Below are 115343 nucleotides of genomic sequence, written 5' to 3' on the forward strand. Positions count from 1 at the left end.
ACTCTTCTCGCGTTCTTGATCGTGCCCGTCGCACTGAGCGCGACGATGCGCGAGCATTACTTGGCCCCCGACACTGAAGTGCAACCCATCGACGGACTGGCACGTGCAGCGGAATATGCACCGTCGCCGTATGAAAATCTCGACTCGAGGTGGGTCATCGATGCCGGCTTCGCCGATACGGATGGCAACATGATCGACGCCGATTACACAATGTGCTGGGGCTCAGACAATTCCGATCGCAAGCAGCAAGACCTCGAGGTCGACAACTGCCTTCGAGAACAGGGAATCGATCACTATGCCGTGATCTATCACCCACAGAGCCGGTACTGGCAATTTCAGTTCATCGAGACTGCCGTGATGCTGTTGTGCTCCGGGTTGATGGTGGCGCTCGCACTCGTCGGCGCACGTGGACTTCGTCGGCGACCCGCCTATAACCGACTGTCCGAAATGTCGAAATCGATTTGATAGCAGCAATTTTCGATCCACATTCTCTTGTGTTCGAAACTCTGTTCGATTATGCTTTCGGCATGGACAGTCGGGATGCGTGGCAGCTGGATGGCGAGGGCCTCAAGGGGGAGGTTCTGGATCTGGTGCGTGTCCGGCACGAGTTGCAGTCGCGGTTGGTGTTGCTGATCGTGGAGATGTTTTCCCGTGAGGTTCTCGGCGGGAAGGGTTTTCGGGCGATCGCGCAGTGGTTGCATGGTTCGACGAATTTGGAGATCGGTGAGTGCAGTCTGCTGGTCGGGTTGGCGCGGTTGTTGATGCTCGAACCTGTTGTCGCGGATGCGTTTCATCGCGGTGACGTGGATGCGTTGAAGGCGCGGCAGGTGGCGTCGTTTTGTCAGCATCCGCCGAAGAACATGACCCTGGCGGATGTGGACAGGGCTCGCGGGATTTTGTTGTCGTTGGCGTCGAAGAACATTGCGGATTGCGATGCGGTGCGGGCGGCGATTCGGCGGATCGAGAAGCAGTACGGCAAGCGCGAGGACGGCGTCCCGGTCGGCGAGGATTCCGAACGTAACGAGTTCTACGCCTCGAAAGGCTTGTACGGGCGGGTCACTGTGAAGGGTGATCTGGATGCGATCAACGGGGCCCGGTTGATCACGTTGTTGTCGAGCCTGTCTGCGCCGACACCGGAGAAGGACGGCGTGAAGGACACGCGTACTCCGGCATTACGGCGTGCGGACGGGTTTTGCGAGTTGTTGCGCCGGTACGAGCGGGCGGGGTAGGGCCCGATCGAAGGCGGGGTGAAACCGCACATCACGGTCACCGCGTCCGCGAAAGACATGACCGACCTTAAAGTTCTGAAAGACCTGTTGCCGTCCACTGAGGAGTTGGGATTTGCGTGGACGGATTGGGTGGGCCCGATCAGTATCGACACCGCACGGATGCTGGCGTGCGACTGCACGATCACGCGGATCTTGTTGGACGAGAATGGTGTTCCGCTCGACTGCGGCAAGGAAGCGAGAACGGCGACGGTTCCGCAGCGGCGGGCGTTGGCGGTTCGTGATGGTGGGTGTGCGTTTCCGGGGTGCGGGACACCGTCGGGGTGGTGCGATGCTCATCATATTGTTCACTGGAACGATGGTGGCCCAACAGATCTCGACAATCTGATTCTGTTGTGTGGCCATCATCATCGGACGCTGCATCACACCGAGTGGCGTGTCGAGATCGGCCCGGATCGGAAATCGGTGTTCTATCCACCGATGTCGATCGATCCGTATCAACAGCCGATCGGCGGGAACAGCCCACCTACAGCAGCCTGAACCGCGACAATCGAATACATCAGCACCGGGGACGAACCATGCCCCGGTGCTGGTGCACGTTTCTGGTCAGATCCCAACCCCTCAGATCCCAACCCCTCAAATCCCAGCCCCTCAGATCCCGGCCCTTCGCACGAGAGCGTCAGTGGCAGAAGGGGATACAACGTCAATCGCTCGTAACAGCCCCGCGTACCGCGGATACAGCTCGACGGGACGCGTATTGATCGCCCTCAAGATCCACGATGCAGCTTGATCGGCCGTCAGCGCCGGCTGGCTCACGTAATCCGCCGTCGGCGCGATCATCGGTGTTCGTATGAGTGGGAATTGCACTGTGGTGACATCGACACCGGTGCCGTGACATTCCGCGCCGAGGCTTCGGCCGAATGCACTGAGAGCAGACTTCGACGCGTGATAGGCGCTGAACCTGGGCATCACCCCGGCAGTAACTCCCCAGGTTCCGACGTTGATGATGTGTCCGGACTTCGCCTCGAGCATTGCGGGCAGTAGCCGCAACGTCAGTCTTGTCGGCCCGAAGTAGTTCAGCGCCATGGTGCGCTCGTAGTCGTGGAATCGGTCGACCGAATCCAACGCGGTGCGCCGGATCGAGCGACCCGCATTGTTGACGAGGATGTCGACCGACCCGAATCGATCCGCGATCGTCTCCGCGAGTTCGTCAACGGCTTCACCGCGGGAGAGGTCCGCAGGCACGATGTGTGCCCATCCTCCCCTGCGGTGAATCTCGTCCCGTACGTGTTCGAGGTTTTCCTCACCGCGCGCGACCAGGATCATCTCGGCTCCCCGACGAGCCAATAGATGAGCTGTCGCCTCACCGATCCCCGACGAGGCTCCCGTCAGGACGATGGTCTTGTCGGAAAGCGTGACGCCGCGAGACGGAACAAGGGAGCGCAGACGCGTCGGCGGTCTCAATGCAAGATTGCTGAGAATCGATCTGATCACGTCGGCCTCGGTTCGATCTTCGCGTGCGATTCGGTGCGAACCCGTCCCTGAACAGCCCACTTCGGACGCACCGCGGAAATTACTCAAAAGTAAGTTATGGCGCCGTTTCGGCCGTGTCAAGAATTCGTCGGGATTCAGGAGTATCTGCCACTAGCTTTTCCTGATACCTCGGGTTACATTAAATCCAGACCGAGTGCCAGCGATCACACAACCGGCCCTCGATTCCACCGAACACCGCGAGAAATACCAGCGGTGACCGAAACGAAGAGGAGACGCCATGACGCTCACATCGCCGCTCGACAAGCGCGGAGAAGCATCCGACGACTCGTACAACGAGACGCTTCGACTCCTGTCCGAGGGCTCGGTGCACAAGCACTTCGACCCGTACCTCGACATCGACTGGGACTCCCCCGAGTTTGCCGTCGTCCCGAACGATCGCCGCTGGATCCTCCCGGCCGAGACTGACCCGCTGGGTGCACACCCGTGGTACCAGTCGCAGTCCGAGGCCAGGCAGATCGAAATCGGCATGTGGCGCCAGGCCAATGTCGCGAAGGTCGGTCTCCAGTTCGAGAACATTCTGATCCGCGGCATGATGCAGTACGTCTTCTCACTGCCCAACGATTCGGCCGAGGCGCGCTACTGCACGCACGAGTCGGTCGAAGAGTGCAACCACACGATGATGTTCCAGGAGATGGTCAACCGCATCGGTGCCGACGCTCCCGGGATGAGCCGTCCGATGAAGATGCTTGCACCCTTCATTCCCCTCGCTGCGGGTCCGTTCCCCGAACTGTTCTTCGTCGGTGTCCTCGCCGGTGAAGAGCCGATCGACCACATTCAGAAGAGCATCCTGCGCGCCGGCGGCCAGATCCACCCGATCATGCAGTCGGTCATGGCCATCCACGTAGCCGAGGAAGCGCGTCACATCTCGTTCGCGCACAAGCTTCTGAGCCGTCGCATCCCGCTGATGTCACGCCCGAACCGGTTCGTCCTCTCGCTGCTGTTCCCGATCGTCATGCGCATTCTCTGTGACGCCATCGTCATCCCGCCGAAGTCCTTCTGGAAGCAGTTCGACATCCCGAAGTCCGTGAAGAAGGACCTGTTCTGGGATCTGCCCGAGTCGCGCCAGACCCTGCGCAACTACTTCGGTGACGTCCGCATGCTGGCCACCGACACCGGCCTGATGAACCGTGCCTCGCGCCTGGTGTGGAAGGCCTGCAAGATGGACGGCCGCGCATCACGCTTCCGTAGCGAACCTCACCGCAGCTCGCACAACGCCGCCGCGTAGCTCCCGGACAGTCGAGATCGGACTCATAGCGCCATGCCACACGTAGTCACGCAGTCCTGTTGCAGCGACGCCTCGTGCGTCTACGCCTGCCCGGTCAACTGCATCCATCCGACGCCGGACGAGCCGGACTTCCTCACCGCCGAGATGCTGCACATCGATCCGCAGGCCTGCGTCGACTGTGGCGCATGCGTCTCGGCCTGCCCGGTCGACGCCATCGTCCCCGAGTCGAAGCTGACCGACCCGCAGCGAGTCTTCCTGTCCATCAATGCGGACTTCTACAAGGAAGAGCGACCCAGGCCGCTTCTCGCCAAGGTCATCCCGGCAGCCCACGTCGACAAGGGCCGACCGCCGTTGCGCGTTGCGATCGTCGGTTCCGGACCGTCGGCGATGTACGCCGCGGACGAGTTGCTGACTCAGCCTGACGTGCAGGTCAACGTCTTCGATCGCCTTCCTGTGCCTTACGGCTTGGTTCGCGCCGGCGTTGCTCCGGACCATCAGAAGACCAAGCAGGTCACTCGCTTGTTCGACAAGATCGCCGCACAAAAGGGTTTCGAGTTCTACCTCAACGTCGAGATCGGCAAGCACATCTCGCACAGCGAACTGCTCGAAAATCACCATGCGGTGCTCTACGCAGTCGGCGCTTCGTCCGACCGTGGTCTCGGCATTCCGGGCGCTGATCTGCCTGGCACGGCCTCGGCCACCGACTTCGTAGCCTGGTACAACGGCCACCCCGATCACGCCGACGACGTCTTCGACCTTTCACATCGCCGCGCGGTCATCATCGGAAACGGAAATGTCGCGCTCGACGTCGCTCGCATTCTGACGGCCGATCCCGAGAAGTTGGCCGGTACCGACATCTCCGCTCACGCACTCGCCGCTCTGCGGAAGAGTCGCGTCGAAGAAGTTGTCATCGTGGGTCGACGCGGAATCGCGCAGTCCGCGTTCACGGTCCCCGAGTTCACCGGCCTGATGGCACTGCCGGACATCGAACTCTCTGTCGGACCCGACGACATGGTTCTCGACTCGGCCACCGAAGAACTGGCAAAACGCGGCGAACTCCCGCATGCCGTCGAGCAGAAGTTGCGTCTCCTCGAAGCCCTGAAGAACCGCGATCACGTCGACGTCGGCAACAAGCGCATCACGTTGCGCTACCTGCTCACGCCGACCTCGATCACCGGCGACGATCAGGTCAGCGGAATCGCGTTCGCTCGCAACGCTCTTGTCGACGCAAACGGAACCGTGCAGATCGAAGCAACCGGCGATACCGAGACCATCGATACCGGCTTGGTCCTCACCTCGATCGGCTACCGCGGAGTGCCCATCCCCGGCGTCCCGTTCGACGAGCGTGCGTCGGTCATTCCGAACGAGAACGGCCGAGTCCTCGAAGCTCCGAACGGTGATCCCGCCACCGGGGTCTACGCGACCGGTTGGATCAAGCGCGGACCGAGTGGGTTCATCGGCACCAACAAGTCCTGCGCGCAGGAAACGATCAGGATGCTCGTCGACGACTTCAACGACGGACGCCTGACCAACCCGGTCGCCGACGACTCCGCAGTCGATCGTCTGGTCCGGGCGCGACAGTCCGACGTCGTCGACCGCGAGGGCTGGCATGCCATCGACAAGGCGGAACTGGAACGCGGCGCTGCGCACGATCGTGCCCGCGAAAAGGTTCTGGATCAGGTCGAGATCACCTCCATCCTCGACGCTGCGGCCCGGGTGAAACCGACGCGTCGATTCGGTCGACCTGTACGCGTTCGCTGATCCGCTACAGGTAAACAGCTACTTTCACGCACACGGCCCCGCCTGCAGACTCGTCTGCCCGGCGGGGCCGTCTGCGTTCCGGCAACGTCCCACTCAGCGAAAATTTTTGCCCGTCAGCGGCCGAAATCGTGTAATACTGCAACCTGTTCCAGTAAGCGGCACAGCGGGCCCACGATCCCCCGGATCAGGCTCGCCAACCAGATGAGGATTGCATGAGCGAGACTGCAACGCCGGCGCCGAACGGGAGTGTGACGCCTGCAGTAGAGGGTTGGTTCACCACCGGCGACGAACCTGCTCTGATCGGCACGAAGTGCCAATCCTGCGGCACCATTTCCTTCCCTCGTGAGGCGACGTTCTGCAAGAACCCGAGCTGCTTCAGCGAGGAGTTCGACGACGTGGAACTCTCCCGCCGCGGCACTGTCTGGTCGTACACAGACGCGCAGTACCAGCCCCCGCCGCCGTACATCCCGCGCTCGGATCCGTACGAGCCTTTTGCTCTCGCAGCAGTCGAGCTGCCCGAGGGGATCGTCATCCTCGGCCAGGTGGCCGACGGATTCGGCGTCGACGATCTCAAGGTCGGCAATACCGTCGAATTGGTTGTCGAGCCGCTGTACACCGACGAAACCGGAGTACGTACGACGTGGCGCTGGAAGCCTGTCGCCGCAGCTGATCAGGAGTCGCAGTCATGAGCAAGGACGTCGCAGTACTCGGTGTCGGAATGCACCCCTGGGGCAAGTGGGGGCAGTCGTTCGTGAAATACGGCGTTGCCGCCGCTCGCGCCGCGCTCGCCGATTCGGGCGTGAATTGGCAGGACGTCGACTTCATCGTCGGCGGCGAGACCGTCCGCAACGGGTACGGCGGATACGTCGCCGGAGCCACCTTCGCCCAGGCACTCGGCTGGAACGGCGCTCGCGTCGCCACGTCGTACGCCGCGTGTGCGACGGGAGCCCAGGCACTCGACACCGCTCGCGCACGAATCCTGGCCGGCCTCAGCGAAGTTGCCCTGGTCGTCGGCGCCGACACCACGCCGAAGGGCTTCCTCGCTCCCGTCGCCGGTGAGCGTTGGGACGACCCGGACTGGCTGCGCTTCCGCCTCATGGGTATGACCAACCCGGCGTACTTCGCGCTCAACGCGCGTCGTCGCATCGACCTCTACGGCGCCACCGCGGAGGACTTCGCCAACGTGAAGGTCAAGAACGCCAAGCACGGACTCAATAATCCGAATGCGCGCTACCGCAAGGAAGTCACCGTCGAGAACGTGCTGGCATCCCCCGTGGTGTCCAATCCCCTGCATTTGCTCGACATCTGCGCGACGTCCGACGGCGGCGCCGCAATCTTGCTGACGTCGATGGAATACGCCCGCAAGATGGGCATCGCGGAACCTGTTCGCATCAAGGCTATTTCGACGGTCACGCCAACGTTCCCGCAGACGATCATGGATATGCCGAACTTCTCCACCGATTCCAGCTCCGCCGTCCCGGCTCCGGAGCGCACGTTCAAGGAATCCATCGGCTACGCCGCATACGAAGAAGCCGGGATCTCTCCCGAGGACGTCGACGTCGCCGAAGTCTACGACCTCGCTACCTCCGTGGAACTGGACTGGATCGAAGACCTTGCCCTCTGCAAGCGGGGCGAGGCCGAGCACCTCCTGCGTGCGGGTGACACCAGTATCGGAGGCCGCATCCCGGTCAATCCGTCCGGCGGTCTCGCGTGCTTCGGCGAAGCCGTTCCCGCACAGGCACTTGCGCAGGTGTGCGAGCTCACTTGGCAGCTTCGTGGACAGGCCGAAGGCCGTCAGGTCGAAGGCGCCCGCATCGGTATCACCGCCAACCAAGGTCTGTTCGGACACGGCTCCTCGGTAATCGTTTCCGCCTGACCCTGTTCAACTTTCGTGGCGGTCGCACACTCACCCGTGAGCGGCCGCCACGATCACGTCTGCCACTGCCCCTGGCTGGGAAACCAGCGATGCGTGCGAGGTCGGGAGTTCGCTGGTGTTCGCGCCCATCCGGTTTGCCATGAACCGCTGCGCCGATGCTGGGATCACGCGATCCTCACCGGCAACCAGATACCAGCTCGGTGTGTTCGCCCACGACGGTGGCCCGCCGAGCTCGAGGTTCGCCCACAAAGCCGCAGACTTCTGATGCGCCAACATCGTTGCCGCTGTCTCGCCGGAAACATCCTGAGCGAAGACGGAATGGAAATACTCGTCCGTGACGTAGCCGTCGACGTTCTTCCCGCCGATCGCGTGAGGATCGTCGATGATCTTCAATCCCAGAGCCGGAGGAAGCAATTGGCTGCCAGGAAACCTGATGGGATCGATCGTGATCTGCACCGGCTCACCCTGAACCGGAGCAAACGCCGCGATGTACACCAACGACTGCACCTTCGGGTCGTGAACATTGGTGATCACCGCGCCGCCGTACGAGTGTCCGACGAGCACGACAGGTCCGTCGATGTCCGCAACCGTCTTCTCGATCAAGGACGCGTCGTAAGCGGGCCCGCGTAGAGGATTGTCCGGCGTCACGACGCGATAGCCACGCGAGCGTAGATCGGCGGCAACGCCGTCCCAACTGGTCGCGTCGGCAAAAGCGCCGTGGACGAGAACGACGGTTGGCTTGGGGCTCGCCACCGCAGCGCCGGAGCCGAAGATCACTCCAGCCGCGACTGTCATGAGTAACGCCAGAACTGCGGTGAATACACGTGAGATCTTCATGCGTTTCCTTCACTCTCGTCGAAAAGCGAGAAACTGCGGTAAGCCGGGACACGCCCGTTTCGATCCTAGAAATACCTGCTGCGACGGACGTGACTGTCCGTGCAGACTTTTGAGCTCACACTGCACAACTTCTGGTTGAGCGTCCGCATCGCGGGGTATCAGGGCTGCATGGCTTTGCTCCTGGATACTTCCGTGCTGGAGCCTGACCAACGCGCGGACGCCTTTGTCGACGCGATGGGTCGTGCCTCGGTCCCGTGTGCAATCCACTTGGAGAACCCGGAACGGGTGAGTGCGAGAATGAACGTGTGGAACCTCGGTGCAGCATCACTGTTCCGCTCCGAGTCGACCGGTATGCGGTTGACCCGAACACCACGTCACGTCCGGTCCGCGTCGATGCCCGTCCTTGCGATTGCCCTGCAGGAGAGCGGGATCGGCCATCTAGATCAGCACGACGAACAACGTAGAGTGCCCGCCGGTGAACTGTTGATGACGGACCTGACGTCTACCTACGATTTCTCCTGGCCGGGAACGGGCGCTTCCCAGTGCCTCTACGTTCCGATGGATCGGCTGGGACTGCCGATCGACACCGTGCGGGACGCAGCTACCCGGCCTCATCACAGCAATCTGTACCCCGTGATGATCGCGCACGTTCGTGAATTGTTCCGCAGCGCCGCTCTGTTGGAGACCGATCCTGCCGCCGAACAATTGGGCGAGGCCTCAATCGAACTCGCGCGTGCTTTGGTCGCTTCGATCGCACATGCGAATCCTGACGCATCCGCTCCGAGATCGGCCCTTGCCATGACTTCGATCCGTCGATACATCCGTGAACACCTTCACGATCCGACACTGAATCCCGCACGAATTGCTCACGCCCACAACATCTCACTGCGACAGCTGTACAAGATCTGCTCGGACAACGAATTCCGGCTCGAACAGTGGATCATCACCCAGCGCCTGCAGAAGGCTCGGGACGAACTGGCTCGACCCGCTACCGTCGACCTGCCGATCGCGACCGTTGCGCACCGGGCGGGGTTTGTCGACGCCGGACACTTCAGCCGACGCTTTCGACAGGCCTACGGGCTGAGCCCGACTCGTTGGCGTCAGCTCCGCAATTGAAGCAGCGCCACAACGTCCGACTGACCACGACTTTCGGCATTGTCCAACGCGGTCTTCCCCGATGCATCGCGGATCGAGGGATCTGCCCCCGCGTCGAGAAGCTGAGTGATCACGTCGATATAGCGCGCCGAACCATCGCCGTACACAACGGCTTCGAGTAGCGCCGTCCACCCGGGATCGTTGACGTGATTGACCGGAACCCCGGCAGCGATCAGCATCCGGACGGTCTCGACTTGCGCGTGTTCACTCGCGGGAATCAGCGCCGTACCGCCGTAACGGTTCACGCTGTCGACGTCCGCGCCGTGGGCGAGCGTGAGCGCCAGAATCTCGTTCAACCCCTCGGCTCCGGAATACAGGAAGGCCGAATCCTGCATGGAATCCTTCGCGTTCACGTCTGCTCCGGCAAGAATCAACGTAGAAGCCGCAGCGACGGCGTTGTTCTTGGTGGCCTCGACGAGTGGAGTCCGTTCGCCCTCGCCGCGCGCTTCGATGTTCGCGCCGGCAGTCAGGGCAGCGGTAACAGCTGCGGGATCATTGCGGTCCACAGCATCGAAGAGCGCGCGTTCGGATTCCGGCGTCGATGGTGGATTTACACCCGTAGGCGGTACAGCTGCCGTTGTTGGTGCTGACGCCGCGGTTGTCGGCGTCAGCGGGGTGTCGGACGAACTGCAGCCAGCCAACGCTCCGGTCACCGATGCCGCGAAGATTGCGCAGGCGAGGACAGACCTGCGCGGCCGCGCCATCACAACGAATCACTTTCTTGGACAAGTGTTTCGAGCGTCATCCTGACGGCGTCCAGATGTTCGGCCATCGCCCTGGAGGCGTGGTCGTAACTGCCGGATGCGATTCCTTCGACTATTCGTTCGTGTTCCTCGTTCGACCTTTCCTGGCGACCGGCAACAAGATTGAGTGTCTCGGACTGCCTTGTCAACGCTTCACGAATATCGACGATTACCGACTCGAAGACCCGATTCCTACTGGCTTTCGCGATCAGTCCGTGGAACTGCGCATCGAGTGCGACCCATACGAGCGGATCATCCTCGTCACGCATCTGCTGGACCAGTCCGCGGAGGGCCGTCAACTCCTCCACTGTGTGCCGTTGGGCAGCCCACCCTGCGGCCGGAATTTCGACATGCGGCCGCGCTTCGACCAACTCGTTGGCCGCGTAGCTGCCGAAGTCGAGGTCTCGCGCTATCGAATCGCTGACGACGAAGGTGCCGAGCCCGGATTTCGTCTCGGTGAGCCCGAGGGCATGGCACGAGCGCAGGGCTTCACGGATGACCGATCGACTGACCCCGTGTCTTTCGGCCAGGGACGCCTCGGACGGGAGACGCTCTCCGACTGCCAGTTCGCCGGAGGTTATTGCGGCACGGAGGTCGGCGAGAACCGCCTCGGCAGCACTCACCCGCGAGGCGACGGGTCGCCTGGTGGCCCAGCTGTCTGACAGGTTCATGCCGTCATTGTTGCGACTGCCGAAGTCCCGCGTCAAACATCGCACTTGATGAAGGGTTGACGTGCCGGAGTGAGCGAGGTAACAATTACACCTGTCAGACAGCCTGATAGCCCGATAGCAGGGCGGGACTACTACTCGACCGTCAGCGCTGCGATCCCGAAATACACCCACCGCGCAGAGTGATGCTTGCGCGAAGAGACACGAGGAATTGATCAAGTGCTCGAAACGCGAACAGAACACGATCTGCTCGGCGATCGCGAGGTTCCAGCCGATTCGTACTGGGGTATCCACACCTTGCGCGCAATGGAGAACTTCCCGATCACTGGTCGAACAATCTCCACGAACCCGCATCTGATCCGCGGCATCGCTTACGTCAAGTGGGCCGCAGCCAGCGCAAACGAAAAGCTGGGCATCCTCGACCGCCCGCGCGCGGAGGCCATCTCACAGGCATGCAAGGAGATCGTGGACGGGCGGTGGCACGAACAGTTCGTGGTGGACGTCATCCAGGGTGGCGCCGGCACGTCGACGAACATGAATGCGAACGAGGTCATCGCCAATCGCGCGTTGGAAATCCTCGGCCACCAGCGCGGCGACTACGAACGGCTTCACCCCAATGAACACGTGAACCTGAGCCAATCGACCAACGACGTCTACCCCACGGCCGTGAATATCTCGACGATCTTCGCGATCGATGACCTGCTGGATGCACTTCTTACACTCCAGAACGCATTCACGACCAAATCTCTTCAGTTCGCCGACACAGTGAAGATGGGACGCACCCAACTGCAGGACGCCGTGCCGATGACTCTGGGTCAGGAGTTCGGCACCTACGCGGTCATGATCGAGGAGGATCGGGCGCGTCTGGCTGAGGCCGCTCTTCTCGTTCACGAGATCAACCTCGGCGCGACTGCTATCGGCACTGGCCTCAACGCACCCGCCGGCTACGCCGAGGTGGCCTGTTCCGACCTGCGCGCACTGACCGGACTGCCGCTGGTGTTGGCAACGGATCTGGTCGAAGCGACCCAAGACGTGGGCCAGTTCGTCCACCTCTCCGGCGTCCTCAAGCGGGTCGCTGTGAAGTTGTCCAAGGTGTGCAACGATCTCCGGCTGCTCTCTTCGGGCCCGCGAGCCGGATTGAACGAGATCAATCTTCCACCGGTGCAGGCAGGTTCGTCGATCATGCCGGGCAAGGTCAATCCTGTCATTCCCGAAGTCCTCAATCAGGTCGCGTACGAAGTCATCGGCAACGACGTGACGATCACGATGGCTGCGGAATCCGGTCAGCTCCAACTCAACGCTTTCGAGCCGATCATCGTGCACTCACTGTCCGAAGGAATGCGACACCTCGGTGCGGCTTGCCGCATTTTGGCGGACCGGTGCGTACTCGGCATCACGGCTAACACTGAACTGCTGCGCGCCCGAGTCGAAGACTCCATCGGCCTCGTCACCGCGCTCAACCCCTACATCGGATATACCGCGTCCACTCGGATCGCCCAGGAGGCGTTGATTTCCGGGCGTCGCGTCGCCGATCTCGTAATCGAAGCCGGCCTGCTCGACCGCGAGGAACTCGATCGGTTGCTCAGCCCCGAACATCTCGCCAATCTCCGCGTTTCGGGGGAGAAGCCTCATGCCACCGCTGTTGCGGAGGAGGTTTGATGACCGTCGAACGGGAAGGGACAGGCCGCGCCGAAGTTGCCACTGAGGAGGATCTCGGATATCAGAAGGCGCTCGGCCCTAGACAAATTCAGATGATCGCGATCGGTGGCGCGATCGGAACCGGCCTTTTCATGGGGGCGGGAGGGCGACTACAACAGGCGGGCCCGGCCTTGGTTCTCGTGTACGCGCTGTGCGGATTCTTCGCGTTCCTGATCCTGAGGGCGCTCGGCGAACTGGTGATGCACCGACCGACTTCCGGATCCTTCGTTTCCTACGCACGCGAATTCTTCGGCGAAAAGATGGCTTTCGCTGCGGGATGGTTGTACTGGATGAACTGGGCAATGACTGCCGTGGTCGACGTCACGGCTGTGGCGTTGTACATGAACTTCTTCAAAAAGTACTGGGCGCCACTGGGACACATCGATCAGTGGATGTTCGCTCTGATCGCGGTGTTGCTGGTTCTCGGACTGAATCTCGTGTCCGTGAAAGTCTTCGGAGAGTTGGAGTTCTGGTTCGCGTTGATCAAGGTCGTGGCCTTGACCGCATTCCTCGGGTTCGGTGTCTATTTCGTACTCTTCGGCACACCCATCGAAGGGCATTCCTCCGGATTCAGCCTGATCGCCGACAACGGTGGGCTGTTCCCCAACGGAATACTGCCGGCAGTCGTGGTGATTCAGGGCGTCGTGTTCGCCTACGCTTCAATTGAACTCGTGGGGACCACGGCTGGAGAGACCGAAAATCCCCGGAAGGTGATACCCAAGGCGATCAACACAGTGATCATTCGGATCCTCGTCTTCTACGTGGGGTCGGTCCTGCTGCTCTCACTGTTGCTCCCGTACACCGAATACCACGCCGGTGAAAGTCCATTCGTCACATTCTTCGGTTCGATCAACATCCAAGGCGCAGATGCGATCATGAATCTGGTCGTTCTCACGGCGGCGTTGTCTTCCCTCAATGCCGGATTGTATTCGACCGGACGAATACTCCATTCGATGGCGACGGCCGGTTCGGCGCCTGCCTTCGCTGCCAGAATGAACAAAGCCGGAGTGCCGTACGGGGGAATCGCACTCACCGGCGTGGTCATCCTGTTCGGCGTCGGGCTCAATGCTGTTGTCCCAGCGCAGGCCTTCGAAATAGTCCTCAATCTTGCGGCACTGGGCATCATCAGTGCATGGGCGGTAATTGTGCTGTGCCAGTTGAGGCTCTGGCAACTTGCGAAACAAGGCAAAGTCACTCGCCCTTCCTTCCGCATATTCGGCGCACCGTACACCGGGATCGCGACACTGGTCTTTCTTGCGGTCGTTATCGTGTTGATGGCATTCGACAACCCTGTTGGAACGTGGACCGTCGGATCCATCGCGATCATCGCACCGCTCTTGATGATTGGTTGGTACGCCGCCAGGAATCGTATTCGCGAGTTGGCCATCCACCACCCCGCAGCTTGACGTGAAAGGACCACAGTGTCGAAAGTCGCAGTTGTCACTACCGGTGGCACCATCGCCAGCACCCGGGATGCGCATGGAATCAGCCGGCCCGCAATCACCGGTGCAGATCTGGTCGGCAACGAGCAGACCGACATCGAGCTTCGAGTCGTCGACGTGATGTCGAAGGACAGCTCGAGCATGACCTTCGCGGACATGGATCGTGTTCGCGACGCCGTAGCCGATCAATTGAAAGATCCCGGACTCGACTCGGTGGTCGTGCTTCACGGCACCGACACGATGGAGGAAACTGCGTTCTTGTTGGACCTGCACCACGACGACCAACGCCCGGTGGTCTTCACCGGCGCGCAGCGCACTTTCGACCATCCCGAATCCGACGCTCGTTCGAATCTCGCCGCGGCGATCTCAGCCGGACTGGACATCTCGTCACACGGGCGTGGTGTCCTCATCGCCTTCGGCGGTTCGGTCCATCCAGCCGCAGGTACGCGAAAGTCCGATACAACGGCACTCGATGCCTTCCGCCGCGTGCACATCGATCCGCTCCTGCTGCGCACGCCAGAACCATTGCCGTGGCATCCGATTTCGGATACCCGCGTCGACATCATCGCCGTGTATCCCGGGGCAGACCGCGTACAGATCGACGCCTGCGTGCACGCCGGGGCGCAGGGACTTGTTCTCGACGGACTCGGTTCGGGAAATGCCAATCCGACGATAGTCGAGGCCGTACGAGACTGCGTAGGCGCTCACATTCCGGTAGCCGTGACAACTCGGGTGCCCTCGGGGCCAATCTCCCCGGTTTACGGTGGCGGTGGTGGCGGGCACGACTTGATCGCCGCAGGCGCTGTATTTTCCACCGATCTTCGAGCCGGGCAGGCACGTGTACTTCTGGCAGCCTTGTTGTCAGATCCGGATCTCGTGGGCCTGGAAAAGGTATTCGACCGCTATTCGAGGTTTGCTCGCACCCCGCCGTTCGGGCGGTAGAACTGGCGACACCATTCATTGTTCGAAATTCACTCCACTAAATCAGGGACTTTGGTCCGAATTTTCGACTTGGACGCTTATTTGGTGTCCGAATTGGGTAGTTTCACATCATCTAACTCGTTCAAAATTTCGATCCAGCGGTCACGTCCAGTGCAGCCAGTCGAACAGGAGTCGGATGAGCAGCCCATTTCGTGATGCCGCTGCAGTAACGCTCGACGCGGCTCACCGCGTCGGGCAAGCGCACGTGCCAGGCGCCGCACTCAACGGTCGTTTTCACCCGCCAACTGCCGTGAAAGGACTGGTCGCGCGTCCGCGCCTGCACCGCAAACTCACCGCATCCACTGCCACCAAAGGCTCAGGCCCCGGGCCTGTCGGGTTGCTCTCGGCTCCGGCCGGTGCGGGGAAGACCCTACTTCTGGCCGATTGGGCTCGCGAATATTCTCGAGCCTCCCCTGATGTTGCGCTGGCCTGGCTGACGTTGGCCGAGCGCGACAACAACGTGTCGATACTGTGTGAATCCCTCGCCGAGGCGATCGCGACCTCCGTCGATGCGGCCGGCCAGAGGCTCCCCGTGCAGACCGGATCCAGGCCGCCCGTCGAGCAGTGGCTCGCGCACTTTGCGGAAACCCTCGAAACGCACGAGCGCCGAACAACGTTGATCCTCGACGACGTTCACACCCTCCACGATCCGATGTCGATCGGTCTCCTCGATCGGATACTCACACAGACCCCGGGCAACCTGTCGATTATCGTTGCCGCCCGCTACGAACCACCGCTCACGTGGCATCGTCTGGCTCTCGACGGCCGACTCACCCGCTTTGCATCCACCGATCTCGCTTTCGATCGCTCCGAGATCACCGCGATATTCGGCGAGTACGACATCACGCTGCGCGACGACGAACTCGCAATCGTCGAGAACTTCACCAAGGGGTGGGGCGCCGTTGTTCGCCTGACCGCCGCGTTTCTGGCCGGCCGCAGTGACATCGGCGATGCACTGGACGAGTTCACGCACACACCCCGCCCGATCGCCGACTTTCTCGTCGACGAGGTACTGACGTCCTTGCCCGAACATGTCACCTCGTTCATGTTGCGAACATCGGTAGTCGATTCTTTCTCCGCCCAACTGGCGGAAACTCTGACGGACTCGAACGCTCTATCCGAGATCGACTCGCTGATTCAGTTCAACTTCCCCGTGACCCGTACCGATTCCGCCGACCACACAACGTGGTTCAGCTATCACCCTCTCTTGCGCGAGCACCTTCGGGCAGAGTTCCGTCGCGTCGATCACGTCGAGAGAAACCGCGTACACCTGCGAGCAGCAAGCTGGTTCGAAAGCAATCACTTCGAACTCGAGGCGCTCGAACTCGAGGTGTCGATCGGAGACCCACACCGCATTCTCGCGTTTCTCGAACGCTGCGGGCTGGGCCTCGTACTCGACGGGCACTGCGGGGACGTCGTGCGAGTCCTGGAATCGGTGTCGACGCAGGTTTCGGAATCCCCGATCACCCGACTGGTGCTGGCGGCGGCCGCCCTCCACTCCGGTGACGTGACCTCGGCGACCACGTGCCTCGATCTTCTCGAGGCAACTCATCCACCGATTGCAGAAGATCCATTGTTCCTGGCGATGAGCCTGGAAATCTCCTGCGTTACGGCGACTTCCGACAACGAGCCGCTGGCGGCACGTCTGGAGCGGCGCCAGAAAAGCACCCACTCCGACATCGAAGCCTACGCACACATGGAATTGGCGACGGCACACTTACTGCGACGTGAGTTCGACAGGGCGACTGTCGAATACACTCAAGCCGTCGCACTCGGGACAATACGGGGCAGGGCGCGATTCGTCTTGAAGTCGCTGACCGGACTGGGCTACGTAGCTTCTCTCAGCGGAGACATCGGGGCGATGAGGGCTCACTCCGTCTACGCTCTCGACTACGCGGTCGAACATCGCATCACGACGACTGCGGAGTACGAGTTGTCCGCGTCGGTGGCCGCCTTTGCCACATATCTCTGCGCTTCGAGCGAACTCCCGTACCGCATCCCGACAATCGGAAACTACCGGAGCACAGACGTTCTCGGCGCCAGCGCGCCGGTGTTCGGGTGGCACTCCGTCGTAACCTTCGGCCTTCACAGTCTCGACGGCTCGACCGACCGACGCTCGACCGCCGCCGATGTCCGCGACGCGATGCTCAGCGCGATCGAATTACGTACCTTCGCGTTCGCGACCTTGGCTCTTCTACCACCCGTCGTCCACGCATGCCTTTCCGTCGGCGAGGTGGAATGGGCAGCGAGACTCGTGCGTGACGCAGCCGATCAATTCGGAGAAACGTCGGAGATACATCTCGCACGGGGTGCCGTCGCCTTCTCGTCCAACAAGTTCGCGGAAGCACTCGTCGAAGTTTCCGAAGCTCTCGGGTCCTCCGAAATCCCGTTGCTCGCACATCACGTCTACGCCTGGACACTCGAAGCCGGGATCCACGCTGCAACAGGTCACGAGCGCAAGTCGTTTCGCTCCCTCCACAAAGCGCTGCGCGCCGCGGAAGCCGGTAGCCTGCTACGCCCCTTCCTCGACTACGGCGCATCCCTGCGGCCGGTGTTCGACGAGTTCAGTGGACATTTCGGAGATCAAGAAGCATTTGCCGAACAGGTACGTAGCCGCATTCGCCCACAAGAATTGGTGAGTGCACCGATCCTCACGCCAGGCGAATACACCGTACTCCGTGAACTGGCTTCCGGAGACACCACCGAGTCCATTGCCGACACGCTGTTCCTTTCCGTCAACACCATCAAGACGCATCTTCGCGGGATCTATCGCAAGTTGGAAGTGAGCAACCGACGCGACGCGCTCAAGGCTGCGCGACGCGGCGGACTCATCTGAGCAAGACTGCTTCCATGCCCCCGAAGCTGTATTCCGATACGCGCGATCGATTGACCGTGTGGGCGAGACGTACACCCAGTCGACGGTTGGCGACTGATGCAACCATCGGGGTCTTCGAAGTCGGGCTCGTGGACAGCGCCATGACTTTGGCGGCCCAGGCCTTTACGTCATTGCTCCCGGTCATGATTGCAGCGTCGACCTTGGAGAAGCTGAAGCCGTTGGCTGATGCCGCCAAAGACGACCTCGGCGTCCAACTCCCCGACACCGTATTGACCAGTACCTCTACCGCGGCAGCGTTCGGGATTGTCGGCTTGCTCATGCTGCTGATCAGTTCCACGTCCTACGCTCGCGCTCTCGGCCGGATGTACGGACGGATCTGGAGCGTGCCGACGGCGACACTCCGTCAGGCGTGGCGGTGGTTCGCGGTAGTGTGCGTCGTGGCCGCGTCGGTGGTCGGTGCGGCCCTGTGCCGTGAACTGAATGGTGTTCCGGGAGTGGGCAGAGTCCTGGAATTCACAGCGGTCTACGTCGTGTGGGCACTCGTGTGGACAGCCGTGCCCATGCTGCTGACGGCCAATCGCATGACCACTCGAATGTGCGTCGGGTCAGGATTGCTCACCGCGACGGGCCTGACCGGACTGCACGTGGCCGGCACTCTTTTCCTCCCCCGAATGACAAAGACGTCGCAGGACGAGTTCGGTCTTCTGGGCGTGATGTTCACCGTCATCGGCTGGCTGTTCATCTTCTCGGCCATCGTGGTTGTCGCGTCGTCGATCGTCGGATCAGTGGCCAAAGATTCCGGTCCCCTGGGAATCTGGCTACGGACATCACGCTGAGGTGTTGTCTCGACCTGCAAGCGCTTTCGAGACGGTCGGATAGACGTCGACCTTCAGCGCGCCCTGGTCGGCACCGGACAGAACGTCGCGGAACTGCCCGATGTCGCGTGCCACTCGGAAGCTCACATTTCTGCGTGCCAACGAATCTCGAAGCTGAGCCAACATCTGCGCAGCGCTGACGTCGATGAACGGTGACGTCTCGGCGTCGAGAACGACCATGGTGGTGCCGGCGGTCACCAGACCGGTGATCTGATCACGCACGTGATCGGCATTGGCGAAGAACATCCCCGCTTCGACCCTGACCACTACGACGCCGTCGAGTGTCTTCAGATCAGGATGCCCACTGATGTCGACCCAGCGCGTGCCGTCCTTGGCCAGAGCGGCCACGTGCGGTTTGGAGACCCGATACAGGAGCAGCAACATCGAGACGGCGATTCCGATGATCAGACCGGGCAACGTGTCGAAGAGGAGAACCCCGAACATCGCCGCGATCGCCGCCGCGAAATCGGCCCGGGCAGCGTGCCCGTAGATACTGCCCAACCTCTTCGTCCACACCCGGTACAGCGCTGCGAGGGAGGAGAAATCGACCAGTTCGATCACTGCTGCGATGACCACAGCCGAGAGCGTCGCCTCTGGCAACTTCTCGAACAGGCCGGTGAGAAACAGCAGTGTCACCAGCGTCAGCGCCGCGACCACCAGTCCGCTGACCTGAGATTTGGCGCCCGCTCCTCCGTTGACGGCGGTCTTCGACAGGCTGCCGTTGACCACCATTCCCGAGCAGAGACCCGATCCGAGATTGGCCGCACCCAGTCCTGCCAGTTCACGATTGGCGTCGATGGTGTAGCCGGCTTTGGCCGCGTATGTCTTTGCAGCGCCAAGACCTTCGGCGAAACCGATGAGCAGAACGCCGACCGCAGGTCCGACCAGGTCGAGGTAGTCCTCGGCTCCCACACCACTCGGCAGACCCATCGACGGCAGGCCCGAGTCGATGTGTCCGACAATGTCGATGCCACGATCGTCGAGGCCGAACAACGCTACTGCGGTAATGCCCAGCAGCACGACGAGGAGCGAACCCGGTACGAGCGGAAGCCATCGCTTGACGCCCAGGACCATTGCCAGGCTGAGCAATCCGATGATCACGGTCGGTAGGTCGACCTCACCCAGTTCCTTCACCACTGTCCACGTCTGGACGAAGAAGTTTCCCTCCCCCTTGTCCACGCCCAGGAGTTTGGGTACTTGACCGATGATGATCGTGAGCGCCAGACCGACGATGAATCCCTTGAGAACCGGCTCGGAGATGAAGGACGCGATGAATCCGAGGCGCATGAATCCTGCGAGCAGTCCGACGAGCCCGGTCACGATCGCCAATGCCGCCGACAGCGCGATGAATCGGCCGTCGTTTCCTGAAGCCAATGGCGCAATCATCGCCGCGGACAACGCTGCGGTCGCCGACATCGGCCCGACGATCAGATGGCGCGAACTGCCGGCTGCTGCATACAGAATCAATGACGGAACCGCAGCATAAAGCCCGACCACCGGCGGAACTCCGGCGATGGTGGCGTACGCGAGCGCTTCCGGAACAAGGACAGCCCACACCGTAAGGCCCGCAATGATGTCGGGGCGAAGCCAAGCGCGTTGATAGTCGGACAACGATCCGAAGACCCACCAGGTCCGCGTGTGCGGAGCACTCATAGTCCTTGCACCCCTTTACTGATCTGCATCGCCGCGATCAGGACGAGGAGCCCGACGTTCAGCAAGTGCGTGTTGGTGGCTATCCAGGTGCGGATCTTCAGCAGCGGTTCGGTTGCCTCGTCCTTCTTGATCAGCAGGAGGGCAACAGGTACCGCGACCGAGGTCACGGACACCAACGAGAAGATCACGGCCGAGACGATCTGCGACGTCGGTGCCACGGTGCTGAGACGAAGGTTCATCGCTGCTGCGATGGCACACGACATGTCGATGGGGTTGAGAACGAACAGCGCGAAACCGAGCACACCGGATCGCATTGGTTGGAAGTGCTCAACCGATTGCAGCATCTTCGGCAGCTGAGGGGCCGCAGCCACAACGTCGCCAGGGGCAACTGCAGCCGCCATCGCCTGAACCCCGCGACGACTGCGTGAGTAGACGAACCAGGCACCCGCCAGCAGAGTTGCCCCGAGAACGAGATGGATGATGGGCACCCACAGCGGAGGGTGTGTGCGCTGATGAACCTGGAGTGCGGTCAAGATGACGTACGAACCGGCCAGCGCGACAACTATTCCGAGATACCACCCGATCAGGTACGCAATGCTGTTGATACGCGCTCGTTCGGAAAACAGTACGGCCACAACGGCGACAACCGCCAGCGGGCTCATGATGATCCCGAGCGCCAGCGGGATCTGTTGCAGTAGCAGCGATCCCATAACTACCTCCAGTTGTCAGAGACCGCCGATGCCCTTGCCGATGAGAACAACACCGATAACCAGGATCAACACACTCATCACCGTGGCGTTGTTTTCCTGCAACCACACCTTCAGCTTGGCCAGCGGACCACGCAGTCGCTCCGCGGCAACGAGGTAGCCGATCACGGGCACGCACACTGTGCAGGCCGCGATGATCGTGAAAACCAGAATGGCGACAACAACTTCTCCGGAACCCAATGACGCGGATCCGATCGAGATTCCGGCCGCGATACACATCATCAGATTCTTCGGATTGATCGCAGCCAGAGCGAAGCCCAAGCCGAGGCCTTTGACAGCGGTCATGTCATCGATGGCGTGCATCCACTTCGGGGTTTCGTGCTCGCCTCCGCGTCCGCGCCATTGCTTGACTCCGAACGCAAGAAGCAATACACCCAACGCCAGCTTGATCCACGACACTGTCGCTGACGGATCACCTTCGGAGTCACCGAGCTTGCTGGACAGAAGCACGAAGATCACGGTGGCGACGACGATTCCCAGTATCCAGCCCAGCGCGAACCCGACGCTCGTGCTGCCGGCACGCTTGGACAACAACATCAAGATTGCCGCGATGATCGGGATCGGCGATACCGCAACGCCGACCGCGAGGGGTAACAGATCCCCGATGACAGATCCCATGCCGACCTCTTCTCTCTCCCGGTCGACACTAGGGGTGGCGACTCTACGGAGCCTCACACAAAAGGGATGAACGGACCCGCGACGACATTCACCCGTAGGGGATGACGCCCCGAGCGCGTACGGGAGTAAGACTGGATCCCACGGATGCGGAGTCCTGGATCGGGCAGCGACGCCGATTGCACTTGACGACATGCGATTTCGAGGCTCGGAGCGCTGCCTTCTCGAACCTCATGGCCCTACGAAATGGAGCGGATACTGATGAATGCTCCCACTCGGTATCAATTCCTCATCGACGGCGAAGTGTCGGACCGCGTCAAGGCCGCATTTCCTGAACTCAGTGTCGCCAGTGCCGCCGGCGGGTTCACCAGTTTGTACGGACCCGTCGCGGACCACACGGCTATGCGGAGCATCATGGCCCGTCTCGATTCCCTCGGCCTGACCGTCGCCGAAATGCGTCGACTCCCAGACTGATCCGAGCCACACCCTGTCGAAATGTCCCACGCACGAGCGATGGTCCCGACCGAGTCGACTCGGTCGGGACCAACTGCTCTCGGGTTGTTCGGTGCCTAGACTCTGTCCCTGTCCCAGGTCGCGACCGCCCAGATCACAACGACATCGAGCGCGATGACCAGGATCGACCACAGTGGGTAATACGGCATCCACAAGAAGTTGGCGATGATCGAGAGCGACGCAATGACGATTGCCGCCGCCCTGGCCCACACTGCACCGGTGAAGAGGCCGAGGGCCACCACGATCCCGATGATGCCCAAGATGATGTGGATCCAACCCCACGTCGTGATGTCGAACTTGTACGTGTAGTTGATACCCACGACAAACAGATTGTTGTCGGCAACGGCCGCGATGCCCTGAAGCAGAGCGACAATGCCTGCGGTGAGCAGCAGGATTGCTGCTGCAAACGTCGTACCTACCGCGAAACCCTGCCGGACAGGGTGATTCGCGGGTTCCCGCGGTGGAGCAGTCATCAGCGTTCCTTTCGACAGAATGCACTTCCCTTACTCAGTCTCGAGGGGCTGGAAGGCGAAAACATCACCCGTCGCGGATGAACCGCAGGTCACCGACCCGTACCCGCTTGCCGGGATCGCAAACCAATGTTGGCAGACTGGCACTGTGCAACACACCGTAGTCGTGATCACCGATATCTATGCTCCACCGGCGGTGGTCTTCGATCTCGAACTCGACATGGACGAACACTCGGCCTCGCTCCGCGCAACAGATGAGGTGGCAGTCACGAGTACGGGTAGATCGACGCTGGGAGAGGGCGACGAGGTGTCGTTCACTGCTCGGCATCTCGGGTGGAGATTCTCGATGACAAGCCGGATCACGCAGTACAACCGTCCGTACTCGTTCACAGACGAGCAGGTCCGCGGCCCGTTTGCCGCAATGCGGCACGAGCACGTCTTCGACGTTCAGCCGGGTGGGTGGACGCGGATGCATGACCGCTTCACGGTTACGGCCCCCTTCGGGGCGCCCGGACACCTGGCGCTGAGGTTGGCTGTCGGCCCGTATCTGCGGCGCCTTCTCGAGCAACGCGCCGCGCACATCAAGGGCCGCGCAGAAGTCGGCACGCCTTTCATCGAGTGAACACCCGCTCTGACGCACCGCAGCGAGTGCTCACTCGACAAAACCTGTGTTCACTCAGCAGCAGTCGCACTCGTCACCGCTCTCGGGCACAGCCACAACCGGGCAGCACGGATCACCCTTCCACGCGTTGATGCCTTCTTTCACCGCGATGACGGCGATGACCAGTGCAGCAATCGGATCCGCCCACGACCAGCCGAGCAGCGAGTTGAGCAGCAAACCGACCAACAAGACAGCAGAGAGGTAAGTGCAGAGCAGCGTCTGCTTCGAATCCGCGACCGCCGACAGCGAACCCAACTCCCGACCGGCTCGGCGTTGCGCATAGGACAGGGCCGGCATGATCGCCAAACTCACCGCAGCCAAGAGTATTCCGACGCTCGTGTGCCAAGCTTCCCCCAGACCGAACAGCGACCGAATCGCGTCGAACGAGACGTACGCAGCGAGCCCGAAGAACGAGAATGCGATCACTCGCAGTGCCGTCTTCTCACGGCTCGTCGGATCCGGCGCCGAGAACTGCCAGGCAACAGCTGCCGCCGAGGACACTTCGATCACCGAATCGAGGCCGAAACCGAACAGTGCTGCGGACGACACTCGTGTGCCCTCCGCCATCGCGATGATCGCTTCGACGACGTTGTAGCTGATCGTGATCGCCACGAAGATGCGAATTCTTCTCGACAAGAGCGCACGCCGGTCAGTCGAGAGCCCGACACCGTCAACGGGCGCAACCATCAGCAGCACCCCTCTGATTCGCTGTCCGGGCAGTACGACGGATCCACCGCGAGTACGACCCCGAGCAGGTCGTCGAGGGCCCGACCGATATGTACATCGGCGAGTTCGTATCTGGTCCGGCGCCCTTCCGGGACGGCCACCACCAAGCCGCAACCGCGCAGGCAAGCCAGATGGTTGGACAGCTTCTGCCTGGTCACAGCCAGTGTTTCAGCGAGGTCGGACGGATACCGCGGGGCGGTCTTCAGTTCGAGCAGTATCCGTGTCCGAGTCTCGTCGGACAGTGCATGCCCGAACCTCGCAAGCACCGCCACGTTGGTCACCACATCTACGCCCTCGATATCCATACGTGCGACAGTACATCGAAAACTGGATTCAGAAAACGATGAACTCCGATGGTTCAAGATCCCACCATCGGGTAACGCAAGCGTGAAGCCACCCAACCAAGCGAACACCGGGAGCCCACATCCGATGAACCGTACAAAAGTCGACGACCACGTAGCGCTGGCCGAACTACCGACAACCGGAAGCATCTTCCAGGCCTCGTGGCCGGTGCGTACGGGTGACATCCACACCGACAAACAACTGCGCCTCGACGCGATCGCGCGCTACCTCCAAGACGCGGGCTTCGATAATCTCGTCGACCGCGGCGCCATGGATACACACCCGCTGTGGATGGTACGAAGAACGGTGATCGATGTACTCGAACCGGTCGTCTGGCCGGATCGAGTTCACCTGCAGCGCTGGTGTTCAGGCCTGTCGAACAAGTGGTGTTCGATGCGAGTTCGCATCAGATCCGATGGCGGCGGGTTGATCGAAACCGAGGCGTTCTGGATCAACATCGACCCGAAGACGGGAATGCCGGCATCCATCAGTGAGAAGTTCACCGCCGCCCTGGCATCGACGGCCGTGGACCAGCATCTTCACTGGCGTCGGTGGATCGACCCGACCCCGGACACGACGCCGTCAGCGGATACGCCGTTCCCGTTGCGCTCGAGCGATTTCGACCCCTTCGATCACGTGAACAACGCAATCTACTGGCAGCCCGTGGAAGATGCGCTGCCCGACAGATTACGAAGCGGGCCCTTTCGCGCGATCCTCGAGTACACCCAGCCCATCAAGAGAGGTGAGCAGGTGAGCGTGCGAACCGGCACGAACACGCTGCACATCGACGCAGGCGACGAGGCACGTGCGTCGGCGCGGTGGTTCGCCTTGTCTCCGAAGAGCAACGATCAGGGGTGAAGTTTTCCGAATCCCACGACGGCAGAGTCGGATTGCCAGTCCAGATCATGAACCCGCACCTTGCCGAACTCGTTGCCGCCAACCGTGACCGCAGAGTTGCCGTCCACTGCCACAACGATGTTGGTGTGCTGACCGACCCATCTCGAACTGTCGTAGATCACCACATCACCCACATTCGGGGTGTACCCGCTGCCGTTCTCGGCGTACGCGCCGATCCCTTGGTAATACTCCTGCAAGGTGTACACCCCCGGGATGCGCCAACTTCCGGAGTTCGGGTTGGACAACGGTCGACCCGCTTCCCTCATGATCCAGCTGACAAAGTCGGCGCACCACTCTTCGTCGATGCCGTCGGAATAGAAGGTGCCCGGACGGTCCTGCTCATGCTCGGATTGCAGTAGCTCGAGCACCCGACCTTGATCCGACGTGAGCGCACTCGCGTCCACCGCCGGGAACTCAGCCGTGTCCCAGGGCAGGTACCGCGATGGTGCGACCGCGACGACCACCACTCCAACCACGATCACGACGCCGAGCACCCCGGCGATCCAGAGCACGATGCGGCGTCGGCGGTTCGATTCGGCAGGACTCACCCTTACGAGTGTGCCAGCCTGCCGCGGACCGAATCGTCAACCACCCCGATGACCTGGCAATTCTCACCAAATTCACACGAATGTGCCACCAAACTATTGCGGTGGCACCAAAGTGGTGCCATAGTGATGCCATGGACTTGACACCGTACGTAGACAACCTTCGCCACGAACTCGCGGTGGCGGCCGAAGCAGGCGGAGAAGACGCAAAGGCACTCGCCGATCGTTTGACCGCACCGCTGGAATCAGCAGTGCGACTCACCCTTCTCGACGCATTGTCTGCGGCAGCCGCCGAGATCACGCGTGACCTCGCCCCGGGTTCGGTGGACCTGCGTCTGCGGGGACGCGAACCCGAATTCGTGGTGGCACCAGCCATCAGTGAACCGGTTCCAGCCCCCGTCGAAGAGGACCCGACTCCGGCACCGCGCCCCGTCACGGAGTCCGACGACGCCTCGATGACTCGAATCAACTTGCGGCTGGGGCAAGACCTCAAAGACCGGATCGAGGCGGCGGCCCGGGAAGCCGGTATCTCCGTCAACGCGTGGCTGGTTCGCTCGGCTGCAACGGCTCTGGAAGGCGGCGCGAACAGAAGCACTCCGAGACAGCGCACGTCCCAAGGTTCCGAAAGCTTCAGCGGCTGGGTGCACTGACACCGGCTTCATCTTTCGCACCACCCTCTTTCATCAACCGAGACAACCTCATCGGGAGTATCACCATGCCTACATTCAGCACACCTGACCCCATCACCTTGAACTTCGACGTGGCAGTCGGACACATCCGGATCACGGCGAGCAGCCGCAACGACACTGTCGTGGAAGTGTTGCCCAGCAACTCGTCTCGCGAGGTCGACGTTCGAGTCGCCGAACAAACACGCGTCGAATTCGCAGGTGGCCGGCTGCAGATCAAGACTCCGAAACAGCGCGGCCTCGGCATCTTCGGGAAGACAGGATCTGTGGACATCTCCGTTCAGCTTCCCTCAGGCTCGGAACTCGAAGGCACTGCCGCAGTTGCCAACCTCCGTAGCGAAGGCACTCTCGGACGATCACGGGTGAAGGTTTCCGCGGGCGATTGCACACTGGAAACCACCGGGCCGCTCAACGTCAGCACCGGGGCCGGCGCGATCATCGTCGAGCACGTGGCCGGTGACATCGACACGAGCACCGGGTCCGGAAGCATCCGCATCGGCCGCGTCGACGGCAACGCGGAGGTCAAGAACTCCAACGGCGACATCAACATCGGCACGATCACCGGCGCACTGAAGGCGAAGACCGCCAACGGCAGTGTCGCCGTCGAGCACGCCGAATCCGACGCGAGCGCCGCAACCGCCAACGGCGACATCCGTTTCGAGACCATCGAGAGTGGAGTCGTATCCGCCAAGACGGCCGCCGGGCGAATCCATATCGGCGTTCGATCCGGAACCGCCGCACGATTCGACGCTCATACGTCCTTCGGCCGCGTCGACAACCAGATGAATGCCACGCACGGTCCGGCTTCCACTGAACGCCGGGTAGACGTCCGGGCACACACCAGTTACGGCGACATCGTCATTCGACGTTCGGAGCCCCGAGAAGAATCCAACAAGAAGATCTAGCGAAAGGAACGCTGATGTCCCGTAAACCAGCCATCACCGCGACGGGCCTGAAGAAGGCCTACGACGACAAGACGGTACTGGACGGAATCGACATCTCCGTCGACCGCGGAACCGTCTTTGCACTCCTCGGCCCCAACGGCGCCGGCAAGACCACCATCGTGGAAATCCTCTCGACCCTCGTTCCCGCAGACGGCGGCGACATCCGCATCGCCGGGTACAACCCTTCCGACGATCCCGACGCGGTGCGTTCGCGCATCGGCGTCACCGGGCAGTTCTCAGCAGTCGACGACTATCTGTCCGGTGAGGAAAACCTTCTCCTCATGGCCGACCTGCACCATCTCGGCAAGGACGAACGTCGAACGCGCACTGAAGAACTCCTGAAGAAGTTCGATCTGATCGACTCCGCGGACAAGCTGGCGTCGACCTACTCGGGCGGCATGCGTCGACGGCTCGACCTGGCAATGACGTTGATCGGACGACCGGAGATCATCTTCCTGGACGAGCCCACCACCGGCCTCGACCCCCGGAGCCGACGCACCATGTGGCAGATCATCCGGGAGTTGGTCGAGGGCGGTGTCACCATCTTCCTCACGACCCAGTACCTCGAGGAAGCTGATCAACTGGCCGACCACATCGCCGTCCTCGATCAGGGACGGATCGTCGCCCAAGGTACGGCAGCGGAACTCAAACGGCACATCCCCGGCGGCCACATTCGTCTTCACTTCTTCGACCGAGATCAGCTCGATTCTGCTGCAGCTGTTTTCGACGAATCTTCACGTGACGATGCCGCCTATGTCCTCCAGGTCCCCAGCGACGGGGGTGTCCGCTCGCTGCGCTCTCTTCTCGACCAACTCGACGCTCACTCGATCGACGTCAAGGAACTCTCCGTGCACACACCCGACCTGGACGACGTGTTCCTGACTCTGACCGCCACCGAAAGGACCGACGCGCGATGACCACCATGACGCTTGCCTATCAGGACTCGAAAACCATGCTGCGTCGCAGTATTCGACACATCCTTCGATATCCGTCGATGACGGTGATGCTCGTCGGAATGCCAGTCGTTTTCCTACTGCTGTTCGTCTACGTGCTCGGCGGAACGCTCGGGAACGGCCTCGGCCCCGGCGGTGGCGGTCGAGCCGAGTACGTCAATTACGTTGCACCGGCGATCATTCTGATGACCGTGGCATCAGCGGCACAAGGTACTGCCATCTCCGTCGCAACCGATATGACCGCCGGGATCATTGCACGATTCCGAACGATGGCGATCACGCGCACGTCCGTCCTGACCGGTCACGTTCTCGGCAGCCTCCTTCAGACGATCGTGAGCCTCGTTGTCGTCATCGCCGTAGCGATAGCCGTCGGCTTCCGGCCCACTGCAGGCTTCGTGGAGTGGGCCGCGACGTTTGCACTCCTCGTCCTGGTCTCCATCGCCATGATCTGGTTGTCGGTCGCCTTCGGCCTCGTCAGCAAGAGTGTCGAGACGGCCAGCAACCTTCCAATGGTGTTGATCCTCTTGCCGTTCCTGGGAAGCGGCTTTGTCCCCACCGACTCGATGCCGACCGTGTTGCGATGGTTTGCCGAGTATCAGCCGTTCACTCCGATCATCGAGACTCTTCGAGGACTTCTTCTCGGCGAAGCTATCGGGAACAACGCGATACTCGCGATCGGATGGTGCGTCGCAATCACCTTCCTCTCCTACCTCTGGGCGCGGAGTTTGTTCAACCGACGCCCGGTGCGCTGACCTCGAAACACACGATCTTCGAGAACAGGTACGGTGTCGCTGTCGTCGAGTTCCGAGGCGATGGCGACGTCGTGTGGAAACCCCATGACGATCAACTCGCGCCCTGAGGCGCAGTCCCGTAACCGTTCCTCGTACGAATCCGACACCGCCGCCCACGCATCCGCCGCCATCCGAGCCTCGGGCGATACGTGGCCGTCCCAACCAGCAGCGGTCAGCGCCGTGACAACCGCACCGGCACCCCACAGATCCTCCACCGCCGGGCGCAACTCTCCACCGGGCCACTTCTCCCCGGATGCGACTATCGCAACCCGCGATCCCGGACCATGTTCGTGCACAATCCAATCCGCGACGGCATAAGCGTTCCTCAAGGAAGCGCCGACACACACCGCAACCTCGGACGCCAACGCAAACGCGATAGTCGACCCGTTCGGAGACGGCAGCACCAGCCGACTTGGCGCCTCGGTCTCGCGAATCGTCTTGGGAGACAGACTGATCTGACCCTCTCTGGCCACACTTCGCCGTACAGCCAGAACCGCATCGGCATCACGCGCGTAGTCGACCGCACTCTCGTCATTCCAGGAAAAGGGAAGTACGTCGATTCCCGCGTCGGCGGCAACGCTCAGCGTCGTCGTGAACGAGAGAACGTCTACCACCACTGCCACATCGACGCCGGCAGCAATCGCTTCGGCGCCGCGCAACCCCCAGTCGAATCGAAGTCCGTAATCGAGTTGGCGATGCTCCGGATTCATCGCACCAGCATCTCAGAAACGAATCAGCTTGTCCGGCACGCGCAAGTCATCGTGCTCGTACAGTGCTCGCACGGCAACGGGATCGTCGGCGGCGCACACCGCGGCGACATCGTCCAACAGTAGGTCGTAGTCGGCGCCTGTCTTTCCGTCGTAGGCGTCCGTCATACGACCCCACTCGTCCCACGGCAGAGTTTCGACCTTGTTCATCGCGGCGAGATCCTTCACAGCGTTGCCTCGGATCTCGGCCGGCCCCCAGTTCTCGGTGCCGTACACCCCGAACTGGGACGCGTCGATCTCGCCGCGTCGATATGCCAGCCACGCCTCACCACCACTGAGGAATTCTCCCGACTGCAGATCATGGGCGTGAGGAAGGACGTTCTGTCCGAGGATCTCGGAATCGATGCGGATCCACCGCTTGCCCGCGTCGTCCCAGTACTCGGTGATCCAGTGGTCCACGCCCTGTCCCGGTTGAAAGTAGGTGGCGAAACCACAACGGACCCGGGCGGCAAAACCGCGGTAGCGCAGAAACGCACAACTCAAAACTGCAAAGTGCCGACAGGTTCCGACGAGCCGCTTGTCGGGTTCACGGGCGGAGGTCACCGGTGCCGGATCGAGCGCAAGCAGGCGTTGGAGCAGAACGCTTGCCGGCCGGATCTGGTTTTCGTCGAATCGGTCGGCAGGCAGATTCAGCGACTGAGCATCGGTGGGTTGGACCACCAGGTACGGCACTACCCGGCATATTTTCACGGGGTCGGTGGAGAGCGACTCGAGGGCGAGCATGTCCACCCCGTCGATGCGGGTGAACGGTCCTGCTGATGTGTAGTCGAGAACCGCCGTCATGGGCGGAGGTTAACAAACACTGCCGACACAGCAACTCCACTATGGTTAGGGTCCCATAACCATGAAACCCGAGGTTGCCGTGAACCCTATGTTGAGCCGCCGTGCCATGCTGTCCGTCACCTTCGCAACAGCAGCCGGTTTCGCCCTTGCTGCCTGCGGCGAGAGTGCGAAAGACGAATCCACTCCCGGCACCGAAGGTGCTCACGCCGAGGCCAACGCCTTCCCGGTGACGATCGACCACAAGTTCGGCTCCACCACCATCGAGCAGGCACCCAGCCGCATCGCAGCGGTCGGCATCGGCGACGCAGACGTACTGCTTTCCCTCGGGCTGACGCCCGTCCTGGTCCCGGTGTGGAAGGGATCGACCGACGACGGAATCGGCGTCTGGGCCGACTCTGCAGTCCAGGGCGCCGAGCCGACGCCATTGGCCAACGCCACCACCGATTTCGACATCGAAACGATCGTGGCTGCAGCGCCTGACTTGATCATCGCCGTCAACAACGCGATCGACGAGGATCTGTACAAGCAGCTCAGCGCCATCGCGCCGACGGTGCTGCACGCCGCCGATCAGACTGATTGGGTTCTGCCCTGGCAGGAAGTCACGACCCGTATCGGCACCGCTGTGGGCGTTCCCGCGCAGGCAAAGCAGGAGGTCCAGGAAGTCGAAGACCTCATCGTTCGCACCCGAGCGGAGAACCCCCAGTTCGAAGGCAAGACAGCAGCTCTCGTCATTCGCTGGAGCGATGGAAATCTTCGAGCGTTCAGCCCCGAGGCTGCGCGCGCTCAGCTGCTCACGCAACTGGGGTTCACGGCGCCTGCCGCACTGAAGGATCGGTTCGCGGGCAAGCTGAACTACGAGATCTCCGCCGAGAACTACGACCTTCTCGAGTGCGACTACCTGCTCTTCGACAACTACGAGAAGGCTCGCGCCGAGATGGAGTCGCAGCCGGCGTTCACCAATCTGAACGTGGTCGAGACCGGAGGCCTGATCAGCTTGGACCCCATCGTCAGTGACGCGGTGTCCATGCCGAACCCGCTCACCATTCCGTTTGTGCTGGAAGATTTCGTCGCAAAGATCAATCAGACGATCGCGGGTCGATAACCTTCGTTCGGCCTGACCACACCCACAACACCACAGCCGACACGGCCACGCAGAGCGCAACGATCACCCATGGTGACGCCGGCGCTGCGTGGCCTTTGTCGACGAGGTCGTACACGAATCCGACTCCCACGGTTCCCAGGAGCGCGAGCAGACCGCCGATCGTGTTGAGCATGCCGAAGTGCGCTCCGAGGTTGCTTTCACGACCGAGGATCGCGATGGTGTCTCGCATCGGCGGCACCATCAACATCTGTCCCAGGTGCAGCAGCCCGATCCACACCGCCAGACCGACTATCTGCGTCGACGCCGAAGCTGCGGAGTCGACGCCGGTGACCAGCGGAACCAGGAACGACACCGAAATGAGCACAAGCCCGAAGGTGATCGCGCGCCGATGCCCGATGCGGTGGGCAACCGCGACCGTCGGTCCCTGCCCGACGATCACCAACACCGCCGCGCCCACGTAGAACCATCCCAGCGCCGACTGCGAACCGATTCCGCGCTCGAGCTGTTCCGGAAGCATCAGGTACAGCTGGCTGTACGCAACCAGCTGAAAACTGCAGAGCGTCGCGAAGAGCAGAAAGTTGTTGTTGGTCAGGACACTTCGCCAGACGTCGCGCAGCGTATAGGTCGACACCGGGCCGTCGTGGGCATCGCCCGGTCGGGGGAACCAGATGAAGAACCCGACCCACATGATCGCGAAGAGCAACGCGGCGCTCGACGCCGTCCACGAGAACGGAAACATCAACAGAGCAGCTCCCAGCGCCGGACCGATCACTGTTCCCAGGCGGCTGCACATCTGTTCCACTGCAAACAAATCGGTACGACGCATAACTCCGGCGGACTCGAGTTCGCGTCCGTACTCCGCGTTGGCCGACTCCACTGCGGGCGCGAAGAGCGCGGCAGCAAAGCCGACCAGGAGCACGCCGACGATCACGGCGCTCATGCTTTCTGCCAGACCGAGCATCAGAAAACCGACTACACGAACGGCTATGCCCAGCAGGATGATCGGACGCTTGCCGAACCTGTCGGCGAGGCTTCCACCGATGAAGAACATGCCCTGCTGACTGAACATCCGCAATCCGAGGACGAGGCCGACAATCCAGGCCGCAAATCCGAGGTCCTCCGAAAGGTGCACCGCCAGAAAGGGGACAACCAGATAGAACCCGATGTTGAACAGCACCATCGAGAGGAGGAGCAGCTTCACCACCGGCGGCAGGACACGAACCTTCGCGAAGGTCTTGTTACCGGGGAAACGCTCACTGAGTACCACGATCAGAAGACTATTGCCCGCACGGCGTTCTGTGGAAATCTGCCATTTTACAATTGGTTAACTGTCCGTTTAGGTAGCGATGGTAATCATCTTCCGGGGGTTCGAGCACACGACAACGAGAGCCGGGATTTGATGAATGGATTGACGCGCCGCCAGATGGTCAAGGCGATGGCGGTAGCCGCGGGCACAGTCACCGCGAGCGCATTTACATTGGGTGCCAATACCTCCGTCGCGGGGGCGAGCCCCGCGCAGGAGATCAAAGTGCTCTCCCTCAACACCTGGCACGGCGGAACCAAGATCAACGGTGGCCTGCAGCTGATCGCCGACATGATCATCTCGACACAGGCGTCGATAGTTCTCCTGTCGGAAGCCGGCACTGCGACAACTGCATTGGCGGACATGCTGACCAAATCAGGAACCACCTTCTACGGAGCAGCGTCCTCCGACGTGGGGATTCTCTCCAAGTTTCCGATCGAGGAAACAGCCGACCTGAACTCGATGATCAAGGCAGTCGTGACGGTCGACGGCAAACAAATCGCCGCCTACTCGGCACATCTGGCCTACACGTCCTACGCGACGTATCTACCGCGCGGATACGGCGCGGGTGTTCCCAAGCCCGGAGAGTTCTCCGAGTTCGGCTGGAACAAGATGCCGTCCGGTCCGGTCACGGACCCCGAGACGGTTCAGCGCGTGAACATCAATTCGGGACGACCCAAGGCAATTTCGACGTTCGTCGACGATGCGGCAAAAGAACGGGCCAAGGGCAGATCCGTCATCCTCGGTGGCGATTTCAACGAACCGTCGGCCCTGGATTGGACCGACGGCACGCGAAATCTGTTCGACCACAACGGTGTAGTCGTTCCTTGGGAATCCACCCGCCTGCTCGACCAAGCCGGATTCGTCGACGCTTACCGCAGTAAGTACCCGAACCCGGCCACACACCCGGGCTTCACCTGGCCGTCCGACAATCCCGACGTCGACACCTCACAGCTCACCTGGGCACCCGAGGCAGACGAACGCGATCGGATCGACTACATCTTCGCCGATCGCGCTTCCGACCTGAAGTTGGGATCTGTAGGAATCATCGGACCCCGAAAGACGATCGTGCACAACCAAAGAGTGGAAGAGAACTCCCAGGACAACTTCATCGCTTCGCCGACGCCGTGGCCGACCGATCACAAAGCCGTTCTTGCGACGTATCGTTTTGCCAGCTTCGGCGGCGGATCATCGACCGGTTCGTGGAGCGGTTCCTGACAGGGCATCTCGTAGCCAGTCGATCATCATCGGCGTCAACTCGGGCAGCTTGGTCACTGCGCAGTGCCCCGCATCCGGGATGACGTGTACCTGAGTGTTCGGGCGCTCCTCGAAGAGAGTGGTGTCCGAGAGCGGAATGTGAACGTCGTCGGCCCCGTTGACCACAAGCATCGGGGTCCGGCCGTCGTCTGCGGTCATCAAGGCACTGCGATCGAAAGCACGCAGACCCTGTACCAGTGCATCTTTGGTTGCCGGCGCATCGAAACCCAGTGCGTTTCCGACGATGTCACCCATGCCGTAGACCAGGCGCTCCGCGTTCGCGGTCTCGAACGCGCCCTTGACCGGGGCGCCGATGTTGATCACCGCATCGACGGCGCCGGTCAACCCCGACCGCACGGCGAAGTTGCCACCGAAGGAGACTCCCAGGTGTGCCACCTGGCCATTGCCGAGGGCGCGAGCCGTCGATACGAGCCCGTCGAGCACCTCGTCGCCGAAAGCATCGAGAGGAACGGGTGATTCACCAGTTCCCGGCTGATCGAAAGCGACAACCGTCACCCCGGCGTTCTTCGCGAACGCGCTGGCCAACGGATGCATGTCCATCTTCCAGCCGTCGACGCCGCCGCTGAGCAACAGGACGGGTGCGTCTTCGTACCGTCCGTCCGCCGAGAGGATGTGTACCGGTAGCTCGATCTCGCCGTTTCGGTAGGGCAGGGACAGGATTCGACGCTCGAACTCGAGCCCGAATCCCGGTGCTGCCTTGACGTATTCGTCCACCTGATTCTGCAGGGCCCGGCGCCGCGAATCGTTGGCCAGGACGGGGAACTTGGCGATTCCGTAGATCATCGCCGCGAGTGAATGATTGCCGGCCGCGGAGTACTTTGCTGCCAACGCCGACCACTCGTACGACCAACCACCCGGCGCGTCGGCCCAGGTCGAGTGGATGGACGCGCGCAGTTCCTCGAGATCCGAGACGGGGAGCCCGAAGCTCAGAAACTGTCCTGTGCGCTCTTCGAAGAGGCCTCGGTGATCGACAGGAAATTCGTATGACATGGGAAAACACCCCTCAATTCATCTCTAATGCAACGATCAGTTGCATTAGCTCAGTGAACCACGTGCCTCCAGCTAACACAACACCTTGTTGCGATAAGGTTGACTCATGACTTCGACACCACAACGGCCCGGAGGGCGTAGTGCCAGGGTGCGCGAGGCCGTCCTGGCAGCCACGGCGGCCGAATTGTCCGAACGCGGATTCGCCGCGATGACCATCGAGGACATAGCCACCCGCTCCGGAGTCCACAAGACCACGATCTACCGGCGATGGAGCACGCTGTCCCAACTGGTGGCCGACGCGGCCGTCGAGGTATCGGCAACCACCGTTCCCATCCCGGATACCGGTTCCATCGAATCCGATCTGCGCGAGATGGCCAGATCGATAGTCGCACTGGTGACCAGCGAGTCAGGCGGCGCGTTGGTGGCTGCACTGTTCTCCGATGCGGTCCGCACGCCCGAGGTCGCGAGACTCAAGCGCGAGTTCTATTCCGCACGTTACGAACTGGCAGACATCGTCGTTCGCCGAGCAGTCGAGCGCGGGGAGATCTCCGAGAAGGTCTCGGCCGCGGATCTTCTGGCGGCCGTCGCCGCACCCATCTACTATCGCCTGCTGGTCGCCGATCTACCCGTCGACCAGTCGGTTGCCGATCGTGCTGCTGCCGGCGCGCTCGCCGCGGCCCGCGCCGGGGCACTCGATCAGATCGAATGAGCCAGTGAATTCAGAGCTTCCACGATTGCCTCGTTGAATCCGCCACCGCCATGCCCGGCGTCGTCGAGCACCACCAACTGACTACCCGGCCACCGCTGGTGGATCGCCCAGGCAGTGTCGAGTGGCCCGGAAATGTCATACCGTCCGTGCACGAGAATCGCGGGAATCTCAGCGAGGCGGTCCATTCCGTCCAAGATCTGATTCGGCGCCAGGAAGCAGTCGTTACCCCAGTAATGCGTGACCAGCCTGGTCATCACGCGACGGAAGTCCGGATTCTGGTATCGAACACTCGGAGTCCACCCCGGCATCAGCGAGACGTGCACGTCTTCCCAACGGCACCACTGCAACGCGGCATTCTCGCGCACAACAGGATCCGGATCGGCGAGCAGTCGCGCGTATGCCGCGGGGAGGTTTCCGTCACGCTCGTCCACCGGCAACGGCGCCACGAACTCTTCCCATTCACGCGGAAATACCCGGCCCATGGCACGGGTGATCCACTCGATTTCGACCCTCGTCCCGCCGGTGATCGCGCCCAGGGCCATCGCTTGCACCCGCGCGGGAAACGCCTGCGCGTACACCAGACCCAAACTCACGCCCCAGGAAAGTCCCGTGACGATCCATCGCTCGATACCGAGATGCTCACGAAGACGCTCGATGTCTTCCACAATGTGCGCCGTGGTGTTCACGGTCAGATCGACGTCCGGACTGCTCGCTAGCGGAAGACTGCGCCCACAGCCTCGCTGATCGAACAGAACTGCGCGAAAGACTTCGGGATCGAAGAAACGCCTGGCGCCGACAGTGCATCCCGAACCGGGACCGCCGTGGAGGTAGAGAACCGGAATGCCCGCAGGATTGCCGACTGTCTCCCAGTACAGACTCTGACCATCCGCCACTTCCAACAGACCGGACTCGTACGGTTCGACGGGCGGGTACAGGACAGCAGTCATAGGCGGTGATTCTTCCATCAAGCTGCCTACTCGAGTAGGCAGCACGCGGCCGAGCAATGGCCTAGCGTGGACAGGACACCACTGCGACGGGAGTACACCAGATGCGTGATGGGTTCAGGTTGCCGGGATACGGCGGCGCCGCAGTCTTCCTTCGCAGTCATGCGGTTCCCGCCACTGTCTTCGAATCCGACGTACCCACACTCGTTTTCGACGTCGGGCTGCTCAGCCCCGACCGCTTCAATCAGTATCTCAGCCGACATACGGACGACGGATTCGTCGAACGGCTGGCGGCGTTCTTCTTTCACGCGGCCGCAGACTTCCATCCCGAGAAATCGCTTCCGGCGTTCACCGACGAACGACTCGGGCTGATGATCTCGGTCTGTTCCAGCACCGATCGAGAGGTGGAACTCGACTTCTCACTCGCCGAAGATCCCGAATCGGAGGACACCGAACGCGACGAGATGACCTTCGAGACAAGCCGAGTCGTCCTCGCGACCTCGGCGCAGACGGTTTCTCGACTGACCGGTGGAGTAACCACCCACTTCGACGGGGAGTTGTAGAGACATGGGTTTTCTCTTCGAGGTTCTCGATTTTCCCGAAGGCAGTCGGATGACCGATCTGTGGAACAACACATGGGCTGAGCCGGCAATGGGCGAGGAGATTGCCTCCGGCCACTTCATTCATCTGGGCGACGATCAACACGTCGACGTGGAGACCGATTTTCTCAGTAGCCACCTACCGTTCAACGTGGCAGGCTTCGGTGGAGTCTTTCCCGACGGCAAACCTTGGATGTTCGTCATGCAGAAGGCGCCGGCGGACCTCGCGACCAGGCTTCGCGGCGAGGACGATCCGCACTCACTTCTGCGCGGATCACTCGACCGCGCCATGTCTTTCAACCCTGATGCACTGGTGGCCGAGGAATTGTCCTGGAGGCACGCCGATCTGGTGAAGGTGTACGAGGAAGAGGGAATCCCTGCGGTATCCGTCGCGGGTTGGTCGGTTGCGGATCTCCTGCGTGGCCTCTTGGCGCAGTGTTGCAACGTCGAACTTGCCGCCGTCGTCGCCGGATACCCAGAGTGCGCCTATCCCGAATCGGCGCATGCGTGCGAAGCGGACGTGTTCTCAGACGTGTTCGCCGGTTGGGTCAGCGGACTGCGGTGATGTGACGGAGGAGACTCCACCCTCCCGATATTTCGGAGTAGACTCATTTATGAGCGTGATCCGAAATGGAACGAGGTGAGCGGGATGACGAAGCCGGACCAAGAGCTGGGCCGTCGCGAACGCAACAAACTCGAGAAGCAGACACGCATCTTCGACGCCGCTGCCGAACTGTTCGCGGAAAAGGGCTACAGCGCAGTCACAACTCAAGAAATTGCCGACCGCGCCGATGTAGCCGGCGGCACTCTCTTTCGTTACGCCGCAAGCAAAGCCGAGTTGCTGCTCATGGTGTACAACGCGGAATACCGCAAGCAGATCGAATTGGGAGAAGAGCGTGAAGCCAAGTCGACCGGCACAGAAGATCGTGTGCTCGAGCTGGTTTCACCCCTGCTGATCGCAAGTCGCCGAAACGACGAGAACACCGGCATCTACCAACGCGAGGTGTTGTTCGGTGAGCCCAGCGAGTGTTTCCGGGCCGAAGGCCTGAAACTCTCGCAGCGCCTGCAAACGCGGATTGCGCAAATCTTGCACGAGGCACACCCCAACCACACCACCCGAGCAACCACTGCAGCGCGAACGATTTCCAACGTGCTGCACTTCGAAATAGCCCGCGCGGCATTGGACCGGATCACGGCTGACGAACTCACGAACATCGTTGCCGCACAGGTCCGATTGACGCTTGCCGGACTACCCACCGAATAGGATTGAGGATCGAAAATGACTGAACTGAAGCAGATCACCGTTCTGGGTACCGGAGTTCTCGGCTCACAGATCGCCTATCAGACCGCCTATCACGGCTTCGACGTCGTCGCGTACGACATCAACGCCGAGGTCATCGAAAAGGCCAAGGCTCGGTTCGACTCGTTGGCCGCGGCCTACAAGGCCGAGAACGTCGAGGGTGCCAAGGAAGGCAAGGCTGACGAAGCGCTGCAACGTATTACGTACTCGTACGATCTAGGCGAAGCCGTCGCCAAGGCCGACCTGGTCATCGAGGCAATTCCCGAGGACATCGCCATCAAGCGCGACACCTACGAGAAGCTTGCCACGGTTGCTCCTGAGCACACGGTGTTCGCTACCAACTCCTCGACGCTGCTGCCGAGCGATCTCAAGGAGTTCACCGGCCGCCCCGAGAAGTTCCTCGCACTGCACTTCGCAAATCACGTGTGGGTCAACAACACTGCCGAGGTCATGGGCACCGAGTCCACCGACCCCGCCGTGTACCGCGAGGTCGTCGAGTTCGCGAAGAACATCGGCATGGTGCCGATCGAACTCAAGAAGGAGAAGGCGGGCTACGTACTCAACTCGCTCCTGGTCCCGCTCCTCAACGCGGCCTCCGACCTGCTGATCGACGGCATCGCCGATCCCGACATGGTCGACAAGACGTGGCGTATCGGCACCGGAGCCCCGTTCGGCCCCTTCCAGATCATGGACGTCGTCGGGTTGACCACCGTCTACAACATCTCCTCCCAGGGCGGCGAGAAGCAGCGCGAATTCGCCGACTACATCAAGAAGAACTACATCGACGAGGGCAAGCTCGGCGTTGCTGTCGGCGAGGGCTTCTACAACTACAAGGGCTGATCAACTGCAAGGCTGATCAACTGCAGGGCTGATCAACCAACCGGCTCACCGCGCGGTGGTTACGACGTGAATTCACGTGGTAGCCACCGCGCGGATGTCTGTTGTCAGTAAGTCCGAAACCACCCTGAGCGATTGTGACGCAAGCTTCTTCACGTGCGAACCCATCATCAGGAGAGATCCCCACATGCGTCGTTCCGCCATCTCGGCACTCACAACACTGGCACTGCTCGGCGCCGGAACATTGGTCAGCACTCCCGCTGTCGCCGCTCCCCTCGCGTGTGGCGGAATCTCCACCGGTTCGTTCTCAGGCTCCGCCGGCGGATCGGAGTACCTGTGCGCCAAGGAAGGTGATCTCCTGGACGTGCGCATCGGCGACGTTCACGCGACACAACCGTCCCTCGGCTACGACGAGGTGTACTACAAGCTCGGGCGATACACGCTCGGAAAAGACACGATCAACAAGAAGTTCGACGACTGGTGTGAGGCGAACGGCCAGATCCAGGCCGCGACCGCTACTGCGGCGTCGACGCTGAAGGACCCGTCGTCCTTCACCTGCCAGATTCCAGTGGGTCAGGAAACCGCCGAGAGCATCGCGCCCATGAAGACCGTGGTCGTCGGACCCCGCGGCGATCTCTACCTGACCGACGGTCACCACACCCTCACGTCCTTCATCGAGACGGCCGACGGCGGTCCCGACCTTCACGTGCGACTGCGGGTTCTCGGCAACCTCAGCGGCTTGAGTGAAGGTGCCTTCTGGACCGAGATGGAGAAGAACAAGTGGGTCTGGTCGCGTGACGTCGACGGAAACCAGGTACCGGTCCAGGCTCTGCCGAAGAGCGTCGGCCTGGCCAACTTCGCCGACGACAAGTACCGCAGCTTGATGTACTTCTCCCGCGACATCGGATTCGCCGCAGGCACGATTCCGTTCCAGGAGTTCTACTGGGGCGCCTGGGTCCGCGACACCGCGCCCATCGACCTCACCAACTGGAATCGCGATGATCTCTCCAGCTACCTGGGCACCGTGAAGTCGGTGACCAAAGCACAGACAGCGTTGACGGGCGATGCCGTCGTCGACAGCGGATTCACTGCCACCGATCTTGGCGTCCTGTCGGCCTGGAACGACGGCAAAGCCGAGTCCAAGGGCGAGTTCGCAAAGCTGTCCAAGCCGTACACAGACGACAAGCCGGGCAAGATCGCCTACGCACTTGCCTACAAAGCAACCCTCTGACCTGCTCAGATCCAAGTCACACCAAGTAGACTTGACTAAGGTAAGCCTCTACTCAGTAGTCTGATCCCATTCGGGTGCCGCTTCATCGAAGCAGCGACGCCCTGCCCTGACGGAATACATGCCGTCGTATCTGCCCGGTCGAACAATCTCCGGGCAACCAGGACAGGGAGAAGGTTGCTGCAGTGAGCACGTCCATCGTCGGTTTGTACGACCCCTCAGATGACAAGAGCAGTTGCGGGGTCGGGTTCATCACGCGCAAGGACGGCGTGCAGACCCACGATGTCCTGATCAAGGGGCGAGAAGCACTCTGCTCGGTACCGCACCGCGGCGGTATGTCTTCCGAGGGCGTCGGCGACGGCGGCGGTGTCTCGGTTGACCTCTCCCTCCGGTTCTTCCGCAAGGTCACCGGGCGCTCAGATCTCCGCGCCGGCCGCTTCTGCGTCGGCAACTTCTTCCTTCCGGACAACGATGCTCAGCATGCTCGTGCAGCCGCTCTGGTGGAACGCGAACTTCTGGACCGAGGCTTCACCACCCTCGCTGTGCGCAACGTGCCGGTCGACGACTCGGCGATTCGGCCGGCAGCCATCGCGCATCAGCTTCCGATCAGGCAGTGGATTTTCGAGGTCCCCACTCCGCGTCCCGAGCCTGCGGTTGTCGATCGCCTCGTGCACGAAGCTCTGCTCGCCATCGAAGCCATCGCGTACAACACCCCTGCACTACGCGGTTTGTACCCACTGTCCCTCAGCGCGAGGACTCAGGTTCTCAAGGGCCGCTTGAACTCCGACGAAGTGATCCCGTACTTCCGCGACCTGGTCGACCCCGATCACGCTGTCCACACGATGTACTTCCACACGCGGTTCTCGACCAACACGGACCCGCATCCCACGATGGCGCAGCCGTTCCGGTTCATGGCTCACAACGGAGAACTGAACACGGACAAGAAGAATCGGCTCTCCGAAGCTGCTGTCGCCAGTGCAAAACGACGTGCGATCGTCCGTCCGCCCGGCCAGTCCGACAGTTGCCGACTCGATCAGACCCTGGAAGCACGCGTCATCGAGGACAGTGTCGACCTGGTGACGGCTGTGGTCTCGATGATGCCGCCGGCCTGGGAAAACGACACCACTCTCTCCCCCGCAGTGCGTGCGATGTTCGAGTACTTCTCGCTGTACGAGGAGAAGAACGACGGACCGGCAGCGCTGGTGTTCGGCGACGGCACCATCATCGGTGCGCGCCTGGATCGCCTCGGTCTGCGTCCACTACGCACGATCGAGACGCACGACTACGTGTGCGCATTCTCCGAAGCCGGACAGATCGCGTTCGCACCCGAGACGGTGATTCACCGTGGCCGCGTCGAGGCCGGCGGAATGTTGTACTTCGATCATCGAGACCGCCATACCTACACTGCCCGCGAAGCTCTGGAAAAGATTGCCGCTCAGCGCGACTACCAGTCGTTGCTGGAGCAATCGCGAATCCTGATCGAAGACATTCCCACCGTGCCAGCGGAGAAAGTCAGCTCCCCGACCCGCTACAACGGCACCTTCGAGGTTCATCAGCGCTACATGGCGTACTCCCTGGATCAGGAAAGTTTCAAATTCCTGATGGATCCGATGCTCACGCACGGAGCCGAAAAGGTCTCCGCCATGGGTTACGGCAACGCCATCAACGCATTCAGCGACCGCGAAGGCGGCGTGGCTCGTTACTTTTCGCAGCGATTCGCCCAGGTCACCAACCCTCCCCTCGACAGCATCCGGGAAGCGGACGGTATGACTCTCAGGGTTGCATTGGGTGCGAAGATGTCCCCCGGACAGGGCAAGCAGATCGTCATCGCCTCGCCGATCCTCGGGCACCTGGACATGCTCAAGATCCGCGAACAGAACCACACTCCGCACCGCCGCTTCGAAATGCTCTACCCCGCCGAGGGTGACGCGCAGGCAATGGTCGACGCGATGACCGCGCTCGGCAACGCTGTTGTAGCCTTCGCGGCCGAACAGGGCGGAATCGCAGTCCTGACCGACCGCCACGTATCTCACGAGCGCGCAACACTTCCCGCGATCATGGTCGTCGGAGCATTGAACCAACGCCTCATCGACGCGGGCCTGCGATTGCGCGTCTCTCTCATCGTCGAGAGCGGCCAGATCGAGTCCTCACACCACGTTGCGGCCGCACTCGGTTTCGGCGCTTCCGCCGTCTACCCGCTGTCCGTTCAGTTGAGAGCCGAGGAGAAGTTCGCCGCTGACCCGGACGCCGCGTTCCGACGCTTCGCGAAGGCCGCCGAGAAGTCCCTGATGAAGACGATGGGACGCGTCGGTCTGTGCACCGTCGAAAGCTACATCGGCGGAGAATTTTTCGAACCCAACTTCCTCGACACTTCCGACCCTGTTCTGCGCCAGTGGTTCCCCAACATGAAGTCACCGGTGGGTGGCGTCGGTTTCGACACCGTCGCGGTGACCTCGAAGCAGTGGCACGAGCGTGCGAGCGCAGTCGGGGGCGAGAAGGATCTGCCACTGCTCGGCCTGTTCAAGGAGCGTGCAGACGGCGCAGGGCATTCGTTCGGTACCACCGCGGTCCGTAAGTACGTCGAACTCACCGAAGAGAAGATCGCATTCGACAGTCCCTCCGGAACAGAACAATTCGAGGCTCTACGTCTACTGCCGCTCGGACGGCTCGACGACGCCTTCCGCCTCGACGCCGGGGCATACCGGGCGACGAGCTTCGACCGGTTGACCACCGAGCAGATCGACGACTTCGACATCACCGCCGGGTACCGGGACTTTTCCACTGTCATGGCTGCGGAACGATCGCGTCGTCCCGCCGCGTTGCGCGATGTCATCTCCGTGCCCGGTGATGTCACATTTGCGGTGACGACAGCCGAGTTCACCGACCAGATCAGCCGATTCTCGGTGCGCGGCAATAAGACGATCGTGATGCGTGGAATCCGGTGTGAATCTGCCGCGGACGGCCGGTACACACTTAGCCTGGACGGTCCACTGGCCGACGACACCGCTCGGGTGGTAGCACTCGGCGATGCTCTTTCCGTCGCCTTTGCCGACGACGTCACCATCGAGGCCACCGACCCGGATCTGGTGCTGAATGCAACCGGTATTGCGGCAGAGTTCCTTTCCAAGCTGAGGGTCGCACCGGCAGGTGTACCTCTCTCCGAGGTACAGAGTGCAAGCGACATCACCCCGAAGTTGGCGTCGGGTGCCATGAGCCATGGCGCACTGAACGCTCCGGCGCACGAAGCCGTCGCGCACGGCACGAACATGGTCGGTGCGATGTCCAACAGCGGCGAAGGCGGCGAACACCTTTCGCGCTACGACACGATTCGTGCATCGCGCATCAAGCAGTTTGCATCCGGACGCTTCGGAATCTGGGCGGGCTACCTCGCCGATCCGATGCTCGAAGAGATCGAGATCAAACTCGGCCAAGGCGCAAAACCCGGTGAGGGCGGGCAGCTTCCGGCCGCCAAGGTCACCGTCGACATCGCTGCCGCCCGCGGCGGAACGCCCGGGGTCGAACTGGTTTCGCCGCCGCCTCACCACGACACGTACTCCATCGAGGACCTCGCTCAGCTCATCCACGACTGCAAGGCAGCTCGCATTCGGGTGATCGTGAAGTTGGTGTCCTCGGAAGGAATCGGCACCATCGCCGTCGGTGTCGCCAAGGCCGGCGCCGACGTCATCAACGTCGCCGGAAATACCGGTGGCACCGGCGCAGCTTCGGTGACCAGCCTCAAATACGCGGGTCGTGCGGCCGAGGTCGGTATCGCGGAGGTCCATCAAGCTCTGTGTGCCAACGGCCTTCGCCAGAAAGTCGTTCTGCGATGCTCGGGCGCGCATCAGACCGGCAGCGACATCATCACTTCCGCCCTACTCGGCGCAGACAGCTTCGAGTTCGGTACGTCGGCGCTGATGATGATGGGCTGCGTCATGGCCAAGAACTGCAACATCAAGTGCCCCGCCGGTCTGACCACCAACCCGGAACTGTTCGACGGCGATCCCCGCGCGATGGCGCAGTACCTTCTCAACATCGCTCACGAAACTCGGGAACTGCTCGCGAATCTGGGAATGCGGTCCCTTCAGGAAGCGCGGGGTCGAACGGATCTCCTGCATCTGCTCGATCACCCGTCTATTGTCGGCAATCTGAAGCTGGACGCGATGTTCGAGTCCGCCCCGGACATCACCATCGACAATCCTGTGTACCTCGAACGTGAGTACGCGCTCGACGAGAAGATCATGGACGAGGTTCGTACGGTGTTCTTCAACCGTGGCGAGGCCTCGGTCGCCGTGTCCGGACCTGAATTCGCCGAAGGTGCACTGCACCTGGGTAACCGGAACAAGAGCGTCGGTGGTCAGTTGGCGATCGACCTCGAACGCGAACTCAACTACGGAGCGCCCGGCCTTCTCGCTCCGGGAGTACTGACCGACGAGCGCGGGCGACGGTATCTGGCGCCGGGCAGCGTGCGCGTCCTGACGACCGGATCTGCGGGCCTGTCGTTCGGCGCATTCTGCAACGACGGCATGCACCTGGAACACACCGGGACATGTAACGACGGCGTAGGAAAGAGCATGAGCGGCGGCGTGATTGCCGTGCGCAGCCCAGGCGGCGGCTCCAGTGACGCCGGTGGCAACGTGTTGATCGGCAACTTCGCGCTCTTCGGCGCCACCGGTGGACGAGTGTTCGTCGAAGGTGAAGCAGGCGATCGCTTCGCAGTTCGCAACTCCGGCGCCAGTGCTGTCGTCGAAGGTGTCGGAGACTTCGCCGGCGAGTACATGACCAACGGTGCTGTCGTGAATCTCGGCGAGTTCGGCAAGGGTGTCGGCAACGGCATGAGTGGTGGCTTCTTCTACCAGTACGACCCTCGTGGCGAATTGGCACTGCGAGCAAGTACCGATTCCGTACTGCTGGGTTCGATCACCGCTGCGACCGACCCTCTTGCCGCCGTCCACAACCACGCAGTACAACTCCTGCTCGAACTGCATGTGGAGGCAACGGGATCCGCGCTCGGAACCCGACTGCTCGAGAACTGGGAAGTCGAACAGCACTCGTTCGCCTACGCGATGCCCAAGGCACTGATGCTCTACCAGGACAGTGATGCAATCCTGGCTGCGAAGTCGCACAAAGAGCTCCTCGAAGAATTGGCGTCCGCCATCGCAGCACGTCAGGTCCGCACCTTCAAACTCGCAGTGCGCGACGGGCGCCCTGCACTGAACGGAGCAGTCCCAGCCTACGGCGAGACCGATACGGCGACGATGTATGCGCTGCTCAGTGAGTACACCGTGCTTCACTTCGCGCAACAACTCGCCACCGCCCGCACGCCGGGTGCGTCCGGACCCGACGATCCAGCAGTGCAGAAGGCGGCCCGAAACCTGGTGCTGACCGAGGACTTCGCCCTCGTCCAGCACTTGGTCAAGTACTCGAAAGAGATTCTCGCCGGCTACGACGACGAACAGTTGGCTGCGTTGATTGCAGCCAAGCGCGTCGACGACTACAAACAGGCGCTGAGCCTACGCAACGTGTTGGCCATGGACAGCCCGGCGACGTACGGGTGGATTCTGTTTCAAGACAACAAGAATCGGGACAAGCTCGGATCACTGCCGAACTTCGACGAACTGTTCGCTTCGCGCACGATCCCCGACCTGGTGTCCTGACCTCCTCCCCCGAAAGTAGGTGAGCTTCAAATCATGGAAATCCCGTACATCCCCGAATACGCACCGTTCACCGGCGACCAGCGCGCGTGGCTTTCCGGATTCCTGGCCGGTCTACACTCGCGAACTGTCATGTCCGGTCAAACCGGTACTGCAACAGCGACAGTGGAGAGAGCTGCCGGCGCAGCCGTGCACATCCTTTACGGAAGTCAGACCGGCAACGCGGAGTCCTTGGCTGAAGACGCAGCCGCAGCTGCTCGTGCCCACGGTCTCGAACCACTTGTCGCGGGTCTGGACACCGTGGATATCAATGCACTTTCCGCCATGCGCCGGGTGCTCGTCATCACCTCCACCTACGGCGAGGGCGAGATGCCCGACAACGCGCAGCTGTTCTGGGATGCAGTCGAATCCGAGAGTGCGCCCCGGCTGGAGGGTCTCTACTTCGGAGTACTCGCACTCGGTGACACCAGCTACGACGGGTACTGCCAGTCGGGAAAGAACATCGACGCCCGCTTCGAAGCGCTCGGCGGGACCCGGGTTGTCGACCGCACCGATTGCGACGTCGACTACGAGGATCCGGCGGCCGAGTGGATCGTTCGGGCCGTCGCTGCGGTGGCCGGTGTCGACGGTGATGCGGGGGCCGCTGCCTCGCCGGTTGCGCCCGCTCAGACGAAGACCAAGTCCCAGTGGACTCGCAAGAACCCCTATCCTGCAACCGTCCTCGCCAACCGGCTGTTGTCCGGCGAGGACTCTGCCAAGGAAGTCCGCCACTTCACCTTTGCGCTCGGCGAGGACGGTCTGGACTACGAGGCCGGAGATGGATTGGGCATCCGCCCGATCAACGACCCTGCCCTCGTCGAGGCGATCATCCATCAGCTCGGTGTCAGCGGCGATTATGTGGTTACCGCGAAAGACGGCTCGTCCGCACCGTTGGACCAGGTGTTGACCAGCGACTACGAGATCTCCATTCCCTCGCGCGATTTGATCGAAGACATCGCCCGACGCAGCGGCGACGCCGAACTGCAGCATATTCTCGACACGGAAGATCGGGAAGCGCTCGATGCGTGGCTGTGGGGCAAGGACGTTCTCGATCTCCTCCAGTTGGACAACAGCATTCGCCTCAATCCCGAGGATCTGCTTACACTTCTTCGCCCGCTGCAACATCGGGTCTATTCGATCTCCTCCAGCCCGCTGGCCCACGACGGCACCGTCCATCTGACGGTAGCGAGTGTGCGCTACCGCTCGGGCGAGCGGGACCGCGGCGGCGTCTGCTCGACGTACCTGGCGGACCGCGTAGGCGAGGGCGATCGGGTCGGAGTTTTTGTCTCCAAGAACAATTCGTTCCGCCTACCAGCCGATGACGCTGTTCCCGTCGTGATGATCGGCCCCGGAACCGGCATCGCACCCTTCCGCGCTTTCCTGCACGAGCGTCGCGCGCGCAACGCGTCGGGGCAGAATTGGCTGTTCTTCGGCGATCAGCATCAGTCGAGCGACTTCATCTACGAGGACGAGTTGAACGGGCTGACCCGTGACGGTGTCCTGACTCGCCTCGATCTGGCCTTCTCGCGCGATCAGTCCGAGAAGATCTACGTCCAGACTCGTATGCGCGAGCAGGGCCGAGACTTGTTCGACTGGCTCGAAAACGGTGCGCACGTGTACGTCTGCGGCGACGCCACTCGGATGGCAAAGGACGTCGACGACGCATTGCACGAGGTCGTCGCCGAGCACGGTGGGTTGGATGCGGACGCCGCCGAGGATTACTTCAACAACCTCAAACGATCGAAGCGGTACCTAAGGGATGTCTACTGAGATGTGCCCGCACCGTGGCGAATGTCGTTGCGCAGCTTTGGCACGCATGTCGGACCTGGACGCACTGCTTGCGCGTCCGGGGTTCCGTGGTGGACTGATCGACACCGCACCTGACGTAGTCGGCAAAATGTTGCCGCTCTTGGACGACACGGTAGCAATCACCGTCGCAGGCCCGGTGGCTGTCAACGACTCGGGCAAGTACTCCGTTCCGACAGTTCCCGGCGATCCGTTGGTCTGCGCGCCCGGGCTCGTCGCTCTACGTTTGAACGTTGTCTCCCTCGGCTCGGTGGTGACCACTGACGCAGAGCAGCACCTACCGCCGACGCTCCGCATGTTCGACATCCACGGATCAAGTTCACACACCACGTATTTGACCCCGGCCTCGGATCGTCTCGCCTTCGAAGCGATGCGAACTGCGCCGAGCACTGCGAGGGAAACAAGCCCTCCCATCCAGACATCGAATACGCCCGCATTCTGGGCCGAAGCCGATCAGCTGACACAGCTCGACTTCATCCTCGCGGACGGCGGCAGCGAACGTCGTAGCGGCCTGGTCGCTCTGGGCGCCCTCGGTTACCGGCGAGTCGATCCTCACCTCATGGCTGCCGGGATGGAGCACCTGTCCTACTACCAACTGCCCGTCACGACCGTCGTCGCCGGGAACGGATGCCTGCAGATCCACCGTGGTGACCTCGACGCCGCAGCCATGTTCGGGGGGACGCTGACTTTGGCGTCCGACACCTGCCGGACGATGATCGACCTGAATGGTGTCTCGGAGTGCTGGCTGACCCTCACCCACGGCGTTCACGGCCTGACCAGCTCGATCGAGATGTACGACTTCCGCCGCAAATGCGTGGCAGTCTTCACCCAAACGGGTCCAACCGAACCCGCAGTCATGGGCGTGTGGGAAGACGTCATGAGTTCCATCTCGGCCGCATCCTGACACCGACGGATGCTGGGCAAGTGTAAGAAATCGGCGTACGGCGATAACCACATGGAGCCATCGACCCCTAACCTTAGGTCTCGGTCATTTGTCGTGCCTGCACCCTGAAGCTGATTCAAGGAGTTATCCATGCCCCGCCCTCTCGTCGAACCGTCGCTGGTCCCGGCCTTGCGCCCGGCGCTGCCTGCATTGGCTGCCGGGGTCGTCGCGGCCGCAGCGTCGGGGGTCGCGATGCTCGGGGCGCTCTGGTGCGTCGTGCAACTCATCGGTGAACCGTCGATGAGCTGGGCCGGGTGGGCATGTGCGCTATGGCTCGTGGGCGTCGCGCTCGCTGCCACATCGTCGTGGCTCTCGCACCACGCGGAATCGCTTTTCGAGGCAAGGGTTCGCCGCCAACTCGCAGCCCACCTCGTTCGCCTACCGGCAAGCACGCTGTCCCGCTACAGCGGAGACGCGCTGAGGAGGCTCGTTTCGGACGACATCTCGGCGCTGCACCATATGACTGCGCACCTACCGGCCGAGTTCGCCACACTCATCGTGGTCCCCGCGGTCACGATCGCGGCGTTGGTTGCCTCAGCCGGCCCCGTGGCGCTTCTCGCTCTGGCTCCCGGCATCGTGGCAGCTCTGTTCTACCTGGTCGTGATCCCCCGAATGGCCGCTCGGCACAGCGCCGAAAGTGCAGATGTCATGGGCGACATCGTGACTGCCGTGGACGACTATGCCCGCGGCATCCGCGTCTGCCGGATCTACGGCGCGCAGACCGGCGCTGCCACCGACTATGCAGAATCGACAGCACGGTTCACCCGGGGAATGCAGGAGCGCGTTCGACTCGTGGCTACCCCTGCGGCCGTCGCCGTTGCCCTCATGCAGGCGACGGCGACGTTCGCGATCGCCTATGCCGTCGGATATCACTGGGATGCAACGACGTTGGCCGCCACCATTCTCTTCAGCCTCGCAATCGTGACACCGGCCCTGCGACTCGGGCACGGCCTCGACTACGTCGCGGCTGGACGCTCTGCTGCGGTCCGGCTCGCCACTACCCTGAACGAACCCACTCTCCCTGCCGGTGAAGCACTCACCGTTCCGGCGGCGAGTCCGTCCGACCACCTGGAGATCGTCGACCTGACTGTCACGATCGCGGACCGCAGAGTCGTCGACGGCGTCACGCATGCATTCCGCCCAGCCGCGATCACTGCGATCACGGGACCGAGTGGAGCGGGCAAGTCGACGCTCCTGAAAGCATTGGCCGGCTTCGAGATCCCGGAACTGGGTACCGTCCGCTACGCAGGTCGTAGCATCACCGCGATCGACGAGAACCTGCGGCCACAGTCCGTTCTGCTCACACCCCAGGGCGCAGACGTGTTACCTGCCACGGTGCGCGAGAACATCGCGCTGGCCGCCCCCGATGCAACGGACGCGGAATACACCGCCGCACTACGCCGGGCACAGATCGACGTCAGCCTCGACGCCCACGCCACTTCACTCTCCGGAGGAGAACGTCAGCGCGTCGGGATCGCTCGGGTGTTCCTCTCGCCCGCAGCAGTACTGCTGCTCGACGAGCCGACCAGTGCACTCGACGATCGGACAGCGGCAGAACTGCTGAAAGAATTGCGGCACCTCGCGCACTTCGAAGGAAAGACGGTCGTGATCGTCACCCACGACCCCGCTCTTGCAGACGATGCCGACGATCGACTCGACCTCGGCGGTCGAAACGTGAATGACGCCGCCTCGCACAATGCAGCCCTGACTGGAGCCGAATAATGAACAGCGCCAATGCAGCCCGACGACGCTTGATCACCATCGGACTCGGTTGGGTGTCCGTCGCTGTCCTCGAAGCGATCGCGTTCACCACCCTCGCGCTCTCGATCGCTGATCACCGGTCGCCGGTCCTCGTCCTGGCCACGGCCACCATCGCTCTCTTCGTGACCGTCCTGGTCTCACGGGGCGGTTACTTCACCGGGGCTCGACTCGTCGGCGATCTCTACGACGCTCTCGGCGACGCCTTCGCCCGTGCGAAACTGTCCTGGTTCACCGACGACAACCGGGCACTGCTCGCCACCGTCGCCGGGCGCGGAATCCCGTCGCTGATGAGTGTTCCCGCGCACCAACTTCAGACCTTCCTGGTTGCACCGCTGATCCCGCTGCTCCTGCTTCCTGGGATCGCGGTCGTCGCGGGGCCAGGCGTCATGCTGCTCGTCGGTGGACTGCTCGCCGTGTCGCTCGTCGCTCAGACGCTGGCCCAACGTGCGCTCAGCCGAGCGGACGAGCGCCGACACGAAGCCGAGCTCGCAGCAACTCAGTCGACACTCGAGCTCACCGACCACCTCGAATTACTGCGCACAGCAGCCGGTCCCACACGTTCCGTCGAACGAATCGAGCGAAGCTGGCGGAATCAGGAAGCCGCGCTTGCACGGACAAATCTCGCCGCGGCACCAGCGACATTCATCTCGGCGATCGCCACCATTGTGCCGCTGGCAGGTGCAGTGATTTTCCTCGCCGCCACCGGATTCGACGATCCCGCAGCCGCTCTCGCGCTTGTCATCCTCACCGCCCGCGCCGCTGCGCCGCTCGACGAACTCGCCCTGGCCGGAATCGGAGTCAACGAGCTGCGCGCGACGGTTCGCGACTACCGCACAGCGACTTCGGCTCCCGCACTGGCCGAGCCCGCACCCCGGGACGCCGCGCGCCCTGTTGGAACGGACATCGAGGTCGCCGGGGTAGACCACGCTCCGGTTCTGCGCGGCATCACCGCGAAGATCCCCGCGGGTGAGCGAGTTCTCGTCGCAGGACGCTCAGGTACGGGGAAAAGCACACTTCTCGGGCTGCTCATGCGCTTCGACGATCCTGACCAAGGCAGCGTCACTCTGGGCGGAGTTTCATTGCGCGACTTGCCCTACGACGCTCTGGCGGCACATATCGGCTACGTGCCGCAGGACCCACTCGTGTTCTCGGGCACCCTCGGCGAGAACATCGGACTGGGAAGACCGGGCGCTACCGAAATCGAGATCGAGGACGCCGCCAGGCGCGCTGCCCTCGGCGCCGTTCTCGACCGCTCGACGCTCGGCATTCATCAGGACATCGGACACCAGGGTGCCGCTCTCTCCGGTGGCGAACGTCAGCGGGTGGCGATCGCTCGCGCCTTCCTCAAAGACGCTCCCGTCCTGGTTCTCGACGAAGCCACCTCGGCCCTCGACGAGGCCACCGAGCGCCGTATCGCCGGCGCCGTGCGGGAATTGGCGGCCACCGTCTTCGTCGTCACCCACCGCGACCCCGCCATCTGGGAGCCCACCCGCACGATCACCCTCTGACATCGCATGCCCTAGTGCTCGCGTTGCAGTCCCTCAACTTCGGCAGGTGTCCGACGGATAACCCTTGCCGGCGATCCAGCAGCAACGACGTGATCAGGAAGGTCATGCAAGACCACACTTCCCGCGCCGATCACGGCGTTGTGACCGATCGAAACTCCTGCACCGACAGTGACTGAGGCGCCGAGCCACGTGTTCTCACCGATGACGATCGGAGCAGCCCGCTCCCATCCCTCGCGACGCCGGCGATGATCATCGACAGGGTGCAACGCTGTCATCAGTTGGGCTCCAGGCCCGATCCTCACGTCCGCGCCGATTGTGATCAGCGCATCATCCATGAAGAACCCGTTCGCGTTGACGAATGCGTTTACTCCAAGCCGAATGTTGTATCCGTAGCTGCATTGGAACCGCGGCACCACCAAAGCTCCCTCACCTACCTCACCCAAAAGGCTGGCGAGAGCCCGCGAGCGGACAGCATCCTCGTCCGCCGAAGCCCCATTGAACGAGTCGAGTCGACGCCAACACTCCAGCCGCCGCTGCCTCAGCTCGTCATCATCGAGATACCACTCACCACGAGCAAGACGATCCGCCTGTTCTCCCACACTCGGATCGTCGCACACCGCGCCACGGCACCCCTGTTGGGCGCGTTGCACCCGACAAAGCGCTACAACAGAAGGCCTTCCATGCCGCCCAATTTCTCGAGCTCAGCTCAGCCGCTCGATGATGGTGACGTTCGCGGTCCCACCACCCTCACACATGGTTTGGAGTCCGTACCGTCCATCAATGCGGTCCAACTCGTGCAACATCGTGGCGAACAACTTGGTGCCAGTGGCCCCAAGAGGGTGGCCCAGTGCGATTCCACCACCGTTGGGATTGACCCGGGAGGGATCTGCACCCGTCTCGATCAACCAGCTCAGAACTACCGAAGCGAATGCCTCGTTCATTTCTACGGTATCCATCTGGCCGATCGCCATGCCGGATTTCGCCAGTGCATACTTCGTCGCGGGTATCGGCGCCGAGAGCTGCAGCATCGGATCGTCGCCGCGCACGCTCATATGATGAATGCGCGCACGTGGCTTCAATCCATGAACCTCGAGCGCCTTCTCGGAGACGATCAGGGCCGCTGATGCGCCGTCACAGATCTGCGAAGCCACAGCAGCCGTCAGCAACGAGCCATCCCTCAATGCGGGCAGTGCAGCCATCTGCTCCATGGATGTCTCTCGTGGGCATTCGTCAACGACGCATTGGCCCAATGACACTGTCTCACGCTCGAATCGGCCGTCTGTGATGGCAGCACGGGCACGCTGATGCGATTGCAGTGCCCACTCCTCCATGTCTTCACGGCTGATACCCCATTTCTTGGCAATCAGGTCGGCGCCGACGAACTGTGAGATTTCGGCCTCGCCGAATCGTGCTGCCCACCCCCGGGACTTGCTGAAGGGCGTGTCGAATCCGTACTCGTTGCCGGCACGCATTGCCGCCGAGATAGGAATCGAGGACATGTTCTGCACACCGCCGACAAGCACCACATCTTGGGTCCCGCTCATGACCGCTTGCGCTGCGAAGTGGACGGCTTGCTGTGAAGATCCGCATTGTCTGTCGACTGTCGTTCCTGGGATGTCCAACGGTAGGCCTGCTGAAAGCCAGGCAGTGCGGGCAATGTTGCCCGATTGCGGCCCGATAGCGTCGACACAACCGAAGATCACATCGTCGACGGCCATCGGGTCCAGTCGAGTGCGGTCGAGAATCGATGTGATCACGTGGGCCCCCATGTCCGCTGGGTGCTCTCCTGCGAGCGAGCCGTGCCGTTTACCCACCGGAGTGCGGAGCGCATCGACGACATAAGCCTGAGGTGCAACCATACGAACTCCTTCGAAATCGAACTTTGTCGGGCTTTCGATGTCGCACACACTCTAGCGATCAAGCATTTGTTTGGTAGATGAAACGTGATTTCGAGACCCGCAGCCACCACCACAGGATTGGTCTCCGCACTTCTATCCAACGAAATCCACTGCTGTCGCAATCATTCGACAGTTAGAGGCTCGACCCCCAAACGCGGCTTGGCTGCCCACGCCGCAGACCCCTCACGCCAGCGTGAAACCGCGAAAGATGCGAGAACAGCTGCGGGAGTGCATCTTCGAGCGGAACGAGCGCATCATCCATATCCATTGCCTTCCCTGAGAAATCGTTCAGCCCGCCTTGCGAACAACACCAGCTTTGTCGAGCTACACCGCAAGCCGGCTGGCCGATGGCTGGAAAGTTAGTACTTTCGGTGGAGCCCAGCACGATTGGGCTATTCACCGCCCAATACAGGCTTCGTATACCGATACGCGTTGCAGGACAACGATTCTACAAACGGTCACGCACTCAGCGATTCATGAACCGCCGCTGGCTCGAAAACTGGATCCCCTTGCGGTAATTGCGCTCCGGGTAGAGCATGGGCACCACACCGTCTTCGATTACCGGAGGTTACCGTGACGAATCTCGTACGCCGACTATCTGCCTGCGTATCCATAGTGGCCGTATCGGTTCTCGCGCCCGCAGCCGTTGCCTCCGCTGCGGTCACCGTTCCGTTCCAAATCAACCCGGCGCCTTTCGGGAACCCAAACGGCAGCTTCGACGCACCCCCTGTCCACTGTGTGGCGGTAGCCGGCGAACAACCTGGCACGGTGACGATCACCGGCGCCAAAGACGAGCGGTGGGGTTGCATGCTTTCGACGGAAGTGCGCTGGATGAACCTCTCGACAGGAGCCTCCGGCACCGGTCGGCTTTCTGGCGACAACCAAGGAACCCCGGGAGAGGCAACCCTGCAGACTGGAGCCGGGCAAGTTGCCGTCGCCATATTGCCTGCCGCCGGACCTGTCACCCCGGGTTTCGCAACCTTCTTCGTCCCATAGGCAACCCTCAAACCCGGGACACCTGCTGTACGAACGACCCGTCGCCACACAATCGTGTGGCGACGGGTGAGGGCTTTCCGTTCTCCAGTTGTACGCCTACAGCTTCGCGCTGATGAGCGGCACGATATGTTCAGCCGCCCACATCGTTCCGATCGGGCCACCGCTCGTGATTGCCCACAGAACGTCGCCACCGTCGGCGGTGCGAGGAGGCAGAGCGACCCAACGACCGGAGGACACCGCTCCCAGCGCTTGGAAGAGCTTCCCGCCGGTCAGCTTGTCGAAATCCTCCTCGCTGCCGGCGGCACTGCGGCCGATCAGCAGGAAGTCCGCATCGATGTTCTCGAGAAGTTCCTCGCCGACACTGCTTTGGGTGACGAACTCCTGTGCACGCGGGTTCTCGGCAAAACCGAGCTCGCCCAAGAAAGTTGCCGGAGCCGAATCGGGCGCTGAAAGGTACTGCAGCCCATTGCCGGTTCCGTAGAAGATCGCCCAGGTTGCGGTCAGGCCAGTGAGTTCAGGGTTCTCCTGACGCACCTTCGCAAAATACCGATCATGGTCCGCCACGATCTTTTCGGCTGCCTTCGAGAGGTCGAGTGTCTCGCCGAGTACGCGGATCGATTCCTTCCACGGCACGAGCATCCGCGACTTCGTGTCGGGGCTCGTCACCACCGGTGCGATGGAGGACAAACGTTCGTAGTAATCGCCCATCGACAAACCACCCAGGCCGTCGGCCCAGCCGACGGCGACGATGAGGTCAGGTTCGCTCGCGGCGATCGCTTCGACGGGAAGTGTGCCGCCCATCGCGAACTCGAAGGTGTCGAGATCCTCTGCGCCGTAAGGCAGCAAGTACGACTGGGAAGCCGACTCCTTGACCATCGACGAGGAGAGAACGGGTTTGACGCCGAGCGCGAGGAGCATTTCCGTGTCGACGGCATTGGGGACGATTGCGGCAACCCGCTCCGGGCGCTTCTCGAGAATACTTGTACCATATGGCGATTCCAGGGTCAGCGGGTAAGTAGTCGTTCCTTCCGCAGCGGGAAGGGCGTTCCCCTCCGAACCGGGAGTGGACGCCGTTTTCGAGTTTTCGGCCGAGGCCGAGCACCCGGACACAAGGAGCGCTGCGGCGAGCGCGGCCCCGATCAGTCCGATGATCCGTGATCGTCTGGTGCGCAGGACTGTCATTTCTGCCTTTCGGTGTTATCGAGCGCTTCGGTCTTACCGAGCGATGGAGCCGGGTCAGGAATCTGTGCGCACTGTGTCGCTGCGTTTCCAGTAGCCGGTGAAATCGATGTCGGTCTTCGCAGTTCCTCGATCACGAATCAAATGACGCCGAAGCGAGCGAATCGTCGCCTGTTCGCCTGCAAGCCAAGCGAATACGCGTCCGTCAGGCCATTCGACTGCACTGACCGCGTCGAGCAACAAAGAAGTAGTGCCGGGCTCCGCCCCCTCGCGTGGCAACCACGTGACACTCACCCCGGGCAACTCGCGCACCGATTGAATGTGAGCCGAGTCCGCAATTTCGACGAACACATGCCCCCTGGCATCGGCAGGCAATTCCTCGAGCAGACGTGCGATCGCAGGTAGCGCCGTCTCGTCACCGACGACGAGCAGATACTCGCAATCTTCCGGGAGTCCCTGCGATACAGAGGGACCCGCGATGTGCATTCGGTCGCCCGGGCCGGCGTCGCGCGCCCAGGTGGTAGCAACTCCACCGCCGTGAACGACGAAATCGACGTCGAGTTCACTTGTTCGCGGATCGTAACGGCGCACGGTGTACGCGCGGGCAAGTGGACGGCGTCCCGCTGCGAAAGTCACAGTGCCGTCGACTATCACCGGCAAGACCGGATCGGTTTCGCCAGGATAGGCGAACAACAATCGGAGGTCGTCGTCGAAGCCGGTGCTGACGAAGGCGGGCTCGGCAAAGTCGTCGGCGTTTGTGAAGGTGTCGAGCTGCGCTCCGGTGAGCGTCACTCTCCGCATGCCCGGCGTCACGTCTGTCACCCGACGTACCTCGAGTTCACGCAAGGTGACTGAGTACGCTGTTGTCGGACGGGTGTTTCGGGGCACGGAAAGACTCCTCGGAAGCGCACAGACGGGGGGTTCGACCCACGCTCGATCTCGGCGGAAGGGCCATTGAATAAAGCTAGCCTCCCCTAATCGGCTACGGTTATCCGTGCGTGCCGACTTCTTACACTCATCGGTGGCTGCGTGAGAAAGCATCTGAATCGGGAGGGCATACGTGGGACCACGGTTGGTGTTCTCCGCGGGCGAAGTCCCCGAGATCCCCGCGTCCCGACTCTCCTCGATCGCGAATGCACGTGAGCCACTGCTCTTCTGGGTACACACCGGACACGCGGAACTACAGATCGGCGACCGCACCCGCAGCGTGACCGCTGGGGCGGCAACCTGGGTGCCCGCGGGAATCGCCTACAGCATCCGAGTCGACCCGGGAGCGGTCGCGTTTCCCATTCCGATGCCCGCTGCCGACCTGCCGCCCACGTTGAACCGGATCATCGATTTCGAGATCCCGGCAGCCTGGCAGGACTGGCTCGTCCACCAGTTCGCGCACAACTTGGGATTTCTGCGCGGTGGGGCGACTGTGGGAGCCGGACTACTCGAGCTTGTCGCGGGGGCCCATTCCAACGACGCCGACGCTTCGGTGTCGTACGCCCCACCGAATTTGCCACGCTCGGCCGAGACCCTCGAGATCGCTCGCACGCTTCTACGGACGCCAGCCGACGACACGGAGCTTTCCCAGTTCGCCCGGCAACTCAAGATCGGCGTCCGCACCCTGCAGCGCCGATTCACGGAGGAGACGGGGTTGCCTTTCGCGCGTTGGCGCACCTCGGCCCGGATCGCGGCAGCAATCGCATACCTGAACTCCGGCCGCGAAATCGGATGGACGGGTGGGCAGGTCGGATTCGCGACGCCCGCGGGATTCACCCGTGCCTTCCGTGAACACACCGGTGTGACACCCAGTGACTACACACGTGCAAACCAAGGCTCAGCGCCGATCCATGAGAACGAGACCTTGGCACAGAGCGTCGTACTCTTGTCCGAGGAAGGCGCCCACTCAGGCTCGGCGCCGATACCGCCGACGATTCCCGCAAGCGGAACGTGGGCCAGGGTCAACAACTTTCACGTCATCGTCTGGATCTACCGAGGCTCCGCCCGGGTCACTTTCGGCGACCGAACCTGGAATCTGAGGCGGGGCGACGCGATGTGGCTTCCCGCGGGAGTACGCAACAGCGTCGAGATCGCGGAGGGTTCGCTTCTACTTCCGCTCGGATCCCAGCCTGGCGACTCTCCCGTCACTGCACCGCCGCCACGAGTGCTGCACTTCGCGCGCGAAGCGGAGGCGTATCTGTTACACACGGTCGTTGCGAATTACACCCTTCTGCGCCCCGAAATCCATGACCCAGCGAGGATCTCGAGGCTGATCCGAAACAGCGCGGCGACGCGGACACCCGGCGGCCGAACCGATCCTGTCGAAACGATCCTTACCGCACTCCGCGCGGACCCCACCGATTCGCGCACGCTGCCGGAGTGGAGCGCTCGACTCGGCGTCGACGAGGGCCTGCTCCACAAACGCTTCGTAGCGGCCACCGGCCAGAGCTTCCCGCGCTGGCGCGGTCAGTTGCGGATGACCCTCGCCCGCGCTTATCTCGAGGAGGGCTTCTCGGCCGGAGAGACCGCCCGTCGACTCGGCTACGCGCACGCGTCCGGATTCACCAAGGTCTTCATCGGTGCCCACGGCATGTCGCCCCGGGACTACCAGCGCCGTGGATGGCGGGGAACGGTCGAAGGACTCATCGACTCGTGACCTTCCGACGGATGAGTCCTTCGATCCGTCGTGTCGCCCGCCGAAACGGTCTCGAACTGGCACTACTTCCTTGACTAAATTTTCAGTCAAGGTTTACGCTCCATGCAAGCAGGACGCGGACCGGGCGCGCACGCACACAGCACAAGGAGTCACCGCAATGCAAAGACGTCGGTTCATTCAGGCAGGCGCCGCTGCGCTCAGTGGCCTCTTTTTGGCAGGTTGCGGCGATTCCGACTCAGCCTCGCGCGGGAGCGATGGCAGCAACGATCTTCGCGAGTGGGTGATGCCGGAAGAGGGGGATCCGCACAAGCGCACCTGGATGGCGTTCGGTGCCAGCGAAGCGATCTGGGGAGCAGCCCTCCTGCCCGAGGTCCAGCGCAACCTCGCGACGATCGCGCAGACCATCGCGCAGTTCGAGCCCGTCTCGATGCTTGTTCGTTCCGAGGAACTGGACTTGGCTCGCTCCCTCGTCGGCCCATCGGTCGAACTGATCGCCGCGCCTCTCGACGACCTCTGGATGCGCGATACCGGCCCCGTATTCGTGAAAGGCAACGGGACCAAAGCGGGTATCGATTTCAACTTCAACGGTTGGGGCAAGAAGCAGGATTTTGATCAGGACGGCCAGGTCGCAGCTTTCGTTGCCGCCCGCGCGGGAGTCGAATCATTGCCTACCGACCTGATCCTCGAAGGCGGCGGCATCGAGGTCGACGGCGAAGGCACAGCCATCATCACCGAAAGCTGTGTACTCAACAACAACCGCAACCCGGGATGGTCGAAGTCGGACGTCGAAGCCGAACTCGGTCCCCTGCTCGGTCTCGACAAGATCATCTGGCTACCGGGAATCGCCGGCAAGGACATCACGGACGGCCACACGGACTTCTACGCCCGTTTCGCACGCCCAGGTGTCGTGGTCGCAGGCCTCGACACAGACCCGGAGTCGTTCGACCACGACGTGACCGCACGTCACCTCGAGATTCTCCAGAACGCGACCGACGCACGGGGACGGAAGCTGGAAGTGGTTGTCCTCGAGGCGCCGGTCGCGATCAGGCCCGACTTCGAATCGGATGATTTCGCAGCCGGATATATCAACTTCTACGTATGCAACGGCGCGGTCATCGCACCCGAGTTCGGTGACCCCGAGGCCGACCAGGCCGCCAGAAGTGAATTGGAGCGCCTCTTCCCCGACCGCCGTGTCGTGCAGATCAACATCGACGCCATCGCCGCGGGTGGTGGCGGCATTCACTGCACCACCCAGCAGGAACCCGCGGACTAGAAACCTGTCCCGACCACCCTCGTAGAATTCGGACTCGTGTCGAACCGCCAAACGCAAATCTTGGAAGCAGCAGTCCGCGTCATTGCCCAACACGGCGTACGCGGGCTGAGGGTGGAGACGCTCGCTGCCGAGGCCGGAGTGTCGACGGCACTCATCTACTACCACTTCCAAAACCGCGCAGGTGTGCTGCGCCGGGCCCTCGATCACATCAACGATCGCGCCGCGCTGTACACCGAAAGTGCCTTCACGGAGACAGACCCTCGTGCGCAGCTCGAGCAGATGCTCCTGCTGGAGTTTCAGAATTCCCCGAAGATTCGGGAGAACAGCATCGCCTGGGGTGAACTCCGGGCAAGCGCAGTCTTCGCCGACGAGCTGCGCGAACCGCTACGCACCACGACGCAAGAGTGGGCAGACGACGTCGAATCCTTGATCCGCCAAGCGCAGGATGCCGGGCTCGCTGATCCGAAGGCAAGCCCGGCCGACGCCGCCGAACGACTCACCGCCCTGGTCGAGGGTCTGAGCGAACGCTGGCTGAGCGGCTCGATCCCCATCGAACGAGCCAGAGAACTGCTCACCGGCGCGATCAGTGTGGAGATCGATCCGAGCTAGCCTCTACCGCTCGCCGACGCCCTTCGATTCCGGAGACAGAGCCGGGAACCAGATGTCGGTCAGAACTTCGGCGGCCTGAATCCGCGTCACATCGATTGTCCCCTGCACGGCCCAGCGTGTGAAGAATCGCTCCAACTGACTCACGAGCAGTTCGACGCGCAACCGTGCCTCGTCGTGCTGTTCCTCCGGCCAACGGCCCAGGTACTTGGGCATGGCATTCGGTAGTTGGGTCATACCGTCTCGCGCTGTCTCGCGGAACTCCGGTTCGAGTGCCACGGCCTCGTCCCAGGCCGGCAGCAGGCGTTTGTTCTCGTCGAACCAGTCGAAGGCACGCTCCAACCAAGCCGTGAATTCCACGCGAGAGTTCGTGTCGAGAACCCGATCGAGATCGATGTAGAAAGCGAACGCACTCGCCGCCATCCCGGCCGCGCCGATCGTTTTGAGCATCTCCACTTTGCTGGCGAAATGCACGTAGAACGTGGCTCTACTGCATCCGACGACCGAGGCGATGTCATCGACCGTCACGGCCGCGTATCCCCGCTCCTCGAACAGAGTGCGTGCGGCGTCCACGAGTTTGGCCCGCGTCGCGCGTTTCTGCTCGTCGCGAAGGGTTCCCCGCCTGTTCTTCGGGCCGTCCGTAGTCGTGCTCACGTCGCCCACCTTGCTCGCATTTCAACCTCCTGGCAAATCACCGACTCGCCGTCACCAAAAAACATTGCGTCATTCATTGACACAACGTCAGCGAGTGGCGCACTATGACTCAAGTCACTTCTCGGGATTCGATTCTTCTTCTCGCACGCCCGAGACAGAACAGAAAGCGATGGCGAATGAGCCCCTCCCCCTTGCCGAGCGTGTGCATCATCGGCGCCGGGCCTACCGGAATCACGACGGCCAAGCGAATGAAGGAATTCGGAATACCCTTCGACTGCTACGAAGCGTCCGACGAGGTCGGCGGAAACTGGTACTACAAGAATCCCAACGGGATGTCGGCCTGCTACCAGAGCCTGCATATCGACACGTCGAAGTGGCGCTTGGCATTCGAGGACTTCCCGGTCTCTGCCGACCTTCCCGACTTCCCGCACCACTCCGAACTCTTCCAGTACTTCAAGGACTACGTCGAGCACTTCGGACTGCGTGAGTCGATCATCTTCAACACCAGTGTTGTTGCCGCAGAGCGTGATGCAAACGGACTGTGGACCATCACGCGCTCGGACGGCGAAGTCCGTACCTACGACGTCCTGATGGTCTGCAATGGTCACCACTGGGATCCCAACATCCCGGATTACCCAGGCGAGTTCGACGGCGTCCTCATGCACAGCCACGGCTACAACGACCCGTTCGATCCGATCGACATGCGCGGCAAGAAAGTAGTCGTGGTCGGAATGGGGAACTCCGGCTTGGACATTGCTTCCGAACTGGGGCAGAGATACCTCGCCGACAAGCTCATCGTCTCGGCGCGCCGCGGCGTGTGGGTGTTGCCGAAATACCTGGGCGGCGTGCCGGGAGACAAACTGATCACCCCGCCCTGGATGCCGCGTGGTCTACGACTGTTCCTGAGTCGTCGATTCCTCGGCAAGAACCTGGGAACCATGGAGGGCTACGGACTACCCAAGCCAGATCACCGCCCCTTCGAGGCACATCCGTCAGCCAGTGGCGAGTTCCTCGGACGCGCCGGGTCAGGCGACATCACCTTCAAGCCGGCGATCACCAAACTCGACGGAAAGCAGGTTCATTTCTCCGACGGCACCGCCGAGGACGTCGACGTGGTCATCTGCGCCACCGGCTACAACATCAGCTTCCCCTTCTTCAGTGATCCGAATCTGCTGCCGGACAAGGACAACCGATTCCCACTGTTCAAACGAATGATGAAGCCCGGAATCGACAACCTCTTCTTCATGGGACTCGCGCAGCCCATGCCGACGCTCGTCAACTTCGCCGAGCAGCAGAGCAAGCTCGTCGCGGCCTACCTCACCGGTAAATACCAACTGCCGTCCGCGAACGAGATGCAGGAGATCACCAAAGCCGACGAGGCGTACTTCCTCGCCCCCTATTACAAGTCGCCGCGGCACACCATCCAGCTCGAGTTCGATCCCTACGTCCGCAACATGAACAAGGAAATCGCCAAGGGCACCAAGCGTGCTGCGGCCTCCGGAAACAAGCTACCTGTTGCCGCGCGTGCAGCAGCACACGAACTCGAGAAGGCGGATCGCGCATGAGTCTGGTGAACGGTCACTGCGACAACGAGTTCGACGCCGTCCGCACCGCCTTCGAGGCTCAACTCGAATCCGGTGAAGAACTCGGCGGCTCTGTTGCCATCACCGTCGCCGGAGAATCCGTGGTCGATCTCTGGGGCGGGTACGCCGACGAATCCCGTACCACTCCATGGGGCAGCGACACCATCGTCAACACGTTCTCCATCACCAAGACCATAACGGCCCTGTGTGCGCTCCTGCTGGTCGAACGCGGCCAATTGGACGTGTACCAGAAAGTTGCTCACTACTGGCCCGAATTTGCGGCAAACGGTAAGGAAGACATCGAAGTTCGCCACCTCCTGTCGCATACGTCTGGCGTCTCCGGTTGGGAGCGCCCGATCGAACTGACGGACATCTACGACCTCGAGGCGTCCACCGCTCGCCTCGCTACCCAGAAGCCTTGGTGGACCCCAGGTACGGCGTCGGGCTATCACGCGATCAACTACGGCCATCTCGTCGGTGAGGTCATTCGTCGCATCGACGGGCGAACTCTCGGCAGGTTCTTTGCCGAAGAGCTTTCCGGTCCACTGGGAGCCGACTTCCATATCGGCACGTCCGCAGAGCATTTCGGTCGAATCGCCACCATGGTTCCGCCGCCCGCGTTGGAGTTCGACCTGTCCACGCTCGACCAGGACAGCATCTTCATCAAGACCCTGACCTGCCCACTGCTCGACTACCCCGAGGTCAACACCGCACCCTGGCGGGAAGCCGAGATCGGCGCAGTCAACGGCCACGGCAACGCACGTTCTATCGCTCGGGTCCAATCCCTGATCTCGAACGGTGGTGTGCTCGACGGCCGGAAGCTGCTCTCGCAGAGCACCATCGACCTGATCTTCGAGATCCAAGCCGACGGTATCGATCTCGGGATCATGACACCACTCAAGTTCGGCATCGGCTACGGACTGCCACATCCGGTTACCGCGCCACTGATTCCCGACGGACGCACCTGCTGGTGGGCAGGTATCGGCGGCTCGATGCTGGTCAACGATCTGGACCGACGGATGACCTTCGCCTACGTCATGAACAAGATGGCACCGGGTCTGATCGGATCCGACCGCAGCAACGCGTACCTGAGCGCCGCATACAACTCCGAGGTCAGCGAGGTCAGCTCATGAAGGCAGCCCAGCTCATGGGGCCCGGGCTCCTGGAAATCAACGACGTGCCGGTCCCGGAGATCGGCCCGTCGGAACTACTGATTCGGGTGGGCGCAGCGGGAATCTGCCACTCCGATCTCCATCTCCTGCACTTTCCGTACAAGATGCGCGAAGAACCGCTGACAATCGGCCACGAAATTGCCGGAACGATCGAAGCCGTCGGGAGTGGCGTCGACGGCCGTTCCGTCGGAGAGCGTGGCGTCGTCTACCTCTGTTGGTCATGTGGACAGTGCCGAGAATGCATGAGCGGCAACGAGAATATGTGCCTCGCCGCTGGACGCACCGCGATGCCGCCCTGCCCCGGGCTTGGTCCCGAAGGCGGGATGGCCGAGTACGTCAAGATCCCGGCTCGCTCATTCGTACCCATCGGAGACCTCGACTTCCTGCAGGCCGCACCTCTCGCCGATGCGGCACTGACGAGCTACCACGCCATTCGCGGTGCCCGCGAACATCTCCAGCCCGGTGCCACCGCCGTCGTGATCGGCGTCGGCGGACTCGGTCACGTTGCAGTACAGATACTTCGCGCAATCAGTGCCGTGCGCATCATCGCCGTCGATGTCGGACAGGATCAACTCGATCTCGCCAAACGTTGCGGCGCCGACATCACGCTCGAATCGGGACCGGACACCGCGCAGCACATCCTCGACCTCACATCGGCCAGGGGCGCAGAAGTCATCTTCGACTTCGTCGGTATCGACGCAACTGCACAGATGTCCGTTCAAGCGGTTGCGCCGAACGGCGCGTATCGCATGGTAGGTCTCGGAGGCGGAAACCCCGGAATCACTGCCGAAGCTGCCGGCGGACCAGGCTGGCCGTGGGGCGCATCGATCCGGAAGTCGTACGGCGGCACCAGAAACGACCTCGTCGATTCCATCGCCCTGGCACAGGCCGGTCTGGTAACGGTAGAAGTAGCCCGCTTCGACCTCGCTGATGCCCGCGACGCACTCGACCGTCTCGAACACGGCAAGGTCACCGGACGCGCAGTGCTCGTACCCTAATCTTCGAAAGGCACTTCACGTGACTACTTCCGCTGATACACAAGCATTCATCGCGTCCGTCATGGCCGGGCTGACCGGCCCCGGTGGTCCTTTCGAGATGCAAGTCGAGGATGTACTGGGCAGTTCGATGCCCGTCATGAAGAACCGTGACAAGGCACTCGGCGACGTGCTCGCTGCATCCTTCGACTACGGATCACGCGACTATCTGGTGACCAAGGACCGACGCTTCAGCTACCTCGAGCACGGCGAGGCCGTAGCAGCATTGGCGACGGCGCTCCGCGAGCGGTACGGCGTCCGCAAGGGTGATCGGGTCGGCATACTTGCTGCCAATACGCCGGAATGGGTGATGACCTTCTGGGCGGCTCAGTCCCTCGGTGCCATCGCCGTCGGATTCAACTCGTGGTGGGTGGCCCGCGAGGTGGCGTACGGCATCGATCACACCACCCCCACAGTGGTGATCGCCGACGCCAAACGCGCGCAGATTCTTTCCGAACTGAACACCGATGTTCCCGTACTCACGATGGAAGAAGATCTACCTACCTTGATGGAGAAGTATTCGGGATCGACACTGCCCCGTACTTCCGTCAACGAGGACGATCCGGCCGTCATCCTGTACACGAGCGGAACCAGTGGCCGCCCCAAGGGGGCTGTTCACAGTCACCGAAACGTGTTGGCCGTCATCGACTACCACCGCTACAGCGATCGCCTCGCTGCGGCGTTCACCGGCAAACCCAGCGACGGCCGACCGAGTGACTTGCGGTATCTGCTGACCGCGCCGCTGTTTCACATTGCAAGCCTGCATAACCTGGCGATCCCACGACTCGCGACGGGCGGAGCGGTGGTCATCCATCAGGGCGCCTTCGACGTCGACGAAGTCCTTTCCCTCGTCGAACGCGAGAAGGTCACAAACTGGGCGGTGGTCCCCACCATGGCAACCCGTCTCCTCGAGTACGGCAGTCTCGAGAAGTACGACCTGACCTCACTGAGCGCCTTTGCGCTCGCGTCTGCGCCGTCATCTCCGGCCTTGCAGGACCGACTGCGCGCACGACTGCCTTTTGCGCAGCACACCTTGGTCGACAGCTACGGGCTCACCGAATCCTCCACCGGCATTTCAGTTGCCACACCACCGGAACTTGCCGCGTTCCCCGGAACTCTCGGCCGGCCGATCATCGGGGTGAGCGTGGAGGTGCGCGACCCCTTCGGTGTTGCAGTCCCCGACGGCGAGGAAGGTGAGATCTGCGCGCGCAGCGCCTATGTGATGTTGGGGTACTGGAACGACGAGACCGCGACTGCAGCCGCTATCGGTCCTGATCGATGGCTCCGAACCGGCGACTTCGGAGTATTCGAGGACGGCCGACTCCGCCTGACGGGTCGCCGATCCGACCTGATCCTGCGCGGCGGCGAGAACGTCTACCCTCTCGAAATCGAGCAGACCATCGACGAGCATCCCGCCGTACTCGAATGCGCTGTGATCGGCATTGATTCGGCAGACCTCGGCCAAGAAGTTGCAGCCGTCGTCGTTTTGCGGAGTGAGGGAGCCGCCGGCGAAGAAGAACTACGCGACTACGTCGCCGAGCGACTGGCTTACTTCAAGGTGCCGGTGAAGTGGAAACTGAGCACAACTCCTCTGCCCCGCAATGCAACCGGAAAAACGATACGTGCAAAGGTGGTTCTCTCATGACCTACGACGCCGTGATCAACAACGGTCTGTGGTTCGACGGCACCGGGGCCAAACCAGCTGTCCGCAATCTGGGTATCCGCGATGGGTTGGTTACTGCCATCTCCCTCGATCCACTCGACGAAACCGACTGTCCCCGTGTCATCGACGCCAGGCGCAAGTGGGTGATCCCGGGCATCGTGGACATCCACACTCACTACGACGTCGAGATCCTCGAAGGCCCGGCGCTGAGCGAATCTCTCAGACACGGGGTCACGTCGATCTTTGTCGGATCGTGTTCCCTGTCCACCATTCACGCCAGCCCCTCCGACGCGGGTGATCTCTTCGGCAGAGTAGAGGCAATTCCGCGTAAGCACGTCGTCGACGCACTCAACCGTGCCAAGACCTGGAACTCTGCGAGCGAGTATGTTGCTGCACTAGAGGCGCTTCCGCTAGGTCCCAATGTTGCAGCCTTCATCGGACACTCCGATATGCGGGCCGCCGAGATGGGACTGGATCGTGCTACCAGGAAGGATGTCCATCCCACAGACGCCGAACTCGCGTCGATGGAAGCACAGTTGACCGAAGCTCTCGACGCAGGATTCGTCGGGATGTCCAGTCAGCAATTGTTGTTCGACAAACTCGACGGCGAGACCTGCCGCTCACGCACGCTGCCGTCGACGTATGCAACCACGAAAGAACGACGCCGACTCAATGCGATCCTGCGCCGTCGGGGACGGGTATTTCAGGCCGGACCTGACCTCTCCAACCCGATGAGTACCGGAGCGATGGCGTTCTCCAGCGCGGGTATCTGGCGTAAGCGACTCAAGACGAGCATGCTTTCGGCGGCCGACATCAAGTCCAACAAGTTGGCCGTGGTGATACTCGGCCCACTGGCACACTTGGTCAATCGACTCGGCGGCGACCTGCGCTGGCAGCACCTGCCAGTTCCCTTCGAGGTATATGCCGACGGCATCGACCTGGTTGTCTTCGAGGAGTTCGGATCCGGCGCTGCAGCACTGCATCTGACCGACGAGATGGAACGCAACGTCCTCATGCAGAGCGAGGATTACCGTCGACAATTCCGCAAGGACTACGACCAGAAGTTCGGTGTCAAAGTTTGGCATCGCGATTTCTTCGACGCCGAGATCGTGTCCTGCCCCGACGAATCCCTGGTCGGCAAGAGCTTCGGGCAGGTCGGCGTCGAACGTGGCGGCCTCCACCCTGTCGATGCATTCCTGGATCTGGTCCTCGAACACGGCACGAAAGTGCGTTGGCGCACAACCATCTCGAACCACCGGCCGGAGGTTTTGGACAAGTTCGCCCAGGACAATGGCGTCCAACTCGGGTTCTCCGACGCCGGAGCGCATTTGCGCAACATGGCGTTCTACAACTTCGGCTTACGCCTACTACGACGTGTCTACGATGCCCAAAAGGTCGGCCGTCCGTTCATGACCGTCGAGGCAGCGGTGCATCGTCTCACCGGTGAACTCGCCGAGTGGTACGACATCGATGCCGGGCACCTTCGATTAGGTGATCGCGCCGACCTGGTTGTGATCGATCCCGCTCATCTCGACGATTCGCTCGACGCGTACGCGGAAAGCCCGGTTGTGGAGTACGACAACCTCTCCCGCATGATCAATCGCAACGACCAGACCGTCACCGCAGTGTTCGTCGGCGGCGAGTACGTCTTCGGCGACGGAGAAGCAGCACCCGTTCTCGGCAACCGCCGAACCGGAAAGTTCTTGAAAGCAGGTGCCCATTAACACGTCCAGATTTGCCGGGAAAACAGCAGTCGTCACTGGAGCAGCATCAGGTATCGGTGCAGCCATCGCACTAAGGCTTATCGACGAAGGCGCACAGGTAGCTGGAATCGACATCGCTGCAGAGGGTTTGAAAGAGATAGCCTCCCAGCACGGCGGGGCCTTCCTCGCCGTTCCCACTGACGTCACCAAGGAATCCGATGTTGCCGAGGCCCTTGCCGCGGCGGCGGCGGAATTCGGCGGTATCGATCTGGCTTTCAACGTTGCCGGTGCGTCGAGGGTGGGGCAGATCGTCGACCTCGACGAGGCCGACTGGGACTTCACCATCGACCTGGTGCAGAAGGGCGTCTTCCTCTGCACCAAACATGAAGCGCGGCATATCCGAGAGCACGGTCGCGGTGGTGCGATAGTCAACGTGTCCTCATTGAACGCGCACGTGCCGAGCCCCTACGGGAGCGCATACGCGACAGGCAAAGCCGGAGTCGAGATGTTCAGCAAGAATGCCGCGATCGAACTGGCTGCGTCGGGGATCCGGGTCAATGCCGTTCTGCCCGGCCTGGTCGACACGCCACTGGTCGCGCCGGTCATGAACTACGAACCCGCCCGCGACATGTTTCTCAGCCGAATCCCCATGTCCCGAGCGGCAACTCCCGACGAGATCGCGGGCCCCTGCCTCTATCTCGCCAGTGACGACGCCTCGTACATCACCGGAACCAGTCTGGTCGTCGACGGCGGCTGGGAGGTCTCGAACTACCCGGATCTGACGACGCTGGGCAACTAGTTCAGTTACCGGGCAACACCGTGCTCGGACTCAGTCAGTCCGTCGTTACCGTGGAGCCCGGGAAATGACCTTCACGACTACTTGTGACGTGATGTCGGCGCGTCCTTGTTGCGCCACCGTCGCTGCGACCAGATATTCACCTGGCGAGGGTGCCACGAACCCGATTCCCGGATTGCCGACGAAGCAGCTGTCGGTTGTTTCGGTCTGGGAGAGCCCGGGGCCGGTCACAGTGACGGTGGTCCGACAGCCTGCCCGGACGTCCTCGTCGCCTGCGAACGAGTTCACGTGCACGGTCAAGTTCTTCTTCCCCGTGTTGTCCGCCACGTAAGTGTTGCCCTCGACGCGGTCGTAAGCCCAGGTCTTCAACTCGATACGGTCGACAACGACTGGTGCTGGAGCTTGCGGAGCTGCTGCTGTCGACGTCGACGATGCCGATGAGGACGCCGTACTACGTATCCGGAAATCCTTGACCGAGTCGCGAGCCATCGCCTGCACGCTACCGGCAGTGAAGTCCATGAGCTGCTGGAATAGCGAGAACACCTCGACCGCGCTGCTCAGTCGATGAAGGGCGGCCGAACGTGCCTTGTCGCCAGATTGGAGAGTGGCCTGGGTGACAACACATTGGCTGACGTCGGTGATCATCCCGTAGAGATCGCCCGGCGAAAAGCTCCCGTCGATCTGTGTCGCGTTGGTTGCGGTAGAGATGCAATCCCATGCCCCTGTTATCGACTCGAGCTGTTTCAGGTCGAGCCCCAGCATGCTGATCCCCGATAGCAAGCTCTTGGTCAGAATGCCTTGCTGCTGCGGCCATAGGCGGACGTCGAACTGGTCTATCCCCTCGTTGACGACCAAGCGACCGCCCGACCGCCCCACCAGCACTCCCTTGCTGCCCAACGTAACCGAAGACGCCAGCGCACCCGCCGAGTCGGCGATGCTCAAGGCCCCCGAGTTGGTCCAGACCCCGCCGGCCGTCCCCGGTGCCACCACGATCGTGTAGAACGAGCCCGTCGCATTCTCGAAGTCGATCGCCAGCGCGCCGCCGCTGTTGACAAGGCATCCGGCCACGGCCCCAGGACTTACGGCAGTCAAGGTGTACTCGATCCCGCCGAGTGTCAGTTCGCTCCGCTCCCGACATTGGGAGTTCGAGTTGCCGCGCACCTCCTCGAAGATCCGCTGAACACCGGCCTCGAGCACTTTCGGGTCGACGAAGCTGGCCCAGACGCCCGTCAGATGGGTCAGGTCCGCTGTGATCGACTTGGTCTCCGGATTCCACTGTGCGACGAACATGTCGAACTCATTCGGATCCGATTCGGACACCGTTTCGACCACAGCTACAACGCCATTGGTGAATTTGGCGACCAGATCAGGACGATCCGAGAGATCGAACTCCACTCTGACCGGTGCTGATGGTTGGGTCTTTCCCTCATCCATTTGCAAACTGACCACCTTGGTCGACGCCACGCGGGCCGCAGCCTCGGGGATGGTCGCGTGACCTTCGGAGATCGTCAGGTGCCTACGACTGTCGCCGGCACCGGCGCTGGCTCGAATTTCCACCCCGTCGACCGACACAACAGCCTGACTTCCTCCTGCATCCGCGCTCGAAGAGTTCGAAATCGCCGAACGCTGTGCCGCCGGCGCTTCCGTGGCTTGTCGCCCGTCACGGTCCAATACCGAGCACGACGCCAAAGAAATTACCGCCGCCAACACAACAGCCGATATTCCAGTGCGACCCACTCGATCTCCTCCAGTCGTAGTGTCGCCCGCCGCCAACAGAGTGACCAGCAAACGCACAGTCTCGCCTCAAGCCACGACACATCAAACATCTAATCCGAAAGTTCGGAGACGAGCCGGTGATGCCGGGACTCCGCTTCTCACTGCGGCGCAGCGGAACCGGGCGGTATTGAGCGATTCATGCCGTCCGGAGCGAGGATGATGGTGAACCACAGTAGCTGAACTTACGAACTTTTCACGGCTGAACCCTCGGCCATATGTATCCGATATGGATAGCACACGACCCGTCGGATGAACGTATTTCGACAATAGATTCATTCGATTGGATGACTACATAGGTCCGTGGGCCTCTGTTAGAAATGGAAGTTCGAAGAATCTTTGTTAGGCGAAAATTGTGTCCGCCCACGGAATGCGATCCGAACTCTCCACTAACTTGAAGGCGGGAATCAATGACAAATTCCGGAGGCGAACCCATCGAGATCGATGCCATCGGAGCTGAACAGTCGTGGCAAGAGTGGGTTCTGATGAATCTTGCGCTGGTTCCATTCGTGTGGAAACTGCTGGGCGGTGTAATAGTTGGTTCCATGCTGAGTGCAGCATTCCTCGGGCCGGATGCTGCGGGCATCATTATGATCTGTGGGCTGATCTTGTGCGTACTTGTCGCCGCGTACAAGCGTGCGATGGCCCCGCCGAAGATCCGCCCGACACGGTCTCACATCGGGTTTACCCACGATGGCGAGCCTGTCTATCCGGTAACCGGCTTCACCTCGGATGGACGAGCCGTGACTTCGAACGAGTTTGTTGCAAGTCCCTATTACAATTCCAGCACTCGTACGAACTCGCTGGCGATTGCGGCCCTTGTATGTGGGTTTGTTTTTGCGCCGCTTGCCATTGTGTTCGGCCACATTTCTCTGGGCCAAATTCGGCGGACAGGCGAGCGAGGGCATGGACTTGCAGTGCTGGGCCTGGTGCTGGGCTACTTCTGGGTCATTGTCGTTGCTGCCGTGCTGATGAGCATGACGTAGCGCCCGTAATCATCCTGTGGAGATGAATGCGCATGCTCACACACCTGCCGCGCGAGCCGTCGATGTCCGATCCTTCAGAGAATTCACCAGGGTGCGGACTGGGGTCACCTCGGTTTGTGCATTCGCCAACGCTGCGACGACATACATCGAATTCAAGGCGGCGTCGTCTGGAACTTTGTATCCCGTGACTGATGCGTCTTCTCGACGGCAACGCTCTACTCTGCTGTCGATTCCACAGTAGACCGCAATCGGTGACCGCAGATCGCGCGGGCGTCTTGGACATAGGAGTTCCGAATTCGTCTTGTGTGGCAATGCCAGGATCAGGTTCTCTCGATCGAACCCCCGCGCCGTTCGGATCCCGGGAGGTCGAATTCAGTTGCCGGGCAACACACATTGAGTATCGAGGCCGAGGACGTGGTTGAGCCGGCCGAAGGCCAACCACGATCCGAGGCACATGCTCAACTCGACGATTTCTCGCTGGGAATAGTGAGCGGTCATGCGTTCCCAGAACTCGTCGTCGAGTCCGTGGTGGTCGAGGGCGTATCTCTCGGCGTATTCGGCAGCGAGGCGTGTCCTGTCGTCGAAGGCATCGGTGGTGCGCCAGTCGGTGACAGCCTGATCGAACGTCGACTCCACCGTCTCGCCGTCACGCTCGGTGCGCCAGTCCTGACAGAAGATGCACCCGTTGATCTGAGCGATCCGGAGCCTGGCCGCCTCGAACTCACGGAGGCCGAGAGTTCCGTCTGTGTAGACCTTTTGGGAGAACCCGGCGGCCGCGGGTCCGATGCCGGGGACCATCTCTCCCCACACGTAGCCGATCGGATTCTTGCCTTCGGGTATGTCGATATTCATGTGAGTACCTCCGAGTTTCGGGCACCGAGCTTGCCGACGCCGGGTGTGAGCGGAACGTCCAGCGCGTCGTAGAGACCGGGTTCAGCCTTCCGTAGCCAGGGAATTGCGTTGACGAGACGTCCTACGGCCGTGGCATTTCCACCGGCCGCGCGGTTTCCACCTTCATCGGTGGCTTCGACGTTGATCTCGATTCGTGGTCGTCCTTCGACGATCACCTTGTGCGCGCCGTCGCCTCCGTCTGGCGGGAGCGGCCAGTCGGGGGCACAGGACGGATGAATACGCGTGACGTGTTCGATCACGATCAGGGGTTCCCCGCCGACGATTCCCTGAACCTCGAATCGCAGTGCGCCTTGGGTGCCGACCGCGAACTCCCCCATATGTTCGGTCGACACGGTTTCCTCGAGCGGGCGGCGCAGCAAGGTCTCGCGGATCTCGTCGAGTTCCACCCCGAGTGCCCGGGCGATGAGCCGAATCTGCCCGCCCCAGACCATGGTGGGTACGGTCGGCGCGACCATGGGAGGTTCGTAGTCCATCGGCTGACCCATCCCGATCAGGTAGCGGACAGAATCCGGCTGTTCGTAGGTCGTGTAGTCGAAGATTTCCTGACACCGGATCTGGTCGATTGTCCCCGCGAGCCCGCTGACGAGAATCGGCAGGATGTCGTTGCCCCAGCCTGGGTCGATACCGGAGACGAACAGAGCGCCGCCGCCCGCCTTGGCTGCAGCTTCGACGGGATCACGAAGTTCGGGAGGCGCAGATTTCGGGTCGTACAGCGCATATACCGACGGCGTGACCACCACAGCTCCGGCGGCCAGTGCCCGCGTGATGTCGGCAACCGCGTCGTCGGGCCGAATGTCGCCGGACGCCGCGTAGACCACCGCGCCGGGAGACGCTGCGAGCACGGCATCGGCGTCGTCGGTAGCCGCGACGCCCAGGTGCACTCCCAGATCGGCGAGGTCACCGGCGTCTCGCCCGACCTTCTCGGGGTTCGCAACGATGACGCCGACAAGTTCGAGGGCCGGATTGGCTGTCACAGCGCGAATCGATGCACGCCCGACGTTGCCGGTACCCCACACGACAGTCGGAATCTTGGACTCGGCTTCATTCGAAACTGCACCCATCAATCGGACATTACCCAGCTCAGCGCGTCAGGTCAGCAGAACTGCAAGAATTCGTTTCACTTCATCCGGTCAAAAATGCCATTGCCTGCGCAGTCAGTGCGCCGTCACCCCGTCTCCGGTACGTCTCGGCGGGTCGGCCGTTACCTGGTCTGCTCATCTCGCCGGTACTTTCGAGCGCGTCGAACACCTGCCGGCGGAAGCTGTCCTTCTGGAACGGACGATCGAAGATCACCTCGTAGAGTCCCCGAAGTTCGGCGACGGTGAACGTCCCGCCCGACAATCCGTCCGGATCCACGTACGACGCATACCTCGTGCGTAGGTCCGTGACCGCGAGTCGCACCATGTCGGCGTGATCGAATGCGAGTCCGCTCACTGCCTCGTCGTCGTACACATCGACGAGAAGCGCCGAATCGGGCAGTGCCGATTCCGGTAGGCAAGCCGTGTGTGCGACCGACAAAACCCATCCACGGTCGTCGCGGTCCGGTCGGTCGAAGATCGCCAACTGGTGGAAGCTCGTCTGGGCCAACTCTGCCTTGACCGACAGGGCACGATCGGCTGCGGCCGTGAGCAATTCGCGGACGTGCAGAAATGTTCCCGGTAGCGCCAGCGCACCGAGACGGTGCCGAACCACCAGAACTTTCAGAGATCCACCGCTGTACGTCAGCACCGCGACGTCCACTGCCACAGACGGACGCGGATAGTCCGTCAATCCCTTACCGCTCGTGTCTGTCCATTTATTCACCCTTGCATGTTATCTCAAACATGATCTATGGTTAGCGCAAAGTTGATCAAACGATCATCGCGAACCGAAGAGGTGGCTATGAAACTCACCGCACAGCAGTCCGATCGAGCGGCCGGCGTTCTGCTCGGCACCGCAGCAGGAGACGCGCTCGGCGCCGGCTACGAATTCACCTACCCGAAGGCCGAGGTCACGATCGACATGATCGGTGGCGGCCCGTTCGACTGGGCGCCGGGAGAATGGACCGACGACGCCTCGATGGCAGTTGCGATCGCCGAGGTGGCCGCTACCGGAATCGACATCGGAAGCGCTGACGGTCTCGATGCCATTGCAGCACAGTTCATCCGGTGGTACGACTCGACGCCCGCGGACATCGGCAACCAGACGCGAGCAGTGTTGTCCGTCCGCTCCGAAAGCGCAGCGGCGATGGCGGATCGTGTGCGGGCGATCAGCGGCCGCAAAGCCGGCAACGGCTCGCTCATGCGGACTGCTCCCGTCGCCCTCTCCTACTTGGACGATGCAGAAGGTGCCAGGTCGGCAGCGCACCGGATCAGTTCACTCACGCACGACGACCCGCGTGCCGGACAGGCGTGCGAGTTGTGGACCCATGCCATCCGCCATGCCGTTGTCGCCGGCAACTTCGACGGTGTTCGCGGCTTCCTCTCCGTTGCCGATCAGGACGTCGCCGAATACTGGGGCCCGCTGCTCGATCAGGCCGAAACCGGGAACCCGCAGGACTTCTCCAAGAACGGTTGGGTGGTGCATGCACTTCAAACTGCTTGGTGGGCAATCACTTCCACGGACAATGGCGATGCTCGCCACCTCCAGTACGCATTGGAAGCAGCAGTAAGAGCCGGCGGGGACACCGACACGACGGCGGCCATCGCGGGTGGCCTCCTCGGCGCCCGCTGGGGAGCGTCGGCGGTTCCCGCCCGTTGGCGCCGAATCATGCATGGCTGGCCGGGATACCGTTCCTCCGATCTGATTCGCCTGGCAATAAAGACCGCTCGCGGCGGTACCGACGACAAGAACGGATGGCCGTCGACGGCAGAACTCGACTACTCGAGGTTTCGCGGAACCCACCACCTGACGACGCACCCGCACGACGACGGCGTCATGCTCGGCGGCGTCGATGCGGTGTCCACTGCAGACTACGACGCCGTGGTCAGCCTGTGCCGCATGGGAACACGACAGGTCTCCCCTGATCACGTCGAGTTCTGGTTGGTCGACGACGGTCACGATTCCAACGCCAACCTCGAGTTCGTTCTCGACGACGCAGCGCGCACCGTCCAGGCGTTGCGGGCCGAGGGAAAGCGCGTACTCCTCCATTGCGTTCAGGCGCACAGTCGCACGCCGTCGGTTGCAGCGCGATACTCGATGTTGATCGGACGTGATCCCTACGACGTACGCTCGGCTATGCCGTGGGCTCGCCCGAAGCGTGAACTCTGGAACACGGCAGTCGGAAACGCGTCCGTCGGACACACAGCCGTCGGGTACCCAGGAGGATCCATGCCCGCTATTACAGTCGTCGAAGGTGACATCACGACGCTGACCGTCGACGCCATCGTCAATGCGGCCAACTCCAGGCTCCTCGGCGGCGGCGGTGTCGACGGCGCGATCCACCGTGCCGGGGGACCGGAGATCCTGAAGGCTTGCGAGGTATTGCGCAACACCAGCCTTCCCGACGGCCTGCCGGTGGGTGCGGCCGTAGCCACCACCGCCGGAAAGCTGCACGCCAAGGCCGTGATTCACACCGTCGGCCCGAGGTATTCGCGCTCCGAGGACCGATCCGGTCTGCTTCGGTCGGCGTACACCCGCAGCCTCGCCGTGGCCGACTCGATCGGCGCCCGTACCGTCGCCTTTCCGTTGATCTCGGCAGGGGTCTACGGCTGGCCGAAGGAAGATGCCGTCCGACAGGCCGTTTCAGCGATTCGCGCGGCGAAGACCGACGTCGAGACGGTCACACTGGTGGCATTCAACAAGGAGACGGCAGACCTGATGCGCCGCGCGATCGCCTGACCGTTTACCGGGCCCACTTCACGCCACGTTAAAGCAGTGCAGAGCGGTCGGAGAAGTGGAGAAATTTCACCGGTTGGACGTTTGTCCAACAATTTGTCCGAATCGCATATTTTGCGGCTCGCTCTGTGTTCTACTCCTCTCCAGGGTTTGAGCTGGTAGTGAGCAAACGACGAGACGTATTCGATTCTCTGTCAGCTCGAGGCCGGTTCCCGGACCCGGCTTCAAGCCGAGAGCTCGATCTTGTCGAGCGCTACTCAAGGAGAATGTGAATGGTGTCGACGTTGATGCGCCGAGGAGTGGGGGTGGCCGCGTCGTTGACCGGATGCGTTGCCCTCGTGATCGGCGGAGCCGGAGTCTCGTCCGCCGCTGATGTGGACCTTCCGTTCACGGCATCGTGCCACGGGTGGCAGTTCCCCGGACCGATCACACACAACGAGACGCGTGATTCCGGCGTCACGATCAGTGCGCCGGCCGTGGTCCCGCCGAACTCCACCTTCACATACCGCCTCGCGCCCAAGCCGATGACGGTCCCCAAGGACGGTTACGACCTCAGGTCCGTCGTGAACTGGACGCGTCTCAAGTTCGATTTCGACATCCCTGCTGGCACCTCCTACGTGGGGGCGCAGATCGTGGCCGGCACCAGCTCGAATCTGGGTGGGGTCGCCCCGACGATCACGCGGGTGAACGATGCCGGTTCACCCGATCCGAGTGGGACGCATCTTCGTATCTCCGGCAACAACATCACGGCGGGCAACGGACCCAACACCGACGACAACGGCGGCGGCGGAATCGAGGTCGGTGGAGGAAAGACGTTCCAGCTCCCGGCAGTCGACGTCACCGTCACGTCAGGGGCTGTCGGCACCCAGATCAAGCCCATGCTGCGCGTGTCCGATTCCAACTCGGGTTCCTACGACAGTGCCGCCAACTACCTGACCTTCCTGCAGCAGGAGACCCTGCTCGGCGGCGTCAAATACTGGCTGACCACCAATTGCTCACCACGCGACAATCGTTCGGCCGGATTGAACGCCGGCGGCCGGCCGCTCGCCGTGATCAACGTCGACTCCAGCCTCGCTCAGACACAGACGCGAATCGACGCACCCGGTAAGGCCGTCGTCGGTGACTCCGTGGAACTGACGGCAACGGTCACTCCGTGGCCGTCGGGAGGAACAGTGCAGTTCCGTGACGGAGGGGTCGACCTCGGCGCTCCGGTGGCCGTCGTCAACGGCGTCGCAAAGGCCAACCGCACGATGACAACAGCGGGCGACCACAACATCACGGCGTACTACACGGGATCGGCCGGTTTCATGGAGTCGATGTCGGGCGCCGTGACGATCAACGTCGTCGAACCGTCCGAGCCCGAGCCTGGCACCGGTAGCCTCGGCAGCCTTGGTACCCCCGGATTCGGGTCGTGAAAACTGTGAACAGAAACCAGGATTCGACGATGAACTCGAAACTCCTACGCGGCTCTGCGATTGCAACCGTCTCGGTACTGGCCGGCGGCTTGTTCTTCATCGTCGGCGGCGGGATCGCCTCGGCTGCCCCCGAGACCAAGAGCGTGGCCTTCACAACTGCATGCCATGTGCGCGAGATGGACGGTGTGGCAAGCCCGATCACGTTCAACGAGACACTCGGCTCGGGAGTCACCATCACCGCGCCGACCACCGCGGCACCAGGTGAGACCGTCACCTACCGCGTGCAGCCGAACGAGATGAAGACAAACAGCGGCGGCCATGCCAGCCGTGGAGTCGTGCATTGGGCCCGGATCAAGTACGACTTCGACATCCCGTCCGGCGTCGAATTCGTGAGTTCCCAGCTTGTGGCGGACAGTGCGTACGGCCTCGGATCCGACAGTGCCACTCCGACAGTCACACGGATCGACGACGGCGGTAATCCATCGGCATCCGGTACGCACCTGCGTATCTCCGGATCGAATCGAACCACCGGAAACGGTCCGTCCTCCGCAGTTCGATCGAGTGACGGCATCATCGTCGGTGCCAACACCAAGTTCCGACTCCCCGCAGTCGACGTCACGGTCAAAGCTGGTGCGGCCGGTACCGAGATCAAGCCTTCGCTGAGGGTTTCCGATCCCGGTTCCGCCAACTACGACGACGACCGAAATGCGCTCACATTCGTCCAGCGCGAAAAGGATGTCTTCACAGTCAACTACTGGGAGCGCTACAACTGCTCCCCGCGGGACAACAGGAACTCCGGCCTCAACGCCGGTGGGCAGGCCCTGACCACCATCTACGTCAGCCAACCGACAACCACCACAATCCAGATGCCCGGCTCGATCCAAGCCAGCACACCGACCGAGCTTGTCGCAAAGGTGGATCCGGCTCCGGTCAACGGAAACGTGCAGTTCAGGGTGGACGGCGCCGACGTCGGTACACCGGTCACGCCCGGTGCCGACGGCACTGCCCGGCTACCGCATACCTTCTTCACCGCCGGAACCGCGCGGGTCTCCGCAACGTTCCAGGGCGTCAACGGATTCCAGAGTTCCAACTCGACCGAGGCGATGGTGACGGTGACTGCCGCACCTGTCGTCAAGCAGACCGACACTGCCGTGAACGTTCCTACCGATGCTAAGACGGGCGTTTCGGTGTCACTGAGGGCGCAGGTCACGCCGACACCCACCGGTGGCACTCTCCAGTTCAAGGACGGCGCTGCAGATATCGGCGCTCCGGTCCCGGTGGGCACTGACGGCAAAGCCACTCTGGAACATGCCTTCACCTCGGCTGGATCTCATGCCGTCTCGGCCTACTACTCCGGTGCAACAGGATTCATGCCGTCGATGGCACCCGCTCAAACGGTCACCGTGTCTGATCCCGCACCGTCCGATGTCACCACCTCGACCTCACTGGCAGCTCCCGCGACGACCAAGCAGAATGTCGCGGCAGAACTGTCCGCGACGGTCACCCCCAACCCCGGCGGGGGCTCGGTTCAGTTCTACGACGGCGACCAACCCATCGGACAGCCCGTTGTCGTCGGAGTCGATGGAGTGGCGCGACTGACGCACACTTTCGCATCGACGGGCGATCATCGGATCAAGGCGTCATACGCCGGGCGAAGTGGATTCACACAGTCCGCGTCGGACGAATCCGTCGTCAAGGTTTCTGCTGCGCCTGACGACGGCGGGAACGGCGGTTCGGGCAGCCTCGGTTCACTGGGCGGTCTCTTCGGTTCCTGATCGAATTCTTCTCGACACTGTTGCCGCTGCACCGATTCGGAGCAGCGGCAGCAGCATGTCGCGGCCGTGGTCATAGAACTGATTGATTTATCGATGGAGCACAAGTGTCCAGGAACTCTCTTTCTCGACGGTCGTTTCTCGCCGCCGGGGTCGGTGCAACTGCAGTCGCCGCTACTTCCCTTCTGCCGCCGTCGCTTCAACGTGTACTGGCGACACCCGCAAACTCCGGCGGGCTCGATTCGATCGAGCATGTAGTCCTCGTCATGCAGGAGAACCGATCTTTCGATCACTACTACGGCGCACTGAGGGGTGTTCGCGGATTCGGGGATCCGAATGCGCTGCGTCTGCGCGGCGGCCACAGCGTCTTCGAACAACCCGGGCCTACCGGTCCTGTGCTCCCCTTCCCTATCCGCGATTCGGCTGCGGCGCAACGCATGGACACCCAGAACGTGACCGGACTCGACCACAGCTGGGCGGGCGGACATGCCGCACTCGCCGACGGCTGGCACGACGGTTGGATCGCGGCAAAAACCGGCACGACGATGGCCTACTACGACCGGCAAGACATTCCCTTTCACTACGAACTGGCGGACGCGTTCACGATCTGCGACGCCTACCACTGCTCCGTACCGACATCGACGAGCCCCAACCGGAACTATTGGGTCTCTGGATACACCGGATACGAGCCACTTTCGCCCAATCCGACCGAGTCGGTCCTGCCTTCGGATCCGCCCGGCCCCGAGGGAAGAGCTGTAACCAATGCGGCCTACAACCCCTGGCACGCCGGCTACGGATGGACGACGGTTCCCGAGCGGTTGCAGTCCGCCGGCATTTCCTGGAAGACCTACCAGGAGTGGGACAACTTCGGAGACAACAACCTCGAATACTTCACTGCCTTCAAGAAAGTGGCGGCAGGGCTGCTTGGCCGGCCAAGCCTGCTCCCCTACGAACTGCAGACCTTGGCCGGGTTCTATCTCGCCCTGCCGTCGATGCCGGCGCCGGTCCAGGAAGCAGCGGTACTGGCCCTCGAGAATGCTGCAGACCAACTGTCGCCCGCTGATCGCCAACTCTACGATCGCGCACTGTACCGATCCCGGCCCGGCACACTGGCCGCCGAGTTCAGGAAGGACGTCGAGTCGGGCCGACTGCCGCAAGTCAGTTATCTCGTTCCGTCCGAGGTGGATTCGGAGCATCCATCGGGTTCGTCACCTGCGGCGAGCGCAACACTGCTCTATCAAGTGCTCGACGCCGTCGCCTCCGATCCCGATCTGTGGGCGAAGACGGCCGTGATCGTCAACTTCGACGAGAACGACGGGTACTTCGACCATGTACCGCCACCTCGACCACCGCGCTCGGTCGAAACCGAATGGGTCGGCAATCAGCCGCTCGGTCTCGGCCCGCGGGTGCCGATGACGATCATCTCGCCGTGGACTGTTGGCGGTTTCGTTTGTTCGCAGGTGTTCGACCACACGTCCGTCACGCAGTTCCTGGAGACGCGGTTCGGAATCACGCAACCGGAAATCGACCCGTGGCGACGCACGGTGAGTGGCGACCTGACGTCGGCGTTCGACTTCGCCAACCCGCGCAGCCGACCGACTTTGGCTCGCCCGCAACCCACTCCGCCGCTGGAACCGCGGTGGACACCGACCCCGCCCACCGAACAGAGAATGCCCCTGCAGGAAAGCGGCACTCGACCAGCACGGGCCCTTCCCTATCAACCCGACGCCTACACGACGGTGAACCCGGAAACCGGCTCGTTGGCGGTCCATCTGGCCAATACCGGCGCCGCATCAACGCACCTGGCCTTGTACCCGTACGCAGGTGAGTTCGACGAGCCACGGCATTACGACCTCCTGGGTGAGGTCGATGACACCGTTGCGCTCAGTGATCGCGTCTACAGCCTGACCCTGTTGGGTCCCAACGGTTTCAGGCGCGAGTTCAGCGGAGCTACAGACAGTGCGGCAGCCTCGCTCGACGTCTCGACAACTGTCGACGCAGGGACGCGCACGCTTGTACTGACGGCGACCAATTCCGGAAGTCGTGCACTGACGGTCAATGTGGACGGAAACCGACGCAAACTCGCTGCCGGTGCACACTCTCGGTGGACGGTGCGTTCGGTGGACGGCTGGTATCAGGCCGCCGTGACGGTCGACGAAGATCCTGAATTCAAGCGCGTGCTCGTCGGACACATCGAAAACGGGCGGACCAGCGTAAGCCAACCGACGTGAATCGACACCGAGCGTTCAAGCCCAGGGCCGAATCCCCATTCGGACAAGTCAATCCATCCACACACCCAGAAGGAGTTTCCGTGCGTCGTATCCCGCTCTCAGCACTGATAGTCGCGGGCTCACTGATACTGGGCGGCGGAATTGCCGCGGCTCAGGGCAGCCTGCCCACGTCGGGGAGCGCCGATGGCACGTCGGTGCCACCGTCGTACCTGACCGACGACGCCGGGCGCTCCTTGATCCTGCGAGGGTTCAACACGGCGTCGAGCGCAAAGAGCGCACCCGACGGCATGCCGAAGTTCACCGAAGCCGATCTCGAGCGCGAACATGCCGACATGGGAACAAATTTCGTGCGTTTCCTGATCTCCTGGCGTTCGGTGGAGCCAGAGCCGGGACAGTACGACCAGGAATATCTGGACCGCGTCGAGGACCGAGTCAGCTGGTACGCCGAGCGCGGCTACAAGGTCATGCTCGACATGCATCAGGACGTCTACTCCGGCGCGATCACACCAGAGGGCAACAGTGGCAACGGCGCCGGCAACATCGGCAACGGCGCGCCGGCCTGGGCGACCTACATGGACGGCCTTCCGGTCAGCCCTCAAGACCGGTGGGAGCTGTACTACGTCCAACCCGGTGTGATGCGTGCATTCGACAACTTCTGGAACACCACCGGCCAACATCCCGAACTGGTCGAGCACTACGCGAACGCCTGGCAGGTGGTGGCCGAACGTTTTGCAGGCAATGACACCGTCGTGGCATACGACCTGATGAACGAGCCGTGGGGCGGTTCCCTCCAAGGCCCCGCCTTCGAAGGTGGGCCCCTCGCTGCCCTGTATCAGCGAACCACCAACGCCATCAGGGAAGTTGATCAGGACAGCTGGGTGTGTGTGGCCCCGCAGGCCGTCGGCGTCAACCAAGGTGTCCCCAGCGGGCTCACGAAGATCAACGACCCACGAGCCGGCGAACAGCGAATCGCCTACTGCCCACACCTGTACCCGCTGCCCCTCGACCTCGGTGACGGATACTCCGGCCTCTCACGCACACTCACCGACGCGACCATCGACACCTGGCGCGACAGCGTCGAACACATCGCAGGCAACGTACTCGGCGGCGTTCCGATCATTCTCGGCGAATTCGGGCTCGACACAACACTGCCCGGCGCAACCGACTACATCGACCGCGTCTACACGACCGCCCGAGAACTCGGCGCGGGTGTCTCCTACTGGTCCAGTGATCCAGGTCCTTGGGGCCCGTACCTGCCGGACGGATCGCAGACACTCCTCGTCGACACCCTGAACAAGCCATATCCGCGAGCCGTCGCGGGCACACCCACCGAATGGTCCTCGACCGTCGACCGCCTTCAGCTGACGTTCACCCCGAACCCCGCAGTGACGGCACCGACCGAGATCTACCTACCCGAAAGCGGCTTTCCCGGCGGCGTCGACGTCGCGGGCGCCGACATCGTGAACTGGAACCCCCAAAGCCGTCTTCTCACAGTGGAAACCGCGGACGACGCGGGCCCCGTCACGGTCACGGTGACGCCGGCAAGCTGATCGCGAGCGTCGAGATTCCTGGATATTTGTCCGGTTCTTTCGTAACGTACAAGCGACGGGTGATCGGCCGACGGAAGGCGAGTATGTCCACGGAGAAGATGTCTGTCCAAGATCGTGTTGCGCGGGTGGTGCTCGATGTCGTCGGCGCCTTACCGACCGGCGCGCAGCGCATTCTCGGTGGCAAGCCGAAGGAGATCGACGGACAGACTCTGCACCCCGAGATCCAGCTTGCACTGCGATTGCTCTCGGCAGTGGAAGGTACGAGCTTCGAGCATCATCCGGTCGAAGAGGGACGAGCTCAGATCGACGCCGAATCGCGACTGTTCGGCGGTACGCCCATCGACATCGAGACGGTACGTGACCTCGAGATCCCGGCCGGGGATCACGCGATTCCGGCTCGGCTGTATCGCCCGGCCGGAGTCTCAACGCCCGCTCCACTTTTGGTGTACTTCCACGGCGGCGGGTTCGTCCTCGGCAGCCTCGAGAGCGGCGACAGTGTGTGCCGCTTCCTGGCCCGCCACGGCGAGGTCAGTGTGTTGTCGGTGGACTACCGGTTAGCGCCGGAGTTCCCGTTCCCCGCCGGGGTCGATGACGCCGTCGCCGCATTCCGGTACTGCGTCGAGCATGCCACAGATCTGGGTGCAGATCCGAAATCCATTGCGGTAGGCGGAGACAGCGCGGGCGGGAACCTGGCTGCCGTCGTCGCGCAGTCCACGACCGAAGACGACGTCAAACCAGTCTTCCAACTGCTCTTCTTCCCCTGGGTGGACCTTTCGTCGAAGCGCCCTTCGCACAAGATGTTCGGCACCGACTTCTTTCTCACCGACGCCCAACTCGACTGGTATGCAGCCCATTACCTGTCGGGCGGCGCTTCGGCTCTCGACCCGCGAGTCTCACCGCTGCTCACTCCGGACCTGGCCGGCCTACCGCCCGCGTACGTTGCCGTCGCCGGTTTCGACCCACTACGCGACGAGGGTGAGGAATACGCGAACCGGCTGCGAGAGGCCGGAGTCCCGGTTGCACTCAGGCGTCACAGTGGATTGATCCATGCCTTCGTCAACACCACCGGTGTCGGCCATACCGGTCAAGATGCGATGTTCGAGGCCTGCGGCGCTCTGCGGGTTGGACTTTCGGGCCCGCACTGAGGGCAGGGTCACGAAACGGGGAGTGCCAGATCCGTCCACTCGACCATCGCTTCGAGCACGGAGCGCAGTTCCATCCCCGTCGCGGTGAGTTCGTACTCCACTCGCGGCGGCACCTCGGCGTAGGCAGTCCGGGTCACCAGATCGAACTCCTCGAATCGCTTGAGCCTGGCGGAAAGTGTCCTGGGACTGATGCCGGGCAATGCGCGTCGTAGTTCCGTGAAGCGCATCGGGCCGTGCGTGAGCTCACGAACGATCAGCGTTGCCCACGGTCCGTCCAGAACCAGCAGAAAGCGCGCGACGCCGCACTCCGGAAGCACGTGACCTGATTCACTCATCGATTCCCCATTAGTTCACTTGAAGTAACTGGTTCCCAATCTGAACTATAGGCGTCATGACTTACACAGTGCATGGCGCCACCGGCGCACAGGGTTCTCCCGTTCTCGCGGGATTGGTCGCGGCTCTCGCCGGATCTACAGGTGCCGAAGTCCGAGCAATCACCCGTAACCCTGACCAGACGTTCGAGGGTGCGAACACCGTCGTCGCGGACAATGCGTCAGCCGACTCTCTCGCCGATGCTTATCGCGGGGTAGACGGGGTGTTCTTCCACCTGCCACTCGCCGGTGACACCGAGACGCTAGCTGGTTACGCCCACAACGTTCTGGCAGCAGCAAGAGTGACACGTCCTTCGCGGTTCGTGATCTCTACCAGCGGCACGGTGACCGGCGACGCTACTTCGCCGCTTGCCGGTCCCAACACACCCGTTCTCTCCGAGCTCGTCGACGGACTCCGCGCCGAAGGTATCGCGGTGACCGTCCTGACCCCGCGTTTGTTCCTCGAGAATCTTCTTCTGCCCACCGTGCTGTCGGGGGTGAAAGACGAAGGGGTCCTGCGTTACCCACTGCGTGCCGATCTCGCGGTCGCATGGAGTTCACATCTCGACGTCGCTGATGCAGCCGTTGCGGCCCTGACTCTCGACGTAGCACCGGACGCGGTCGACATCGGACAGATTCCGGCGATCACCGGCATCGAACTCGCCGAGGCATTCGCCGAACACTTCTCGCGCGCGGTAACTTTCGAAGCCGTGACGCCCGATGCCTTCGGTGCGTCGATTGCGCCGATCATCGGAGCGGGCGCAGCAGTCGGGGTTTCCCAGCTCTACACGGGGCTCGAATCTGCCGACAGCGTCGCGTTCGACTCCGCGACGGGTTCTGCCGTTGCCTTGGGCATCGTCGCCCGCAGCACCCGGGCCTGGCTGGTAGATCTCGGAGTGAACTGACCGGAACAACGCAAACGGCCGGCTCCGCGAAGTATCGCGTGGAGCCGGCCGATTTCCGGGGTTACCGGTGCGTGCGGGCCTTCAACTGGCGGTTCAGCTGCCGACTCCCGAAGTCCAGACCGGCACCGTCACTGGTGGCCAGCACGGTGAGTCCAGCGGCGACCAGCAACGAAATAAGCACAACGCTCATGGTGAGTCACCTTTCTTCCTGTCGTGAAACGGTTTTGCGCCTCCGGGAAATGTCGACATATCCGGCACCCCACTTCAGCTGACCTCAAAGTATCTGTAACTATGGGTTACGCGCAATGTGTGGTCCCTCACCTGAAAGCGCAGGGTGATGCGCAGATCACGCTGCGTTCGACGGCGGACTTACCTGGCCAGAACCATGTTCACGAACTCGTCGGCGAGCGCGTGAGCGTCCACATCGCCGCGAGGAACCGCATCGGGCGCACTGTGCACCAGTTGCATCTGCCCCAGGTACATCGAATACGCAAGTACGCCACGATGTTCCGCTTTCTGCCTGTCCATCCCCAGATCGACCAACAACGTCACGATGTAGGTAACTCGACGCTCGGTGACACGTCGAACCGCCGCCGAAACCAAAGGATGGTCGATCCCGGCAAGCAGTTCCAACTCCGCACGACGATCGGCCAATCCGGTCGTGACCGAATCCACCAGACGACGCAACCTCACCTCCGCCGGTTCACCAGAGGACTCGACGGAGGAGATCAGTCTCTCGGTTGCCAAAACTTCCCACCGGCCTAGCGCAGCTTGCAGCAATTCGTCGCGGTTGGCGAAGTGCCAATAAAAGGAACCCTTGGTCGATCCGAGCGTGCGCGCCACCTTTTCCACTGCAACTGCATCAGGCCCATGGCTTGTCAGAGCCTGGAAAGCCGCATCGATCCACTGGTCGCGAGAGAGTCGGGCGCGGGCATTCGTCACCTCCGTACGGTACCGTATGGGTAAGTTCCATACGGCACCGTACGGAGGACGAAATGACACTCGCTTTCAAGGCAATGCCTGCACCGGACTGGGCAGAAGCCACCACGATCACCATCCCGTCTGTTCCGACCCATACATCCGAGGAGTGGGCGCAGGCAGTCTTCGACGTCAGGAATGTCCCCGCACCCGTCCTCGCGATGTTCTGGCTCAGGGAGCGGATAGTCGGACTGCTCGGCATCGCCAAGGGACGCCCCGACACCTTTGCCGTCGACAAGATCGCCGACGGCGAGGCCCTCATCGAAGCGGACGAGAAACACCTACGATTCGTCGCCTCGGTTCAGGCCGACAACGACGCCGGCCTCCTGCACGTCGTCACCGCCGTGGAGCTGAAGAACCGCGCGGGCCGAATCTACTTCGCACCCGTTCAGGTACTGCACGGCGTGATCACGCGGGCAATGATGACGTCCGCTCGAAAGAGACTGTGCACGTGATCAACCGTCCGGACCGCCCTTGAGTTCGAGGCTGATCTGATCGGCATCCAGCGCGGCAAGTGCCGATCCGAGCATCCGTGCGTCGAACACGCCATCGTCACGTGCGTCGAGCAGTGCCTGACGCTGCGCGTCGATCACGTCGAGGCGGATCCTCTTCTTCGACCGACCCTCTGGCGGAACGACACTCGCAGCAGCATCTTCGAGGAGGTCGAGCAACCTGCGATGCTCGTCTAGTTCGGATTCGGTGAGGTCCTGCGCTGCCGGACCGGTCGCCACTACGACGCGCTTCAACGTTCCTCCCTGAAGGATCAACGAGCCTGCTGCCACCAGGAACGCAACCAAGATCAGGAGCGATCGACTCGGGGTGTCTTCCGGCAGAGTCTGCGCTGCAGCCAGAGTGACCGCCCCGCGCATGCCGGCCCAGATGACGATCGTGCCTTCACGCCATCCCAACGGCGCAGCAAGGTAGTAGTCGATATCGGCAACCGTCCGCCGAACCCGAACCTTGAACCTTTCCATCTGATTCGCCGAAGGTGCCCGGCGCCTGCTGCGTCGTTCGTCTGGCGGGTAATCCTCGGGATTGTCGAGGCGATTCGCGATGTCGGAGAGTCTGGGTTTCATGCGTTCACGAAAATTCGCCCGCGCTTGGAGCGCTCGCAGGAGCGGGGCCACGTACAGAGCCCGCACCAAGATCGTGAGGAACAGTGCACCCGCCGCCACGAAGACCGCCGTGGATATGCCCTCGTGGTCGACCCGGACATCGTCGACTATCGACGAGAGTTCGAGGCCCATCACCAGGAAGATCGCACCTTCGAGGACCAATTCGACTGTGCGCCAGTTCTGGGAGTCGGACAACCGGTGTCGCGGTGACAGCTTCCGAGGAGCGTCGTAGCCGGTGACGAGCCCGGCCACGACTGCAGCAACCAACCCTGACGCACCCAACTCTTCGGCGGGGATCGCCGCCAGAAACGGCACCGTGAACGAGATGACCGTGTTGACCGTCGAATCGGTGACACGGGCGCGAACCATCAGGTTGACCTTGCCGACGACAACTCCGATGACCGCGGCCACGACGACGGCAAAAGCGAACTTGCCCAACACACTCCACAGCGACACCGATGCGGCGGCCCCGGCGATGGCAGTACGCAACAGAACCAGAGCGGTGGCGTCGTTGAGCAGGCTTTCGCCTTCGAGGATCGACACCACCCGCGGCGAGACCGGGAGTTTCTTGACGATGGACGTCGCGACGGCATCCGTCGGGCTCACGATCGCACCGAGTGCAATGCCCCACCAGATACCGAGTCCTGGTATCACCCAGGAGAAGAACACACCGAGAACAAGCGCACTCACGACCACGAGCAGAACGGAAAGCCCACCGATGGCACCGAACTCACGCCGAAACTCCATCGACGGCATCGAGACCGAGGCGGAGTACAGCAGTGGCGGAAGCACGCCTGCCAGAATCCATTCCGGGTCGATGTCCACTGCTGGGACAAATGGTAAGAGGCTGACAACGATCCCGGCCATCACCAGAATCAACGGTGCTGCGACTCCGATCCGCGCTCCGAGCGTCGAGGCCGCGACGATTCCGAGCAGTCCGAGCACCACGATGATCAGAGCATCCACTGCTTCCCCCTGTACCCCCGGATTTGTGTCTGGCTCTTTCTACACCTTTGCCGGAGACGGGGGCGAGACCTGCCAGGCAACGGCGATCAGAACAACCGTGAACGCCGATGCGGGCCACAGAGCGTGAAGACCGATCCACCGATGAACGAGCGCACCGACCACCGCGCCCGCGATCAACCCCGCGCACATCCCGAAGTGCTGCAGCCACGCCCACTTCGGGCCACCCAGAAAGGCTCCGGTCAGACGCTGGCCCATCTTGACCAGCGCACCGGTCATGTACGTGACACCGATCGTCACCTCGCCGTCGCGCTGGAACACCGAGTTGACGGCTCCCATCGCCAAGGCCATCGCCGAGATCGCGCCGGGGGTGACGTCGAGGCTGCTCATCACCGAACCGATGGACAGCAGCCCGGCTACAACCGCGAGCACCGTGACCTTGCGAGCCCGGACCGAATAGCGCTCCGTGAAGTGGGTGACGACGGTTCCCAGCGCGATTCCCAGGAGGAAGAGCACGATGATTCCGCCGGCAACTCTCGCGGTCGACCACACCCCGTCGGCAAATGCGACGCTCGCCTGCGTCATGTTGCCGCTCATGAACGAAACGAAAGGCCCACCGAGCGTGATGAATCCGAGCGCGTCGACGTAACCGGCCAACCCGGCGAGCGCTGTCGCCAGGCCGATCAGCGACCTGCTGTATCCCGTCACCCGACGAGCTCGGTTCAGCTCAGCTTGCTGGTGCGCAGCTCGTGGCCCTTGGACGTCTTGCAGCGGCCGGTCTCGAGATCCCACTGCCAGCCGTGCAGATCGCAGGTGAGGTTGGTGCCGTCGACAACACCGAACTTCGACAGGTCAGCCTTGAGGTGGGGGCAACGACGCTGAATCTCGTACCCGCCCAACTCGATAGACGCGCTGTCGTCGTGGGCCTCGGCGAACCAGCCGTCGGCGTACGCGATGCGCTCGTCGGTGAGGCACTTGAAGAACGTGTAGAGGAATTCGTTGTACCCACCGATGCGCCACGCCGTGAAGCGTGTCGACAGGAAGATGGTGTTGACCCAGTCGGGCTCGTCGTCGCGCAGAACGGTGCGAACCAGTTCGGGAGCGATGCGGAAGCCGTAGCGGTACTTACCTTCTCCGTCGATGGGCTCACGAACGATCCGCTTCGGGAAGTCGAGGACGACCGTCTCCTCTCCCATCACGAGTCCGACGGGGTAGCCGATTCCGTCGCAGATCAGATCGGACTGAGCCATGATCGGCTCGAACTTGGCCTTGAGACCGTCGAGCAGCGGCTCGCCTTCGGCCGGAGCCCACGTGGCCTTCTGCGCGGCGATGACCGGTGCCATCTTCTGCGCCATCTTCTCGATGTACTCGGCCTTGTTGGAGAAGATCTTGTCGACGTCTGCGTCCGGGATGGGATGCGTCAGCGCGACCTTCTCGCTTCCGCGAAGTTCGACGGCCGAGCCGGGGATCATCAGCAGACCACGATCGTTGCCGTTGATGCGCATCTGCTCGAGGAACGTGATCTGGTCGGGGAAGATGTTTCCCTCGTCGCCGTGATCGTCGTTGAGGTAACGCAGGTCGTCGTCGAGGAAGACCGGCGGGCCGGCCGACGGGACAACCCAGGCAGCGTCGACCTGGGAGATGTAGTTGCGGCAGCGGTCCATGCCACGCTGACGCTTCTGCTTGCCGAAGTTGCGCTTGGTGCCCTTCGGGATGTCGTAGACCATCGGGTACCAGATCGCGCCCGAGTACTGCAGCAGATGGATGTCGACCTTCCCGAAGGCGTCGGTCAGCGGGTCCAGGTCGACGGGCCTGGCGTCGTTCATGTTGAAACAGGTGGTTTCCCCGTCCGAGACGACGAGGCCCGAGTCACCGATCGGACCGTCCGCGGGAGCGCGCAGAGCGATGATCATGATGTCGAGATCGCCCTTGGGACCGCTGACGGTGTGCTTGACGGAGTCTTCCGTCTCGAAGAACTTGTGGAAGCCGAGCTTCTCGAGTTCACGCTTGAGGTCCGGCACCGGGTAATCGGGGAGCAGGACTGTGGCGTCCTTGTTGACGTGCGCGATCAGATTCTTCGGATCGAAGTGGTCCTTGTGCAGGTGCGAGACGTAGAGGTAGTCGCAGTTGCCCAGCGCGTCCCAGTCCAACTCTGTGTTGTCGGGGAACGGCACCCAGGACGCAAAATACGTCGGGGTCACCCATGGATCACACAGGATGGATCCGGCCTCGGTCTGGATGTGAAATCCTGCGTGGCCGACGCTGGTGATCTGCATTGCAACCTCCGAAATCGTACTGCTGGTCAACTCAGCATAGTCGGCGCGATCAGGGCCAAATCGCGATCGAGGAGGCGGCCGGTTGTGACGTCATGCACGTCAGAGGTCGAAAGTGGGTTGTGAATCAGACCTGCCGGTGACGCGGACAACACTCTCTGTGCTGGCGTGTTCGCCGTATTTCTTGGCGTTCGCGGGAGCTGTTTCAGCATTCCCGAAGACAGCCCCTAAGGCTAACCTAACAAGCATGACTCGACTCCTTTCTCCCTCCACGACCGATCGCGACTACTGGGCGATCGTGGACAACCTGACGCGACGCGGTTTCTTCGGCGTCGGCGCGGGCGTCGCTGCGGCCGCGTTTCTCGCCGCGTGCGGCAGCACGGAAAGTTCGACGCCCGAGAACGCGGAGACCTTCGAGTTCACGCGCGGCGACGAGAAGCTGATCATTCCGACGGACCCACAGAACGTCGTTGCCCTCGATCCGCGGGACGGCCTCGAATTGTCGATCCTCGCCGGATACCCGGTGACCGCCTACCCGACCGGCGCAGTCGAACACCTGCGCCGTGAGGTCCCGGATGCCACGGGTGTCGAGATCTTCGCCGAAGGTGCTTCCGATCCCAACTTCGAATACATCTCGACTCTCGGCGCCGACCTTCTCGTCCTCAGCGCCGGCTGGTGGGACACCGGGTCGTACGGCAACGACCGGATGCAGCAGATCGCACCGGTCCTGCCCGTCGGCAAGGACTTCACCCCGGAGTGGCGGAAGGTCATGTCGGACTTCCTCACCGGCATCGGGCGCAGCGATCGCGCCGAAGAAGTACTCGCCGAGTACGACGCCCATGTAGCTCAGGTCCGCCCGACCGTCGAACCGCTGATGGCCGGCAAGAAGGTTGCCTTCGTCGCCGCCGCGGAGGATCAGATCGCGTGGTTCCAGAACGATTTCCGCACCGCCGTCGCCGAGGACCTGGGAATCGAGGTGCTCCGTGAAGGCCCCGACCTTCGCGTGATGCTCGGATCGGAGCAGTTCAACCGTCTCGAAGAAGCCGACGTCATCTTCGCCTTGGATCGCAGCGCCTCCGGCAGCGTGTACACCTCGCCGACGTGGCAGCGTCTGCCCGCCGCGCAGGCTGGTCGAGTGATTCCCTTCGACTACTACAAGGCCGCGGGATACGCCTTGACCGCCAAGGTTCTCGTCGACGACTTGGCGGCCGGGGTCAAGCGGTAGAACCCGACCTTCGTCAACCCGACGGGGCCCCGATCATTCGGCACCGGCGGCTCGTCCTGTCACGCGGTCCCGAAACTCGCGGAACGCTTGGAAACCACCGGTGAGCGCCCGCGCCAGTTCCTCGGCGCTGTCGACCCAGACGACGTCCTCCAACTCGGAAACGTCGTCGGGCTCGTGATTGCGCTGGGGAACGAGAAACGTCGGGTCACCCTGAGGGTTGACGATCAGGAACCCAGCCGCCGCGCAGAGGTCGTAGACGAACGCGCACTCGGCAGGCGACAGCGTCGCGTGGAAGATTCCACCACTGAGTGGATCGCTCTGCTCGAGCGAGTCGAGATGAAGGTCGGAGAAGGCCCCGTCGATCGTCAATGCCCTGTCGTCACGGTCGACGATCTCGCCTCCATACGGGCTCTCGACCACGCGCAGCCCGTGCTGATCGAGGAAAGCGGCGACCGCCGCCCGATCAACATCGAGTTGCACGTCCTTCGTCACCCGCATGAAGTGCAGCGAGAAACCCATCGATCCCCCTCGTCCATTCGCGACGCACGTGATGCGCTCGCCAGTACCTCGACAGCCGAGAAGCGTCAAAACTACCTCTCGAGTAGGGTCCGGATCGCCTCGACCACTTCCGCAGGCGCCTCTTCTGCCATGAAGTGACCTGCGGACAGCGTGCGGTGCTCGAGATCGGGCGCCCACGCTTTCCACAGGGCCTCGGCGTCGTAGCCGAGCATCGAGCCCCAGTCCTGCTGAATGACCGTGACCGGCATGTGCAGTTGGTTGCCCGCCTCCCGATCGGACTGATCGTGTTCGATGTCGATGCCTGCCGACGCCCGGTAATCGGCAACGATCGACGGCACCGCCTCCCGTGAGGCGCGCAGGTATTCCGCCCGCACGTCTACCGGAATCGCTTCGCGGTTCTGCGTCCACACGTCGAGAAAGTACTCGAAGAACGCGTCGGCGCTGGCGCTGATCATCTGCTCGGGAAGACCAGGTGGCTGAGCCATGAGATAGAGATGGAACGCCACAGCAGCATTCGATCCATGCAGGATGTCCCACATATCCAGGGTGGGGAGCACGTCCAGCGAGCCGAGTTGCGTGATCACATCCGGATGATCCAGCCCCGCTCTGACGGCAACCAGTGCGCCACGATCGTGGCCGACGAGGGCGAACTTCTCGTGTCCCAATTTCCTCGCCACCTCGACGATGTCGGCAGCCATTGTTCGTTTGGAGTAGGTGTCCGGGTTTTCCTCGACCGGTTTGTCGCTGGCTCCGTATCCGCGGAGATCCGGGCAGATGACGGTGTGATCCGACGCCAAGGCAGTGGCTACGTGACGCCACATGAGGTGAGTCTGAGGGAAGCCGTGCAGAAGGACGAGTGGTGTTCCGCTTCCGCCGACCGCGACGTTGAGCCGCACTCCGTCTGCTGTGGAAATCTGCTGGTAGTCGAAGCCTGGAATGGTGATATTCATCGATCGCTCTCGTTAGTCGGGGTGATGGCAGGTCGGGGTGATGGCAGGTCGGGGTGATGGCAATCAGCTTCGCCGCAGTCGATGAGCATTCGATGAGCGCGATAGCGTGGGGAAATGCGAGACCACACATTTGAAGCCCCGGCTTTCGGAGTGCTCGGACCCGTGGTCGCGTGGAACGAGTCTTCACACCAGATCGATCTGAAGGGTCCACGACACCGAGCGGTCCTCGCTCGTCTCGTCGTCGCCCGCGGACGTGTTGTTCCCGTGGACGTGATTGTCGACGACCTCTGGGTCGATCCTCCGTCCGGCGCTACCAGCGCAATACGTACGTTCGTTTCCGCTTTGAGGCGTGCGCTCGAACCGGATCGCGCGCCGCGAAAGAAGCCGAAAGTCATTGTCACCGAAGGGCCCGGTTACGCCTTTCATGCAGCACCCGACGCGGTCGACGCTTGGGAATTCGAAAGACTGGTGCGAGAAGCCGCAGATTCGACGCCGGCGCAATCACTCGAACTGCTCCGAACCGCGCTGCAGCTGTGGAGAGGGCCGGCCTACGCGGAGTTCGCCGACGAGCCTTGGGCCCGAACGGAGCGATCACGCTTGGAGGAACTGCGTCTGACTGCCGTCGAACGCTTGGCATCCGCGCAGCTCGATCTCGGGCGAGCTGCCGAAGCGATTCCCGATCTGGATGCCCACGTGACGGAACACCCTTGGCGCGAGGAGGGTTGGCGACTACTCGCTCTGGCGCTGTACCGGTCCGATCGTCAAGGCGATGCTCTGGCAGTCCTACGTCGCGCACGGAAGTTACTCGCCGAAGAGTTGGGCATCGACCCTGGTCCACGACTGAACGACCTCGAGTCCGACATTCTCCGCCGGGAAACCCGCCTGGATCCTGTAGGGGCAGAACAGATCTTCAGTCAGGTTTCGGCAGCGTACGACCGGACCGTAGCGGCAGGATCGAAATCGAGATTGGAGTCAACCGTCGGCCTCCTCCGAAGTTTGGCAGTTGCGGGCGGAAGCGGACTCGAGACTGCCCGAAACCAACGACTGACAATCATCGGCGCCGCTGAACAATTGGACGACGTCGAACTCACCGCGCGGATCATCGGCAATTACGACGTGCCCGGGATCTGGACGCGATCCGACGATCCTCGGCAGGCTACGCAGATCGTCGAGACCGCTCAGCGCACTCTCGATCGACTTCCGGCCGGCAACGAACCCGCTCGGGCGAGACTGTTGGCGACAATCGCACTCGAATCGCGCGGACTGCCCGGTCATCACGGTCTCGAATGTGCCCGTGCCGCAGTACAGATCGGTCGCGCTCTCGACGATCCAGGGCTCCTGGCCTTCGCTCTGAACGGATTGTTCATGCAGACGTTCTGGACTAACGGTCTGGCCTCCGAGCGCGACGACATCGGCCGTGAACTGGTCGACCTCGCCATTCGACACGGCCTGGCTACCTTCGAGATCCTCGGCCATCTGATCCGCATGCAAGCCCTCAGCGCCCTTGGGCAATTCGATGCAGCCGAGCTACATTCCGAGACGGTTGATCGATTGGCCGGACGTCACGAACGCCCGTTGGCAGCGGTGTTCACCACCTGGTTTCGCGCTATGCGTACTGCCGCTGCCGGCGCGGAGGCCGCGCACTGCGAGAAGCTGTACGAAGCTGCGGCGGTCAATCTTTCCGATGCCGGCATGCCGGGTCTCGCGGACGGCATACTCCCTCTCGCAATTCTCGCCCTCCGCGTATGGCGGGGACTGCCGGCGATTTTCGACCCGACCACGCAGTGGGGCCCCTACGAACCCTGGGCCCGGCCACACCTGCTCATCGCACAGGGGCAGACGAACGAAGCAGCGAAGGCCGTCGAGGCATTGCCGGACCCGCCCGAAGACCTACTCTCCGAGGCACTGTGGTGCTTGACTGCCGCAGCGGCGACTGCAGTCGGCGACCGTCGAGTCAAGGAGCGTGCGCGAGCGGCGCTCCTACCTGCCGCCGCCGAAATAGCCGGCGCCGGAAGCGGAATGCTCACCGTGGGACCCGTCTCGCACTACCTGGCCGAATTGGAGCAGGGCTGAACCGTCAGGTGAATGCAATCACCGTCTCACCCCACGCCTCCCGGATCTCGCGGTCGAGATCAGCGACGACGGCATCGCGTTTGTCGATCAACAGTGTCGAGCGTGTGTCGGTGTCGTAAGTGGGCCACCCCGGGTCCGCACCCAGTTCGCGATCGTCCCCGGCGTCGTAATCGCCTGCAGCTCTGGCAAAGTCCAACCACCTCGCCTGCATGCGCTCAGAGACATGACGCGCCGCGCTCAAGCCACCCAACTTGTAGGTAATGTCTCGTGCCCCGTGGTTGATGTTGCCGAAGACGTAGGCAAGTTCGGTGCCGTGGGTCGCACCGATCTTCAGCGCCTTGAGCATCGGCGGCGCGTAGTCGAAGCGATACAACCACGTCGGCGCAACCTTGCTGTGCGCCTCGGCGATCCACAACGTAGGCAGCCGGAATCCGAAATCACGGGTCAAACCGAGACCGGCGCCCAGCTTGGACAGTCCCGAATACGCGCCTTCGATTTGAGAATGATCCGGTAGCTCGAGTCCTGGATGCTCGTCGGCGATCTCCGCGAACATCGACGTGATCACGACGGGATCGATCGGCATCAACGGCGACTTCATCATCCGGAAGAGCGAAGATTCGTCCTTGTTGGTTCCGATGATCAGCGGAATCGGGTGTGCATTGCCGTGACGGAACGCGCGCACCGGGTAGTCAGGGAGCAGATCACCGTCGACGATCGGCGCGAACGCCAAAGTGCCAGGCGTCTCCTGGGGGACGCGAGCAAACAGTTCGTCTGACGGCCCGATCAAGTCTTCGGCAGACGTGGACCGCAACAGACCCAGATCGCTTCCGCCGCTGAAGATCTCGAGAAACAGCTTCGCGACGATCTCACCACGTTCACTACCGTACACCGAAGTGGCGGGCGAACTTTCGGCAATAGCGCGATGAAACAGGCCGCGAGCGGACGGGACGGTCATCAGCGTCGTCACCGCGCCGCCACCTGCCGACTCGCCGAACAACGTCACTTTGTCGGGATCGCCACCGAAAGCCGCGATGTTGCCTTGAACCCATTGCAGCGCTGCAATCATGTCGCGGAGAGCGACATTGGGCTCGAAGGTATGTTCACTCGAATTGAAGGACGAGAAATCGACGAAGCCGAACACACCGATGCGGTAGTTGATCGAGACGACGACAACGTCGCCGTTCTCAGCCAATGTGGTTGCGTCGAAAAGTGGTTGGCTGGACGCTCCGCGGAAATACGCTCCGCCGTGAATCCAGACCATCACCGGTTTACCCGGCGCATCAGAACCGACGGCGCCCGGTGCCCACACGTTGAGGAACAGGCAGTCTTCGTCCATCGGAACGTTCTCACCGAGCGGGATCATCGCGAGTCGACTTTGCGGCTCACACGGCCCGAATTCTGTTGCGTCCTGGACCTCGGTCCATGGCTTCGGCGGAACCGGCGCGCGAAATCGCAGCGGACCGACCGGAGGTGCCGCGTAACGAATCCCCTTCCAACTCGACACCGAGCCTTCCGTCGATCCTCGAACCGGCCCGTACGTTGTCTCGACTACCGGCGCTTCGCTGGGTGTGATCGTCATTCGATTTCTCCTCGAAAACAAGTTGCTACTTCGACAGGGCTTCGACAACGTGCGAGAGTTCCAATGCTGCCAGCATCAGGAACAAAACGGTCATGATTGCTGCATTGTGGCGGATCAGAGTGCTTTTGGTGGCGCTCAGTGCATCGGTCACCTTCGCCGAGGGCACGGCAGCCAATGCTGACAGCACGATCAAAGCGATGGACGCCCCTACCGCGAACAGGACGGAATACGCGATCACTGATACCCAGCCGAGGTGCCCGCCACCGATGATCGAACCTGCCTTGAGTTCGAGCGGCAGGTTCTTCGCGTTGGGTACGGTCAACAACAGTCCCAGGACCGCAGCTTTGCCCGGTTGCATCGAGTCGATCTGCGCCAGCCACGACGGCATCGCCGGCTCGGCATCGTCTTTCGGACGGCCACGCCAACTCGAGTACGCGAGCGCCAGAAAACCGACAGTGAACACGACGGCGAACACCGTCTGGACGGTATGCGCGCTGCCGCTGGACTTCGATTCCACTCCGGTGGTCGAGAGTGCCGTCGCTGCTGTGATCGCTGCCGCGGCCAGCACGATGCTCGCGGTGTACGCGAATGCATTTGCCTTCGCCCGAGTGGACAGCAGGATCGCGATGATCGCAACCAGAGGAATCGGGCTGATGACGACGCCGGTGGCGAGTGGGATGAGCTGCGCAGTAATCGATTCCATTTCTGCGACCGTACAAGCGGCCAATCCGGCCATTGGCGAAACGTTCGGCCTCCACGACATCGCCACTCACGGTGTCACAGAAGCACGGCTGTGAGGACCACCCGGTCTTCCTCTTCGACAAGTTCGAGGGACGTTACCGTACCGGCGAGCGATTCAAGCCCGATCCCTGAGTCCCGTGCCACCGGCATCCGACCCGGCGAACTGATCCGCACTACTACCGCCCGAGCATCGGCGAGTGTCACCTCGAGGAAGACGGGCCCTCCTGCACCGTGTTTCACGGCGTTGGTCAGTCCCTCCGACAGGATCTCCACCACGCTGTCGAGCCGAGCGGAGCCGGAACCGATCACCGCCCAGACTTCGTCGTCGACGTGACTGACGACCGGAATTGCGTAGCGCCACACCGTGACAAGATCATCGATACGCTTTCGGGCATCGGAGTCAGCCGGCTGATCGGATGACGCAGACAGGTCGCTTTCCAAGCCGTCGAGAATGTGGGCAATGGTTGCCGCAACATCGACTGGGCGACCGGCAACGGCGCCCGAAGACCATGCGGCCGCTACGAGTTCGCCCTGCACCGACGAGTGCAACAACCTGGCCAGTCCACGTCGGGTGTGCATGAGCTCGGCATGGATACGAGCTGCATCGAGCGCTTGCCGGCTCAGGGCACTGCGGAGTTGACGCTCCTCGTCCTGACGCTGCGTATCCGCAGCCCTGATCAGGCAGACGGACAGCGCAACCAACGGGTAGACGGCCATCGACGAGAGATAGAAAGTCGGGGTACGGCCGAACACCGTCAGGAGCAGCCACGTGGCGGTACTGCTGATCAGCGCACTCGAGCAGTACACCGCAGAAAGAGTCGCGATCCGTCTCAGAGGGCCGTCTCCGCTGCTGACAACTCGGCGAGCGCACGCATTGCCACCGACGAAGAGCCAGAAACCGACGCCGAGCTGGACCGCCGTGAACGTCACGCCGTAAGTCGTGAGCAGGTAGACGGTCACCAGTGCCGTGTACGCGAACACCGGTACGTACAGTGGCGCCGGTTCAACACTGCGTACGACGCCGATCAGTCGATCTCTCGCCGTCAGCCGCACAGTCGGCGTCGGTGATTCGATCGGGGGAATCTCCCGGAACAGTCGATGACTCATCGGGCGAACCACGTCGTCCGAGATTCGCTTCAAGAGCGCTGCTCCTCGCACTCCCTCGAGTTCCGTTTCAGCAACCGCGTGCATGACCGTCTCGATACTGCGCTCGAGCTCTCGCCGACACTGCGCACGGGTTTGGCCGAGGCGGAATCGATCCCGGGTCTGTTGGAGTTGGACGGCGGCCCCGGCAACCTTCAAACTCCGTTGCAGCGCGAGGCGGTCACGGAGAGCGCTTACCAGTACGGCGGTCAACGACAAGAAGACAACGCTGCACACGACGTTGAGTGCCACACGGACGAGCATCGGTCTGGGGTCGACGGGGAGTTCGAGCGAGCGGGTGATCGCGTCGAGGACGAACGGGCGGATCGCGCCGATCATTGCGAACAGGGCCAGGGCTGCGAGCTGCGATCGGTGTGCTGCAAGAACAGCCCTCGCCATCAGCAGCATCACCCCGACAACGCAGTGGGTCGCGAAGGCGCCGACTGCCATCACGCCTACTTCGCGCACCCCGGTACACAGGTAGTAGTTGGCCATCACGGTCACCGCGAACGGCAGCGTCAGAATCCAGGACCACTTGGTGACGATGTTCCGATCACCGAGACGAAGCCACCACTCGCGCGGGTTCACACCGAGTCGGTCACTTCGGGCACACCGAAATGGCGGATGAAGATACTCGCAGCAAGCACTCGCGGATTGGTGGACGAATCGTGCGTCAATCCCAGGCTCTCGAGAGTGCGCGCGATGAGCTTCTCCACACCTCGGATCGAGGACCCACGATGCGCTGCGATTGCGCTGTTCGACCACCCGAGCGAGATGTAACGCAGAAGATCGAGCTGTGATCTGGTGAGGCTCGACAAGGCGGAGTCCGGATCACTCCCGAGCGTCGGTGGCTCGGTTTCCGTCAACGCGGCCTCCACTACGCCGATCAACTGATCCGCCGACTGGACAGCCGCCTTGTCCACGAACAGCGATTTCGGCGGCACACCCGCAGAACCTGGCGCTGTCGATGCGTTGGGGTAGTTCGTCAGGAACACGATCGCGCAATGCGGAGCCTTCACGGTGACGATGTTCGCGAGATCGACGCCGTTCGGCCGCACGCCAAGGTCGATGTCCGTGACCAAGAGGTCAGGATCGAATCCGTCGAACTCCGTGAGCGCTTCGACCGCCGATCCGGCCGTATGGACCACGAACCCGGCGTGTGTGAGCGTGTCACCGACGAGCGCACGCATCAGTGGTTGGTCTTCCACCACCAACACCCGTCGCACCCACTGGCTGGTCTCCATGACCAGAGATTAACCGTTGGGAGAGTGCGTATTCGACCGAGCAGGTGGTGACGGATTCCGAGTAACACGGCAGTTATCAACCATGCGGGTTCCAAGCATTTCGCCCGATATGTCCCAAGCGTCGGAGCGCAGGGTGTTCCGAGTACACACCCCTTCGACCATCAGGACGGGCCATGACCGCACCGATCACCCCGAAGAACACCGCAGTACGACGAGCCACTTTGCTGGCAGTATGCGTGAGCACCGCAATGCTCATGCTCGACATCGCCGTCGTCAACACCGCCCTGCCGTCGATCGCATCCGATCTCGATACCGGAGTCAGCGCCCTGCAATGGGTGATCGACGCGTACACGCTGGCATTGGCGACGGTGGTTCTCAGCGCCGGATCGTGGGCAGACCGACGGGGTCGACGCCATGTTTTCATCATCGGCATCCTGTGGTTCACCACGGCATCTCTGTTCTGCGCTCTGGCGCCGAACATCTGGGTGCTCGACCTCGCGCGGGCCGCTCAGGGTATCGGCGGTGCCGTACTCTTCGCCTGCTCACTTGCCTTGCTGGCGGACGTGTTCGAGAAGGGTCCCCAGCGCGCGACTGCTCTGGCTGCATACGGCGCCACGATCGGGGGCGCGTTTGCCGTCGGCCCACTGGTGGGCGGGTTGCTCACCGAGTTGTTGGATTGGCGCGCAATCTTTTTGATCAACGTTCCGATCGGGTTGATCACACTGGCGATGACGGTGCGGTGGGTTCCCGAGTCACGCGATCCTCGGCCTCGCCGCGCGGACGTGCCCGGGCAGATTCTGGTGTCCACCGGCCTGGCAGCTCTGGTGTTCGGTTTGTTACGCGGTAACGAGGATGGGTGGTTCGAGCCGCAGCCGATGATCGCCGCGGTGATCGCCGCGGCCGCCATGATCGGTTTCTCCCTGCACGAGCTTCGTACCACCGAGCCCATGCTGCCCCCGCATCTGCTCGCCAATCGGGCCTTCGCCGGAGCGCAGATCGCAGCGTTCTCGATCTCCGCCTCCCTGTTCGCGGTGTTCGTCTACACGACCATCTACCTGCAGAACGTGCTGCATCTGTCTCCCGTGGACGCCGGCCTGGTGTATCTACCGGCGACGATAGCGATGTTCGTCGTCGCGGGCGCCACCGCGAAATTGGACGGGCGCATCCCCGTCTCGGTCTCGTTGACGTGCTCGCTTCTACTCGTCTCGGTGGGGCTGGTCATGATGACCGTCGTCGACGTGACCAGTTCGCCGTACGCGATACTTCCCGGATTTGTTGTCGCGTGCGTGGGGGCCGGGGTGTTCAACCCCGTCATGAGTGGGTTGGTTCTGGGCGAAAGCACTTCGAACCATTCCGGATTGGCCGCAGGGATCAACGACGCGTTCCGGCAGACCGGCATCGCAGTCGGGGTTGCCGTGCTCGGCGCCTTCCTTCCGGCGCAGTCGATGCTGCCCGGCGGACCACCGGACGACTTTGTCGGTGGACTTCGGTTGGCTCTGTTTGTCGCAGCCTTCATCGCAGCTCTCGGTGCGTTGGTCTGTGCGGCGACGCTGCGCACTACCAGCGTCAACCAGACTCTTTCCGAGGAATCCGAGCAGATGTTGACGAGAACTAGTTGACCGTTTTGTCCTGCATGTATGAATTTCGCTCCTTAGAATCGAACCGTCCTGCGTCCGCAGGTACGAGGGGAAACGGATGATCTATCGACTGCTCGGGCCGTTGGAGGTCGCACGGGGTCCGGCGACGAGCGACGTGATCGATCTGGGCCCTCGAAAACAACGAACGGTCCTTGCCGTTCTACTGCTCAACCGTGGTCGCGTCGTCTCCACCGACCGGCTGATCGATGCTCTCTGGCACGACGACGCACCGGCGAGTGCGATGGCAAGCATCCAGGCGTATATCTCCAACCTGCGCCGAGCGCTACGCGTCGAAACCGGTACGGCGTCACCGATAGTGCGTCAATCGCCTGGCTATGTCCTCGAGGTCGCTCCGGCAGACGTCGATCTGTCGGTGTTTCTCGACGACGCCGAAACGGCGCGACAACACGCTGAGAACGAACGGTGGCAGGAGGCTTTGACGACCGCTGACCGTGCCCTCGCCTCGGTCCGGGGGCAGCTTCTGGACGACCTGAACGACGCGCACTGGGTGGAGGTGGAAGCCGCAGCCTTCGAGGAAGTGCGGACCGAGTGCCGGGAGACCCGGATAACGGCGCTTCTGGCTCTGGGGCGCCTGGCACCCGCGCTGGTCGAAGCTGCTCAACTCTGTGGCGAGTACCCGTTCCGCGACCGGACCTGCTGGCTGCGAATGGTTGCCCTGCATCGGGCGGGCAGGTCACCGGAAGCCTTGGAACAGTTTCGATTACACGCGTCTCGGCTCGACGCCGAGCTGGGACTGGAGCCCGGCGGGGAGCTGACAGCATTGCAAGGCGCGATCCTGCGCCACGAACCCGGCCTGGCCGCCTGGCCGCGCACTCCGGGATGGACGGGGGCCGAACAAGTTTCGGTCCCGGCTTCTCCCCCAGCCGTAGCAGCGATGCTCGAGACGGATTCCTCACGCTTGTTCGTCGGGCGCGACGCTCAGACGATTGTCGCCGACAAGATGCTCGACGACGTTCGCCGTGGCTCACCTCGCTGGTTGATCTTGACCGGCCCCGCCGGCATCGGCAAGACACGATTCGCCGAGGAGTGTTCGTCGAGAACAACGTCCATTCGAGGAGCCACCGTCTGGGCACGTTGCCCGGAGGACGACGGAACGCCGCCGTGGTGGCCGATCCGCCGACTGGTTCGGGAACTCGGAGCCGACGCCGATTTCGTACTGACGCCGCCGACGGACATCGATCCGGACGAAGCGAGATTTGCCGTCTACGAACGGGTTCGCACCACCATCGAAGCTGCGGCGAAAGATGCACTGTTGACCGTCGTCATCGACGACATTCAATGGGCCGATCCCACGTCCCTTCGTTGCCTGACCTACCTGGTCGGCGCAATGACCAGTGCCAGAGTCTGGTTCGTGTCGACGCTCCGAGACTTGGAAGTCGGGCCGGCAGTGCGCAAGTTCGAAGAAGCCGTACTCCACGGCGAAGGAAACCGAACCATGATTGTGCCGGCGCTCGCGCAGGGCGAGGTTGCAACACTCGCAAGGTGCGTCTCCGGGGACACGCTCGACGACGCGGAGGCGCGAACCCTGGCGGAACGAACCGGCGGCAACCCGCTGTTCGTCTCGGAGTACGCCAGGCTTCCCCGGAACGAGCGACTGGGCGACGGCATCCCCGTCGCCGTTCGATCTGTCCTCGGTCGACGCCTTGCCGCAGTCGAACCGGCAGTGTTGCAAGATCTTCGGGTTGCCGCAGTTATCGGCGACGCCATCGAGGTGTACACACTGGCCGCAGCCACCCGTCTCGATGTCGACACTCTCGCCGACCATCTCGACGCGGCTGCTGATGAACGAATCATCGTCGCGGACTCGGCAAACGGCGGTTACGTCTTTGCTCACGGCCTTCTCCGAGACGAAGTCCTCGAGGCGATACCCACGCTTCGTCGCCAGCGGATACATGCCCGAGTTGCCGAAGTGCTCGAAAATTCCTCCGATCCGGACCGGCTGAGCCGCCGCGCGCAACATCTGATGTCGGCACTTCCCCTGGTCGATCCACTCGTCGTTCTGGAGGCATGCACGGCTGCAGCTCAGGATGCGACCGATCGGTGGAGTTCGGAGACCGCGGCCGAGTGGTGGGAGGCAGCTGTCCGCGCGTTCGACTTACTTCCGGTGTCCCAGCAATCCGCTGACGATCGGGACGACCTGCTGGTGGCCAGAGTCGAGGCCCTCGCCCGCGCAGGTCGAGGGCAGACAGTTCTCGACGTCGTCAATGCCGGTCTCCTCGAGGCTGTTCGGGAGGGGCGAACCTCCGCCGTCGGACGATTGGCAGGCGCATTACTTCGGGCCGCCGGTGCGTGGCCGTGGGTTTCCTACGGTACCGATCCGGGACCACTGCTCGAACGGCTCGCGGCGGTCGAGCCCTTGGTCGAGAACGACAGGTCAGCTCACGCACGGGTTCTTGCTGCGCTGGCGGTGGGAAGTTGCTACCACCCCGAAGCCGAGATCCCGAATCGATGGAGCGCCCGTGCTCTCGACATCGCCCGCGAACTCGACGATCCGGATGTGATCGCGGACGCGCTGCTCGGACGGATTCTGCTTTTCTCCGGAGTCGCGGTGCACAGCGCGGAGTCCATGCGCCTACTGCGCGAGCTTTTCGAACTGCCGCACCAACAATCGCGTGTCGACAGCGTCGTCGCACACGCCGTCGCGAGCATGACGGAGATGAATCTGGCCAATGTCGATGCCGCCGTCAAACACGTCAGGCAGGGGATCATCGGCTGCGAGCTACTGAGACTCCCGGTGGTTCGGGTCCAATTACGCTGGATGGAAGCAACTCTCGCCGAATGGTACGGAGACTTCGCGCAAGCCCGCCGGCAGTACGAGACGGCCAGGCAGATCCATCTGCAAACGGAGTTGTACACGGCTGGCAGCGCAGATCTGGCGTTCAACACTCTGGAATGGGAGCGAGGTGCGTTGGCCGAATCTGATCCCGGTGTCGTGGAACCTGATTCGTGGACCATCGCCATCGACGCCGCCCGAGGCGAGCGCGAGGCCACTTCCGAAGGCATCAAGAAGTGGCTGATCAATCGCGGGCCACAGACGTGGACGACATTGGGACACCAGACGCTACTTGCACGCGTCGTGGCAGATCTGGAACTGGTCGAATACGCCGACACGTTCATCGACCTACTCTCGCCACACACCGGCTGCATCGCAACGGTGGGCCATGTCGGTGAACTGGGCTCGGTCGCCGAAGCCTCCGCTCGTCTGCACGCGCTTCTCGGTCACGTCGAGCAGGCATCGACTCTCCTGGATCAGGCCGAGAAGATCGCAACTGGCTCCGGTGGAGCACCAACACTGCTGCGCTGTCGACTGCTTCGGGCGCAGCTTCGAGAGCCGTCCGCCGAACGTGAACGGGAGCTGACGGAAGTGGCGGCCGAATCGGAGACACTCGGCATGCGGGGCGTAGCTGAACGAGCGCGATCGACATGGCCCTGAACTGCGAGAATGCGCTTGGATAAAACTTGGATCCGCTCGGGATACACGTCAAGAACCACCCAAGCCTGTTCGGACATCCTTCCCTTGACCGAAAGACGGATGAGGAAAGGAAGACCATGAACCTTCAAACCCCCACGCTCGACGCCGCGGTCGAATCACTGCGCGCAGAGGTGACCGGCTCCGTTTCCCTGCCTGGCGAAACGGGATACGAGTTGGCGATTCCGTGGAATGCAGCGGTTCCCGTCGCGCCTGGCGCTGTGGTGGCAGTCGAGAGCGCGCAAGACATTGCCGCAACTGTGCGATTCGCGGCGAAGTTGGGTCTGCGCGTCGGTGTTCAGCGCACCGGCCACGGCGCGGTCCCTCTCGGCAGTGACGTTCTCCTCGTCCACACCGGCAGGCTCACGGAGTGCGTCGTCGACCCCGAAAACCGCACTGCCCGAATCGGCGCGGGCTTGATCTGGCAGGACGTCATCGACGCTGCCGCTCCCCACGGCTTGGCGCCACTGGCAGGTTCTTCACCCACGGTCGGAGTCGCCGGCTTCCTCACCGGCGCCGGCATCGGCCCGATGGTGCGCACGTACGGGCTGTCGTCGGATCACGTTCGTTCGTTCGACATCGTCACCGGCAGTGGCGAACTCATTCATGTCACCCCCGCCGAACATGCCGAATTGTTCTGGGGACTCCGCGGCGGCAAGGCCACACTGGGCATTGTCACAGCCATCGAGATCGACCTACTACCGGTCACCCACTTCTACGGCGGTGCACTCTGTTTCGACGGCGCAGATGCAAGTGCGGTCGCGCACGCCTGGCTGGACTGGGGCGCCGACCTGCCTGAGCACAGCTCGACCTCTCTTGCCTTTCTGCAACTTCCACCCCTTCCACAGGTTCCGCCGCCGCTGGCCGGCAGGCTCACCGTCGCGGTCAGATTCGCAAGTCTTGCCGAGGAATCCGATGCCAAGTCACTGATCGACCGAATCCGTTCAATCGCAACGCCCTTGATCGACGCAGTCGGTGTGCTGCCTTATGCCGCCCTCGGGGCAGTGCACGCCGATCCCGTCGACCCGATGCCGACGCACGAATCCACGGCATTGACCAACGAGCTGTCACACGAGGCCGTCGACGCATTGCTGGCCGCTGCCGGCCCCGGATCCGGTTCACCCCAAACCGTCGTCGAATTACGTCTCCTCGGGGGCGCCCTCGCACGGGAACCTGAGCACCGCAGCGCCTTCTGCCATCGGGACGCTGCCTTCTCGCTGTTCACCGTCGGAGTTCTTGCCCCACCGATGGTCGACGCGGTAGTCCCGCACGCCGAGACTCTCGGACGAACGATGGCGCCATGGACGAACGGGCATGCACTGCCCAACTTCGCGCCGAGCGTCGACCCGGAGAAGATCGCCCGCACCTACGACGAGGACACCGCTCACTGGCTGAGCGCTTTGGCGGACACGCATGATCCGCAGGGAGTCCTGGCCGTCGGTCAGGTCATGCGCCGGATCTCCTGAACTTCGCCAACTCTCGCAACCGGACCAGATCCCAGGCGTGCTGGGGGCGACGGATACCCGGTCGATCTCGGGGGACTCTGACCCTCAGCGCCTGCGGACTGACCGTGCACCTGACCGGAGTTGGCATCATCAGCGCCTCGCCGTCGACGCCGACCGGAATCTCGTCGGTGTCGGCGTCGACGATCACCTCGAATCCGGTGCCCTGAGCCAGACCGTGTTGATGCGCCCGATGGAGCAACCCGATGGCCTGACGGGCACTGCTGACGGAGATCGCGACGATTCCGAGAGTGCCCCGGTCCAATCGCGGCCGATGACCGAGCCCCGCCAGGTCGTTCATCTCGTACGGGCCGTTGCTGACCAGCACAGCCTGTGGACCCACCGCGGACACGCTCGGGGAGCGCGCAGTCAGCACCGCTCCGGCACGTCCGGCGAGGAGATCCGGGAGCATCTGCAAGAAGGTGCTGGTCTTGGCGTCGCGGTACTCCGGACTCTGGACTACCTCGGCGTACGCCCCGAACGATGCGTTGTTGACGAAAGTTCGACCGCCGACATTTCCCAGATCCACCGTGACCTCGACGCCGTCGACGAGCGCGTCGAGGCACCGAGACGGATCCTCGAGATCGAGCCCCAGATCCGCGGCGAAGTGGTTGCGCGTTCCCGCGCTGACGACGAGGAAGGGCAGGTCGTGTTCGGCCGCGACAGCAGCAACCAGTGCCTGTGTTCCGTCGCCACCGGCCACACCGAGTAGGTCGGCGCCGTCCGCGACCGCCTGCCTGGCCAAGGCCGTCACGTCGATCTTCTCGGGCCCCTCGAGCAGTGCGACCGTGGCCCCCCGTTCCTCGGCCTTGCGTTTCAAGTCGAACTTCTCGACCTTTCCACCGCCGGAGTTCGGGTTCATCACGAAGAACGGTTTGACGGGCGGCGGTGCAGTTCGCTCGACAACCGGCAATTCCTTCTCCTCCCCCTCCAAGGCGGTGCGAGCGAAGATACCGGCTACGACGAACAACCCGATCGCAAGGAGCACCACCCACAGGAGGCGTTCTCGGACCAGGAAGGTGAGCACCACGATCGGCGTCAGAACCGCCACGGCCAACGAGAGCCAGCGGAGGAATCCGCGGGTGGTCAGAAACCAGTACACGGCCACGACGCACACGACCACCCCACCGATCCCCAGGATCAGCATGGTCAAGGTTTTCAGTCCGGCGAAGATCAGGAGCACCGCGACTGCAAGAACCAGGGCCGCAAAGGCTGCGCGCGCCAACCAACTCTGTTTCGACGAGGGCCGATCCGTGTGGGCAGAGGTCGTCATCGAGCCACCTCCCCGCGATTGTCATTTCGGCCGGTACTTCGACGCTATCCCTTCGAAGCAGGCCAGTCACCTACCGGCAAGAATCTCGCGATCGCGCACTGCTACTTTATGACGACACCTCGTCATAAAAAGGAGTAGCCGTGACAACACCGACGTCCGAAGCGTGGGAATCCGCCGAAGGAACCCTGACCGGCATTCGGAAAGCCGGACTCCACGGACTACGTTGGACGGCCTGGTTGGCCGGCGCGACAGGTCTCGCACAATTGGTGTCGATCGGGCTGAACTTCACCGACACTGTCAGCGGAATCGTTCCGGCCACGTACCCGCCTGTAGATGTGGCGTGCAGCGTCGTCGCGCTCGTTCTTCTGGTCAGCCTGCTTGTCGGCCGCCCCAACGGTCCCGCGATGTTGTCGAGTCTCGCCCTCCTCATGGCCATGCTGATGGCGCCCACCCTTCACAAACATGCACCCGAGTCGCTCTGGCTGGCGGCGGCACACGCCGTCTCGGTCGTCGCCGTCATCACGCTGTCCGTGATGACTTCGCGGTTCTCCAGTGCCGAGTTGGATCGGTCGTGACACCGGATTCACCCCTCTCGCTTGCAGCTGAGGAATGGATCACTGATCTCACTACCGCGGAGATGGAGCGATTGCGCAAACGCACGACGCTCACACTCGCCGAAGAACAAGAGGTCTGCCGATCCGTACGCTCGATCGCGCAGCAGATGATGCTCGCACCCGTCTCGATGTGGCAAGGTGATCCGCGCCTTGTTGCGGACCTGTTCGACCTCCCCGTGACCGTCAATCAGACCCAGGAGGATCGACCATGCCGAAGTTGACCGGTGGTGCGACGACCGCAGAGCACAAAATCGCCACCCGAGAAGCCATGTTGGACGCATTCATTCGCGAACTTCACGAGCAGGGTTGGCAAAACGTGAAGCTGCAGACCGTGGCCCAGGCGGCCGGCGTCTCGCGGACAGCGGTGTACAACTACTTCCCCGACAAATCCGCGTTGCTGCTCGCCTGGTCCACCCGCGAGATGGACAGATTCCTACTCCTGGCCGAGCGTGAACTCGCGGACCGCGAGAATCCTGTGGACCGACTCGAAATCCTCGTCAAACTGACACTCGTCGAATTCTCACTGCAACGATTCACAGGAATCGCGTTGGTCGAATTGTTGTCAGCGCAGGATCGCGAAATTTTCCTCGAACATATTGTCCCGCTGTCGGTTCTGGTCGAACAGCTCGTTCAGGAAGGTGTCGACGCCGGTGTCTTTGTCGATTCCGATGCTGCCGCATCCGCGCAACTCATCCTCGCCTGCGTGGAAAGCCGACGCCCGATGCTCATGGCCGGCGACCGAGTGGACGCCGTCGTAGCGACCACCGTCCCGTTCATCATGCGCGCGTTGGGCGTTGCGTGGCCGACTTCCCTCGCGGCCGAACCCTCCGATCGCTCTGCTCACGATCGGTAGGATCGCAGATATGCATTTCGACCTCCCGCCCATCGATCAGCAGGCCGAGCGATTGATCGAACTCGGTGTTCACGAGATGGCTGGACTTTCTGCCGGCGATGTCAGGGAGGCCGCAACCGGGCACGGTGATGTCGGACTACTCACCGTGCACGAAAAACTGGCTCCGGCTTCAGTTCTGACTCCGCTGCTCGAGCTCGAGAACAAGCGCGGATTCATAGTTGTCGACATGGCGGACGTCGATCTGTTCGCCCCCACCGAGCAGGCAACGCTGCCCGAAAGCCCATTACATCTGCTCAGTGGAGTCGACCGCGGGGATCACCTGGCCAACTGGAGCCCGGACGAAGCATTGCCCGCAATCGTCGACGCAGACCGTACGCCGCTGACGCTTACCGAAGGCATCCACTGGCTGTTGCAGCGCCCCGACATTCTCGAACGCGGAAAGTGTTTCATGACCATCGGCTCCCGACTGCGCAAACCTGACGGATCCTTCGACACCAGAACTCCCGCCGTGTGGATCAGCAACGGAACCGGTCGCGACGGCAAAGACAACCGCAACGCCCCGAAAGTCGGGTGGTGCTGGTGGGGTAACCGCCACACGTGGTTGGGGTTCGCATCGGCGAGCGACCGGGTACCGCTCCCGAACTAGAGCACGGTTGCGCGGTCGAATCGGTATCGATCCTTCCACGGCATCTCGGCCTCGAGCATTGCAGCGGCAGAAAGTAATTCCGCGTCGCAACCCCATTTCGCCGAGATCATGATGCCGAGTGGAACGCCGTCTTCCGTCCAACCGAGTGGCAGACTGATCGACGGGAAACCGGTTGCATTGGCGACGACGGTGTTTCCGGTGAAAGCGACCATGTCGATCAGTTCGGTCGCGGGGTCTTCGTCGTTGCGCAACTCCCCGATCGCAAGCGGCGGCTTCGTCACAGTCGGAGTGACAACAAGGTCGGCGTCGGCGTAGTCGAGACTCCATCGTCGCGCCCAGGCCTGAACAATTCCGATTGCCGCGGCCAGCTCACCCGAAGGCACCTCGTTTGCTTGAACTCGCAAGTGTTGCACTATCGGACGCAGAAGGTGTTCGTACTCCTCCGGGATCGGCTTGGTTCCCGCCAAAGACGAGAACATCTTGACGAAAGCATCGATGAAAATGTCATCGCGAGCCTGCGGTCGCTCGAACACGTTGTGGCCCAAACCCTCCAGCACAGACCCAACCTTCGATACAGCAGCCGAGAGCTGCGCATCCACAGCTCCGCCGGAGACCGATCCGTGAGCAAGAGCGACGGTCAAGGGGCGGGCCTGAACTCCCCCAGCCTGTACGACGAACTCTTCGAACGACTTCGGCCGAGGCGGGTGGATAGTTCCGGCGCCGGGTCGCGTCGCCAGAACGTCCAGCAGCGCAGCGGTATCGCGAACTGTCCGGGCGATCGGCCCCTTGCTCGCAAATCCGAAGTTGTCATGCCCCGCCACGCCCATCGTGATCAAACCGCGGCTCGGCTTGAGGCCAACGACTCCGCACGTACTTGCCGGCGAACGCAACGAACCGGCGGTGTCACTTCCCTGTGCAAACGGCACCAGACCAGCGCCGACGGCGGCAGCAGCGCCGCCACTGCTGCCGGCGGCACTCCGCGTGCGATCGAACGGGCTGCGAGCAGGCGGAGCGACTTCCGGCTCGGTGTAACAGGCTGCCCCGAACTCGGGCACCGTCGTCTTACCGATGTCGATCAACCCACCTTCTCGGATCGCCTCGACGATCTCGTCGTCAGCGTCCGGCACGAAGTCGCGAAAGAGCGCCGATCCGAAGGTCGTGCGAATGCCGCGCGTTGCGTCGAGGTCTTTGATTGCCGTCGGAACGCCGAACAGACGCGGAAGGGGCCCGGCGTCCCGCTCGTCCAACCTGCGCTGCGCTTGTTCGGCGAGGGCGACAGCGTGCTCCCCGGCGATCGTCGTGAAGGCGCCGACGTCATCGGCAGTGGTCGCACGGTCGACGAAGTACCTGGTGACTTCGGGAATCGAGACCTGCTTGGCGGCGATCACACCGGCAAGTTCGACGGCAGACAGTTGATGGAGATCGGTCATCGGGCAGCGCTCCTTGGAGGTCGATGGACACTTGTAATTTCGATACGCGTATCGCTATTGTTGTCAGCATGGTATCCGAATCCACCAGCTCTGCAAGGGCTGGTCGACCAAAAGCATTGAGTCACAGACAGATTCTTGATGCCGCGGCAGAGATCGCCGATACGGACGGCCTGGATGCGGTGTCATTTCGAGTGCTCGCCGAACGACTCGGCATATCGCCGATGTCCGTCCACCGCACAACCGGCGGTATCGACGCCTTGAGGCGAGATCTGATCTCGACTCTCGTAGGCGAAGCCGTCTCGTCGATCGACTGGCCGACCGACTGGCGCGGGGTTGCCCGCACGTTCGCCTACGGCCTCCACGATCTCCTGATGCGCCATCCCCTGGTCCTGGAAGCCCATCGGCAGGCATCACTGGAAGCACCCGGGGCCGACGATACCGCCCACCGAGTCGTGAGCGCCCTTTCCTTGGCCGGCCTCGAGGACGAGCAGGCCACGTACGCATACGGCGCGCTGCATGATTTCGTCACCGGACACGTCGCAATTCAATTGGGACGCGGCGCTTTCGACAGCGCACCTGCCGATCGACGCGAGGCATCGGTGTTCGCACTTCATCACGATCCCACCCGAAGGTTCGAGTTCGGAGTCGCCCTCATCCTGGACGGTGTAGCGTCGATCGCGCAGCAAGGAACCACATCATGACGAGCAGCGTGACCACAACCGAAATTCGCGACGCGTCGGGGCGTCGTATCGCATTCTGCGAGTACGGCGATCCGACTGGCCACCCGGTAGTCGTGGCCCACGGATCACCTGGCAGCCGATACGAAGGGCTCTCACTCCACAACGCGTCTTCGACGGCAGGCATGCGGCTGATAGTCCCCGATCGACCCGGCTTCGGACGCACGGATCCGTACACGGACAAGGGATTTCATTCCTGGGACGACGACTACGTCACCCTGGTCGATCACCTAGAGTTGGACTCGACCACACTGATGGGTTTCTCCGGAGGCGGCGGTTACGCGCTCGCAGTCGCTGCAGCCGTTCCCGAACGAGTCTCGAAACTGGTGCTGGCGTGCGCCATGATCCCCGGGGCACCGCGAGATACTTTGCGACGCAGAATAAAACTGGTATCTGCGTTGTACTTTGCCGCCACCTGGGCTCCCCGTGTGGCCGGCGCAATGCTCGCAGGAACCGGAGTGTTCTCCAAGCTACGCAGCGACTCAGTCTCGATCTGGCCGGCCGCCGATCAGGCCGTCATGACCGACGAGGTACATCGCCCCGCTCTCCAGTTGGATTCATCCGAAGGGATCGCACAGGGTGGATCCGCAGGGGTTGTCGACTTGGCTCGGTATCGCCACGAGGTGCCTGGACTCTTCCAATCGATCTCGGTACCAACGGTTTTCCTACACGGAACCGACGACGGAAACGTACCCATCGAAGTAGCCCGCTGGGCACACTCGTTGATTCCCGACTCTCGCTTCGAAGAGATCAACGGAGGCGGCCATCTGTTCGTCGTCGCCGACCCCACTCCACTCCTTCGCGCCCTCGCCTAATTCCCTCTTGACTCGAACGCGTGTTCGAGTATCCTTTGGGGAGGGGATCGGGGGATTCAATGAGTGTCTTGTTGTCGGACGTGGTGTCGGGTTCTGCGGTGGGGTTACGCGGACGGTTGTGGCAGTTGTCTGCTGCAGAGTTGCGCGCTGCTGCGGTGTCGGCGAGTGCGGAGATTCTGCGCCTCGAGGCTGTGCGTGTGGCGGTGGTGGACGAGTTGTCGTTGCGCCCGGATGATCAGGTGATTGCCAGCCGCGGAGTGGGGTCCTGGTTGGCGGCCAACACGATGCTGCAGGTTCGGGACGGGAAGAAGATCGCCGCGTTGGGTACTGCTTTGCGGCCGTTTCCGGCGGTGGCTGCTCGGTTCGATGGCGGGGATTGCTCGTTCGAGCATGCCGTGTTGATCGTGGCGTTCTGTGAATCACCACCGAAGGGCATGCCGGAGGAGGCGCTCCCTCGTTGTATCGACCTACTGCTTGC

Annotated in this window: 100 protein-coding genes and 2 pseudogenes (2 of these 102 only partly in view); 63 read left to right on the forward strand and 39 right to left on the reverse strand. The window is 62.3% G+C overall.

All coding sequences use genetic code 11. From position 1 onward, the window contains the following. Positions 1 to 465: the final stretch of a hypothetical protein gene (locus RhoBH5_RS09840; protein ID WP_050657001.1), read on the forward strand. It extends 522 nt beyond the left edge of the window; 465 of the gene's 987 nt are visible here — the last part of the coding sequence; the start codon falls outside the window, past its left edge; its stop codon occupies positions 463 to 465. Positions 466 to 527: 62 nt separating this feature from the next. Beyond that, a pseudogene (locus RhoBH5_RS09845) lies at positions 528 to 1766 on the forward strand (DUF222 domain-containing protein). A 111-nt stretch (positions 1767 to 1877) separates the two neighbouring features. Here RhoBH5_RS09845 and RhoBH5_RS09850 read toward each other — a convergent pair. Beyond that, entirely contained in the window at positions 1878 to 2720 is an 843-nt protein-coding gene (locus tag RhoBH5_RS09850) for an SDR family oxidoreductase (protein ID WP_074447109.1), read from the reverse strand. A 277-nt stretch (positions 2721 to 2997) separates the two neighbouring features. Here RhoBH5_RS09850 and RhoBH5_RS09855 point away from each other — a divergent pair, with 277 nt between their 5' ends. From RhoBH5_RS09855 to RhoBH5_RS09870, 4 genes are all read left to right on the forward strand, one after another. Further along, positions 2998 to 4005: an AurF N-oxygenase family protein gene (locus RhoBH5_RS09855; protein WP_003943163.1), complete on the forward strand. Its 1008-nt coding sequence runs from the start codon at positions 2998 to 3000 to the stop codon at positions 4003 to 4005. Between the two features lie 33 nt (positions 4006 to 4038). Beyond that, a complete protein-coding gene (locus tag RhoBH5_RS09860) occupies positions 4039 to 5766 on the forward strand; it encodes an FAD-dependent oxidoreductase (RefSeq protein WP_208690122.1) in 1728 nt (575 codons plus the stop codon). Between the two features lie 212 nt (positions 5767 to 5978). After that, positions 5979 to 6455 (forward strand): Zn-ribbon domain-containing OB-fold protein, encoded by a 477-nt coding sequence (locus tag RhoBH5_RS09865; protein ID WP_019745839.1) that lies wholly within the window; start codon positions 5979 to 5981, stop codon positions 6453 to 6455. Next, positions 6452 to 7642 carry a lipid-transfer protein gene (locus RhoBH5_RS09870; protein ID WP_020909545.1) on the forward strand — a complete coding sequence of 397 codons (1191 nt, stop codon included), beginning with the start codon at positions 6452 to 6454 and terminating at the stop codon, positions 7640 to 7642. Before RhoBH5_RS09865 ends, RhoBH5_RS09870 begins: the two co-directional genes overlap by 4 nt. 30 nt (positions 7643 to 7672) lie before the next feature. Here the strand turns inward: RhoBH5_RS09870 and RhoBH5_RS09875 are convergent, their stop codons facing one another. Beyond that, a complete protein-coding gene (locus tag RhoBH5_RS09875; protein ID WP_270008206.1) occupies positions 7673 to 8479 on the reverse strand; it encodes an alpha/beta fold hydrolase in 807 nt (268 codons plus the stop codon). Positions 8480 to 8578: 99 nt separating this feature from the next. Between RhoBH5_RS09875 and RhoBH5_RS09880 the strand changes: the two genes are divergently transcribed. Further along, positions 8579 to 9595, forward strand: coding sequence for a helix-turn-helix domain-containing protein (locus RhoBH5_RS09880; RefSeq protein ID WP_270008207.1), 1017 nt, complete (start codon positions 8579 to 8581; stop codon positions 9593 to 9595). Here the strand turns inward: RhoBH5_RS09880 and RhoBH5_RS09885 are convergent. Both RhoBH5_RS09885 and RhoBH5_RS09890 read right to left on the reverse strand, forming a co-directional pair. Next, on the reverse strand, positions 9580 to 10338 hold the full coding sequence (locus RhoBH5_RS09885; protein WP_270008208.1) for an ankyrin repeat domain-containing protein: 759 nt from the start codon (positions 10336 to 10338) through the stop codon (positions 9580 to 9582). The genes RhoBH5_RS09880 and RhoBH5_RS09885 overlap by 16 nt on opposite strands. Then, on the reverse strand, positions 10338 to 11048 hold the full coding sequence (locus RhoBH5_RS09890) for a FadR/GntR family transcriptional regulator (RefSeq protein ID WP_075834731.1): 711 nt from the start codon (positions 11046 to 11048) through the stop codon (positions 10338 to 10340). Before RhoBH5_RS09890 ends, RhoBH5_RS09885 begins: the two co-directional genes overlap by 1 nt. A gap of 216 nt (positions 11049 to 11264) precedes the next feature. On the opposite strand from RhoBH5_RS09890, the gene RhoBH5_RS09895 reads away from it, so the two are divergent. From RhoBH5_RS09895 to RhoBH5_RS09915, 5 genes are all read left to right on the forward strand, one after another. Continuing rightward, on the forward strand, positions 11265 to 12704 hold the full coding sequence (locus RhoBH5_RS09895; RefSeq protein WP_270008209.1) for an aspartate ammonia-lyase: 1440 nt from the start codon (positions 11265 to 11267) through the stop codon (positions 12702 to 12704). Further along, on the forward strand, positions 12704 to 14149 hold the full coding sequence (locus tag RhoBH5_RS09900; protein WP_270008210.1) for an amino acid permease: 1446 nt from the start codon (positions 12704 to 12706) through the stop codon (positions 14147 to 14149). Before RhoBH5_RS09895 ends, RhoBH5_RS09900 begins: the two co-directional genes overlap by 1 nt. Positions 14150 to 14164: 15 nt before the next feature. Continuing rightward, positions 14165 to 15127, forward strand: a complete 963-nt coding sequence (locus RhoBH5_RS09905) for an asparaginase (protein WP_007730395.1) — start codon at positions 14165 to 14167, stop codon at positions 15125 to 15127. Between the two features lie 175 nt (positions 15128 to 15302). Continuing rightward, on the forward strand, positions 15303 to 18002 hold the full coding sequence (locus tag RhoBH5_RS09910; protein ID WP_193594811.1) for a helix-turn-helix transcriptional regulator: 2700 nt from the start codon (positions 15303 to 15305) through the stop codon (positions 18000 to 18002). A gap of 14 nt (positions 18003 to 18016) precedes the next feature. Then, positions 18017 to 18838, forward strand: coding sequence for a hypothetical protein (locus RhoBH5_RS09915; protein WP_003942972.1), 822 nt, complete (start codon positions 18017 to 18019; stop codon positions 18836 to 18838). Here the strand turns inward: RhoBH5_RS09915 and RhoBH5_RS09920 are convergent. From RhoBH5_RS09920 to RhoBH5_RS09930, 3 genes are read right to left on the reverse strand one after another with little or no spacing between them, the layout of a single operon-like run. Next, complete coding sequence (locus tag RhoBH5_RS09920; RefSeq protein ID WP_050655018.1) at positions 18830 to 20530, reverse strand: SulP family inorganic anion transporter; 1701 nt, start codon at positions 20528 to 20530, stop codon at positions 18830 to 18832. The two genes, RhoBH5_RS09915 and RhoBH5_RS09920, sit on opposite strands and share 9 nt — an antisense overlap. Then, complete coding sequence (locus RhoBH5_RS09925) at positions 20527 to 21240, reverse strand: GAP family protein (RefSeq protein ID WP_042451601.1); 714 nt, start codon at positions 21238 to 21240, stop codon at positions 20527 to 20529. The genes RhoBH5_RS09920 and RhoBH5_RS09925 overlap by 4 nt, the downstream gene beginning before the upstream one ends. A 15-nt stretch (positions 21241 to 21255) precedes the next feature. Further along, a complete protein-coding gene (locus RhoBH5_RS09930) occupies positions 21256 to 21915 on the reverse strand; it encodes a GAP family protein (protein WP_007730384.1) in 660 nt (219 codons plus the stop codon). A 258-nt stretch (positions 21916 to 22173) separates the two neighbouring features. On the opposite strand from RhoBH5_RS09930, the gene RhoBH5_RS09935 reads away from it, so the two are divergent. Continuing rightward, positions 22174 to 22386 (forward strand): hypothetical protein, encoded by a 213-nt coding sequence (locus tag RhoBH5_RS09935; RefSeq protein ID WP_003943015.1) that lies wholly within the window; start codon positions 22174 to 22176, stop codon positions 22384 to 22386. 95 nt (positions 22387 to 22481) lie between these two features. On the opposite strand, the gene RhoBH5_RS09940 is transcribed toward RhoBH5_RS09935, so the two are convergent. Beyond that, the gene (locus RhoBH5_RS09940; protein WP_003943077.1) at positions 22482 to 22898 is read right to left on the reverse strand and encodes a DUF7144 family membrane protein; all 417 of its coding nucleotides are present in this window, start codon (positions 22896 to 22898) and stop codon (positions 22482 to 22484) included. Between the two features lie 145 nt (positions 22899 to 23043). Here RhoBH5_RS09940 and RhoBH5_RS09945 point away from each other — a divergent pair, with 145 nt between their 5' ends. Then, on the forward strand, positions 23044 to 23517 hold the full coding sequence (locus tag RhoBH5_RS09945; protein WP_214660270.1) for an SRPBCC family protein: 474 nt from the start codon (positions 23044 to 23046) through the stop codon (positions 23515 to 23517). 54 nt (positions 23518 to 23571) lie between these two features. On the opposite strand, the gene RhoBH5_RS09950 is transcribed toward RhoBH5_RS09945, so the two are convergent. Together RhoBH5_RS09950 and RhoBH5_RS09955 are read right to left on the reverse strand one after the other, a co-directional pair. Then, entirely contained in the window at positions 23572 to 24243 is a 672-nt protein-coding gene (locus tag RhoBH5_RS09950) for a cation transporter (protein WP_228401454.1), read from the reverse strand. After that, the gene (locus RhoBH5_RS09955; RefSeq protein ID WP_007730375.1) at positions 24243 to 24587 is read right to left on the reverse strand and encodes an ArsR/SmtB family transcription factor; all 345 of its coding nucleotides are present in this window, start codon (positions 24585 to 24587) and stop codon (positions 24243 to 24245) included. Before RhoBH5_RS09955 ends, RhoBH5_RS09950 begins: the two co-directional genes overlap by 1 nt. Positions 24588 to 24711: 124 nt before the next feature. Here RhoBH5_RS09955 and RhoBH5_RS09960 point away from each other — a divergent pair, with 124 nt between their 5' ends. After that, positions 24712 to 25482, forward strand: coding sequence for an acyl-[acyl-carrier-protein] thioesterase (locus RhoBH5_RS09960; protein WP_007730372.1), 771 nt, complete (start codon positions 24712 to 24714; stop codon positions 25480 to 25482). Here RhoBH5_RS09960 and RhoBH5_RS09965 read toward each other — a convergent pair. Beyond that, positions 25473 to 26069: a CHAP domain-containing protein gene (locus tag RhoBH5_RS09965; RefSeq protein WP_064075052.1), complete on the reverse strand. Its 597-nt coding sequence runs from the start codon at positions 26067 to 26069 to the stop codon at positions 25473 to 25475. The two genes, RhoBH5_RS09960 and RhoBH5_RS09965, sit on opposite strands and share 10 nt — an antisense overlap. 131 nt (positions 26070 to 26200) lie before the next feature. Between RhoBH5_RS09965 and RhoBH5_RS09970 the strand changes: the two genes are divergently transcribed. From RhoBH5_RS09970 to RhoBH5_RS09985, 4 genes are all read left to right on the forward strand, one after another. Continuing rightward, positions 26201 to 26716 (forward strand): toxin-antitoxin system HicB family antitoxin, encoded by a 516-nt coding sequence (locus tag RhoBH5_RS09970; RefSeq protein ID WP_007730367.1) that lies wholly within the window; start codon positions 26201 to 26203, stop codon positions 26714 to 26716. Positions 26717 to 26781: 65 nt separating this feature from the next. Further along, positions 26782 to 27657, forward strand: coding sequence for a DUF4097 family beta strand repeat-containing protein (locus RhoBH5_RS09975; protein WP_270008211.1), 876 nt, complete (start codon positions 26782 to 26784; stop codon positions 27655 to 27657). Between the two features lie 14 nt (positions 27658 to 27671). Further along, entirely contained in the window at positions 27672 to 28613 is a 942-nt protein-coding gene (locus RhoBH5_RS09980) for an ATP-binding cassette domain-containing protein (RefSeq protein WP_064443578.1), read from the forward strand. Next, positions 28610 to 29401, forward strand: a complete 792-nt coding sequence (locus RhoBH5_RS09985) for an ABC transporter permease (protein WP_054780764.1) — start codon at positions 28610 to 28612, stop codon at positions 29399 to 29401. Before RhoBH5_RS09980 ends, RhoBH5_RS09985 begins: the two co-directional genes overlap by 4 nt. Here RhoBH5_RS09985 and RhoBH5_RS09990 read toward each other — a convergent pair. Then, positions 29356 to 30150, reverse strand: a complete 795-nt coding sequence (locus tag RhoBH5_RS09990; protein WP_158170359.1) for a 2-phosphosulfolactate phosphatase — start codon at positions 30148 to 30150, stop codon at positions 29356 to 29358. The two genes, RhoBH5_RS09985 and RhoBH5_RS09990, sit on opposite strands and share 46 nt — an antisense overlap. A 12-nt stretch (positions 30151 to 30162) precedes the next feature. Beyond that, positions 30163 to 30990, reverse strand: a complete 828-nt coding sequence (locus RhoBH5_RS09995) for a transglutaminase domain-containing protein (protein WP_204855258.1) — start codon at positions 30988 to 30990, stop codon at positions 30163 to 30165. Positions 30991 to 31078: 88 nt separating this feature from the next. On the opposite strand from RhoBH5_RS09995, the gene RhoBH5_RS10000 reads away from it, so the two are divergent. Then, on the forward strand, positions 31079 to 32092 hold the full coding sequence (locus RhoBH5_RS10000) for an ABC transporter substrate-binding protein (RefSeq protein ID WP_270008212.1): 1014 nt from the start codon (positions 31079 to 31081) through the stop codon (positions 32090 to 32092). Here RhoBH5_RS10000 and RhoBH5_RS10005 read toward each other — a convergent pair. After that, complete coding sequence (locus tag RhoBH5_RS10005) at positions 32067 to 33359, reverse strand: MFS transporter (protein ID WP_270008213.1); 1293 nt, start codon at positions 33357 to 33359, stop codon at positions 32067 to 32069. The genes RhoBH5_RS10000 and RhoBH5_RS10005 overlap by 26 nt on opposite strands. A 132-nt stretch (positions 33360 to 33491) precedes the next feature. Here RhoBH5_RS10005 and RhoBH5_RS10010 point away from each other — a divergent pair, with 132 nt between their 5' ends. Beyond that, positions 33492 to 34613: an endonuclease/exonuclease/phosphatase family protein gene (locus RhoBH5_RS10010; protein ID WP_064075055.1), complete on the forward strand. Its 1122-nt coding sequence runs from the start codon at positions 33492 to 33494 to the stop codon at positions 34611 to 34613. Here RhoBH5_RS10010 and RhoBH5_RS10015 read toward each other — a convergent pair. Next, entirely contained in the window at positions 34584 to 35663 is a 1080-nt protein-coding gene (locus RhoBH5_RS10015) for an alpha/beta fold hydrolase (protein ID WP_270008214.1), read from the reverse strand. The two genes, RhoBH5_RS10010 and RhoBH5_RS10015, sit on opposite strands and share 30 nt — an antisense overlap. Before the next feature lie 106 nt (positions 35664 to 35769). Between RhoBH5_RS10015 and RhoBH5_RS10020 the strand changes: the two genes are divergently transcribed. Further along, positions 35770 to 36372 (forward strand): TetR/AcrR family transcriptional regulator, encoded by a 603-nt coding sequence (locus RhoBH5_RS10020; protein ID WP_242430656.1) that lies wholly within the window; start codon positions 35770 to 35772, stop codon positions 36370 to 36372. Here RhoBH5_RS10020 and pip read toward each other — a convergent pair. Next, positions 36360 to 37319: a prolyl aminopeptidase gene (gene pip, locus RhoBH5_RS10025; protein ID WP_083056282.1), complete on the reverse strand. Its 960-nt coding sequence runs from the start codon at positions 37317 to 37319 to the stop codon at positions 36360 to 36362. The genes RhoBH5_RS10020 and pip overlap by 13 nt on opposite strands. A 101-nt stretch (positions 37320 to 37420) precedes the next feature. On the opposite strand from pip, the gene RhoBH5_RS10030 reads away from it, so the two are divergent. The 10 genes from RhoBH5_RS10030 to RhoBH5_RS10075 all read left to right on the forward strand — a co-directional run bounded on the left by RhoBH5_RS10030 (position 37421) and on the right by RhoBH5_RS10075 (position 52988). After that, positions 37421 to 37879: a hypothetical protein gene (locus RhoBH5_RS10030; protein ID WP_003942982.1), complete on the forward strand. Its 459-nt coding sequence runs from the start codon at positions 37421 to 37423 to the stop codon at positions 37877 to 37879. Positions 37880 to 37883: 4 nt separating this feature from the next. Beyond that, the gene (locus tag RhoBH5_RS10035; protein ID WP_007730333.1) at positions 37884 to 38480 is read left to right on the forward strand and encodes a hypothetical protein; all 597 of its coding nucleotides are present in this window, start codon (positions 37884 to 37886) and stop codon (positions 38478 to 38480) included. Positions 38481 to 38564: 84 nt separating this feature from the next. Beyond that, entirely contained in the window at positions 38565 to 39179 is a 615-nt protein-coding gene (locus RhoBH5_RS10040) for a TetR/AcrR family transcriptional regulator (protein WP_270008215.1), read from the forward strand. 15 nt (positions 39180 to 39194) lie between these two features. Continuing rightward, positions 39195 to 40055: a 3-hydroxyacyl-CoA dehydrogenase gene (locus tag RhoBH5_RS10045; RefSeq protein WP_030536170.1), complete on the forward strand. Its 861-nt coding sequence runs from the start codon at positions 39195 to 39197 to the stop codon at positions 40053 to 40055. A gap of 184 nt (positions 40056 to 40239) precedes the next feature. Then, positions 40240 to 41283, forward strand: coding sequence for a ParB/Srx family N-terminal domain-containing protein (locus tag RhoBH5_RS10050; RefSeq protein WP_270008216.1), 1044 nt, complete (start codon positions 40240 to 40242; stop codon positions 41281 to 41283). Between the two features lie 182 nt (positions 41284 to 41465). After that, a complete protein-coding gene (locus tag RhoBH5_RS10055; protein ID WP_270008217.1) occupies positions 41466 to 46934 on the forward strand; it encodes a glutamate synthase-related protein in 5469 nt (1822 codons plus the stop codon). A gap of 33 nt (positions 46935 to 46967) precedes the next feature. Further along, a complete protein-coding gene (locus RhoBH5_RS10060) occupies positions 46968 to 48740 on the forward strand; it encodes a sulfite reductase subunit alpha (RefSeq protein ID WP_270008218.1) in 1773 nt (590 codons plus the stop codon). Positions 48741 to 48786: 46 nt separating this feature from the next. Next, the gene (locus tag RhoBH5_RS10065) at positions 48787 to 49680 is read left to right on the forward strand and encodes a hypothetical protein (RefSeq protein WP_270008219.1); all 894 of its coding nucleotides are present in this window, start codon (positions 48787 to 48789) and stop codon (positions 49678 to 49680) included. A gap of 129 nt (positions 49681 to 49809) precedes the next feature. Further along, positions 49810 to 51441 (forward strand): ATP-binding cassette domain-containing protein, encoded by a 1632-nt coding sequence (locus RhoBH5_RS10070; protein WP_270008220.1) that lies wholly within the window; start codon positions 49810 to 49812, stop codon positions 51439 to 51441. Beyond that, complete coding sequence (locus tag RhoBH5_RS10075; protein ID WP_270008221.1) at positions 51441 to 52988, forward strand: ATP-binding cassette domain-containing protein; 1548 nt, start codon at positions 51441 to 51443, stop codon at positions 52986 to 52988. Before RhoBH5_RS10070 ends, RhoBH5_RS10075 begins: the two co-directional genes overlap by 1 nt. A gap of 11 nt (positions 52989 to 52999) precedes the next feature. Here RhoBH5_RS10075 and RhoBH5_RS10080 read toward each other — a convergent pair whose 3' ends face one another. Then, the gene (locus RhoBH5_RS10080; RefSeq protein ID WP_039973165.1) at positions 53000 to 53587 is read right to left on the reverse strand and encodes a sugar O-acetyltransferase; all 588 of its coding nucleotides are present in this window, start codon (positions 53585 to 53587) and stop codon (positions 53000 to 53002) included. Positions 53588 to 53689: 102 nt separating this feature from the next. Then, on the reverse strand, positions 53690 to 54847 hold the full coding sequence (locus tag RhoBH5_RS10085) for an acetyl-CoA C-acetyltransferase (protein WP_030536178.1): 1158 nt from the start codon (positions 54845 to 54847) through the stop codon (positions 53690 to 53692). A 654-nt stretch (positions 54848 to 55501) separates the two neighbouring features. On the opposite strand from RhoBH5_RS10085, the gene RhoBH5_RS10090 reads away from it, so the two are divergent. Further along, the gene (locus RhoBH5_RS10090) at positions 55502 to 55882 is read left to right on the forward strand and encodes a hypothetical protein (protein WP_270008304.1); all 381 of its coding nucleotides are present in this window, start codon (positions 55502 to 55504) and stop codon (positions 55880 to 55882) included. A gap of 96 nt (positions 55883 to 55978) precedes the next feature. On the opposite strand, the gene RhoBH5_RS10095 is transcribed toward RhoBH5_RS10090, so the two are convergent. Next, positions 55979 to 57064: an ABC transporter substrate-binding protein gene (locus RhoBH5_RS10095; protein WP_270008222.1), complete on the reverse strand. Its 1086-nt coding sequence runs from the start codon at positions 57062 to 57064 to the stop codon at positions 55979 to 55981. Positions 57065 to 57118: 54 nt separating this feature from the next. Next, positions 57119 to 57949, reverse strand: coding sequence for a siderophore-interacting protein (locus RhoBH5_RS10100; protein WP_270008223.1), 831 nt, complete (start codon positions 57947 to 57949; stop codon positions 57119 to 57121). 172 nt (positions 57950 to 58121) lie between these two features. Between RhoBH5_RS10100 and RhoBH5_RS10105 the strand changes: the two genes are divergently transcribed. The 3 genes from RhoBH5_RS10105 (at position 58122) to RhoBH5_RS10115 (ending at position 61587) form a co-directional block, all read left to right on the forward strand. Further along, positions 58122 to 59705, forward strand: a complete 1584-nt coding sequence (locus RhoBH5_RS10105) for a helix-turn-helix transcriptional regulator (protein WP_230359233.1) — start codon at positions 58122 to 58124, stop codon at positions 59703 to 59705. Between the two features lie 157 nt (positions 59706 to 59862). Continuing rightward, positions 59863 to 60978 carry an agmatine deiminase family protein gene (locus RhoBH5_RS10110; RefSeq protein ID WP_270008224.1) on the forward strand — a complete coding sequence of 372 codons (1116 nt, stop codon included), beginning with the start codon at positions 59863 to 59865 and terminating at the stop codon, positions 60976 to 60978. A 36-nt stretch (positions 60979 to 61014) separates the two neighbouring features. Further along, positions 61015 to 61587: a TetR/AcrR family transcriptional regulator gene (locus RhoBH5_RS10115; protein ID WP_003943039.1), complete on the forward strand. Its 573-nt coding sequence runs from the start codon at positions 61015 to 61017 to the stop codon at positions 61585 to 61587. Positions 61588 to 61590: 3 nt separating this feature from the next. Here RhoBH5_RS10115 and RhoBH5_RS10120 read toward each other — a convergent pair whose 3' ends face one another. Beyond that, positions 61591 to 62247 carry a TetR/AcrR family transcriptional regulator gene (locus RhoBH5_RS10120; protein ID WP_058038401.1) on the reverse strand — a complete coding sequence of 219 codons (657 nt, stop codon included), beginning with the start codon at positions 62245 to 62247 and terminating at the stop codon, positions 61591 to 61593. 167 nt (positions 62248 to 62414) lie between these two features. Here RhoBH5_RS10120 and RhoBH5_RS10125 point away from each other — a divergent pair, with 167 nt between their 5' ends. Genes RhoBH5_RS10125 through RhoBH5_RS10150 form a run of 6 tightly spaced genes read left to right on the forward strand, consistent with a single transcriptional unit; the run spans position 62415 to position 70192 of the window. Then, positions 62415 to 63803 carry a flavin-containing monooxygenase gene (locus tag RhoBH5_RS10125; RefSeq protein ID WP_270008225.1) on the forward strand — a complete coding sequence of 463 codons (1389 nt, stop codon included), beginning with the start codon at positions 62415 to 62417 and terminating at the stop codon, positions 63801 to 63803. Then, entirely contained in the window at positions 63800 to 64954 is a 1155-nt protein-coding gene (locus RhoBH5_RS10130; protein WP_270008226.1) for a serine hydrolase domain-containing protein, read from the forward strand. The genes RhoBH5_RS10125 and RhoBH5_RS10130 overlap by 4 nt, the downstream gene beginning before the upstream one ends. Beyond that, on the forward strand, positions 64951 to 65991 hold the full coding sequence (locus tag RhoBH5_RS10135; protein ID WP_030536186.1) for an NAD(P)-dependent alcohol dehydrogenase: 1041 nt from the start codon (positions 64951 to 64953) through the stop codon (positions 65989 to 65991). The genes RhoBH5_RS10130 and RhoBH5_RS10135 overlap by 4 nt, the downstream gene beginning before the upstream one ends. A 19-nt stretch (positions 65992 to 66010) precedes the next feature. Beyond that, a complete protein-coding gene (locus RhoBH5_RS10140) occupies positions 66011 to 67672 on the forward strand; it encodes a class I adenylate-forming enzyme family protein (RefSeq protein WP_007730286.1) in 1662 nt (553 codons plus the stop codon). Then, positions 67669 to 69414: an N-acyl-D-amino-acid deacylase family protein gene (locus RhoBH5_RS10145; RefSeq protein ID WP_270008227.1), complete on the forward strand. Its 1746-nt coding sequence runs from the start codon at positions 67669 to 67671 to the stop codon at positions 69412 to 69414. Before RhoBH5_RS10140 ends, RhoBH5_RS10145 begins: the two co-directional genes overlap by 4 nt. Next, positions 69404 to 70192 (forward strand): SDR family NAD(P)-dependent oxidoreductase, encoded by a 789-nt coding sequence (locus RhoBH5_RS10150; protein WP_030536188.1) that lies wholly within the window; start codon positions 69404 to 69406, stop codon positions 70190 to 70192. The genes RhoBH5_RS10145 and RhoBH5_RS10150 overlap by 11 nt, the downstream gene beginning before the upstream one ends. A gap of 45 nt (positions 70193 to 70237) precedes the next feature. Here RhoBH5_RS10150 and RhoBH5_RS10155 read toward each other — a convergent pair whose 3' ends face one another. Next, the gene (locus tag RhoBH5_RS10155; protein ID WP_270008228.1) at positions 70238 to 71926 is read right to left on the reverse strand and encodes a hypothetical protein; all 1689 of its coding nucleotides are present in this window, start codon (positions 71924 to 71926) and stop codon (positions 70238 to 70240) included. Between the two features lie 446 nt (positions 71927 to 72372). On the opposite strand from RhoBH5_RS10155, the gene RhoBH5_RS32655 reads away from it, so the two are divergent. Beyond that, entirely contained in the window at positions 72373 to 72948 is a 576-nt protein-coding gene (locus RhoBH5_RS32655) for a DUF4190 domain-containing protein (protein ID WP_052417015.1), read from the forward strand. A gap of 372 nt (positions 72949 to 73320) precedes the next feature. On the opposite strand, the gene RhoBH5_RS10165 is transcribed toward RhoBH5_RS32655, so the two are convergent. The 3 genes from RhoBH5_RS10165 to RhoBH5_RS10175 form a co-directional block, all read right to left on the reverse strand. Next, positions 73321 to 73800, reverse strand: coding sequence for a carboxymuconolactone decarboxylase family protein (locus RhoBH5_RS10165; RefSeq protein WP_019745891.1), 480 nt, complete (start codon positions 73798 to 73800; stop codon positions 73321 to 73323). Further along, entirely contained in the window at positions 73797 to 74921 is a 1125-nt protein-coding gene (locus RhoBH5_RS10170; protein ID WP_065456512.1) for an NAD(P)H-dependent amine dehydrogenase family protein, read from the reverse strand. The genes RhoBH5_RS10165 and RhoBH5_RS10170 overlap by 4 nt, the downstream gene beginning before the upstream one ends. Positions 74922 to 74982: 61 nt before the next feature. Continuing rightward, positions 74983 to 75663, reverse strand: coding sequence for an NUDIX hydrolase (locus RhoBH5_RS10175; protein ID WP_270008229.1), 681 nt, complete (start codon positions 75661 to 75663; stop codon positions 74983 to 74985). Positions 75664 to 75741: 78 nt separating this feature from the next. On the opposite strand from RhoBH5_RS10175, the gene RhoBH5_RS10180 reads away from it, so the two are divergent. The 6 genes from RhoBH5_RS10180 (at position 75742) to RhoBH5_RS10205 (ending at position 85789) form a co-directional block, all read left to right on the forward strand. Then, on the forward strand, positions 75742 to 77679 hold the full coding sequence (locus RhoBH5_RS10180; RefSeq protein ID WP_270008230.1) for an O-acetyl-ADP-ribose deacetylase: 1938 nt from the start codon (positions 75742 to 75744) through the stop codon (positions 77677 to 77679). A gap of 269 nt (positions 77680 to 77948) precedes the next feature. Next, positions 77949 to 79091 (forward strand): Ig-like domain-containing protein, encoded by a 1143-nt coding sequence (locus RhoBH5_RS10185; RefSeq protein WP_007730280.1) that lies wholly within the window; start codon positions 77949 to 77951, stop codon positions 79089 to 79091. Positions 79092 to 79120: 29 nt separating this feature from the next. After that, entirely contained in the window at positions 79121 to 80866 is a 1746-nt protein-coding gene (locus RhoBH5_RS10190) for an Ig-like domain-containing protein (RefSeq protein WP_099697196.1), read from the forward strand. A gap of 104 nt (positions 80867 to 80970) precedes the next feature. After that, on the forward strand, positions 80971 to 83094 hold the full coding sequence (locus RhoBH5_RS10195) for a phosphocholine-specific phospholipase C (protein WP_214925824.1): 2124 nt from the start codon (positions 80971 to 80973) through the stop codon (positions 83092 to 83094). A gap of 80 nt (positions 83095 to 83174) precedes the next feature. Beyond that, entirely contained in the window at positions 83175 to 84644 is a 1470-nt protein-coding gene (locus RhoBH5_RS10200; RefSeq protein WP_081558883.1) for a cellulase family glycosylhydrolase, read from the forward strand. An 83-nt stretch (positions 84645 to 84727) separates the two neighbouring features. Further along, positions 84728 to 85789: an alpha/beta hydrolase gene (locus tag RhoBH5_RS10205; RefSeq protein WP_270008231.1), complete on the forward strand. Its 1062-nt coding sequence runs from the start codon at positions 84728 to 84730 to the stop codon at positions 85787 to 85789. 8 nt (positions 85790 to 85797) lie between these two features. Here the strand turns inward: RhoBH5_RS10205 and RhoBH5_RS10210 are convergent, their stop codons facing one another. Beyond that, on the reverse strand, positions 85798 to 86124 hold the full coding sequence (locus RhoBH5_RS10210) for a winged helix-turn-helix transcriptional regulator (protein WP_270008232.1): 327 nt from the start codon (positions 86122 to 86124) through the stop codon (positions 85798 to 85800). A 56-nt stretch (positions 86125 to 86180) separates the two neighbouring features. Between RhoBH5_RS10210 and RhoBH5_RS10215 the strand changes: the two genes are divergently transcribed. Continuing rightward, positions 86181 to 87065 (forward strand): SDR family oxidoreductase, encoded by an 885-nt coding sequence (locus RhoBH5_RS10215; RefSeq protein ID WP_083056259.1) that lies wholly within the window; start codon positions 86181 to 86183, stop codon positions 87063 to 87065. A gap of 61 nt (positions 87066 to 87126) precedes the next feature. Here RhoBH5_RS10215 and RhoBH5_RS10220 read toward each other — a convergent pair whose 3' ends face one another. Together RhoBH5_RS10220 and RhoBH5_RS10225 are read right to left on the reverse strand one after the other, a co-directional pair. Then, complete coding sequence (locus RhoBH5_RS10220; RefSeq protein ID WP_257237575.1) at positions 87127 to 87255, reverse strand: hypothetical protein; 129 nt, start codon at positions 87253 to 87255, stop codon at positions 87127 to 87129. A 179-nt stretch (positions 87256 to 87434) separates the two neighbouring features. Continuing rightward, complete coding sequence (locus RhoBH5_RS10225) at positions 87435 to 88007, reverse strand: TetR/AcrR family transcriptional regulator (RefSeq protein WP_208690097.1); 573 nt, start codon at positions 88005 to 88007, stop codon at positions 87435 to 87437. Positions 88008 to 88060: 53 nt separating this feature from the next. On the opposite strand from RhoBH5_RS10225, the gene RhoBH5_RS10230 reads away from it, so the two are divergent. Continuing rightward, positions 88061 to 88498, forward strand: coding sequence for a DUF2867 domain-containing protein (locus RhoBH5_RS10230; RefSeq protein ID WP_007730272.1), 438 nt, complete (start codon positions 88061 to 88063; stop codon positions 88496 to 88498). Here RhoBH5_RS10230 and RhoBH5_RS10235 read toward each other — a convergent pair whose 3' ends face one another. From RhoBH5_RS10235 to RhoBH5_RS10245, 3 genes are read right to left on the reverse strand one after another with little or no spacing between them, the layout of a single operon-like run. Further along, positions 88499 to 90124, reverse strand: coding sequence for a cation:proton antiporter (locus tag RhoBH5_RS10235; protein WP_003943093.1), 1626 nt, complete (start codon positions 90122 to 90124; stop codon positions 88499 to 88501). Positions 90125 to 90163: 39 nt separating this feature from the next. After that, positions 90164 to 90829, reverse strand: a complete 666-nt coding sequence (locus tag RhoBH5_RS10240; protein WP_003943143.1) for a YoaK family protein — start codon at positions 90827 to 90829, stop codon at positions 90164 to 90166. Positions 90830 to 90843: 14 nt separating this feature from the next. Beyond that, positions 90844 to 92397: an MBL fold metallo-hydrolase gene (locus RhoBH5_RS10245; RefSeq protein ID WP_003942885.1), complete on the reverse strand. Its 1554-nt coding sequence runs from the start codon at positions 92395 to 92397 to the stop codon at positions 90844 to 90846. 244 nt (positions 92398 to 92641) lie between these two features. On the opposite strand from RhoBH5_RS10245, the gene RhoBH5_RS10250 reads away from it, so the two are divergent. Next, the gene (locus RhoBH5_RS10250) at positions 92642 to 93619 is read left to right on the forward strand and encodes an ABC transporter substrate-binding protein (protein WP_270008233.1); all 978 of its coding nucleotides are present in this window, start codon (positions 92642 to 92644) and stop codon (positions 93617 to 93619) included. 33 nt (positions 93620 to 93652) lie between these two features. On the opposite strand, the gene RhoBH5_RS10255 is transcribed toward RhoBH5_RS10250, so the two are convergent. Both RhoBH5_RS10255 and RhoBH5_RS10260 read right to left on the reverse strand, forming a co-directional pair. Then, complete coding sequence (locus RhoBH5_RS10255; RefSeq protein ID WP_042922885.1) at positions 93653 to 94138, reverse strand: hypothetical protein; 486 nt, start codon at positions 94136 to 94138, stop codon at positions 93653 to 93655. Between the two features lie 71 nt (positions 94139 to 94209). Beyond that, positions 94210 to 95088, reverse strand: coding sequence for an alpha/beta fold hydrolase (locus RhoBH5_RS10260; protein ID WP_151098432.1), 879 nt, complete (start codon positions 95086 to 95088; stop codon positions 94210 to 94212). 114 nt (positions 95089 to 95202) lie between these two features. Between RhoBH5_RS10260 and RhoBH5_RS10265 the strand changes: the two genes are divergently transcribed. Further along, on the forward strand, positions 95203 to 97161 hold the full coding sequence (locus RhoBH5_RS10265) for an AfsR/SARP family transcriptional regulator (protein ID WP_151098434.1): 1959 nt from the start codon (positions 95203 to 95205) through the stop codon (positions 97159 to 97161). A gap of 4 nt (positions 97162 to 97165) precedes the next feature. Here the strand turns inward: RhoBH5_RS10265 and RhoBH5_RS10270 are convergent, their stop codons facing one another. The 4 genes from RhoBH5_RS10270 to RhoBH5_RS10285 form a co-directional block, all read right to left on the reverse strand. Continuing rightward, entirely contained in the window at positions 97166 to 98740 is a 1575-nt protein-coding gene (locus tag RhoBH5_RS10270) for a carboxylesterase/lipase family protein (protein WP_073512501.1), read from the reverse strand. Between the two features lie 25 nt (positions 98741 to 98765). Then, on the reverse strand, positions 98766 to 99443 hold the full coding sequence (locus RhoBH5_RS10275; RefSeq protein WP_168798812.1) for a GAP family protein: 678 nt from the start codon (positions 99441 to 99443) through the stop codon (positions 98766 to 98768). A gap of 74 nt (positions 99444 to 99517) precedes the next feature. Then, positions 99518 to 101212: a two-component system sensor protein gene (locus tag RhoBH5_RS10280; protein ID WP_030536202.1), complete on the reverse strand. Its 1695-nt coding sequence runs from the start codon at positions 101210 to 101212 to the stop codon at positions 99518 to 99520. Further along, positions 101209 to 101868: a response regulator gene (locus RhoBH5_RS10285; protein WP_050654977.1), complete on the reverse strand. Its 660-nt coding sequence runs from the start codon at positions 101866 to 101868 to the stop codon at positions 101209 to 101211. The genes RhoBH5_RS10280 and RhoBH5_RS10285 overlap by 4 nt, the downstream gene beginning before the upstream one ends. Positions 101869 to 102041: 173 nt before the next feature. Between RhoBH5_RS10285 and RhoBH5_RS10290 the strand changes: the two genes are divergently transcribed. From RhoBH5_RS10290 to RhoBH5_RS10300, 3 genes are all read left to right on the forward strand, one after another. Continuing rightward, entirely contained in the window at positions 102042 to 103487 is a 1446-nt protein-coding gene (locus tag RhoBH5_RS10290; protein WP_125052330.1) for an MFS transporter, read from the forward strand. 76 nt (positions 103488 to 103563) lie between these two features. Continuing rightward, positions 103564 to 106959: a BTAD domain-containing putative transcriptional regulator gene (locus RhoBH5_RS10295; RefSeq protein WP_151098436.1), complete on the forward strand. Its 3396-nt coding sequence runs from the start codon at positions 103564 to 103566 to the stop codon at positions 106957 to 106959. A 116-nt stretch (positions 106960 to 107075) separates the two neighbouring features. Then, a complete protein-coding gene (locus RhoBH5_RS10300; protein ID WP_270008234.1) occupies positions 107076 to 108461 on the forward strand; it encodes an FAD-binding oxidoreductase in 1386 nt (461 codons plus the stop codon). On the opposite strand, the gene RhoBH5_RS10305 is transcribed toward RhoBH5_RS10300, so the two are convergent. Next, a complete protein-coding gene (locus RhoBH5_RS10305) occupies positions 108442 to 109770 on the reverse strand; it encodes a diacylglycerol/lipid kinase family protein (protein ID WP_270008235.1) in 1329 nt (442 codons plus the stop codon). The genes RhoBH5_RS10300 and RhoBH5_RS10305 overlap by 20 nt on opposite strands. Before the next feature lie 140 nt (positions 109771 to 109910). Here RhoBH5_RS10305 and RhoBH5_RS10310 point away from each other — a divergent pair, with 140 nt between their 5' ends. From RhoBH5_RS10310 to RhoBH5_RS10325, 4 genes are read left to right on the forward strand one after another with little or no spacing between them, the layout of a single operon-like run. Then, complete coding sequence (locus tag RhoBH5_RS10310; RefSeq protein ID WP_054826733.1) at positions 109911 to 110345, forward strand: hypothetical protein; 435 nt, start codon at positions 109911 to 109913, stop codon at positions 110343 to 110345. Then, on the forward strand, positions 110342 to 110605 hold the full coding sequence (locus RhoBH5_RS10315) for a hypothetical protein (protein WP_007730221.1): 264 nt from the start codon (positions 110342 to 110344) through the stop codon (positions 110603 to 110605). The genes RhoBH5_RS10310 and RhoBH5_RS10315 overlap by 4 nt, the downstream gene beginning before the upstream one ends. Continuing rightward, the gene (locus tag RhoBH5_RS10320) at positions 110593 to 111237 is read left to right on the forward strand and encodes a TetR/AcrR family transcriptional regulator (RefSeq protein WP_054826732.1); all 645 of its coding nucleotides are present in this window, start codon (positions 110593 to 110595) and stop codon (positions 111235 to 111237) included. The genes RhoBH5_RS10315 and RhoBH5_RS10320 overlap by 13 nt, the downstream gene beginning before the upstream one ends. 10 nt (positions 111238 to 111247) lie before the next feature. Then, positions 111248 to 111883, forward strand: a complete 636-nt coding sequence (locus RhoBH5_RS10325; RefSeq protein ID WP_007730217.1) for a DUF5701 family protein — start codon at positions 111248 to 111250, stop codon at positions 111881 to 111883. Here RhoBH5_RS10325 and RhoBH5_RS10330 read toward each other — a convergent pair. Next, a complete protein-coding gene (locus RhoBH5_RS10330) occupies positions 111880 to 113313 on the reverse strand; it encodes an amidase (RefSeq protein ID WP_270008236.1) in 1434 nt (477 codons plus the stop codon). The genes RhoBH5_RS10325 and RhoBH5_RS10330 overlap by 4 nt on opposite strands. Before the next feature lie 116 nt (positions 113314 to 113429). Between RhoBH5_RS10330 and RhoBH5_RS10335 the strand changes: the two genes are divergently transcribed. The 3 genes and pseudogenes from RhoBH5_RS10335 to RhoBH5_RS10345 all read left to right on the forward strand — a co-directional run. Continuing rightward, positions 113430 to 114014 carry a TetR/AcrR family transcriptional regulator gene (locus tag RhoBH5_RS10335; protein WP_230359246.1) on the forward strand — a complete coding sequence of 195 codons (585 nt, stop codon included), beginning with the start codon at positions 113430 to 113432 and terminating at the stop codon, positions 114012 to 114014. Next, positions 114011 to 114865, forward strand: coding sequence for an alpha/beta fold hydrolase (locus tag RhoBH5_RS10340; protein WP_054826730.1), 855 nt, complete (start codon positions 114011 to 114013; stop codon positions 114863 to 114865). The genes RhoBH5_RS10335 and RhoBH5_RS10340 overlap by 4 nt, the downstream gene beginning before the upstream one ends. 59 nt (positions 114866 to 114924) lie before the next feature. Continuing rightward, positions 114925 to 115343: pseudogene (locus tag RhoBH5_RS10345) on the forward strand (DUF222 domain-containing protein) (it continues 886 nt past the right edge of the window).

The sequence above is a fragment of the Rhodococcus sp. BH5 genome (assembly GCF_027583855.1).
In the GTDB taxonomy this organism is placed as follows: domain Bacteria; phylum Actinomycetota; class Actinomycetes; order Mycobacteriales; family Mycobacteriaceae; genus Rhodococcus_F; species Rhodococcus_F qingshengii.

Bases quoted from the DNA above. Each gene is read 5' to 3' on its own strand.
- RhoBH5_RS10250 (WP_270008233.1), top strand. From the start codon at position 92,642: ATGACTCGACTCCTTTCTCCCTCCACGACCGATCGCGACTACTGGGCG.
- RhoBH5_RS10010 (WP_064075055.1), top strand. From the start codon at position 33,492: ATGAATGGATTGACGCGCCGCCAGATGGTCAAGGCGATGGCGGTAGCC.
- RhoBH5_RS09865 (WP_019745839.1), top strand. From the start codon at position 5,979: ATGAGCGAGACTGCAACGCCGGCGCCGAACGGGAGTGTGACGCCTGCA.
- RhoBH5_RS10275 (WP_168798812.1), bottom strand. From the start codon at position 99,443: ATGGAATCGATTACTGCGCAGCTCATCCCACTCGCCACCGGCGTCGTC.
- RhoBH5_RS10245 (WP_003942885.1), bottom strand. From the start codon at position 92,397: ATGCAGATCACCAGCGTCGGCCACGCAGGATTTCACATCCAGACCGAG.
- RhoBH5_RS10305 (WP_270008235.1), bottom strand. From the start codon at position 109,770: ATGACGACCTCTGCCCACACGGATCGGCCCTCGTCGAAACAGAGTTGG.
- RhoBH5_RS10295 (WP_151098436.1), top strand. From the start codon at position 103,564: ATGATCTATCGACTGCTCGGGCCGTTGGAGGTCGCACGGGGTCCGGCG.
- RhoBH5_RS10020 (WP_242430656.1), top strand. From the start codon at position 35,770: ATGACTTCGACACCACAACGGCCCGGAGGGCGTAGTGCCAGGGTGCGC.
- RhoBH5_RS09875 (WP_270008206.1), bottom strand. From the start codon at position 8,479: ATGAAGATCTCACGTGTATTCACCGCAGTTCTGGCGTTACTCATGACA.
- RhoBH5_RS09915 (WP_003942972.1), top strand. From the start codon at position 18,017: ATGCCCCCGAAGCTGTATTCCGATACGCGCGATCGATTGACCGTGTGG.
- RhoBH5_RS09920 (WP_050655018.1), bottom strand. From the start codon at position 20,530: ATGAGTGCTCCGCACACGCGGACCTGGTGGGTCTTCGGATCGTTGTCC.
- RhoBH5_RS10040 (WP_270008215.1), top strand. From the start codon at position 38,565: ATGACGAAGCCGGACCAAGAGCTGGGCCGTCGCGAACGCAACAAACTC.
- RhoBH5_RS09925 (WP_042451601.1), bottom strand. From the start codon at position 21,240: ATGGGATCGCTGCTACTGCAACAGATCCCGCTGGCGCTCGGGATCATC.
- RhoBH5_RS10215 (WP_083056259.1), top strand. From the start codon at position 86,181: ATGACTTACACAGTGCATGGCGCCACCGGCGCACAGGGTTCTCCCGTT.
- RhoBH5_RS10035 (WP_007730333.1), top strand. From the start codon at position 37,884: ATGGGTTTTCTCTTCGAGGTTCTCGATTTTCCCGAAGGCAGTCGGATG.
- RhoBH5_RS10210 (WP_270008232.1), bottom strand. From the start codon at position 86,124: ATGAGTGAATCAGGTCACGTGCTTCCGGAGTGCGGCGTCGCGCGCTTT.
- RhoBH5_RS09990 (WP_158170359.1), bottom strand. From the start codon at position 30,150: ATGAATCCGGAGCATCGCCAACTCGATTACGGACTTCGATTCGACTGG.
- RhoBH5_RS10320 (WP_054826732.1), top strand. From the start codon at position 110,593: ATGCCGAAGTTGACCGGTGGTGCGACGACCGCAGAGCACAAAATCGCC.
- RhoBH5_RS09955 (WP_007730375.1), bottom strand. From the start codon at position 24,587: ATGGATATCGAGGGCGTAGATGTGGTGACCAACGTGGCGGTGCTTGCG.
- RhoBH5_RS09975 (WP_270008211.1), top strand. From the start codon at position 26,782: ATGCCTACATTCAGCACACCTGACCCCATCACCTTGAACTTCGACGTG.
- RhoBH5_RS10070 (WP_270008220.1), top strand. From the start codon at position 49,810: ATGCCCCGCCCTCTCGTCGAACCGTCGCTGGTCCCGGCCTTGCGCCCG.
- RhoBH5_RS10330 (WP_270008236.1), bottom strand. From the start codon at position 113,313: ATGACCGATCTCCATCAACTGTCTGCCGTCGAACTTGCCGGTGTGATC.
- RhoBH5_RS10125 (WP_270008225.1), top strand. From the start codon at position 62,415: ATGAGCCCCTCCCCCTTGCCGAGCGTGTGCATCATCGGCGCCGGGCCT.
- RhoBH5_RS10300 (WP_270008234.1), top strand. From the start codon at position 107,076: ATGAACCTTCAAACCCCCACGCTCGACGCCGCGGTCGAATCACTGCGC.
- RhoBH5_RS10130 (WP_270008226.1), top strand. From the start codon at position 63,800: ATGAGTCTGGTGAACGGTCACTGCGACAACGAGTTCGACGCCGTCCGC.
- RhoBH5_RS09860 (WP_208690122.1), top strand. From the start codon at position 4,039: ATGCCACACGTAGTCACGCAGTCCTGTTGCAGCGACGCCTCGTGCGTC.
- RhoBH5_RS10290 (WP_125052330.1), top strand. From the start codon at position 102,042: ATGACCGCACCGATCACCCCGAAGAACACCGCAGTACGACGAGCCACT.
- RhoBH5_RS10260 (WP_151098432.1), bottom strand. From the start codon at position 95,088: ATGAATATCACCATTCCAGGCTTCGACTACCAGCAGATTTCCACAGCA.
- RhoBH5_RS10045 (WP_030536170.1), top strand. From the start codon at position 39,195: ATGACTGAACTGAAGCAGATCACCGTTCTGGGTACCGGAGTTCTCGGC.
- RhoBH5_RS09950 (WP_228401454.1), bottom strand. From the start codon at position 24,243: ATGGTTGCGCCCGTTGACGGTGTCGGGCTCTCGACTGACCGGCGTGCG.
- RhoBH5_RS10085 (WP_030536178.1), bottom strand. From the start codon at position 54,847: ATGGTTGCACCTCAGGCTTATGTCGTCGATGCGCTCCGCACTCCGGTG.
- RhoBH5_RS10065 (WP_270008219.1), top strand. From the start codon at position 48,787: ATGTCGGACCTGGACGCACTGCTTGCGCGTCCGGGGTTCCGTGGTGGA.
- RhoBH5_RS10205 (WP_270008231.1), top strand. From the start codon at position 84,728: ATGTCCACGGAGAAGATGTCTGTCCAAGATCGTGTTGCGCGGGTGGTG.
- RhoBH5_RS09935 (WP_003943015.1), top strand. From the start codon at position 22,174: ATGAATGCTCCCACTCGGTATCAATTCCTCATCGACGGCGAAGTGTCG.
- RhoBH5_RS10075 (WP_270008221.1), top strand. From the start codon at position 51,441: ATGAACAGCGCCAATGCAGCCCGACGACGCTTGATCACCATCGGACTC.
- RhoBH5_RS10270 (WP_073512501.1), bottom strand. From the start codon at position 98,740: ATGACGATCACACCCAGCGAAGCGCCGGTAGTCGAGACAACGTACGGG.
- RhoBH5_RS09930 (WP_007730384.1), bottom strand. From the start codon at position 21,915: ATGGGATCTGTCATCGGGGATCTGTTACCCCTCGCGGTCGGCGTTGCG.
- RhoBH5_RS10050 (WP_270008216.1), top strand. From the start codon at position 40,240: ATGCGTCGTTCCGCCATCTCGGCACTCACAACACTGGCACTGCTCGGC.
- RhoBH5_RS09890 (WP_075834731.1), bottom strand. From the start codon at position 11,048: ATGAACCTGTCAGACAGCTGGGCCACCAGGCGACCCGTCGCCTCGCGG.
- RhoBH5_RS10060 (WP_270008218.1), top strand. From the start codon at position 46,968: ATGGAAATCCCGTACATCCCCGAATACGCACCGTTCACCGGCGACCAG.
- RhoBH5_RS09870 (WP_020909545.1), top strand. From the start codon at position 6,452: ATGAGCAAGGACGTCGCAGTACTCGGTGTCGGAATGCACCCCTGGGGC.
- RhoBH5_RS10095 (WP_270008222.1), bottom strand. From the start codon at position 57,064: ATGACAGTCCTGCGCACCAGACGATCACGGATCATCGGACTGATCGGG.
- RhoBH5_RS10185 (WP_007730280.1), top strand. From the start codon at position 77,949: ATGGTGTCGACGTTGATGCGCCGAGGAGTGGGGGTGGCCGCGTCGTTG.
- RhoBH5_RS10180 (WP_270008230.1), top strand. From the start codon at position 75,742: ATGAAACTCACCGCACAGCAGTCCGATCGAGCGGCCGGCGTTCTGCTC.
- RhoBH5_RS09900 (WP_270008210.1), top strand. From the start codon at position 12,704: ATGACCGTCGAACGGGAAGGGACAGGCCGCGCCGAAGTTGCCACTGAG.
- RhoBH5_RS10110 (WP_270008224.1), top strand. From the start codon at position 59,863: ATGCAAAGACGTCGGTTCATTCAGGCAGGCGCCGCTGCGCTCAGTGGC.
- RhoBH5_RS10165 (WP_019745891.1), bottom strand. From the start codon at position 73,800: ATGAATATCGACATACCCGAAGGCAAGAATCCGATCGGCTACGTGTGG.
- RhoBH5_RS10230 (WP_007730272.1), top strand. From the start codon at position 88,061: ATGACACTCGCTTTCAAGGCAATGCCTGCACCGGACTGGGCAGAAGCC.
- RhoBH5_RS09885 (WP_270008208.1), bottom strand. From the start codon at position 10,338: ATGGCGCGGCCGCGCAGGTCTGTCCTCGCCTGCGCAATCTTCGCGGCA.
- RhoBH5_RS10190 (WP_099697196.1), top strand. From the start codon at position 79,121: ATGAACTCGAAACTCCTACGCGGCTCTGCGATTGCAACCGTCTCGGTA.
- RhoBH5_RS32655 (WP_052417015.1), top strand. From the start codon at position 72,373: ATGACAAATTCCGGAGGCGAACCCATCGAGATCGATGCCATCGGAGCT.
- RhoBH5_RS10285 (WP_050654977.1), bottom strand. From the start codon at position 101,868: ATGGAGACCAGCCAGTGGGTGCGACGGGTGTTGGTGGTGGAAGACCAA.
- RhoBH5_RS10220 (WP_257237575.1), bottom strand. From the start codon at position 87,255: ATGAGCGTTGTGCTTATTTCGTTGCTGGTCGCCGCTGGACTCACCGTG.
- RhoBH5_RS10255 (WP_042922885.1), bottom strand. From the start codon at position 94,138: ATGGGTTTCTCGCTGCACTTCATGCGGGTGACGAAGGACGTGCAACTC.
- RhoBH5_RS10145 (WP_270008227.1), top strand. From the start codon at position 67,669: ATGACCTACGACGCCGTGATCAACAACGGTCTGTGGTTCGACGGCACC.
- RhoBH5_RS09985 (WP_054780764.1), top strand. From the start codon at position 28,610: ATGACCACCATGACGCTTGCCTATCAGGACTCGAAAACCATGCTGCGT.
- RhoBH5_RS10000 (WP_270008212.1), top strand. From the start codon at position 31,079: ATGTTGAGCCGCCGTGCCATGCTGTCCGTCACCTTCGCAACAGCAGCC.
- RhoBH5_RS10015 (WP_270008214.1), bottom strand. From the start codon at position 35,663: ATGTCATACGAATTTCCTGTCGATCACCGAGGCCTCTTCGAAGAGCGC.
- RhoBH5_RS10325 (WP_007730217.1), top strand. From the start codon at position 111,248: ATGCATTTCGACCTCCCGCCCATCGATCAGCAGGCCGAGCGATTGATC.
- RhoBH5_RS10170 (WP_065456512.1), bottom strand. From the start codon at position 74,921: ATGGGTGCAGTTTCGAATGAAGCCGAGTCCAAGATTCCGACTGTCGTG.
- RhoBH5_RS09980 (WP_064443578.1), top strand. From the start codon at position 27,672: ATGTCCCGTAAACCAGCCATCACCGCGACGGGCCTGAAGAAGGCCTAC.
- RhoBH5_RS10030 (WP_003942982.1), top strand. From the start codon at position 37,421: ATGCGTGATGGGTTCAGGTTGCCGGGATACGGCGGCGCCGCAGTCTTC.
- RhoBH5_RS09960 (WP_007730372.1), top strand. From the start codon at position 24,712: ATGAACCGTACAAAAGTCGACGACCACGTAGCGCTGGCCGAACTACCG.
- RhoBH5_RS10340 (WP_054826730.1), top strand. From the start codon at position 114,011: ATGACGAGCAGCGTGACCACAACCGAAATTCGCGACGCGTCGGGGCGT.
- RhoBH5_RS09995 (WP_204855258.1), bottom strand. From the start codon at position 30,990: ATGACGGCGGTTCTCGACTACACATCAGCAGGACCGTTCACCCGCATC.
- RhoBH5_RS09970 (WP_007730367.1), top strand. From the start codon at position 26,201: ATGGACTTGACACCGTACGTAGACAACCTTCGCCACGAACTCGCGGTG.
- pip (WP_083056282.1), bottom strand. From the start codon at position 37,319: ATGACTGCTGTCCTGTACCCGCCCGTCGAACCGTACGAGTCCGGTCTG.
- RhoBH5_RS09940 (WP_003943077.1), bottom strand. From the start codon at position 22,898: ATGACTGCTCCACCGCGGGAACCCGCGAATCACCCTGTCCGGCAGGGT.
- RhoBH5_RS09855 (WP_003943163.1), top strand. From the start codon at position 2,998: ATGACGCTCACATCGCCGCTCGACAAGCGCGGAGAAGCATCCGACGAC.
- RhoBH5_RS10265 (WP_151098434.1), top strand. From the start codon at position 95,203: ATGCGAGACCACACATTTGAAGCCCCGGCTTTCGGAGTGCTCGGACCC.
- RhoBH5_RS10135 (WP_030536186.1), top strand. From the start codon at position 64,951: ATGAAGGCAGCCCAGCTCATGGGGCCCGGGCTCCTGGAAATCAACGAC.
- RhoBH5_RS09910 (WP_193594811.1), top strand. From the start codon at position 15,303: ATGAGCAGCCCATTTCGTGATGCCGCTGCAGTAACGCTCGACGCGGCT.